This window comes from Streptomyces sp. NPDC007901 (assembly GCF_042959465.1).
Classification (GTDB): Bacteria; Actinomycetota; Actinomycetes; order Streptomycetales; family Streptomycetaceae; genus Streptomyces.
In genome coordinates this window covers 276,261-386,805 of the sequence record NZ_JBIBKW010000002.1, presented here as the reverse complement: position 1 = coordinate 386,805, position 110,545 = coordinate 276,261, and the positions used below count along the sequence as shown (strand labels likewise).

Here is a 110,545-nt window from a genome sequence, read left to right as displayed (position 1 = left end):
AGGGCGAGCAGGGCGGCGCCGATGCCGACGGGTCGGCCGAGGCCGCGGGTGATGTAGGCGTAGAAGGCGCCGCCGCTCCTGACGTGCCGGCTCATGGTGGTGAAGCCGACGGCGAAGACGGCGAGGGTGATGCCGGCGATGAGGTAGCCGGCCGGGGCGCCGATGCCGCCGAGCAGGACGGCGAGCGGGGCGACGCCGGCCATCACGGTGAGCGGGGCGGCGGCGGAGATGACGAAGAAGGCGATGTCGGCGGTGCCGAGCGAGCCGGAGCGGAGGGTCGCCACGGCGGGTGGCGTGCTCTCCTCGCGAGCGGTGACGGACATGGAGGGGGAGCCCTTCGAGCGCGACGGACGGGAGGGTTCCGGGCGTGCGGGATGACCGGCGCTACCAGGGCAGGAGCTGCCCCGGACCCGTAAATCTAAAGCCTTTCGGTTTTGGCAATGTAGCCTCCTCCTGGACATCCGGGAAGACCCGTTTCACACCTTCGGGAGAGAACACACGCATGGGACGGCCGCGCACCCCGCTCCTCGACCGGGAGCGGATCACCACGACCGCGCTGCAACTCGTGGACGAGCAGGGCGACTTCAGCGTCCCGCAGATCGCGAAGCGGCTCGGCACCCAGGCCGGTTCGCTGTATCACCATGTGGACGGCCGGGACGGCATCGTCGAGCTGCTGCGCGAACGGGTCGCGGCGGCCATCGACCCCGCGACCCTGGACCTGGCCCCCTGGGACACCGCCGTGGAGTCCTGGGCCCGCTCCTACCGGGCCGCCTTCGCCGCCCACCCGAGGGCGATCCCGCTCCTGATGACCTCGCCGGTGCGGGCGCCCCGGGTCCTGGAGCAGTACGAGCGCGCGGTCACGGTGCTGCTGGCCGCGGGCTTCGCCCCGGCGGACGTGATGCCCCTGCTGATAGCCCTGGAGAACCTCGTCCTGGGTTCGGCGCTGGACCTGGCGGCCCCGGAGACGATGTGGGAACTGACGACGGAGACACCGACCCCGCATCTGGCGGAGGCGCTGGCGGCGGTGGGGGCGGGCCGGGCGGACCGGGCGTTCGAGGTGGGCCTGACGGGCCTCATGAACCACGCCCGGGCCCTGCTCCGGCAGCCATGACCTACAGGATCCCGTGTATCGCGGGCGTATCGAAAACCGCATACGCGGCCGCAACGGCCCGGCGTCTGTCATGGGACCGTGAACCGAAACGCACCCTTGCCGGCGCCTGCCCGCCGCACTCGCACTCGCACTCGCACGATCGTGTTCCTGTCCCTCGCGGTCCTCGGCCTGGCGAGCGCCGCGTTCGCCCTGCGGCGGCCGCTCATGATGTCCGCCCCGAGGTGCGCGGCCGGCCAGTGGCACGGCTGCTTCGACACGTTCAACGGTGTGGTGCTGATGACGTTGGCCACGCTGCCGCTGGCCGTACTGGTGGCCTGGGCGCCGGCGTACCGTCGGCGGGCCGCGGGTGTCCCGTGGGCGTGGCGGACGTCGCTGGCCGAGGTGGGCATGGTCCACGGGACGGTGCCGTTCCTGTGGCTGACCATGATGCCCGGCGAGGGGGCCGGCACCGCCCCGGCCCGGGTGAGTCTCGTACCGCTGCGGGACCTGGTCACGATGGGGACGCTCGGAATCGTCGGCAACCTGCTGGTCTTCGCGTCGCTGGCGTTCTTCGCCCCGATGCGGTGGGCGGCCCTGGCGTCCCTGCCGCGGGTCCTCGCGCTCGGGGCGGGCTGCTCGGTCCTGGTGGAGACCGCCCAGTACGTGCTGCGCCTGGACCGGGTGTCCTCCGTGGACGACGTCCTGGTCAACACCGTCGGCGCCGTGCTGGCCGGGCTGGCGTCGCGCCGCTGGTGGCGCTCCGCGGCGCAGGCGCCCTCGGACCAGCCGCACCCCGCGCCGGTGCCGGCACCGGCAGGCTGAGCCCGTCCCGGCGGCACCCGTGAAGAAGCGCCCGGAGCTCAGCGTCCGGCTGAAACTCACCCTCAGCTACGCCGGGTTCCTGCTCGTCGCCGGCGTTCTCATGCTGGCCGTGATGTGGGTGTTCGTGCTGCGCTGGCTGCCGAACGACGACGCCAGGTCCATCCAGAAGAGGTTCGGCGCCGTGATCATCCTCGGGCCCAAGCGCTCCGACCTCCTGAACGGCTTCGCCCCCGCCGCGGCCACCGCGCTGGCCTTCCTCCTGGTGTTCGGGCTGGTGGGCGGCTGGATCCTGGCCGGCCGGATGCTGACGCCCCTCACCCGGATCGCGTACGCGGCCCGGCTGGCCTCGAACGGATCGCTCTCCCACCGGATCCGTATGCAGGGCCCCAGGGACGAGTTCCGTGAACTCGCCGACGTGTTCGACACGATGCTCGAACAACTCGAGTCCCATGTCGGCGAACAGCAGAGGTTCGCCGCGAACGCCTCGCACGAGCTGCGCACCCCGCTGGCCGTCTCCCGGGCGCTCCTGGAGGCCGCCGGCCACGATCCCACCGAGGACCAGGGCGCACTCATCGAACGCCTCCGCACGGTCAACACGCGGGCGATCGACCTCACCGAGGCGCTCCTGCTGCTCAGCCGCGCCGACGGCAGGGGCTTCAGCCGTGAGCCCGTCGACCTCTCCCTCCTCGCCGAGGAAGCCGCGGAAACGCTGCTGCCGCTCGCCGAGAAGCGCCGGATCACGCTCGACGTCACCGGCGGGCCGACCCGGGCCGTCGGCTCCGCGGCGCTCCTCCTGCGGATGGTGACGAACCTCGTCCAGAACGCGATCGTCCACAACCTCCCCGCCGGCGGCACCGTGACGGTCCACACCGAACCGCGGGACGGCGTGAGCGTGCTGCGGGTCGAGAACACCGGCCCCGCGCTGCCGTCGGACCTGGTACCGACCCTCACCGAACCCTTCCGGCGCGGAACCGACCGCGTCCGCGCCGACGAACACGCGGGCGTCGGCCTCGGGCTGGCCATCGTGCACAGCATCGTCCGCGCGCACGACGGCGCCCTCGACCTCGCGCCCCGCCCCGCCGGCGGCCTCCTCGTCACCGTCCGGCTGCCGGACGGGGCGGACCTCAGGCCCCGTAGAAAAGCTCCTCCACGACCGCCCGGGCCCGGCGGGTAGTACGCCGGTACGCGTCGAGCATGTCCCCGGCGTGCCCGTCGCCGTAGCCCAGGTACCGCCCGACGGCGGCCAGTTCACGGCTCTCGGTGGGGAACGTGTCGCCGGCCCGCCCCCGCACCAGCATCACGGCGTTGCGCACCCGGGTGGCCAGCACCCACGCCTCGTCCAGTATCGCGGCGTCCTCGGCCCCCAGCAGGCCCGCCGCCTGCGCCGCTGCCAGCGCCTGCCGGGTCCGGGTGGTCCGCAGTCCCGGCTCGGCCCACCCGTGGCGCAGCTGCAGCAGCTGCACGGTCCACTCGACGTCGGACAGCCCGCCCGGCCCGAGCTTGGTGTGCAGCTTCGGGTCGGCCCCGCGCGGCAGCCGTTCCGACTCCATGCGGGCCTTCAGCCGCCGGATCTCGCGGACCGCGTCCTCGCCGAGCCCCTCCGCCGGATACCGCAGCGGGTCGATCAGCTCGACGAACCGGCGCCCCAGCTCCTCGTCCCCGGCGACCGGGTCGGCGCGCAGCAGGGCCTGCGACTCCCACACCAGCGACCAGCGGCGGTAGTAGGCCTCGTAGGACTTGAGCGTGCGCACCAGCGGTCCGGACTTGCCCTCGGGCCGCAGGTCGGCGTCGATGAGCAGCGGCGGGTCGGCGCTGGGGACCTGGAGGAGCCGGCGCATCTCGGCGACCACCTTGTTGGCCGCGTCGGCGGCCTCGCGCTCGTCCACGCCCTCCCGCGGCTCGTGCACGAACACGACGTCCGCGTCGGAGCCGTAGCCCAGCTCGTGCCCGCCGAAGCGGCCCATGCCGATCATCGCGAACCGGGTGGGCAGGGTGTCGCCCCAGCCGTCGCGGACGACGGCCCGGAGGGTGCCGGCCAGGGTGGCCGCCGTCAGGTCGGAGACGGCCGCGCCGACCCGGTCGACGAGGGCGCCCTGGTCGGCCTCGGCGGGCTTGGTCTCGGTGCCGTAGGAGTCGACGATGTCGGCGGCGGCCGTACGGAACAGCTCGCGGCGCCGCACGCCGCGCGCCGCCCGTACCCCGTCCTCGGCGTTCTCCGCGCGGCCGACGGCGGCGAGGATCTCCTGCTCCAGCTGGGCGCGGCCGCGCAGCTCCAGGCCGCCGCCTTCGCCGTCGCCCAGCAGGGCCACGGCCTCCGGGGCGCGCATCAGCAGGTCGGGGGCGAGGCGGCCGGCCGACAGCACCCGGGCGAGGTTCTCGGCGGCGGCGCCCTCGTCCCTGAGCAGCCGTAGATACCAGGGGGTCTTGCCGAGGGCGTCGGAGACCTTGCGGAAGTTCAGCAGGCCCGCGTCCGGGTCGGCGGAGTCGGCGAACCAGCCCAGCAGAACGGGCAGCAGGGTGCGTTGGATGGCGGCCTTGCGGGTGACGCCGGAGGCGAGGGCCTCCAGGTGGCGCAGGGCGGCGGCCGGGTCGGCGTAGCCGAGGGCCTCCAGGCGTTCCCGGGCCGCCTTGGGGCTCAGCCGCGCCTCGCCGGGGCCGAGTTGGGCGACGGCGTCGAGCAGCGGGCGGTAGAAGAGCTTCTCGTGCAGCCGTCGTACGACGCCCGAGTGCCGCTTCCACTCGCGGGTCAGCTCGGGCACCGGGTCGGCGCGCAGGCCCAGCGAGCGGCCGAGGCGGCGCAGGTCGGCCTCGTCCTCGGGGACCAGGTGGGTGCGGCGCAGCCGGTAGAGCTGGATGCGGTGTTCCATGGAGCGCAGGAAGCGGTAGGCGTCGTCGAGCTGGACGGCGTCGGCGCGGCCCACGTAGCCGCCGGCCGCGAGGGCCTGGAGGGCGTCGAGGGTGGTGCCGGAGCGGAGGGTGGCGTCGGCGCGTCCGTGCACCAACTGGAGGAGCTGGACGGCGAACTCGACGTCCCGCAGGCCGCCGGGGCCGAGCTTGAGCTCGCGCTCGATCTCGGCGGCGGGGATGTTCTCGACCACCCTGCGGCGCATCTTCTGCACGTCGGCGACGAAGTTCTCGCGCTCGGCGGCCTTCCACACCAGGGGTTCGAGCGCGGCGATGTACTCGGCGCCGAGGTCGAGGTCGCCGGCGACCGGGCGGGCCTTGAGCAGGGCCTGGAACTCCCAGGTCTTGGCCCAGCGCTGGTAGTAGGCGAGGTGGCTGCTGAGGGTGCGCACGAGCGGGCCGTTGCGGCCCTCGGGGCGGAGGTTGGCGTCGACGGGCCAGATGGAGCCCTCCACCGTCGTCTCCGAGCAGATCCGCATCATGTGCGAGGCGAGCTTGGTGGCGGAGCGCAGCGCCTTGGCCTCGTCGGCGCTGTCGGCGGCCTCGGCAACGAAGATGACGTCGACGTCGGAGACGTAGTTCAGCTCGTGGCCGCCGCACTTGCCCATGGCGATCACGGCGAGCCGGCAGGCGGCGGCGTCCGCGGGCGCGGCGCGCTCGGCGAGGGTGAGGGCGGCGCGCAGGGTGGCGGTGGCCAGGTCGGCGAGTTCGGCGGCGGTCTCGGCGACGTCGGTGGTGCCACAGACGTCCCGGGCGGCGATGGACAGCAGGCAGCGCCGGTAGGCGACCCGGAGGGAGATCGGGTCGGCGGCCTCGGCCAGGCCGCCTTCGAACTCCGCGACGCCGGGGTGCAGGTCCCGGGGCTCGTAGGTGACCAGGGCCTCCCAGTCGCGCGGGTGCCGGGCGAGGTGGTCGGCGAGGGCGGCGGAGGCGCCCAGGACGCCCAGGAGGCGGTCCCGGAGCGGCTTGGCCGCTATCAGGGTGTCGAGGAGTTCCCGGCGCGCGGTGTGTCCGGGCTGGGCCTCCAGCAGCCGTACCAGGCCGTGCAGGGCGAGATCCGGGTCGGCGGTGGCACCGAGTGCCTCCAGGAGGACCGGGTCGTCGCGTACGGCGGCCAGCTCGGGGCTGTCCAGCAGCCGCTCGGCGGCCGAGGCATCGGTGAAGCCGTGCCGCAGCAGTCGCGTGAAGGTACTGCTCCTGCGCCCCGGCGTCATGTGCGGCCTCCCCTTGGGATCACGATCATGCTGGCCAGACGAGCCTAACCGCAGAGGCTGTCACGGGCGCCGATGAGTTTCGCGCGGGATCGTGGTCTGTACGGGCAGACGACGGTGGGAGGCATCATGCGTGAACCCCGGGGCGTACTGGACGCCCGGTACAGCAGCGAGGGCACCTCGGCGCACGACTGGTCCGAGGCGGAGAAGGTGCTGACGGAGTCCGAGCTGTTCTGGATCTCGACGGTACGGCCGGACGGGCGCCCCCATGTCACCCCGCTGCTCGCGGTCTGGCACGACGGCGCGCTGCACTTCGGCACCGGCCCCGGCGAGCGCAAGGCGCGCAACCTCGCCGGGAACCCGCACGTCGTGCTGACGACCGGCACCAACAGCTGGACCGAGGGGTACGACGTCACGGTCGAGGGTGAGGCGGTGCGGGTCGCCGACGACGGCCGGCTGCGCGAGCTGGCGGCGGCCTGGGAGGCGAAGTACGGCCCGTTCTGGCACTACGACGTGGCCGACGGGTACTTCCACCACGGTCCGGGCCGGGCCCTGGTCTTCGCCGTGGCGCCGCGCAGGGTGCTCGGCTTCGGCAAGGGGGAGCCGTTCAGCCAGACGAAGTGGGAGTAGTTCACCGGGTTTTCATCCGGAGGGTCCGATGCGGCGAATCAGGGGAATGTTGGCGTGTGCATGCTCTGTCCGCACCGCCACCAGCCCCTCCCTTCCCCAGCACCGGAGGTTGATGTGTCCGGCAGTTCCGCACGTTCTGGGATGCTGCGCCGCGCCCGTACGGCGGTGGCGTCCGCCACCGCCTTCACCGCGGCCGCAATCGGCCTGTGGACCGGGCTCGGCGGCACGTCCGCGCACGCCGCGAGTGCCGTACCGACCCCGGACCACGTGATCGTCGTGGTCTTCGAGAACCACGCCTACAGCCAGGTCATCGGCTCGTCCAGCGCCCCGTACATCAACTCGCTGGTCTCCGGCGGCGCCAACCTGACCCAGATGTACGCCGAGACCCACCCGAGCCAGCCCAACTACTTCGCCCTGTTCTCCGGCTCCACCCAGGGCATCACCGACGACAGCTGCTACACCGCGGGCTTCTCCTCGGCCGCCAACCTGGCCTCCGAGCAGCTCGCCGCCGGCCGCACCTGGGCCAGCTACAACGAGACCCTGCCCAGCCAGGGCTCGACCACGTGCAGCAGCGGCAACTACGCGCGCAAGCACAACCCGTGGTTCGGCTTCAGCAACGTCCCGACGTCGACCGCGAAGACCTTCGCCCAGTTCCCGACCGACTACACCACCCTCCCCCAGCTGTCCTTCGTGATCCCCAACCTGTGCAGCGACATGCACGACTGCTCGGTGTCCACCGGTGACACCTGGCTGAAGAACAACCTGGGCGCGTACGCGACCTGGGCCAAGACCCACAACAGCCTCCTCGTCGTCACCATGGACGAGGACAACCGCCTGGCGGGCAACCGCATCCCGACGGTCCTGTACGGCCAGCCGGTGACGGCGGGCTCGTCCTCCGCCACCACCTACGACCACTACGACCTGCTGCGCACCCTGGAGGACAGCCAGGGCCTGAGCGCGCACGCAGGCAACGCGGCGTCCTCCTCCGACATCACCGGGATCTGGACGTCCTGACGTGTACGTAGCGGACAGCCGCGCGAGCACTCCGGCGACGGCGTCCGTGGAAGGTACCGCCCGGCCCACCGCGGCCGGGCGGTACCGCTCCACGATCGCCCCCACCGTCCTCGCCCTCGGCACGGTCAGCCTGGTCACGGACGTGTCCTCCGAGATGGTGACGGCGGTCCTCCCGCTGTACCTGGTGACGGGCCTGGGCCTGTCCCCGCTGGGCTTCGGCCTCCTGGACGGCGTCTACAACGGCTTCTCGGCGGTCGTACGCCTGGTCGGGGGCCATCTGGCCGACCGGGGCGGCGGCCGGCACAAGTGGGTGGCGGGCGCGGGCTACGCCCTCTCGGCGCTCTGCAAGCCCCTGCTGCTGATCGCCCACACCCTCACCCCCATCGGCCTGATCCTGGCGGCGGACCGCACCGGCAAGGGCCTGCGCACGGCTCCCCGCGACGCCCTGATCTCGCTCTCCTCCACCCCCGAGACCCGGGGCCGCGCCTTCGGCGTCCACCGGGCCATGGACACGGCGGGCGCGCTGCTCGGCCCGCTGGCCGCGTTCCTCATCCTGCGCGCCACGGTGGACGGCTACGACGCGGTGTTCACGGTGAGCTTCTGCGTGGCGGTGGTCGGGGTCCTGGTCCTGGTGCTGTTCGTCCCGGGCCGGAGCTCCGGTACGGCGGACACCGGCACCCGCCCGACGCTGCGCGCCGCGCTCGGCCTGCTCTCCCACCGCGACCTGCGCCGGATCACCGTCTGCGCCCTCCTCCTCGGCCTCGCCACGGTGAGCGACTCGTTCGTGTACCTGCTGCTGCAGCGCCGCCTCGGCGTCCCGGACGGCTGGTTCCCCCTGCTCCCGCTGGGCACGGCCGCCGCGTTCCTGCTGCTCGCCGTGCCCCTGGGCCGTCTGGCGGACCGGTGGGGCCGCTGGCGCGTGTTCCTGGCCGGGCACGGGGCGCTCCTCGCGGCGTACGCGCTGCTGCTCACGTCCTGGCACGGCTCGGCGCTCCCGTACGCGGTCCTCGCCCTGCACGGCACGTTCTACGCGGCGACCGACGGGGTCCTGATGGCGGCCGCGTCGGACAGCGTCCCTCAGGCCCTGCGCTCGTCGGGCCTGGCACTGGTCCAGACGGGTCAGGCCGGGGCGCGTTTCGCCTGCTCACTGGCGTTCGGCGCGGCCTGGACGCTGTGGGGCGACCGTACGGCGCTGCTCGCGGCCACGGCGGCCCTGGCGCTCTGCGCCGCCTACGCCCTCACGCTCCGACCCTTCCGGGAGGCCGCCGTATGACCCTGAGGTCCCGCATCCTGATCCTCGCCGCCGCGCTGGCCGTCCTGGCGGCGATCGCGCTGGCCTCCGTGCTGCACGCGTCGGCCCGGGCGGAACTCCGCGACCACTCCCGGGCCGGCGACCCGAAGATCACCCCCGGGACGGTGACCCTCACGACCCCGGGCCGCATGGTCTTCCGCAACATGGCCTGGGGCCCGCACCGCGACGAACTGACCACGACCCCCTCCTCGAACCCCTCCGGCCCCCGCACCGCCTCCGGCGTCACATGCCTGCGCTTCTACGCCGCCTCGGGCACCGGAGTCTGCCTTCAGGCCGTCCACGGCCCGGTCTCGGACACCTACCGGGCCCTGATCCTGGACGCGCACCTGAAGGAACGGGCCCACTACGACGTCCCCGGCATCCCGTCCCGGGCCCGGGTCTCCCCCACCGGCCACTACGCGGCGTGGACGGCGTTCGTCGGAGGCGACTCCTACGCGGGCACGAACTTCTCGACGCGCACGGCGATCGTGGACACGCGTACGGGGGCCTACATCCCGTCGCTGGAGGCCTTCCACATCCGCAAGGACGGCAGGGCCTACCAGTCGGCGGACGTCAACTTCTGGGGCGTGACCTTCGCCTCGGACGACACCACCTTCTACGCGACCCTGGCCACCGAGGGCTCCACCTACCTGGTCCGGGGCGACCTGCGCAGCCGCACGGTCACCACCCTCCACCAGAACGTCGAATGCCCGTCCCTCTCCCCCGACGGCACCCGCGTCGCCTACAAGAAGCGGGTGAAGGGCCTCCCGAAGGACGCCCCCTGGCGCCTGTACGTCCTGGACCTGGGGACGATGCGCGAGACGCCGCTGGCGGAGACCCGGAGCGTGGACGACCAGGCGGTGTGGAGGGACGCGCACACGGTCGTGTACGCCCTGCCGGGCGACTACGGGGCGGACCTGTACGAGGTCCCGGCGGACGGCACGGGCGAGCCTCGACGCATCAGCGTCTCGGCGGTGTCCCCGGCATACGTCGGCGCCGGCTGAGGAGGTCGGGGGCGGCGGCCCGGGTTCACAGGCGCACGATGACCAGGGCGGTGTCGTCGGTGGCGCCGCCGGGCGGGAGCAGGTCGTCGAGCACCGCGTCGGCGAGGGCCTCGGGGCCGGCCGCCCGGTGGCGGGCGAGGGAGTCGGCCAGCCGGGCCAGGCCGGTGTCGATGTCCTCGCCACGGCGTTCGATCAGGCCGTCGGTGTAGAGCACGAGGACGGCACCCTCCCGGAAGGCCACGTCGGCCTGGATCCGGGGGGCGTGCTGCGGGCGTGCGGCCAGGGGCGGGTCGGTGGCCCGGTCCAGGAGCTCGACGGTCCCGTCGCCGTGCAGCAGCGCGGGCGGGGGGTGCCCGGCGCTGCTGTAGGTGAGGGTGCGGGTCTCCCAGTCGACGAACGCCGTGGCCACGGTCGTGTTCTCGGCGCCGTCGACGGTACGGGCGTACAGCCCGAGGACCTCCAGGGCGCGGGCGGGCCCCTCGGCGACCAGGGAGGCGGCGGTGAGGGCGCTGCGCAGTTGCCCCATGACGCCGGCGGCGGACAGACCGTGCCCGACGACGTCGCCGACGGCCACGGCGATCCGGTCGCCGGGCAGGTCGACCAGGTCGTACCAGTCACCGGCCACGTTCAGCGCCTCGGCGGCGGGCCGGTACCGCACGGCCGCCGGATGCCGGCCGACCGGACGCGGAACGGGCAGCATGGCCTCCTGCAGGGTCAGCGCGACCTCACGGGCGCGGATGAGTTCGGTGACGTCCTCCACCCGGTGCAGCAGCAGCGTCACCCGCCCGTCCGGCCCGATCACGGGGGTGGTGGTCAGGTCGTAGTACCGCTGGTCCCATGCCCCGGGCTGGTCGGGGTCCCCCCTGTCGTAGGTCTGCAGCGCCACCACGCTGTGCTCACCGGTGTCCGCCGCCCGGCGCAGCGACGCCAGGATCCTGAGCAGGAAAGGCTCGGTGGGGTCCTTCGGCGGAGTGTCGTCGGGCAGGAACCGCCCGACCACCTGCTCGCGCGGAAGGCCCCGCATACGCACGAACTCCGCATTGGCGTCCACGATCGTCAACTGCGGGGTGACCAGCGCCACCGCCCCGGGGAGGGTCTGGAACACCGCCTCGTAGTCGACCGCGGGTACCTTCATGACATTCCTGCCTCGCCACCGTGTCCGTGCTCTTCTCACGATACGAGTTCACGCACAGACGCCGAGGGGCCGGCGGTCCGTGACCGCCGACCCCTTCGCCCGATGAGCGGAACCCCGCCCCGACCTGCCCCTACAGCACCGGCAGGTTCTTGCGCAGCTCGAAGGCGGTGACCTCGGAGCGGTACTCCTCCCACTCCTGCTTCTTGTTGCGGAGGAAGAAGTCGAAGACGTGCTCCCCGAGCGTCTCTGCGACCAGGTCGCTGCGCTCCATCAAGGTGAGGGCCTCGCCGAGGTTCTGCGGGAGGGGCTCGATGCCCATCGCGCGGCGCTCCGCGTCGGAGAGGGCCCAGACGTCGTCCTCGGCGCCCGGCGGGAGCTCGTAACCCTCTTCGATGCCCTTGAGGCCGGAGGCCAGGAGGAGGGCGTAGGCGAGGTACGGGTTGGCGCCGGAGTCGATGGAGCGGACCTCGACGCGGGCCGAGCCGGTCTTGCCGGGCTTGTACATCGGGACGCGGACCAGCGCGCTGCGGTTGTTGTGGCCCCAGCAGATGTACGAGGGGGCCTCGCCGCCGGCGCCCGCCGTGCGCTCGGAGCCGCCCCAGATGCGCTTGTAGGAGTTCACCCACTGGTTGGTGACCGCCGAGATCTCGGCGGCGTGCTTCAGCAGGCCCGCGATGAAGGACCGGCCGACCTTGGAGAGCTGGAACTCCGCGCCCGACTCGTAGAAGGCGTTGCGGTCGCCCTCGAAGAGGGAGAGGTGGGTGTGCATGCCCGAGCCCGGGTGCTCGGAGAACGGCTTGGGCATGAACGTCGCCTGGACGCCCTGCTCCAGCGCCACCTGCTTCATGACCAGCCGGAACGTCATGATGTTGTCGGCCGTGGAGAGCGCGTCCGCGTAGCGCAGGTCGATCTCCTGCTGGCCCGGCGCGCCCTCGTGGTGCGAGAACTCGACCGAGATGCCCATCGACTCCAGCATGGTGATCGCCTGGCGGCGGAAGTCCATGCCGATGTTCTGCGGGGTGTGGTCGAAGTAGCCCGAGTTGTCGGCGGGGGTGGGGCGCGAGCCGTCGAGCGGGCGGTCCTTCAGGAGGAAGAACTCGATCTCGGGGTGCGTGTAGAAGGTGAAGCCGAGGTCCGAGGTGCGGGCCAGGGCGCGCTTCAGGACGTACCGCGGGTCCGCGAAGGACGGCGAGCCGTCGGGCATCAGGATGTCGCAGAACATCCGGGCCGTGCCGGGGGCCTCGGCGCGCCACGGCAGCACCTGGAAGGTCGACGGGTCCGGCTTGGCGATCATGTCGGACTCGTAGACCCGGGCGAAGCCCTCGATCGCCGAGCCGTCGAAACCGATGCCCTCGTCGAAGGCCTGTTCCAGTTCGGCCGGGGCCACGGCGACGGACTTGAGGAAGCCCAGCACGTCCGTGAACCACAGGCGTACGAACCGGATGTCGCGCTCCTCCAAGGTCCGGAGCACGAACTCCTGCTGCTTGTCCATCTTCCGCTTCCCCATCCTTGCTGGTCAGGCCGCCTGCTCCCGGTCCCACGGGAGAGCGGTCGGGCACCTGAGCATCACACCACAACAGCATTTCATGCGCGTTGCGGACCTTGATCGCACCGGCGTCCTCGGCCTGAACGGCTCCCATACGGCAGGTGTACTGCTCTGCCGCCCATCTTGCCTGCTCGCGGCGACATCCGTAATGGCCGATCTCAGTTCCTGGTGACGGACACCACGGCTCTTAAATTTGAATCTCAGATGCAAGTTTTAATGGCGTGGACATCAGCCGAGCCGTTCGGTCGAGCCACAAGGAGCCCCGATGCTGTCCGAGCCGTCCGCAGCCACCGTCCGCGCCAGCCTCCCCGCCGCCGGCGCGGCCATCGAGGAGATCACCGAGCGCTTCTACGCCCGGCTCTTCGCCGCCCGCCCCGACCTGCTGAAGAACCTCTTCAACCGCGGCAACCAGGCCGCCGGCAGCCAGCGCCAGGCCCTCGCCGGCTCCATCGCCGCGTTCGCCACCCACCTGGTGGACCACCCCGACCGGCGGCCCGACGCGATGCTCGCCCGCATCGCGCACAAGCACGCCTCCCTCGGGGTCGCCTCCGAGCAGTACGACGTCGTCCGCGAGCACCTCTTCGCCGCCATCGTCGAGGTGCTCGGCGAGGCGGTCACCCCTGAGGTCGCGGCCGCCTGGGACGAGGTCTACTGGCTGATGGCGAACGCGCTGATCGCGATCGAGAAGCGGCTGTACGAGGAGAGCGGCGCGGCCGGGCTCCGCCCGTGGGAGGTCGTCGAGCGGGTCGCGGAGACGGCCGACGTCACGACCTTCCGGGTCCGCCCGGCGGACAGCGGGACGGCGGTACGCGGCTTCCGCGCCGGACAGTACGTCTCCGTGGGCGTCACCCTTCCCGACGGCGCCCGCCAGATACGCCAGTACAGCCTCTCCGGGGCGCCGGGCGAGTCGGTTCGCCAGTTCAGCGTCAAGCGCGTGCACGGCGAGGTCTCCCGGCACCTGCACGCACACGTCGGCGAGGGCGACGTACTGGAGATCTCGGAACCGTACGGCGACCTCGTCCTCGACGACACCACGCAGGGGGGGGACCGCCCCCTGCTGCTCGCCTCCGCCGGCATCGGCGTGACCCCGATGGTGGCGATGCTGGCCGCGCTCGCGGCCGACGGTCACGACGCCCCGGTGACCGTCGTGCACGGCGACCGCTCCCCCGCCGACCACGCCCTGCGCGCGGACCACGGCACCTACGCCGCGAAGCTCCCGGACGCCGCCGTCCACCTCTTCTACGAGCGCGACGCCGAGCCCGGCACCCGCACCGGCCTGGTGGATCTCACCGGCATCGAGGTCACGCCCGGCACGCGCGCGTACCTGTGCGGCCCGCTTCCCTTCATGCGCGCGGTCCGCACCCAGCTGATCGACAAGGGCGTGGCCCCGGCCGACATCCACTACGAGGTCTTCGGCCCCGACCTCTGGCTGGCACAGACCTGAACTACAGCGCCCCGCCAGGGGCGCGGGGCTGTGTCTTATATGCGGCTACCGCCGCGTGGGCGCGACCAGCCACAACGACGCAGCAAGACGCCGGACAACAGATCCCGGCACCCCTACAGGCGCCTAAACCGCCCCCGGCCTCTTGGAAATACCCAGGAGCAAAGCCCCCGTCGGCTCCCCCACCATGTCCGCCACCGTCACCGGGTCCAGCGAGGCGAAGAACGCCTCCTGGGCCCGGCGCAGCGCACCGCGCAACCGGCACCCGGAGTGCAGCGGACACGGCGTCGCCCCCTCGCAGTCGACGACGTCCCCGTCCCCCTCGAAGGTCCGCACGAGCCCGCCCACCGAGGCCGTGCGGCCCTTCTCGGTCAGCGTGAGCCCGCCGCCCCGGCCGCGCCGGGCGTCGACGAGGCCGAGATGCTGCAGTTCGGCGACCACCTTCGCGGCGTGCGTGTACGGCACGTCCATGTCCGCCGCGACCTCGCGGGTCGTCGGGCTGGACTCGCCCGCTACGGCGAGCCGCATCAGGAGACGCAGAGCCAGGTCGGTGGAGCGCAACAGCCTCATGACGGCCAGCGTAGGTAATGCGCATCCGTGATTCAAATTATCGGTTTCCTGTCGATTCGCAGGTCTTTCCAGCTCTTTCCTGTGCCCTCCCTACGACTGGTCCCATCTCCCCCATTACGATCAGCGAGCCCCACCGTCCACGTCCCTTTCCCCCAGAAGGACACATCCCATGGGTTCCGCGAAGAACAAGGCCGCCAGTGCCGAACGCAAGGCGCGCATAGAGCAGATGCGTCGCGCGGAGCAGGCCCGCGAGCGGCGCAACCGGATGCTGACGATCGGCGCGAGCGTCGTGGTCGTGGCCGGTCTCGTCGTCGGCGGTGTGGTGCTCGTCAACTCGCAGTCGGACAAGAGCGACAGCTCCAGTGACGCGAAGGGCAGCTCCGGGGACTCCGGGCACTTCACCACCGGCAGCGACGGCGTGCGGACCTGGTCGGGCAAGCTCTCCCGCACCCATGTCACGGGGACCGTGAAGTACCCGATGCACCCGCCGGTCGGCGGCAACCACAACCCGGTGTGGCTCAACTGCAACGGCAACGTCTACACCAAGGCCGTGAAGGACGAGAACGCCGTGCACGCCCTGGAACACGGCGCGGTCTGGGTGACGTACACCGACAAGGCGAAGAAGTCCGACGTGGACACGCTGGCGGCGAAGGTGAAGCAGACGCCGTACTCGCTGATGAGCCCGTACACGAACCAGACCTCCCCGATCGAGCTGTCGGCGTGGGGCCACCAGCTGAGCGTGACGAGCGCCGACGACCCGAAGGTCGCGAAGTTCTTCGAGACGTACGTGCAGGGCAAGCAGACCCCGGAGCCGGGCGCCTCCTGCACCGGCGGGACGATGTGACGTGAAGAAGCACATCGGCTGGATCGCCGGGACCACGGCGGCGGCGCTGGTCGCGGCCGGCGCGATCACCTACGCGGTCGCCGAGGACGGCGACGGCCCCGGCCGGAGCGTGCCGAGCGCGGACGGGGCGGACGCGGGGTTCGCGCGGGACATGGCGGTCCACCACCAGCAGGCCGTGGAGATGTCGTACGTCATCCGCGACCGCACGACGAACACGGACGTACGGCGGCTCGCCTACGACATCGCGCAGACGCAGGCCAACCAGCGCGGCATGCTGCTGGGCTGGCTGGATCTGTGGGACCTGCCGAAGGTGTCTGCGAAGCCGCCGATGTCCTGGATGGGCATGGGGGACATGCCCGAGCGCGGGGACGGTTCGCTGATGCCGGGCATGGCGACCGACACGGAGCTGAAGAAGCTGGGGACCCTGAACGGCAAGCAGGCGGAGATCTTCTATCTGCAGCTGATGACGGATCACCACAAGGGCGGCATCCACATGGCCGAGGGGTGCGTGGCCAAGTGCACCGTCGAGGTGGAGAAGAACCTCGCGCAGGGCATGGTGGACGCGCAGCAGTCGGAGCTGGCGACGATGAAGCAGATGCTGAAGGAGCGGGGCGCGAAGCCGCGCGACTGAACGGGCGTACATCCAGGGGGATTTGTCGACTTAGCGGCACCGCAAGGGTCTGCCGACAATCGCAATCAATCCGTAACGTTCGACGCGCGGCCGAAAACCGGTCAAAGAGCCTCAATAAACGCCCACTTGGGGTTTCCTTGGCAATCTCATTCCCCTGGCATGAACGGTTCACCGAAAGAGTGACGTCCACCGCGTGATCGATTCACGGGCCGTTCCGCCGCCGGCCTCCTGGTGATCACGTGCGACCGACCACTCCATGCGACGAACCGCATAGCAGGGGGCAGTATGAGATCCAACCGTGCCAAGGTGCGGGCCAGCGTGAGCATGGCAGCGACACTGCCGATGATCGCCGGCGCGCTCGCGCTCGGCATACCCGCGGCGCACGCCGCGGACAACCCGGCCCGTGACACCCTCAAGGGCACCAAGCCCGCCTGGGCCACGGCCAAGGCGGACAAGGGCGCCACCAACAACAGCTCGCAGGTCAAGGCCCGGGTCTACCTGGCCGGCCAGGACGCCAAGGGCCTCGCGGCCTACGCGAAGGCGGTGTCCGACCCGAGCTCGCCGCTCTACGGCAAGTACCTCAGCGCCAAGCAGGTACAGGCCCGCTACGGCGCCACCAAGGCCCAGGTGAAGGCCGTCAAGTCCTGGCTGACCGCGTCCGGCCTGCAGGTCACCGAGGTCACCCCGCACTACATCGCCGTCTCCGGCGACGTGTCGGCCGCCGAGAAGGCGTTCGGCACCCAGCTGCACAACTACGCCAAGGGCTCGAAGACGTACCACGCCCCGGCGACGACGGCGACCGTGCCGGCCTCCGTCAGCGACGCCGTCCTGACCGTCACCGGCCTGGACAACGCGCCGCACAAGGCGACCCACGACGACACGCTGCCTCCCCCGGCCGGCGTGTTCAAGAACTCCGGGCCGTTCTCGTCGTACTACGGCTCGAACGTCGCGACCTCGCTGCCGAGCGCGTACGGCTCGAAGATCCCGTACGCCGTCCAGGGCTACACCGGCAAGCAGTTGCGGGCCGCCTACGGCGCCGGCTCCTACACCGGCAAGCACGTGCGCGTCGCGATCACCGACGCGTTCGCCTCGCCGACCATCGCCTACGACGCCGGCACCTACGCCAAGGCGCACGGCGACGCGGCCTGGAAGACCAGCCAGCTGCACCAGGTGCTGCCGGCGAACTACACCAACACCGGGGCCGACGAGTGCGACGCCTCCGGCTGGTACGGCGAGGAGACCCTCGACGTCGAGGCCGTGCACGCGGTCGCGCCGGACGCCGACGTCACCTACGTGGGCGCCGCGTCCTGCATGGACAACGACCTGCTGGACTCCCTCAGCAAGATCGTCGACAACCACCTCGCCGACATCGTCTCCAACTCCTGGGGCGACATCGAGGCCAACGAGACCCCGGACGTCCAGGCCGCCTACGACCAGGTCTTCCAGCTGGGCGCGGTGCAGGGCATCGGCTTCTACTTCTCCTCCGGCGACAACGGCGACGAGGTCGCCAACACCGGTACGAAGCAGGTCGACACCCCGGCCAACTCCGCCTGGGTGACCGCGGTCGGCGGCACGTCCCTGGCCGTCGGCAAGGGCGACAAGTACCTGTGGGAGACCGGCTGGGGCACCCAGAAGGCCTCGCTGGCGGCCGACGGCAAGAGCTGGACCAACTTCCCCGGCGCGTTCACCTCGGGCGCGGGCGGCGGCGTCAGCAAGACGGTCACCGAGCCGTACTACCAGAAGGGCGTCGTCCCGGACTCCCTCGCGAAGGCCAACAGCACCACCGGCAACCGCGTGGTCCCGGACATCTCGGCGATCGCCGACCCCAACACGGGCTTCAAGGTCGGTCAGACCCAGACCCAGGCGGACGGCACCGAGGCGTACAGCGAGTACCGCATCGGCGGCACCTCGCTGGCCGCGCCGGTGATCGCGGCGGTCCAGGCCCTCGCCCAGGAGGCGCGCGGCGGCAAGGCGATCGGCTTCGCCAACCCGCTGATCTACTCCAAGTACGGCACCAAGGCCTACCACGACGTCACGGACAACCCGACCGGCAAGGGTCTCGCGGTCGCGCGCGTCGACTTCGCCAACGGCTACGACGCCACCAACGGCCTGCTGACCTCGGTCCGCAGCCTCGGCAAGGACAGCTCGCTGTCCGCGGTGAAGGGCTACGACGACGTCACCGGCGTCGGCACCCCGGCGGGCGGCTACGTGGAGTCGTACCGCAACAAGCGCTGACGCGCTGAGCTGCTGATCCGCTGAGCGGAGGGGCGTGGGGTCCTGGTGACCTCACGCCCCTTTGTGTGACGCCGGGCGGAGGGCTGGATGCCCTGGCCCGGGAGTGACCGTTCGAGCCGTGTTCGAGCCGCGAGAGGGATCTACCCGGTCATGGAGGGGGCGAAGGGGGACAGGGCTGGGGCGAGTTGCATGCCGGGGGCCAGGCCGAGTGCGGTGAGGGCGTCGGGCAGGCCGTGCCCGGTGCGGGCCGCGTCCAGTGTTCCCGGTGCGGCCAGTGGGCGGCAGCTGGCGGCGATGATCTCGAACAGGTGCTGCACGCGGCCGGGTCCGCGAGGCAGCAGCTGGCCGTGGAAGTCCTCGTGGTGGGCCAGCACGAGCGCGGCCAGGCCCGCGATGTGGGCAGACGCGGTGCCGGTACCGTCGAGGGCGGTATAGCCGCCGCCCGGGGAGCAGGAGAGAACCGCAACGCCGGGGGCGGCCGCATTCACCCCGGGGCCGTGGCAGCTGAACGGCGCGGCGAACAGCCCTTCCGGGCTCAGCTGCGGCCCGATGTGGGCGGCGTGGGAGGTGTCGGGCGGATAGGTGCCGAAGGCTCCCAGAGCGCCCACGGCGAGGACGGTGGGCAGCGAGGCGGGGAAGGAGACCGGTCCGCCGCTGTCGCCTGCCGGAGCGATGCAGGCGATGCCCGCCGCGGTGGCATCGGCGAGTTTGCGGGAGACCAGCGCCGAGGGGTACGGGGTCGCCACCTGGATGTGGGCGATGTCGACCTCGTGCTCGATGCAGTCGTCCAGGGCGGCGATCAGGTCGCTGAAGTGGCCGTCGGGCATGACCTGGCAGACCTCGAGTTCGGCGTCGACGGCGATGCCGATAATGCCCTTGCCGGTGTCCGCCCCGGCGATGACGCCGGCCGCGTGGGTACCGGTGCCGACCGGGTCGTGGGCCCAGCCCTCCTTCGTGCCGCGCACGAAGTCGGCACCGGAGCGCACCCGTTGCTTCAGGTCGGGGTGGTCGACACTCACGCCCGTACCGATGACAGCGATCTTGATGCCGAAGCCGCGGAACGTGGGCGGCAGCCGGTCCAGCCGCATGGCCTGCTGGCCCCAGCCGTAACTCTGCCGCTGTTCCAGTTCCGGGTAGACCTTGGACAGCGGGGTGAGGGTGACGAGGTTGTCCTGGGTCCCCGACAGATCGGGGCGGGGGATCCAGAGGTCGGTGTAGCCGCCCGCGGGCCGGACGTACAGGGACTGGATGGATTCCACGGTCTCCGTCCCCAGGGCCAGGGTGGCCCTTCCGTCGGGGCCGGTGACGCCCTGGCTCGGCCATGTCGCCCCGATCAGGAACACCCCTGCACCGACCAGCGGTTCGCCGTCCGGGCCGCAGACGCGCACCGAGACCTCCACGGGCTCCTCCAGCGGCATGACCAGCCCCGGGTCGCACAACGGCAGCATCCCCGCGGTCGGCATGGCAACGGGTAGGGCTGCGGACAGCGGCAGATCCGGCTCGATGTGCACATGCAGCGACTGCATCGCCGGTACCTGGGCCTCGGCGGCCTCGACGACCACGAGTTCGGGGCAGGAGGGCTGCACGCCCGCCGACTGCAGCTTGTCCGAAGGGGTGAGTCTGCGGACCACCGTGACCTCGGGCATCCGCTCCAGATGGTCGCACACCGCGTCCATGCCGAGTTCGGGCACTCCCACGGGCAGAAGCTGCTGCGGCAGCGGGGTCACCATGTAGCGGGACCGGCGCGGCTGCACCGCGACCGATGACGGTCCGCCCTTCTTGCGTGGCCCCGGTTTCTCCTCGGGGCCCGGCCCGCCGGCCCCCGCGCCCTCGGATTCGCTCTGGCGGTTGCTCCGGGGCTTGCTTCCGGGCCTGTCCTTGACCATTACATCCACCTTAACCATGTCTGCGTAGGTTTTTTGGGCTTCTGTTGCGCATGACGAGCGGCCGGCGCCTTCCGCGGCTGTGCGGTGTGCCCGGGAATCGATCCCGGGCACACCGCACAGCGCGCTGCCTGCCTTATGTCAGCCGATGCCGAAGGGCTGACCCATCTGGCCGAAGCCGAAGCCGGGCTGCGGGTACTGCTGGCCAAACGGCTGCTGACCGAAGGGCTGCTGGCCGGACGGCTGCTGACCGAAGGGCTGCTGGCCGGACGGCTGCTGACCGAAGGGCTGCTGGCCGCCGCCCCACTGCTGCTGGCCCTGGTGGCTCTGCTGCCCCTGGTGGCTCTGCTGCAGCAGCGTCAGGATCGCGGTCGGCAGCGCCTGCTGCACGGACTGCTCCACGGCGCTGCGCACGCCCTGGACCAGCGTGGTGTGCAGCGCGACGGCCAGGTACGGGTGGGCGAGGTGGGCAATGCCCTGCTGCTGCAGCTGCTGCTGGACCTGCTGGATCTGCTGCAGCGTCTGCTGCATGCGCTGCGCGATCTGCTGGCTCGCCTGCTGGCAGGCCTGCTGGATGGACTGCTGGACGACCTGCGCGAGCTGCTGCTGCGGCCCGGCGATCTGCTGGCCGAACTGCTGCAGAGGCGGGGTACCGGTCATCACCGACATGGATGCTCCGTTCGATGTTACAGGAAGATCAACATATGGGATTTTGTTGACCTTTTCGGAATAATTCCGACATGTTGAAGCTACGGTGATGCCGGAGCGCCCCACAATCGGGCGAGCCACTCGGGGCGAGGAATCCCCCGATCGGCTCCGGCGACCGGCGAACCGGCCAGGGACGCGGCAGGATGAACTGCTGCTGAAGGCGGCGAACGACCCGTGCGGGCGGCACTCACTCACTGCCGGCGCCGGCGGCGGGGGTTTTGGGGACCCGAGAATTCCGCTCGACACTCCCGGCACATCACCAGGCATCACGGAGAGCGCGGATAGATTGGGCAAGGCCTTACAGCGATTCGCGGTAGGGCAGCGCCCGACCGGCCGAGCTCCCGCGGCCCTCGGGGTGAATGGGATATGGGGTAATTGGCAGCCCGACGGTTTCTGGTTCCGTTAGTTCAGGTTCGAGTCCTGGTATCCCAGCAAGCACGGACGCGCCGGTGATCTGCCGCCAGCGCGGTGGGGCGTGGGGTCCTGGTGACCTCACGCCCCCTTTGCGTTACTCCGACTTGAGGGAGTCGACGAAGGGGGTCCAGGCGGTGGCGGCGAGGAGGAGGGTGGGGCCGTGGGGGGCGGTTTTCGAGTCGCGGACGGGGACGAGGGCCGGGAAGCCGTCGGCGACCTCGACGCAGTTGCCACCGTCACCGTTGCTGTAGCTCGACTTACGCCAGCGGGCGGCGCCGGGGAAGTCGCTCGCGACCTCGACGCATTCACCGCCGTCACCGTTGCTGTAGCTGCTCTTGAACCAGAGCGCGTCACTCAAGTCGATCCGGCTGCTTGCCATTTCGGTATTCCCCTGCCGCCGCCTCGATCATGGCCAGGGACGCCTTCGGTGACAGTGCGACGGCCCTGAGCCGATCGTATGCCTTGCGGTACTGCTTCACGAGGGCCGGATCGTCGATGGTGTCCCCGCTGTAGGACGCCTCCGTGTAGACCAGCGGCGGCGCCTCGGGGAACGTCATGACCATGATGGAGGCCGCCATCAAGGGATACGCCCCGGTCTTCCGCGGGACGATCTGCGGAACGATCCGGCGGCGCCCGGCCAACTCCGCCACGCGGTTGAGCTGTTCGGCCATCTCCCGCGGCGGCAGGATCGCGTCCGTGAGCAGCGACTCGTGGAGAATCGCCCAGTACTCCGGGGTGGAGTGGTCCTCGTCGAAGAGGCGGGCACGGGCGAGACGGGCCTGGACCTTCTCCTCGACCCACTCGTCGACCGCAGCCGGGTGGGCCGACCGGACCAGGGCCCGCGCATACGAAGCGGTCTGAAGCAACCCCGGAAAGGTGCTGGGGCACCACTCCTCGATGGACTCGGCGTGCCTCTCCGCCTCCAGGACCTTCTCGAAGTACGCCGCATGCGGGCCCCTCCGCGCCCTCCGCACATCCTCGCAATGCCGCTCGAAGTACCCGTCCGTCCCCAGCACCCGATCCACATGCCGGGCCAGTTCCACGGGCATCCTCCGCTCGCCGCGCTCGATGTCACTCAGGTGGGACTTGCCGTAGAAGCTGCCCTCGACCAGCTTCTCCAGGGAGAGCCCGGCCGCCTCCCGCTTCCACCGCAACTCCTTGCCGTAGAAGCCGGGGACGCTCGAGGAGCCGTCGATGTCTTTGCGTCGGGCCACGCACTCACCGCCGTAACTCATGGGGCCGTTTCCGCACTTCGCGTCGCGGACGCGAATGCACTTCCACGGTAGCGAGCCGGACGACAGTCTGTGAGGACTTCGTCACACACCGCACAGAAGGCGGCCCGCCCTCATGCCCGACCACTCCCCCACCGCCTACGACGTCACCCTCTGCGTCGAGGACCTCCGCACCGCCCTCGCCGAGCACGGCATCACGCTGCCGTCCCTCCGCGTCGATCTGCCGAGCTTCGTGGGCACGTACGGCCCGCCCGCCGGCCTCGTCGCGCTCGGGAACTGCAACACGGCCACGGCACGGGCCCTTGCCTCCGCGCTCAGGAGGACGGCAGCAGAGCGATGACCCACCTGGAACTCCATCTGACGGCCACACCGAAGGCCGCACCGGAGCTACGCCACCACCTCCGCGACCACACCTTCGAGGTCCGGCTGTGCGCGACGGAGTTGCTGACGAACGTGATCGAGCACGTGGGTGAGGGAACTCCGGTGACCGTCAGTGTCATGGGCGCGGACGATCACGGCCGTGCCCGGATCGAGGTGACCGACCCCGATCCACGGACGCAGCCCACCCTGCTCCCCGCCACGGAGACGCAGGAGTCGGGCCGCGGCCTGGCCGTGATCGACGCGCTGGCCGATCGCTGGGGCGTGGACCAGGGCCCGGACCGCAAGACGGTCTGGTGCGAACTGCGCGAGAACCCGGGCGGAGACCCGGCCGACGGCGGCGCCGTCTCAGGCGTGGCCCCTGCGGTTCATGCGATGCATGGCACTCGCGGTGGACACGATCGCCGCCAACGCCGTCCCGGCGATCGAGATGCGGATGGTCAACGCGTCGGGGAGGTGGTGATGCCAGACCCAGTGGATTCCGTCGGCCACGGTGACCCCCGCCAGGCAAGCGGCCCAGATCGACAGGGCTTTGGAGGCGAACAATCGGAGACGCCTGTCGGCGGCCATGGCGGCACGATGAAGCCACGCTCCTGACCTGGCCAGAGGACCCCCCCTGTCCACGGTGCGGACACGCGGTTGTGAGGGTTCCGGGAAGGAAGCGGGGCCCTGCTTGCCGTCGGTGGGGGCGGCATGGAGTATCGGCCGCAACTGCCGTTGCTCCGGGGGGAGTTGTCGTGCCGATCCTGTTCGCTCTGTTGGTGTCCGCCGGGGTGGCCGTGTTGCTGATGCTCTTGGTGCAGCGCCGGGAGCAGCACCGGGAGACGTTGCGGGCCGCCGTGTTGCGGACGCAGGTGGAGCTGCTCAGAGCCGCCGCGGCCGACCCGGAGCTGGCCCGGGCCGCGGCCGGGCCGCAGTTCGGCGACTCGGAGGGCGAGGAGGCCCGTCGGCACCTGTTCTTCGAGGCGCAGGTGACCGCCTGGGAGCTGCAGTGGCGCATCGGCGCCCTGTCCCGGCACCAGCTCCACGCGCATGCCTCGGCGCTGCTGGCCGGCGAGGAGGGGCGCCGGTACTGGGAACGGGCCCGTGCCAACCGGGCCGGCCTGACCGGCGACGACGACAAGCTGCGGGCCTTCACCAAGGTCTTCGACGAGGCCCGGCAGACGCTGCGGCACGCCGACGCGAGCTGATCCGACGCGGACGGGGCCGACGGTCAGTCGGCCTTCTTCTGTGCGGCCTTGAGGATCTGGTCGACGTCGAGGGTGACCTGGGCACCGATCGACGCGGGCAGCGCGGCGGTCTCGCCGGGCGAGTACGGGCGGTGGTGCTCGTACTGCTCGCCGCTGGGATCGGTGAGCACGTGGACGCGCTGGTGCCTGCGGTCGACGATGACGTAGACCGGAACCTTGGCCTGGGCGTACGCGACGGCCTTGGTCTTCAGGTCGTCCTTCCAGTTGCTGGAGGTGACCTCCAGGACGAGACGGAAGCAGACCGGGTCGTAGGCGTTGTTCTCCACGATGTGATCGCGAATGTCGGCGTCCACGATCGCGAGGTCGGGGATGGCGTAGTCCTCGGCTCCGGTGGGCAGCCAGAGGCCGACGTTCTGGGCGACCTTGGTTTCCGCTCCGTGCAGACCTGCGGCGATAAACGGGATCATTAGGTCGGTCAGGGCGAATGCGTGATCGACATCCGGTGGTGGGGTCACGAGGAGGTGGCCTCCGATGATCTCGACGCGGTAGCCCGGATGCCGTTCCATGATCTCGTCGGCGATGGCCGTGAGCGAGAACGGCTCGTCGTCGAAGGGCTGCTCGATGGCTGCGGCGGACATCGCGTGCCTCCCAGGGGCTGGTGTCGAGAGCATCATCGTAGGCAGATCCAATCGTCGGCGGCCCGTCTGAACGGCTTCACCCGAAGGTGAACATCGCGCCTGCGCCTCGACGGCCGGGGCGCATGGGCGACCCGGCCGGGATGCGGCTGGTCAGGAGGAGTGCGCCGGCTCCGCGGCCTCCGGAACATGCGAGGCGATCACGCGCTCGCGGCCCACGGCCGGAATCGCCTGGCGGCGGTCCACCGCGAACGCCACGCTCGCGACGCCCAGGCCGAGGACCGCGAGGGCCGCGCCCGCCAGGGCCGGGGAGGTGGCGCCGAAGCCCGCGGCGAGGGCGACGCCGCCGATCCAGGCGCCGCCGGCGTTGGCGAGGTTGAAGGCGGCCTGGTTGGCGGAGGAGGCGAGGGAGGGGCCGGCGGCGGCGCGTTCCATGACCATGAGCTGGAGCGGCGAGCCGGTGATGAACGCCGCGACGCCCAGCAACACCACCGCCAGGGCCGCGCTCCACTCCGCCCGCATCAGGACCGGGAAGAGGAGCAGGACGGCGACCATGGACGCGAGGCCGCCGAAGAGCGTGCCGCGCATCGCGTGGTCGGCGAGGCGGCCACCGACGAGGTTGCCGATGGTGGCGCCGACGCCGAAGAGGGCGAGGAGCAGGGTGACGCTGCCTTCGGCGTAACCGGCGGAGTGCGTCAGCATCGGCGTGATGTAGCTGTAGGCGGAGAAGAGGGCGCCGAAGCCGACCACGGTCGTGGCGAGGGCCAGCCAGACCGGCAGGGAGCGCAGGGCGGTGAGTTCGCCGCGCAGGCCGGAGGCCGGGGCCGGGGTGTGCGTGGGGTGGATCAGGAAGTACACCGCGGCCATCGCCGCGACGCCGATCAGGCTCACGCCGAGGAAGGTGGCCCGCCAGCCGAGGTGCTGGCCCATGAGGGTGGCGACCGGGACGCCCGCGATGTTGGCGACCGTCAGGCCCATGAACATCAGGGAGACCGAGCGGGCCTTGCGCTCCGGGGCCACCAGGTTGGTGGCGACGACCGCGCCGACGCCGAAGAACGCGCCGTGCGGGAGGCCGCTGAGGAAGCGGGCGGCGAGCAGGGAGTCGTAGCCGGGGGCCAGCGCCGAGAGCGCGTTGCCGGCCACGAACAGGGCCATCAGGGAGATGAGGACCGTGCGGCGGGGCAGGCGCGCGGTGAGCGCGGCCAGGAGCGGGGCGCCTATGACGACGCCCAGCGCGTACGCCGAGACCAGGTGGCCGGCGGTGGGGATCGAGATGTGCAGGTCGTCGGCGACGTCGGGCAGCAGCCCCATCATCACGAATTCGGTGGTGCCGAGACCAAAAGCGCCGACGGCCAGGGCGAGCAGGGCCAGGGGCATGAAGGGCTTTGCCTTTCGGGGAGCAGGGTTCCGTGCGTTCTAAGTTCAGCTACGGAACAAAGTGTTCCAGCTCCAGTATTCCGACAGGTTACGGCGCAGTGTCCGATTGTCCTTACAAGGGCGAAGATGCCTCGCTGACCAGCGAGTTTTACGAACCCGATGTGGTCAGGTTCACACGTGCGGCGATCGGCAGGTGATCGCTGCCGGTCCGCGGCAGGGTCCAGGAGCTCTCCGGCTCCACGCCCCTGACCATGATCTGGTCGATCCGGGCCATCGGGAACGAGGCCGGCCAGCTGAACCCGAACCCGCTGCCCGCCGCGCCCTGCGTGGAACGCAGCTGCGAGGTGACGGCGTTGAGGGAGCGGTCGTTCATGGTGCCGTTGAGGTCGCCGAGGAGGATCACCCGCGGCAGGCTCTCGTCGGCGATGGCCTCGCCCAGCGCGTCCGCGCTCTTGTCGCGCTGCCGGGCGGTGAACCCGGCGTTCATCTTCACGCGGACGGAGGGGAGGTGGGCGACGTACACGGCGAGCGGGCCGTCCGGCGTGGCGACCGTGGCGCGCATGGCCCGTACCCAGCCCAGTTTGATGTCGACGGCCTTCACCCCGGTGAGCCGGTACTTGCTCCACAGCCCGACGGTGCCCTCGACCGCGTGGTACTTGTACGTCGGCGCCAGCGCCTTCTCGTACGTCGGTACGGCCGACGCCTTCAGTTCCTCCAGCGCCACCACGTCGGCCCCGGAGGCGGCGAGGCTCGTCGCCGTACCGGCCGGGTCGGGGTTCTCGGCGTTGACGTTGTGCGTGGCCACCGCGAAGTCGCCGCCGGTGCCGGCCTTGTCGGTGAGCAGTCCGCCGAACATGTTCAGCCAGACGATGAACGGGAGCAGCACGGCGATCAGCGCGGTCGCCGACTTGCGCACCACGCCGATCAGGAAGAGCACCGGGATCAGCAGGCCCAGCCACGGCAGGAACGTCTCGGTGAGACTGCCGAGGTTGCCGACGGCGTTGGGGATGCGGGAGTGCAGCAGCAGCACACCGGCCAGCAGCAGCGCCACCGCGCCGGTGACGATGCCCCGGCGCCAGATCCGCGGATCGTCGCGCCAGCCGGACAGCAAGCGGTTCACCAGGCGCCGGAACCGGTCTCCTCGACGCTCGGGTCCCGAGCCGCCGTTGTCCGTCTCCGTCATGTACGCCTGCTGCGCCATACCGTCTGCCTCACAACCTGCCGTGCACACCGTCGTCCCCCGGGATACGACCCTAGGGGATGATCGGCTCCGTTCCCGCCGTCACATGACGGCCGTACGGAAGACGAGGACGAACAAGCCGACGGTCGGGGTTCCGGTTGTCGGCGGGTCGGCGTGCACTGTGACGAAACGCGCACACTCCCGCTCACGGCTGCGCCGGTGCCTCCGGTGTGCTGACGGCCGTACCGGCGGGCGGGCTGACGGGCCGTAGGCCGGCCAGCACCTCGTCGACGATCTGCTCGGCCAGGCCCTCGGGAAGTTCCGCGTCCGGGCGCAGGACGGCCCTGAGCAGCATCGGGCCGGTGAACATGTCGTTGGCCAGGTCGATGTCGATGTCGGCGCGGAGTTCGCCGTTGCGCTGGCCGCGGATCAGCACCTGCCGGCCGAGTTCGCGCCGGGGGTTCACCACGTTGGTGTGGTAGGCCTTCCAGATCCGGGGGCTGCTCTTCATCTGGGCGTACACGTTGTGCAGGATCGCCGACGAACGGTTCATCAGCCCGCGCTGCCGCAGCGATTCGAGCAGGACGACGAGGTCGTCGCGCATGGAGGTGCCGGGGAGTTCGGGGTCGGTGGGCTCGGCGGCGCGCATCACGTCGACGAAGAGCTCGTCCTTGCCGTTCCAGCGGCGGTAGATGGTGGCCTTGCCGACGCCGGCGGTCCGCGCGATCCGCTCGATGGACAGCTCGGCGAGCGGAACGCCGTCCTCCAGGAGCTTCATCACCCCCTCCAGGATGGCGATTTCCACCGCCTCGCTGCGGGGGCGGCCCCTGGCCGGACCCACGGACCGCGGGCCGCTGTCGGCAAGCGTCACGTCATACCGTCCTCTCACTGGCTGCGGGCAATTCTCCCGCAGCCGAAGCCTCCCCCCGTCGGTCCCCACGTCTCCTCGCGGCGGTTCACTCCGCCGCGACGACCAACTCCTGCTCCCGCTCGCCCTGCTGACCGGCCGGCGGCCTGCCCGGCAGGAAGAGGGCCACGACCACGGCGCCGATCAGCGCGACGCCCGCGCCGCACAGGGCGGTGAGGTGCATGGCGTGCAGGAAGGCGTCGTTGGCGGGCGTGACCAGGGCCTTGCCCTGCGCCCCGAGCTTGCTCGCGACACCGAGGGTGGCCTCGATGGACTCGCCGGCGGTGTCGCGCAGCCCGGGCGGCAGCGCGCCGAGCTTGCCCTCGATGCCGTTGCGGTACGACGTGGAGAGCACCGAGCCGAGCACGGCGATGCCGAGGGCGCCGCCGACCTGGCGGAAGGTGTTGCTGAGCGCGGAGGCGGAGCCGGCCTTCTCCCGGGGCAGCGCCTGCATGATGACGACCGAGGTCGGCGTCATGATGTGCGCCATGCCGAGGCCCATCAGGAAGAAGACGACCTCCAGGATCCAGATCGGCGTGTCGGCCTCGAAGGTGGCGAAGGCGCCCAGAGTGGCGGCGATCAGCACCAGACCGCCCGCGGTGGTGGCCTTGTTGCCGATCCGCTCCACCACGAGGCGGGCCCGCGGCGCGAAGATCATCTGGGCGGCGGCCAGCGGGAGCAGCAGCAGACCGGACTGCAGCGGCGAGTAGCCGCGCACGCTCTGGGTGTAGAAGACGGAGAAGAAGGTCACGCCCATCAGCGCGAAGAAGACCAGCGCGATGGCGGCCATGGCGGCCGAGAAGACCTTGTTCTTGAAGTAGGTGACGTCCAGGGACGGGTGGTCGCTGCGCATCTCGAAGATCACGAAGCCGGCGAGCACCACGACGCCGGCGGCGATGGTGGCGAGCACCTTGGCGTCGGTGAAGTCGGCGAGCTCGCCGCCCTTGATGATGCCGTAGACGAGCAGCACCAGGCCGACGACGGAGAGCACCACGCCGACGGGATCGAGGCGGCCCGGGCGCGGGTCGCGCGAGTCGGGCACCAGCCAGATCATCAGAGCCAGGGCGATGATCACGATCGGGACGTTGATGAGGAAGACCGAGCCCCACCAGAAGTGGTCGAGCAGCACACCGCCGGTGATCGGGCCGATGGCGATGGCGAGGCCGACACCGCCGGCCCAGATGCCGATGGCCTTGGGCTGCTCCTGCCGCTCGAAGACGTTCATCAGGACAGCGAGGGTGGCGGGCATCACGAAGGCGGCGCCGAGGGCCATCAGCGCGCGGTAGCCGATCAGCTGGCCGGCCGAGCCGGACTCCGCGGCCAGCGCGGACCCGATGCCGAACACGACGAGGCCGCCGATCAGCACCTTCTTGCGGCCGAGCCGGTCGCCGACGAGGCCGGCGGTGAACAGCAGGCCCGCGAAGACCAGGGTGTAGGCGTTGATCGCCCACTCCAGCTGGCTCTGCGTGGCACCGAGGCCGGTCGGTGCCGGGGTGGAGATGGTCTTGACGGCGACGTTCAGGATCGAGTTGTCGAGCACCACGATCAGCAAGCTCAGCATGAGCACGCCGAGGATGGCCCAGCGGCGGCGGTGCACCGCCTCGGGTATCCGGGGGCCCGGTGGAGCGTGGTCGGCAGGAGTTGTCATGACGACGAGCCTAAGCCCATTTCAATACGGCACCGTCTCGTATCTGAATTACTTTACCCAGGCCTTACACAACGCGACAGGACGGCGCCACCGTGGCCGAACGTCGATGACCGATGGATCACATGGAGGTCCCCTGGCCGAGGAGGGCACGAAGTGCCACCATGGAACCGGTCCGGGGACACCGTGAGGGTGCCTCGAGATGACTTGTTAGGAGCCGTTGTCATGACGCAGTTTTCGGCTGCCCAGACTGTGCAGAACAGCCCCTCCGACGGCAGCAGGACGCTGTACGGGGGTAAGGGCACCCGCCGCATCACGGTCCGCGACATCGCCCTCGCCAAGGAACGCGGCGAGAAGTGGCCCATGCTCACCGCGTACGACGCGATGACCGCCTCCGTCTTCGACGAGGCCGGGATCCCGGTCCTCCTGGTGGGCGACTCGGCGGGCAACTGCCACCTCGGGTACGAGTCGACGGTGCCCGTCACCCTCGACGAGATGACGATGCTGTCGGCGGCCGTGGTCCGCGGCACCCAGCGCGCCCTGATCGTCGGCGACCTGCCCTTCGGCTCCTACCAGGAGGGTCCGGTGCAGGCGCTGCGCTCGGCGACCCGGCTGGTGAAGGAGGCCGGTGTGGGGGCCGTCAAGCTGGAGGGCGGCGAGCGCTCCCACGAGCAGATCCGGCTCCTCGTCGAGTCCGGCATCCCCGTGATGGCGCACATCGGCCTGACCCCGCAGTCCGTCAACGCCATGGGCTACCGGGTCCAGGGCCGCGGCGAGGAGGCGGCCCAGCAGCTGCTGCGCGACGCCAAGTCGGTCCAGGACGCGGGCGCCTTCGCGGTCGTCCTCGAACTGGTCCCGGCGGAGCTGGCGGCCGAGGTGACCCGCGTGCTGCACATCCCGACGGTCGGCATCGGCGCCGGTCCCGACACCGACGCGCAGGTGCTCGTCTGGACCGACATGCTGGGCCTGACCTCGGGCCGGGTCCCGAAGTTCGTCAAGAAGTACGCGGACCTGCGCGAGGTCATGGGCAACGCGGCGAGGGCGTACGCCGAGGACGTCGTGGGCGGGGCGTTCCCGTCGGAGGAGCACTCCGTGCACTAGGGCTCCGCTGACCAGCCGCGATGCGCTCCGTCGTTCGTCTGCGGCCTCGTCGTGGCTGGTCGCGCCCACGCGGCGGAGCCGCATATCAGGTGCAGCCCCGCGCCCCTACGGGACGCGTCCTTCGGGGCGCGCCGAACAACGGGGCTGGTGAGACCACTGCGGAAACACCGGGGCCGGCCCGCCGATCTTCCCCCGTCGGCGGGCCGGCTGCCGTATGCGGTCAGAGCGGCGCGGGCCGGCTCCAGCGGAGCTCGCCGTCCTGCCGGATGTCCGTGGGGAGCAGGCCGGCGGCTGTGGCGACCGCGGCCGAGGCGTGGTGGTCGGGGTGGATGTGGGCGATGACCGTCGGCACCCGCTGCCGGGTGAGCCAGTCGACGAGGGCGCGGGCCGCCTCCGTGGCGATGCCGCGTCCCTGCCACGGGGTGCCCACCACCCAGGCGATCTCCGCGACGACACCGGTGACCGTCGCCTGGACGTAGCCCGTGAGGCAGGAGTCGGGGCGGAGGCGGATCACCCAGTTCAGCCAGGAGACGGCCGGGTCGGGGGAGCCGGTGGTGAGGCGCTGGTAGCGGGAGCGGAGGGCCTCGGGGGTGTCCGGGGTGCCGCCGGTGAAGGTGTGCAGGGCCGGGTCGGAGAGCGCCGCGGCCATCTCCTCGGCGTGGTCGACGCGCAGCGGCAGCAGGTCGAGCCGGTCGGTGCTGATGGCCTGGGCCTCGCGTGTGGTCACGCCGTGAAAGGTACGCCCCCGTTCGTGTCGGCGGGCCGTCGGTGGCTGTCGGCCGGGGTGTAGGCGGGCTGTCGGCGGTTTGTCGGTACGGCCTGGCACGGTTCTTCCCATGACGCGAAACGACAACAACGCCGTGACCGTTCGGGGGCTGGTGAAGCACTACGGCGACACCAAGGCGCTCGACGGAGTTGATCTGGACGTCCGCGAGGGCACCGTGATGGGGGTCCTCGGACCCAACGGGGCCGGCAAGACGACCCTGGTGCGGATCCTGTCCACGCTGCTGAAGCCGGACGCGGGAGAGGCGACCGTCGCCGGGTACGACGTGCTGCGCCAGCCCCGCCAGCTGCGCCGGGTGATCGGCCTGACCGGGCAGTACGCCTCGGTCGACGAGAAGCTGCCCGGCTGGGAGAACCTGTACATGATCGGGCGGCTGCTGGACCTGCCGCGGAAGGACGCCCGGGCCCGGGCCGACGAGCTGCTGGAGCGGTTCTCGCTGACGGACGCCGCCAAGCGGCCGGCCGGCACCTACTCCGGCGGTATGCGGCGCCGGCTCGACCTCGCCGCCTCGATGATCGGCCACCCCCAGGTGCTGTACCTGGACGAGCCGACCACCGGTCTCGACCCGCGCACCCGGAACGAGGTGTGGGCCGAGGTCAAGACGATGGTCGGTGAGGGGGTGACCGTGCTGCTCACCACCCAGTACATGGAGGAGGCCGAGCAGCTCGCCACCGAGCTGACCGTCGTGGACCGCGGGAAGGTCATCGCGAACGGCCGGGTGGAGGAGTTGAAGGCGAAGGTCGGCGGGCGCACGCTGCGCGTCCGGCCGGTCGATCCGCTGCAGGTCCGGCCGCTCGCCACCATGATCGACGAGCTGGGCATCACCGGGCTCGCCTCCACGACCGTCGACACCGAGAGCGGCGCCCTGCTGGTGCCGATCCTCAGCGACGAGCAGCTGACCGCCGTGGTCGGCGCCGTCACCGCGCGCGGTATCACCATCAGCTCCATCACCACCGAACTGCCCAGCCTGGACGAGGTGTTCCTGTCCCTCACCGGCCACCGTGCCAGTGCCCCGCAGGACGCCACGCCCGCCGACGACCGCCAGGAGGTCGCCGTATGAGCGCCGCAACCGCAACCGCCACCCATGCCGCCGCGGACGCCCGTATCCCGCTGCGCGGTCATCTGCGGCACACCGGAGCCCTGGTCCGCCGGAACCTGCTGTGGATCCGGCAGGACCCCGAGTCGATGTTCGACGCGCTGCTGATGCCGGTCGTGTTCACGCTGCTGTTCGTGTACGTCTTCGGCGGCTCGATCGGGCAGGCGCTCGGCGGCGGCCAGGACGGGTACGTCCAGTACGTCATCCCGGGCATGATCGCGATGATGAGCATGACGCTCTCGCAGGGCGTCGGCACCGGCTTCAGCCAGGACTTCAACTCCGGTGTGATGGACCGGTTCCGGTCGCTGCCGATCGGGCGCGGCTCGGTGCTGTTCGCGAAGATCTCGGTCGAGCTGGTGCGGATGCTGTTCGCGACGGCCGTGCTGATGATCGTCGCCGTGCTGGTCGGGTTCCACATCACCCACTGGGCCGGGCTGTTCGCCGCGGTCGGCCTGTCCGCGGTGTTCGCCTCGTCGATCATGTGGGTGTTCCTCACCCTGGGCGTGATCCTGAAGAACGCGCAGTCCGTGCAGGCGATGGGGTTCCTGGTGCTGTTCCCGCTGCAGTTCGGCTCGTCGATCTTCGCGCCGACGAACTCGATGCCGGGCTGGCTGCAGGCCTTCACCGACTACAACCCGCTGTCCACGCTGGCCGACGCGGCGCGCGGACTGATGGTGGGCGGCCCGGTCGCGCACGACCTGTGGGTGACGCTGGGCTGGTCGGTGGCGATCACGGCGGTGGCGGCACCGTACGCGATCCACAAGTTCCGCACGAAGAGCTGACGTTCACCAGCACACAGGTCAGATCAGGGCGGTGGCCTCCGCGAGGGAGAGGCCACCGCCCTCGGCGTACGCGGACGCGTAGGCCCCGTCGTCGGCGAGGGCGGCCCGGACCCGGCCCTCCGCCCGTTCGCGGGTGGTGCGCTCCATGCCGACGGCGACATGGCCGGCCGGCACCAGGACGTCGGCGGCGCCCAGGCAGCGGGCGGCGTCCCGGGCCCGGGTGCCCCCGTCGGCGCCGGCCAGGGCGACCGCGGCGACGGTCATGCAGACGGACGGCAGATGCGGGGTGATGGCCTCGCTCAGCGGGTCGGCGGCGAGCCGCAGGGCCTGCCGGATCTTGTCCAGGGCCGCCGCGGAGAGGCCGTCGAGGGCGTCCGCCCAGGCCTCCTGGGTGAGGATCAGGGCGTCGAAGACGACGAAGTGCGCGATCTTGAACTCCTCGCGCAGCAGCCGGAGTTGCTCTCGGGCGTCGTCGAGGTGGCCGTTCAGCAGGAGCCATGAGGTGAGGAAGAGCCGGGCGGCGGGCATCGCCTCGTTGCTCAGGACGTCGTTGTCGGCGATGACCTGGCGCAGCAGCCGTTCGCCGCGCTCGGACTCGCCCGACTCGATCAGCACGCTGCCGAGGCGGGCGTTGAGCACGGCGACCTGGGAGCGGGCGCCGAGCAGGCCGGCGTGCTCGATGGCGGCCTCGTAGTCCGCGGCCGCCGCCGGGTACTCGCCCCTGCGCTCCCGGGACTCGGCCCGCGCCGAGAAGGCCTCGGCGGCACCCCAGTCGTCCCCGAGTCGCTCGAAGAGCTCCAGCGACTCGTCCGCGTCGCGGGTGGCGTCGCCCGCCCAGGCCATGCGGTTGGCGAGCAGGTTGCCGCGCATCGCGAGGGAGGCGGCCAGCTCCCAGTCGTAGCCGGGTGTCCGCCGGCAGGTGTCGACGGCGGCGTCGAGGACGGTCCGCAGCCGGTCCAGGCCGCCGGTCAGCATCACGGCGAAGATCCAGAACATCCCCGGGGCCCGGCAGGTCTGCGGCAGGCCGGGCTCGTAGGCCTCGGTGACGGCCCGCAGCTTGGCCTGCGCCTCGGGGGTCTGCCAGATGTCCAGCTCCGTGTCCATGCAGGCCAGATGGGCCAGATGGAGACCACGCCGGGCCTCCTCGAGGACCTCGCCGCTGTACGGCGGCGGGGCCTCGGTGCAGCGCTGCCAGACCGGTTCGGCACTGCGGACCGGTGCCGCGTAGGGGTCGGGGCCGAGGGTCATCACGTCGGCGCACCAGGTGCGGGTCTCGATGCGCTGGTCGTGCAACTGCCAGTACCAGAACAGGGAGTGCAGCAGGCAGAGCCCCTCCTGCTCGTCCCGCACGGCCACCGCGTGCCGCAGGGCGGTGCGCAGGTTCTCGTACTCCAGCTGGAACCGCGCGATGGCGGCCCGCTGTCCGGGGCCGCGCAGCAACGGGTCGGTGGTGCGGGCGAGTTCGCGGTAGTACGTCAGATGGGCGCGTTCGGCGGCGGCCCGCTCGCCGCTCTCGTCGAGGCGTTCGCCGGCGTACTCGGCGACGGTCTCCAGGAGCCGGTAGCGCATCCCGTTCCCGTCCGAGGGGGCCGCCACCACCAGGGACTTGTCGACCAGGGAGCCGAGCGCGTCGAGGGCGGCGGGGCCGCAGACGGCCTCGGCGGCGGTCAGGTCGCAGCCGCCCGCGAAGACGGAGAGCCGGCCGAGGACGTCCCGTTCGCCGGCGTCGAGCAGGTCCCAGGACCAGTCGACGACCGCGCGCAGGGTCTGCTGGCGGGGCAGCACGGTTCGGCTGCCGGAGGTGAGGAGGCGGAAGCGGTCGTCGAGCCGGTCGGCTATCTGGCGGGGGGTGAGCATCCGCAGCCGGGCGGCGGCCAGTTCGATGGCGAGGGGCAGTCCGTCCAGGCGGCGGCAGATCTCGGCGCAGGCCGCCGCGGTCTCCTCGTCGGCGTCGACGGTGAAGCCGGGCCGGGCCGCGGCGCCCCGGTCGGCGAGCAGCCGGAGCGCCTTCGGCCCGGGCAGCGGCTCCACCGGTCGCAGCAACTCCCCCGGCACCCCGAGGGGTTCGCGGCTGGTGGCCAGGATCGTCAGGTCCGGGCAGCGCTCCAGGAGCTGGGCCGCGAGGTCGGCCGCCGCGTCCACCAGGTGCTCGCAGTTGTCGAGGACGATCAGCATCCGGCGCCGGGCGCAGTGCTCGACGAGCCGCCCGACCGGGTCGTCGTGCCGCTCGGCGGCGGCCCGCATGCCCTCGGCACCGGCGCCGTACAGCACGGTCTCGCGGGCGCCGAGCGCGCTGAGCACGGCCTCGGGGACGGCGGCCGGGTCGTCGACGGGGGCCAGCTCGGCCAGCCAGACCCCGTCCCGGGCGGCGTACCGCACGGTCTCGGCGGCCTCCTGCGACAGCCGGGTCTTGCCCGCCCCGCCGGGCCCGAGCAGGGTGACCAGGCGGGCGGCGCCGAGGTCGCCCCGGATGGCCTCGATGTCGGCCTCGCGCCCGACGAAGGAGGTGAGCCGGGCCCGCAGGTTGCCGGGCCGGGACGGGGCCTCGACGGCCACCGCGGGCGCCGGGTCCAGCAACTCGGCGTGCAGCGCCCGCAGTTCCGGCCCGGGGTCGGAACCGAGGCGGTCGGCGAGCAGACGGCGTACGGCGTCGTAGGCGGCCAGCGCCTCGGCGGTGCGGCCGGTGCCGTGCAGGACGCGCAGGCGCAGCGCCTGGAGGGGTTCGTCGAGGGGGTGGGCGTCGCACAGGGCGGTCAGCTCGGGCAGGGACTGCTCGGCCTGGCCGAGGGCGAAAGCGGCGGTGTGGCGGGCCCGCAGCGCGTCCAGGCGGCGGACGTCGACACGGGCGGCCTCGGCGGTGCGGTCGGGCAGGTCGGCGAGGGCCGGGCCGTGCCACAGGGCGAGGGCGTCGTCGAGGACGGTGGCCGCCTTGGCCGGGTCGCTGTCGGCGAGGGCGCGCAGGCCCTCGCCGGTGAGCCGCTCGAAGCGGTGCAGGTCGACGTCGTCGGGGGCGGCGGCGAGCCGGTAGCCGCCCTCGGTGGAGTCGATCGCGTCCGCGCCGAGCGCCCGCCGCAGCCGGCCGACCAGCGCCTGCAGCGCGCCGCTGGCGTCGGCGGGGGGCTCGTCACCCCAGACCTCGTCGACGAGCAGCCCTGCGGGCACCCCGCGCCCGGCCCGCAGGGCGAGCACGGTCAGCAGGGCACGCAGCCGCGCCCCGCCCACGGGAACGGCCGTGCCGTCGGGGCGGAGTGCCTGGGTGGTGCCGAGGATCCGGTAGCGCACGGGGTCCATTGTCCCTGGGGACGTCGGTGACGGTCACGGGGTTTCGCCGACGGGGTGTCGCCGCCCGGCCGTGGGGGCCGGGAAGCCCGGTCCGGGAGCGTCAGGGGCGCAGTACGTGGGTGGTGTCCGGGGTGTCGAGGGTGACGAGGGCGCCGCAGGTGCGGCGGACCCTGCGCCGGCCGGCCGTGGTGCCGAGGTCGGTCTCGCCGAACCACTTCGGGCAGCGGTCGGCGGGAACCGTCGTGAGGGTCCCGGGCACCGCCTCCAGGCCGCGTCCCGTGCTCCGGAACACGAGGCCCCCCTCCCCCGGATCCTCCGGGTCCTCCGGTTCCACCGGCACCGGCTCGGGGGCGCCGAAGCGGAACTCCTCGTGGACCAGGGCGACGGCGTGCACCCGGCCGGTGGTGGGGAGGTCGGGGCCGCCGTGGTTCTCCACCCAGGCCTCGGCGCCGTACCCGGCGTTCTCCCGCCGGGCCCGGGCGCCGTACGCGACGAGCTTCCAGGCCACCTCGTCGCCCACCGCGAACGGGGTGCCGCAGCACTCCATCTGCCAGTCCTCGTAGAACACCTTCAGCAGGGGCATGGCACCAGCCTCCGGGAACCGAACGCCCGTCGCGAACCGTTTTCACTTGCGCCGAGAGGTATTTCCCCAGCACCCGAGGCGTTTTTCCGCCGCGCCAGGTACGGTCGGTCGGACCCGCGTCGACCACCCAGCCCTCCAGGAGCCCCGCCCATGACCGCCACCACCGCCCGCTCCAGCGAACGGCGGATCAGTCCTGTCTTCGTCGGGATCCTCGCCGTCACGGCGGTCACCGGGTGGGCCACCTGGACCGGGTTCGCCGAGCAGCCCGGGGTCGCGGTGTTCCTGTTCGTGACGGCGGCCTGGATCGTCTCCCTGTGCCTGCACGAGTACGCGCACGCGCGCACCGCCCTGCACGGCGGGGACATCACCGTGGGCGCGAAGGGCTATCTGACCCTGAACCCGCTGAAGTACACCCACGCGCTGCTGAGCATCGTGCTCCCGGTGCTGTTCGTGATCATGGGCGGGATCGGCCTGCCCGGCGGCGCCGTCTTCATCGAGCGGAGCCGGATCCGGGGCCGCTGGCGGCACAGCCTGATCTCGGCCGCCGGTCCGCTGACGAACGTGCTGTTCGCCGCCGTCTGCACCGCCCCCTTCTGGCTGGACGCCCTGGACGGCGTGCCGCGCGACTTCCGCTACGCCCTCGCCTTCCTCGCCCTGCTCCAGGTCACGGCCGCGATCCTGAACTTCCTGCCGGTGCCGGGCCTGGACGGCTACGGCGTGATCGAGCCCTGGCTGTCGTACAACGTCAAGCGCCAGGTGGAGCCGTTCGCGCCGTTCGGCCTGCTGTTCGTGTTCGCGCTGCTGTGGGTGCCGTCGATCAACAGCGCGTTCTTCGACGTGATCGACGCGCTGCTGCGCGGGCTGGGCGTGGACGACCTCAACCGGTACTGCGGTCAGGAGCTCTACCGCTTCTGGCAGGGCACGAACGAGTTCTGCTCCGTCGCCGGCTGACCCTCACGCCGACAGCGGGAACTCCTCGCCCAGCTCCCGGAACACCGCCGTGTTGAGGGCGAACGCCCGCTTGCACTCGGCCACCACCCGCTGCTTCTCCAGGTCGTCGGCGTCGACCGCGTCCAGCAGTTCGCGGTAACCGCGCGTGAAGGCCGCCGGGTTGGATGATCTGGCCGCCGGAGAGGTCGCCGAGGTAGCGGGTGTCATGGTGGGCGACGTAACCGGCGGGCCACCGCTCGGCGCACTCCCGCACCCGCGCCGCGTACTCCTCCGTCGCGGGCAGCGCGGTGAGCCCCGTCCGCCACTCGGCCCCGCGCAGATGCGCCAGGTCCCGCTCCAGCGCCGCCAGCCGGTACAGCTCCGGCCGCACGAACGGCCCGGCCACCGGGTCCGAGGCCGGCCACCGGGTCCGAGGCCGGCAGCCCGGCCACGCCGCTCTCCAGCGCGTCGTAGACGAACCGTTACCGACACCATGTCGGCAAAAACGTACCGGAAAAGGCCCGCCCTCCGAGGGGAGAGCGGGCCGGGCGGCGGAAGGGGGGGTCGGGTTACGGCAGGGTCAGGATCTCCGCGCCGGTGTCCGTCACCACCAGCGTGTGCTCGAACTGCGCGGTCCGCCTGCGGTCCTTGGTGACGACCGTCCAGCCGTCGTCCCACATGTCGTACTCGTGCGTCCCGAGCGTCAGCATCGGCTCGATCGTGAAGGTCATCCCGGGCTGCATCACGGTCGTCGCGTGCGGGCTGTCGTAGTGCGGGATGATCAGCCCGGAGTGGAACGACGAGTTGATCCCGTGCCCCGTGAAGTCACGCACCACCCCGTAGCCGAAGCGCTTGGCGTACGACTCGATGACGCGGCCGATGATGTTGATCTGCCGGCCCGGCTTGACCGCCTTGATCGCCCGGTCCAGCGACTCCCGGGTCCGCTCGACGAGCAGCCGGCTCTCCTCGTCGACCTCCCCGACCAGGTAGGTCGCGTTGTTGTCGCCGTGCACCCCGCCGATGTACGCGGTCACGTCCAGGTTGACGATGTCACCGTCCTGGAGAACCGTCGAGTCCGGAATGCCGTGGCAGATGACCTCGTTGACGCTGGTGCACAGGGACTTGGGGAAACCGCGGTAGCCGAGCGTGGACGGGTAGGCCCCGTGGTCGCACATGTACGCGTGCGCCACCTTGTCGAGCTCGTCCGTCGTCACACCCGGCGCGATGATCCTCGCGGCCTCCTCCATCGCCTGCGCGGCGATACGGCCGGCGATCCGCATCGCCTCGACGGTCTCCGGGGTCTGCACCTCGGGCCCGGTGTACGGGGTCGGCGCGGGTTTGCCGACGTACTCGGGGCGGCGGATGTTTCCGGGTACCGAACGGGTGGGAGAGAGCTCCCCTGGTACGAGCAGCGACTGGCCAGACATGCCAGCGAGTCTAACCAGCGTGCATGCGGGAACATGTGGATGGCGAAAGGAGCCGGTCATGGCCCTGTTCAAGAAGCGGACCGTCGCGAAGGCGGGCGAGTGGTACTACTGCCTGCAGCACAAGAAGGTCGAGGAAGGCCCCGAGTGCCCCGCCAAGGACCGGTTCGGCCCTTACGCCACCCGTGAGGAGGCCGAGCACGCGATGGAGATCGCGCGGGAGCGCAACCTCCAGTGGGAGAACGACCCGAAGTGGCACGACGCGCCGGCCGGGGACGCCTCGGACGAGGACTGAGTCACCCCCGATCAGGACTGATCAGGTCTGGGTGGGGGTGGCTTCGGTGGTGGCGGTTCCCGCGGCGGCGGTGCGCTGGGCGCGCAGTCGTACGGCGTGTTCGTCGGTCCGCGCGTCGTACGACATCAGGGCGGGCAGGCACAGGGCCAGCAGGCCGACCGCGCCCGTGCAGAGCAGGCCGCCCGCGCCGACGGACGCCCGTACCCCCAGCCAACCGGCCATGCCGCCGGCCCGGACCTGGCCGAGGGTCGGACCCACCGAGTACGACAGCAGCTCGATCCCGGCGAGCCGGCCGCGGAGTTCGTCGGGGATCGTCTGGTTCCACATGATGCCGCGGAAGATCCCGCTGACCATGTCGCAGCCGCCGGCGACGGTGAGGAAGAGCAGCACCAGCCATACGTTCGCCACGGCGCCGGCGGCGGCGATCGCGAGGCCCCACAGCGCGGCGGCCAGCACCACCATCCGCCCGTGCCGGTGCACGCGGGACGTCCAGCCGCTGACGAGGCTCACGATGAGCGCCCCGGCCGGGACGCTCGCGTACATCAGCCCCAGGGACCACTCCGCGTGCAAGTCGTCGGCCAGGAAGGGGAGCACGGCGAGCGGCATCGCCAGGAACATCGCGGCGAGGTCGACGGCGTAGGTGCCGAGGAGTTCCTTGCGGCTCCAGGCGTAGCGGGCGCCTTCGGCGATGGAGCGGAGGGAGGGCCGGGCGGCCTCGTGGGAGGCGGGGGACGCGGCGATGGGGACGATCAGGACGACGGAGACCAGGAACGTGACGAGATCGGCGCCGTAGGCCCAGCCGAGGCCCGCGTACGCCACGACCAGGCCGGCGACGGCGGGGCCCGCGACGCCGCCGACCGTCCAGCGGAACGAGTTGAGGGCCGCCGCGGCCGGGAGGTCGTCATGGGCGACGATCCTCGGCCAGAGCGAGTCGAGCGCCGGGCGCTGGACCGACCCGAGGGCGGAGGAGAGCGCGGCGACGGCGTACAGCGGCCAGACGGCGGGGTGCGGCAGCAGGGCGTTCACCAGCAGGCCCGCGCTGAGCAGCCCCTGACCGGCCTCGGTCCACACGATCAGCGTGCGCTTGTCGAGGGCGTCGGCGAGGGCGCCGCCGTACAGGCCGAACACGATGAGCGGCAGCAGCTCGACCGCGCCGATGGCTCCTACGGCGGTGGCGGACCCGGTGAGGTCCTTGATCTGCACCGGAAGCGCGACGAACGTCAGAAAACTCCCGAAGTTGCTGACGAGCCCGGAGACCCACAGCCGCCGGAAGTCGACGGAGGCGTGCCAGGGGGCGAGGTCGGGGAGGAGACGGCTGCTCACGCCGACCCATGGTGAATCCTGCCCTCCGCCCCAGCAAACCCTTTTCGCCCCCACCCACCCGACTCGGTCGGCCGAGAGGCGAGGGGAGGGGGATCGGGCAGCCGCGTCTCGATCGGCGGCGGGCGAGGGGCCGGGGGGCGGGTGGGAGGCCGCTCGATCGGGTGCGGCGCGGTGGGGGCTGGTCGCGCCCACGCGGCGGAGCCGCACGTCGAATACAGCCCCGCGCCCCTTCAGAGCGCGTTGCCGCGGCGCCCCTTCAGGGGCGCGGGGAACTGCGCGAGCAACCACCACGCACCCGCAGCCGACATCCGTGGCCGCGCCACCCCGGCTTCCTACTCCCGCCCTTCCTCACAGTGGGTGGGTGGGCGGAGTCACCAGGGCGGCGGAGGCGGGGCCGTCACCGTTTCCGCCAGGCGGGTGAGGCGGTCTCGGAAGCGGCGGCGCCCCCGGGGGGACGGTCCGTTCTCGCCGGTTGCCGCGCTGACGAGGTGTTGGACCGTGTCCAGGTCGAGTTCCGCGCCCTCGGGGACGGCGAGGGTCTCGTGGGCCATCGCGGTGAGCGCGCCGTCCGCGGCGGTGGACAGGGCGAGGACGGTCACGCCCGCCCGGCGGGCCGTGTGGACCCGCTCCAGCAGGGCGTCGGTCTCCCCCGGCGCCACCACCAGCAGCGTCTCTCCCCGGCGGGCCGCCTCGATGCGGCCGGGGCCGACCGCGAGGTGCGCCGGGTCGGTCGGGCGGGCGCCGTGCCGTACGAGCGTCGGCGCCAGTTCCGGCGTACCGGACCACGCCGCCTCGTCCACCAGGTGCGCGGCGAGGTGCCACGGCTCGTAGTCCGGGGTGCCCAGCAGCAGCAGTCCGCCGCCGTGACCGACCACCGAGCCCCGCAGTGCGCCCGCGAATCTCCGCGTCGCCCCCAACCACTCGGTCCCGGCCAGCACTTCACGCAACAACGCGACCCGTACGGCGTCCATGCCCCCGCATACTGCCGCAATCGACCACTCGTGACGCGGAGTTCACCCCGAATTCGCCCAACCCGGGGAGGAGGCGGCCCATGAGCGACGCAGAAGCAAGCATTCCCTTTCGCGCGGGCAAAGAGGGGTACGCCAGTTTCCGGATCCCGGCGGTGGTGGTCTCCCGGGCGGGCACCGTGCTCGCCTTCTGTGAGGGGAGGGTGGACTCCGCCGCCGATTACGGGCACATCGACATCGTGGTGAAGAGGTCGAGCGACGGCGGGCGTACCTGGGGGGCGCTCCAGGTCGCCGCGAGCAACGGGACCGATCTCGCCGGGAACCCCGCTCCCGTCGTGCTCGACACCGGCCGGATCCTGCTCGTGCACGTGCGCAGCGCCGCCTCCGCCACCGAGGACGCCATCCTGCGCGGGCAGGTGTCGGACGCCGACGGGCGGCGGGTGTGGGTGCAGCACAGTGACGACGACGGGGTGACCTGGTCGGCTCCGGTCGAGATCACCAAGTCCGTGAAGAAGGCCGGGTGGCGGTGGTACGCCACCACCCCGGGGCATGCCCTGCAGCTGCGGTCGGGGCGGGTCGTCGTACCCGGCAACCACACCCTTCCGCCGGCCGGGACCGACAACGGGACCGAGGGGAAGTACAACAGCGGGCACTGTCTGCTCAGCGACGACCGCGGCGAGACCTGGTATCTCGGGTACCTCGACGAGAACACCAACGGGTACGTCAATGTGAATGAGACCACCGCCGCCGAACTTCCTGACGGGCGCGTCTACTTCAACACCCGCAACGACTCCCCGGCGCCGGGGAACCGGGCCGACGCGCACTCGAAGGACGGCGGGAGGACGCTGGTGAAGCCGTTCCGGCCGCAGGCGGGGCTCGCCGCGCCCGTGTGCGAGGCCAGCGTGCTCCAACTGCGCGATCCGGACGTGCTGCTGTACTCCGGGCCGGGTGATCCGGCCGCCCGCGCCCTGATGACGATCCGCGCCTCCGCCGACGGCGGTACCACCTGGCGGTCCGCGTACACCGTGGACGGACTGCCCGCCGCCTACTCCGATCTGACCCGGGTCGACGCGACCACCGTGGGGCTCCTGTACGAGACGGGCGACTTCAGCGCGTACACGACGATCACGTTCCGGCGGGTGCCGGTGAACCGGCTCACCTGACCGGGTACGGCCGTCGGCCCGGACGTAGAGTCGGCCCATGACCTCTACCGACAGTGCACAGCAGCCGGCGGCCGACAAGGCTCCCGCCCCCGCCAAGGACCCCTGGGACCTGCCCGACGTCTCCGGCCTGGTCGTGGGCGTGCTCGGCGGCACCGGGCCGCAGGGCAAGGGCCTCGCCTACCGGCTGGCCCGGGCCGGCCAGAAGGTGATCATCGGTTCCCGGGCCGCCGAGCGCGCGCAGGCCGCCGCCGACGAGCTCGGGCACGGTGTCGAGGGCGCCGACAACGCCGAGTGCGCGCGCCGCAGCGACCTCGTGATCGTCGCCGTGCCGTGGGACGGGCACGGCAAGACGCTGGAGTCGCTGCGCGAGGAACTGGCCGGCAAGATCGTCGTGGACTGCGTCAACCCGCTCGGCTTCGACAAGAAGGGCGCCTACGCGCTCAAGCCGGAGGAGGGCAGTGCGGCGGAGCAGGCCGCGGCGCTGCTGCCGGACTCGCGGGTCACGGCCGCGTTCCACCACCTCTCGGCCGTACTGCTCCAGGACCCGGAGATCCAGGAGATCGACACCGATGTGATGGTGCTCGGCGAGGTACGGGCCGATGTCGAGATCGTGCAGGCGCTGGCCGGGCGGATCCCCGGGATGCGCGGCGTCTTCGCGGGGCGGCTGCGCAACGCCCACCAGGTGGAGTCCCTGGTCGCGAACCTGATCTCGGTCAACCGCCGCTACAAGGCACACGCCGGGCTCCGGGTCACGGACGTCTGAGCGGATGGGGGACACTGGTGGATGCCAGCAGTGTCCCCCTCGTCATGAGAAAGCGACCCCTATGCCCCGCCTCGCCCTGTACGCCCTGGCCGTCTGCGTCCTCGCGGTCGTCGCCGCCGTCGTCTCCTTCGTCCAGGGCAGCTGGCTGATCGGCGTGGTCTGGGTGCTGCTGACGGGGCTGTCGTCCAACATGACCTGGTACTACGCGAAGCGCGGACGGCAGCAGGAGAAGTCGGTCACCAACTGATCACCAGCGGTCGGCCCCCGGCTGTCGCTCCTCGCCCTCCAGGAAGACCCGCCCGCCGATCTCGACCCAGCCGAACGGCTGGGGTGCGGTGAGGATCTGCGAGCCCCTGCCCTGGGTGATGTTCAGGGCCCGGCCCAGCTGCGCGGTGAGCAGCAGCGCCGCCGCACCGGTCGCCTCGTCCTCGTCGATGCCGTCGTTCCGGCCGGGGAAGGCGCGGGCGCGGACCCGGCCCGCCGACTCGTCCTCCCACGCCCACGCGTAGATCCTCCCCCAGACTTCGTCCGGGGGGACCCCCATCTCGCTTCGCTCGCCCGGCGGCGGCACCTGCAGCGCGTTCACCTCGGCGGCGGTGGCGTACTGGCGCAGGGTGCGCGGCGGGGCCCACTCCGGGAGCGCCTCGATCCAGCTGAACTCCCCGTCGAGGCGGGCGCCGACCACCCCGGCCGGTGTGACCAGTTCGGGCACGTCCAGCAGCCAGGCCGTGCCGACGCAGGGGTGCCCGGCGAAGGGCAGCCGCAGGGTGGGGGTGTAGATGTCGACGACCCCGCGCTCGGGGTCGTCGACGAACACGGTCTCGCTGAACCCGAGCTTCGCCGCCAGCGCCTGCCGGTCCTCCCGCTCGGGCAGCACCGAGCCGTCCCGGACGACGCCCAGTTCGTTGCCGTACCCGCCGTTCGCCGCGCAGAAGACACGCAGCACGTCGTAATCAGTCACGGGGGCATTGAAGCATCCGGCGGACTGTCCCTCGGTACGACGGCGGCAGGCGGCGACCGCGAAGAGCGCGGCGGCGGCCGGCAGGGCGCGCGCGGTGAGGACGATGGGCAGGACGGGGGTGCCGGCGTCGGCGCGGGCCGCGGTGCCGCTCGCCACCGGCTGCGCCGAGGTGGGGCCCGGTGACGGTGTCTCCGCCTCGTCGGCCGCGCTGCCCAGGTCGGGCAGGGCGGGCAGCGGAGCGTCGGCGGTGAGGGCGACGGCGAGGGAGACCGGGTCCATGGCGGTGGCCTTGAGGCGCTTCGCGGTGAAGGTGACCAGTGGGAGCTTCCGGCCGGTGAAGTCCGCGCTCGCCACATCGGCGTAGAGGGTGCCCTCGCCGTCCCGCACGGTGGCCCGCACCGCGCTCAGCCTCGGATCGAGACCGTGCTCGCCGGTGAAGCGGATCGCGCCGGTGAAGCTCGCGGTCAACTCACCCTAGAGGAGCGGTTGCTGTCGGACGTTTACGACCAGCCCGTCGAGGCATTCCCGCATCCGCGGACCGCGGCGGTCGTCGTCGCGCCGAAGCGATGCACTTGACCTTCCCTTTACCTCTCCTTGGCGCCACTTTTAAGCCGCCGAGATCAAGCCGTGCCTGTGATCTTTCCGTGTCTGGTGAATCACACCCCGCACGGGTATGAGTGAGGTAAGCCTCAGGTAAGTTAGGCCAGCCTCACCACATCATCACCCTCGCTGGGAGCCTGCATGCGTGCCGTCCGACTCACCGTCACCGCCGCCGCCACCGCGGCGGCTCTGACCGCCCTCTCGGCCTGCACGGCGAAGAGCGACGCCAAGGACGGTGACGCGATCAAGGTCACCGCCGCCGACTCGAAGTGCGAGACGTCCACCAAGTCCGTTCCCGCCGGGCACGTCACGCTCGCCATCGAGAACACCGGCTCCAAGGCCACCGAGGTCGAGATCCTCTTCCCGGACGACCGGATCGTGTCCGAGAAGGAGAACATCGGGCCGGGGACGAAGTACACGCTCACCGCCGAGGTGAAGGCGGGGTCGTACGAAATAGCCTGCCGGCCCGGGATGAAGGGGCACGGCGTGCGGCAGAAGCTGACCGTCACCGGCTCCGGCACCGTCGCCAAGCGCAACCCGGCGCTCGACAAGGCCGTCGCCGCCTACCGCGAGTACGCGCAGGAGCAGGCCGACGCCACCGTCCCGCTCGCCGAGGTCTTCGCCAAGGCCGTCAAGGCCGGTGACCTCGCGGCCGCGCAGAAGGCGTACTCCCCCTCGCGGCTCGGCTGGGAGCGCACCGAGCCGATCGCCGAGTCCTTCGGTGACATCGACCCGAAGACCGACACCCGCGCCGACGGCCTGGAAGAGGGCCAGAAGTGGACCGGCTGGCACCGCCTGGAGAAGTCCCTGTGGGCGGACAAGAAGATCGGCGCCACCGAGGCGGCCCTCGCCGACCAGCTCGTCACCGACCTGAAGGACTGGCAGCAGCGGGTCGGCAAGGCCGAGATCACCCCGACCTCCATGGCCAACGGCGCCAAGGAACTCCTCGACGAGGTCGCCACCGGCAAGGTCACCGGTGAGGAGGACCGTTACTCCCACACCGACCTGGTCGACTTCAAGGCCAACGTCGAGGGCGCGCAGAAGGCGTACGAGCTGCTCAAGCCGGTCGCCCAGAAGAACGACCAGGCCCTGACCACCGAGCTGGACAAGCAGTTCGCGGCGCTGAACACGCTGCTCGACAAGTACCGCTCGGACAAGACGTCCTACGACTTCGTGTCGTACGACAAGGTCACCAAGGACCAGCGCAAGGAGCTGTCCGACGCGGTCAACGCCCTCGCGGAGCCGCTGTCGAAGCTCGCCGCGGCCGTGGTGAAGTAGGGGGTCGGGAGATGAGCGAGAACACGACTCCCTCGCGTCGGGCGGTCATCGGCTGGGGCGGGGCCGGGCTCGCGCTCGGGGCCGCCGTGGCCGGGGGCGCGGTGGCGATGGCGCAGGCCGGCGACGACCTGGACCCGGCCGCCGCCGAGACCGGTGGCGCCGTCGCGTTCCACGGCGCCCACCAGGCGGGGATCGCCACGGCCGTCCAGGACCGGCTGCACTTCGCCGCGTTCGACGTGAAGACCGACGACCGGGACGGGTTCGTCCAGCTGCTGAAGGACTGGACGGCCGCCGCCCGGCGGATGACCGCGGGCCAGGCGGTCGGCGAGGGCGCGTACGGCGGGCTCGCCGAGGCGCCGCCGGACGACACCGGCGAGGCCCTCGGGCTCAAGCCGTCCCGGCTGACGCTGACGATCGGCTTCGGGCCGTCCCTCTTCGAGAAGTTCGGGCTGGCCGGGCAGCGGCCCGCCGCGCTCGTCGACCTGCCGAAGTTCCCCGGCGAGAACCTCGACAAGAGCCGTACCGGCGGCGACCTCTGCATCCAGGCCTGCGCCGACGATCCTCAGGTCGCCGTGCACGCCATCCGCAACCTCGCCCGGATCGGCTTCGGCAAGGTCGCCATCCGCTGGTCCCAGCTCGGCTTCGGGAAGACCTCCTCGACGACCCCCGACGCCCAGACCCCCCGCAACCTCATGGGGTTCAAGGACGGCACCCGCAACATCGCGGGGACCGAGACCGACCGGCTGAAGAAGTTCGTGTGGGTCGGGGAGGGGGACGGGTCGGACTGGATGACCGGGGGGTCGTATCTCGTCGCCCGGCGCATCCGCATGAACATCGAGACCTGGGACCGGACCTCGCTCCAGGAGCAGGAGGACGTCTTCGGGCGGGACAAGGGAGAGGGCGCGCCGGTCGGCAAGGCGAAGGAGCACGACGAGCCGTTCCTGAAGGCGATGAAGCCGGACGCCCATGTGCGGCTGGCGCACCCGGACTCCAACGGCGGGATCACCATCCTGCGCCGGGGTTATTCGTTCACCGACGGCACCGACGGGCTCGGGCGGCTCGACGCCGGTCTGTTCTTCCTGGCCTACATGCGGGACGTGGGCAAGGGGTTCGTCCCGCTGCAGCGCAGGCTGTCCGCGTCCGACGCGCTCAACGAGTACATCCAGCACGTGGGTTCGGCCGTCTTCGCCGTCCCGCCGGGCGTCCGGGACAAGGACGACTGGTGGGGCCGGACGCTGTTCTCCGGGTCCTCCGAGTCCGCCAAGGGGGCGTGAGCCGTGTTCTCCAACTACCTGATCGGGCTGCGGGAAGGGCTGGAGGCCTCGCTCGTCGTCTGCATCCTCATCGCCTATCTGGTCAAGACCGGGCGCACGGACGCCCTGCGGCCGATCTGGATCGGCATCGGCGTGGCGGTGCTGATCGCCATGGGCTTCGGGTGCGCGCTCGAATTCGGTTCCCAGGAGCTGACGTTCCAGGCGCAGGAGGCGCTCGGCGGATCCCTGTCCGTCGTCGCGGTCGGCCTGGTGACGTGGATGGTGTTCTGGATGCGGCGCACCGCCCGGCATCTCAAGTCGGAGCTGCACGGCAAGCTGGACGCGGCCCTCGCGATGGGCACGGGTGCGCTGGTCGCCACCGCGTTCCTCGCCGTCGGCCGCGAGGGACTTGAGACCGCCCTGTTCGTGTGGGCGTCCGTGCACGCGGCCAGTGACGGCACCCCGCGCCCGCTGATCGGTGTGGCGCTGGGCCTGGCCACCGCGGTGTTCCTGGGGTGGCTGTTCTACCGGGGTGCGCTGCGGATCAACCTCGCCAAGTTCTTCACCTGGACCGGCGGGATGCTGGTCGTGGTCGCGGCGGGCGTGCTGGCGTACGGCTTCCACGACCTCCAGGAGGCCGACTGGATCCCGGGGTTGACCGACCAGGCCTTCGACATCAGCGACACCATCCCGCCGGACAGCTGGTACGGGACGCTGCTGAAGGGCGTGTTCAACTTCCAGCCGGACCCGACCGTGCTCCAGGTCACGGTGTGGCTGCTGTACCTGGTCCCGACGCTCGCACTCTTCTTCGCCCCGGTAGGGTTCGCCTCCGGGAAGGGGAAGGTGAAGGCACCTGATGACGCACCTGACGACCAGGGATCGCGGCCCTCGACGGCTCCGCAGGCGTGACCGGACCGCACTCCTGGCGGTCTCGCTGACCGTCATGGCACTGTCGGCCAACGGCTGCGTGGTGGTGCACGGGGAGCGCGAGGTGCTCCCCGCCACCACCCGCGCCGAGGCCGCCAAGGCGCTCAAGCAGTTCACGGACGCGTACAACAAGGCCGACCAGGCCTACGACAGCTCCCTGGACGCGGACTACACGACCGGCGCCCTCGCCGACATCGACTCCGCGCGCCTGAAGGCCGGGCACGCCAACAGCCCGAGCGGCAACTCCGGCCACTCGGACCTGGAGTTCGACGACGTCACGTACACCATCCCGAAGAAGGCCGGCTGGCCCCGCTGGTTCGTCGCCGACGCGCACGGCAACAAGGGCGGCGACGACCGCTGGCTGCTGGTCTTCACCCGTGACAGCCTCTCCGAGCCGTTCCAGGTGGCGTATCTGACGCTGCTCGCCCCGGACTCCGTACCGAAGTTCACCACCGACAAGGACGGCTGGGCGGAGGCCGTACCGGCGAACAGCGCCCAACTGGCCGTCTCCCCCGGTGATCTGAGCCAGGACTACGCCACGTATCTGAAGAGCGGCTCCACGGTCTTCGCGGACGGCGCGCACACCAGCGGCTGGCGCACGGACCGCGAGAAGTCGACCAAGCCGGGCCTGGCCACCCAGTACATCGACGAGCCGCTGACCGCCGGCGACTACGCGCCGCTCGCGCTGCGCACCACCGACGGCGGGGCGCTGGTGTTCTTCACCACCCGTTACTACGCCAAACAGACCGCGGCCGCGGGCACCTCGGTGCCGACGCCGAACCAGGGCGTCAAGGCCCTCACCAAGGGCGAGATCAAGCAGTCGCTGACGATGCAGTTCGTCTCGAACCAGGTCGCGCTGGACCCGGCGGGCACCGGGAAGGTGTCGGTCCTGGGGCGGATCCAGGGACTCACCTCCGCGGAGGGGTCCTAACCCCTCAGCGGCCAGGCGGCGCCCACCTGGTCGGCCTCCTCGCCCGCGTGCCGGGCGCAGGCGTCGGTGAGGATCTCCAGGAGGCTCAGCGGGTCGGGCAGCGCGTGCTCGGGGCCGCGTACCCAGTGCACCCGCTGCTCGTCGTCACCGGGGAGCCGGGCGGGTGGTACGAGGACGTACGACCCCCGGCAGTGCCAGCGCAGGCCCGGGTGCTCGTCCATGGTCTCGGGGTGGCAGTCCAGCTCGCAGGGCCACCACTCGTCCTCGTCCTCGGGGGTGCCGCGGGTGAGGGTGAAGAACAGCAGCCGGCCGTCGTCGCTCTCGGCGACGGGACCGACCTCGACACCGCTCGCGAGCAGCCGCTCCAGCGCCTGCCGGCCGGCCTCCAGGGGCACGTCGAGGACGTCGTGGGTCATGCCGGTCGCGGTGATGAAGTTGGCCTGCGGCTGGTGCCGGGCCCAGCGTTCGATCTGGGCGCGGTCGGTGGTGGACTGCGTCTGCCAGGCGAACGACACCGGGTGCCGGGCGGGCGTCGGACAGCCGACGCGGTCGCAGGAGCAGCCGTAGCCGGGCGCGGGGTACGCGGCGGGGGCCAGCGGGAGGCCCGCCCCGGCGGCGGCGAGCAGCAGGGCCTCACGGCCGCCGTCGTCGGTGGCGGCGGCTGCCTTGGCGCGCCGTCCGAGCAGCCACTGGGAGAGTTTGCCCTGCCGGCCGGTCCGGCCGCCGAACGTCGCGCTCATCTATCGCCTCGCCTCGCTGTGGTCCCGACAGGATGCCTTATGGCCCCATCTGGGTGCGAAGCGGGGTACCTGGGGCGGTGACCGGGGCGATGGCCGGAGCAATGGCCGGGGGCGGTGTCAGCGGGGCGGCCACGCGTCGCCCCAGTCCGCGTCCCGGGCCGCCTTGTACAGGTCGCCGTGGCGTTTGGTGACCGTCGTGCGGCGCAGCTGCTCGTCGGGCTCGCACAGGTCGAGCAGGACCTGGCCCTTGCGGATCTGGGGCCGCCGGACCACCCGGGCCGGGGCAGGGACCGGCGAGAAGCGGGTGGCGGCCACATAGCTGAACTTCTCGTCCTCGTAGGCCAGCGACCCGCCCTTGACCTGGCGGTGCAGGGAGGAACGGCTGACCCGGGCCGAGAAGTGGCACCAGTCCGTGCCGGGGACGATCGGGCAGGCCGCGCTGTGCGGGCAGGGGGCGGCGATGTGGAAGCCGGCGGCGATCAGGCGGTCCCGGGCCTCGATGATCCGGGCGTAGCCGGCGGGCGTGCCGGCCTCGACGATCACCACGGCCTGCGCGGCGGCCGCGGCGGCGTCGACGAGGGCCGTGCGGCCGGCCTCGTCGAGTTCGTTGAGGACGTACGACACCGTGACGAGATCAGTGCTCTCGATGGTGAGCGCCGCTCCGATCCGAGAGCGCTGCCACTTCGCGTCCCGCAGCGCCGGGTTGGCGGCGGCGATCTCCCGGCCCAGGGCCAGCGCCGGCTCGGCCCAGTCGAGGACCGTCACCGGCCTGGTGCCGACCCAGGTGTCGGTCACCGCCCAGGTCGCCGCGCCCGTCCCGCCGCCGACGTCCACATGGCTCCCCGGCACCCATCCCTCCGGCACCGCGTCGGCGAACGCGTCCAGCGCGGACCGTACCGCCTCGAAGGTCGCAGGCATCCGGTACGCCGCGTACGCCACCACGTCGGCCCGGTCCCGCAGGATCGGCGCGTCGGTCGGGGTGGCCCCGCGGTAGCTGGCGATCAGCCGTTCGACGGCCGAGGCGGCCTGCTTCGGCGGGAGCCCGTCGAGGAGCGCCGACAGGGTGGCGCGGAGCCGGTCGGCCGGGGACAGGGAGCCCTGGGGTGCGGGGTGGTTCACCCGGCGATTGTATGGACCGCCCGGGCCAGCCGGGTCGCCGCGGCGGCCCGGGGGGCGCTGTCGCCGGGCCGGCGGCGCGGATGCACGGTGTTGGTCAGCAGCACCAGGAACGTGTCCGACGCCCGGTCCAGCACCAGGCTGGTCCCGGTGAACCCGGTGTGGCCCGCCGCGCCCCGCCCCGCGAGCTCGCCCATGAACCACGGCTGGTCCACGAGGAAGCCGAGGCCGGGCGGGGCCAGCAGCAGGTCCACGAAGTCGGGGCCGAGGATCCGCGCCGGGCCGTACGCGCCGCCCGCGAGCAGCGCACGGCAGAAGACCGCCAGGTCGCGAGCGGTGGAAAAGAGGCCCGCGTGCCCGGCCACCCCGCCCAGCGCCCAGGCGTTCTCGTCGTGCACCACGCCCCGCAGCATCCCCCGGTCCGTCTTGGCCCAGGGCCGCCGCTGGTCCTCGGTGGCCGCGGCGCCCGGGCAGGGGCCGAAGTCGGTGGCGTGCATGCCGAGCGGGCGGGTGATGCCCTCGCGGACCAGGACGTCGAGGGGGCGGCCGGTGATCCGCTCCAGGACGTACTGGAGCAGCAGCATGTTCAGGTCCGAGTAGCGGTAGGCGCCGGGCGCGCTGCTCGGTGCCTCGGCCCGGAGCAGGTCGAGGCGGGCCGGGTCGTCGGGGCAGTCGTAGAGCGGGAGTTCGGGGCGCAGGCCGGAGGTGTGGGTGAGGAGCTGGCGGACGGTGATGCCGTGCACGGCGGCCGCGTGGAAGTCGGGGAGGTAGGCGCCGACCCGGGCGTCGATGCCGAGGGTGCCGCGTTCCAGTTGCTGCACGGCGGCGACCGCGGTGAAGAGCTTGGTGAGGGAGGCCAGGTCGAAGGGGGTGTCGACGGTCATCGGGACCCGGGCGGCGGGCGGCAGTTCGACACCCGCGTCGGAACCGGGGTCGTACCGGGACCAGCGCACGGCCCAGCCGGCCGCCTCCTGCACGGCGATCACGGGCCCGCGCCCGGCGACCACGACGGCACCGGTCGCCCACGGCCGCGCGCCGGCGGTGAGGTCGTGCACCTCGCGGACGAGGTGTCTGAGTTCCGCGGGGTCGAGCCCGGCCCTTTCCGGTGTCTCGACGCGCAGTCTCGGTACGCTCAGCTCCCCGCTCCCTCCGTCCCCGTACGTGTGTTCCCACGTACTGCCCAGGGACGGCACATTCCCACGAAGCAGGCCAGTGCCACCAGTGCCCCCGCCAGTTGGACGATCGCCATGGGCACCGCGGTTCTCTCCCCGGCGATCCCGACCAGCGGCGAGGCGATCGCGCCGACCAGGAACGAGGTGGTGCCGAGCAGCGCGGACGCGGAGCCGGCGGCGTGCCGGGTGCGCAGCAGGGCGAGGGACTGGGCGTTCGGAAGGGTGAGGCCCATCGTGGACATCAGGACGAAGAGTGCGGCGGCGACGGGGGCCAGACCGACCGGGCCGAAGGCACCGGCCGACATCAGCAGCAGGGCGGTCGCCGCGAGGACGGTCACCACCAGCCCCGCGCCCAGCACCTTGTCCAGGCTGACCCGGCCGACCAGCACCTTGCCGTTGACCTGCCCGGCGATCACCAGACCGACCGAGTTGAGCCCGAAGAGCAGGCTGAAGGTCTGCGGGGAGGCGCCGTAGATCTCCTGGATCACGAACGGGGATGCGGATATGTAGGCGAACAGCGCGGCGAAGGCGAAGCCGCCGGTGAGCATGTAGCCGGTGAAGGGGAGGTCGGCGAGGAGGGCGCGCATGGCGCGTACGGCGGTGGCCGCGCCCCCGGCGTGCCGGTCGGCGGCCGGGAGGGTCTCCGGCAGCTTCGCCCACACCACCGCGGCGAGCACGGCGCCGACGCCCGTCAGCACGACGAACACGCCCCGCCAGTCCGTCACCCGCAGGATCTGCCCGCCGATCAGCGGCGCGACGATCGGGGCGACCCCGGAGACCAGCATCAAGGTGGAGAAGAAGCGGGCCATGGCGACCCCGTCGTAGAGGTCGCGTACGACGGCCCGTGCGATGACGATGCCGGCCGCGCCCGCGAGGCCCTGGGCGAGCCGGAAGGCGACCAGGGTCTCGACGTTCGGCGCGAGCGCGCACAGGGCGGTGGCGACGATGTACACGGCGAGGCCGGTCAGCAGCGGGCGGCGGCGGCCCCAGCGGTCGCTCATCGGGCCCACGACCAGCTGGCCGAGGGCCATGCCGGCGAGGCAGGCGGTGAGGGTGAGCTGGACGGTCGCGGCGGGGGCGTGCAGGGAGCGGGTGACCTCCGGCAGGGAGGGGAGGTACATGTCCATCGCGAGCGGGGGTGTCGCGGTGAGCCCGCCGAGCACGAGGACGAGGAGGAGTCCGGCCCGGCGGGCAGCGGGCGGCGCGGCGGTACCAGTACCGGTGGCAGTGGTTCCGGTGGCGGTGGTTTTCGGGGGTACGGCGGTCTCCTGCGTGTCCGATGTCGGCGGTGCCGGCTGCTCGGGCATTGCCCCTCGCTCTCTTGGTGGGTCGCGCGCTCGCTGATTCCCTTGCTTGGTGAACCCCGATGTCCGCCACCTATGCTCTCAGCTCGTACAGACTGCCTGGAAACACATGAGCGAGGGTGGGGCGGCCGGGATGGCTGATCAGAGGGTGCGATGGGGGATCCTGGCGACCGGCGGGATCGCGGCCGCGTTCGCGGCGGACCTGGTGGACCTGCCGGACGCGGAGATCACGGCGGTGGCCTCCCGGTCGGCGGAGTCGGCGGAGGCGTTCGCGGAGCGGTTCGGGATCGGCCGGGCGTACGGCGACTGGGAGTCGCTGGCCCGGGACGAGGAGATCGACGTCGTGTACGTCGCCACTCCGCACTCGGCGCACCGGGCGGCCGCCGGGCTCTGCCTGGAGGCGGGGCGCAACGTGCTGTGCGAGAAGGCGTTCACGCTCAACGGGCGGGAGGCCGAGGAACTCGTCGCGCTGGCCAAGGAGCACGACCGCTTCCTGATGGAGGCGATGTGGACGTACTGCAACCCGCTGGTGCGGCGGCTGACGGCGCTGGTCGCGGACGGGGCGATCGGGGAGGTGCGGACGGTCCAGGCGGACTTCGGCCTGGAGGGTCCGTTCCCGCCGGCGCACCGGCTGCGGGACCCGGCGCTGGGCGGGGGCGCGCTCCTCGACCTGGGCGTGTACCCGGTGTCGTTCGCGCATCTGCTGCTCGGTGAGCCGGACGGGATGTCGGCGCAAGCGGTGCTCTCGGAGGAGGGCGTCGATCTCCAGACGGGTGCACTGCTCTCCTGGGAGAGCGGCGCTCTCGCGATGGTGCACTGCTCCATCGTCGGCGGCACCGGCACCAGCGCCTCGATCACCGGCTCGCGCGGCCGGATCGACATCCCCGACGGCTTCTTCCACCCCGAACGCTTCGTCCTGCACCGCGACGGCCGCGACCCGCAGGAGTTCGTCATGGACCCGGCCGACGGCCCGCGCAACACCCTTCGCCACGAGGCCCGCGAGGTCATGCGCGCCCTACGCGCCGGCGAGAAGCAGTCCCCCCTCGTCCCCCTCGACGGCACCCTCGCCGTCATGCGCACCCTCGACACCCTCCGGGGGCAGATCGGCGTGCACTACCCCGCAGAGGCGTAAGCAATAGCGCCCCTTCAGGGGCGCGGGGCTGTGTCTGATATGCGGCTCCGCCGCGTGGGCACGACCAGCCACGACGACGCCGCACCCGACCGACGACCCAACCCGGCGCCACCCGACACAGCGCCTACGCTGCGCCCCATGAATGCCAACCAATCAAAAGTCGCGATCGTCACCGGCGCCGGTTCCGGCATCGGCCGCGCCGTCGCCGTCGAGTTGCTCCGGGCCGGCTGGTCGGTGGCCCTGGCCGGCCGCCGGTCGGGGCGGCTGGCGGAGACGGCCGCGCTGGTGCCCGAGGGCGCCTGTGTCGCCGTCCGCACCGACGTGTCGGAACCGGCGGACGTCGACGCGCTGTTCGAGGAGGCCGTGGACCGGTTCGGGCGGGTGGACCTGCTGTTCAACAACGCGGGGACCTTCGGGCCCGGCGGGGTGCCGGTGGAGGACCTGCCCTACGAGGCGTGGCGGCACGTCGTGGACACCAACCTCAACGGGACGTTCCTGTGCGCGCAGGCGGCGTTCCGGCAGATGAAGGAGCAGGAGCCGCGGGGCGGGCGGATCATCAACAACGGGTCGGTCTCGGCGCACACGCCCCGTCCGCGGTCCGTCGCCTACACCGCGACCAAGCACGCGCTGACCGGCCTCACCAAGGCGCTGTCCCTGGACGGGCGGCCGTACGACATCGCGGTGGGGCAGATCGACATCGGCAACGCGGCCACCGACATGACGGCCCGGATGCAGGTCGGCGCGCTCCAGGCGAACGGGGAGGTCGCCCCGGAACCCGTGATGGACGTCGCCGACGTGGCGCGGACCGTGCGGCACATGGCGGAGCTGCCGCTGGGGGCGAACGTGCAGTTCGCGACGGTGCTGGCGACGGCGATGCCGTACGTCGGGCGGGGCTGACCCGCCGTTCAGCCGGAGTCTCCGCAATCTATACAAGCGGAATCCCAACCTCCGCGGTATTGCGGCCGGTAACGAGCCTATGCTCGACACTTCTCCACCAGAACTTCACACTTGGAGCTCTGGGATTCCGCTGACCATACCGAGGGGGGAGGCGGCAGCCGTTCCACCGGACCGGAGTGGGGGTGGACCCGCGTGGGACCGCGGGTACGCACCGGTGGGTGGAGCGGCTGCCGCGTGACGTCAGCCGGCCTGCGGGTCGCCCGGACCGTCCAGGTCGGCGGTCTTGCGCCCGCTGCGCCGACGCAGTGCCCACGCCCCCGCGCCCAGCAGCGCGAGCGTCCCCGCCCCGCCCTCCGCGAGCCGCCACGGCGACGGGCCGGAGGACGTCGAACCGGCCGCACCCGTCCCGGCCGCCCCCGCGGCACCCTTGCCCTTCGACGGCGAGGGGCTCGCGCTCGCCCCGCCCTCGCTCAGCGGATCGACCAGCAACCCCACCGACTGCGCCGAACTGCCCTTGCCGAAGCCCCAGTCGAGCAGCGCGGCGGTCTCCTCGTACACGGCGTTGCTGCCGCTGGCCGGGTGCATCACGGTGACCAGCAGGGTGCGGCCGTCCCGGGTGGCGGCGCCGGTGAAGGTGTTGCCGGCGTTGCTGGTGTAGCCGTTCTTGACGCCGAACAGGCCCTTGTACGTGTCCAGGCCCCAGGAGCCGGTGAGCAGGCGGTCGGTGTTCTGGATCTGGAAGGTCTTCTTGCCGCCCGCCGGGAAGTCCGCGGTCTTCGTGCCGCAGTAACCCCGGAACTCGTCGTCCTTCAGGCCGTGCCGGGCGAAGAGCGTCAGGTCGTACGCGGACGACAGCTGCCCCTTGTGGTCGAAGCCGTCCGGGCTGACCACATGGGTGTCCAGGGCCTGCAGGTCGACCGCCTTGGCCTGCATCTCGGCGACGGTCTTCGCGATGCCGCCGTTCATGTGGGACAGCACGTGCACGGCGTCGTTGCCGGAGCGCAGGAAGACGCCCTGCCAAAGCTGCTCGACGGTGTAGGTGAGGCCGGGCTTGATGCCGACCAGGCTGGAGCCGGAGGGGACGTCGGAGATGTCGGAGTCCTTGACCCTGTAGCGCCCGCTCCGCTCGAACTTCTTCAGCACGGTGTCCGCGAACAGCATCTTCAGCGTGGACGCGGGCGCCAGCCGCCGGTGCGCGTTGCAGGAGGCCAGCACCTCCCCGCTCGTGCAGTCGGCGAGCAGCCAGGCCCGGGCGGTGATCTTCTTGGGCAGGCCGGTGGCGCCGCGCACCTGTATGCCGCCGCGGGCCAGTCGCTCGCCGCCTATGACCGTGGCGGCGGAGGCGGGGGCGGCCGCGGAGATCTCCGCGGAGAGGGGGAGAGCGGCGGCCGTCAGTCCGAGGGCGGCACGCCGGGTCAGCCGAGAGGAATCGCGCATCCCGGGACCGTACACCGCAGGCCAGTGGGGCTACCTGGCAGTACCCCCTCCCCCTGCCAGGAATTTGCTGTCTTATGAAAGTTTGCTAAGACCTCGCCGTTTCTCAGCTCTGGCACATCTTTTACCCAGGTCGACTCAAAGGTTTCTCCCTAGCTTGAGCCCGCGCCCACAGCGGGCGCCAAGAACCTTCGAGGAACGGGATGTTTGGCATCTATCTCAAGCGCGAGCTGGGCCGCAGAAAGAAGGCGGCCCTGGTCATCGCACTGGGTCTGGCGCTCGGTATCGCGCTGGTCATCACGGTCAGCTCCGTGTCGGCCGGTATGTCCAAGGCGCAGGACAAGGTCCTCCAGTCGCTCTACGGTCTCGGCACCGACATGACGGTGACCAAGGCCCAGTCGGCGCCCACCTCGGGCAGCTCCGGCGGTCCGAGCTTCAAGTTCGACGCCAAGTCGAGCAGCAGTTCCAAGCAGAGTTCGGACCGCGTGATGACTCAGGGCGGTCAGGCTCTGAAGTCGTCCCTGGTCACCAAGGTCGCCGACCAGAAGGGCGTGGAGAGCGCGGTCGGAGCGCTCTCCCTCAACGTCACCAAGGTCAACGGCTCCTTCACCCAGGGCAAGGCGCAGAGCAGCTCGGGCTCCAGCTCCAGCTCCAGCTCCAGCAACGGCGGCGGCCAGGGGCAGCCGGGCAGCGGTACCTCCACCGGCCAGCCGCAGGTCCAGGGCGGCGGCGCCAACTTCAACGTGAACAGCTACTCGGTGGTCGGCGTCGACGTCGCCCACCAGGGCCTCGGCCCGCTGGCCTCGATGAAGATCACCTCGGGCAAGACCTTCACCTCGGCGCAGACCAGCGCCAAGGTCGCGCTGGTCAGCAAGTCGTACGCCAAGGAGAAGAAGTACAAGGTCGGCTCGACCTTCAAGATCTCCGGCACCAAGTTCACGGTCATCGGCATCGTGACCCCGGACAGCAGCGAGTCCACCACCGACCTGTTCGTCCCGCTGAAGCTCGCCCAGACCCTCGGTGACGCCAAGAACGAGGTCACCACGATCTACGTCAAGGCGACCGACTCGAAGCAGATCTCCACCGTGAAGAAGGAGATCCAGTCGAACATCTCGGGTACGACGGTCACCACCTCCGCCGACCTGGCGTCCACCGTCTCCGGTTCCCTCTCCACCGCCTCCAGCCTCGCGACCAGCGTCGGCAAGTGGCTGTCCATCGCGGTGCTCGCGGCGGCCTTCCTGGTGGCGGCCCTGCTGACCTCCTCCGCGGTCTCCCGCCGGGTGCGTGAGTTCGGCACCCTGAAGGCGCTCGGCTGGCCCTCGCGCAACGTGACCCGTCAGGTCGTCGGCGAGTCCATCGTCAACGGTCTGGTCGGCGGCGCCCTCGGTATCGCCCTCGGCGTCGGCGCGGCCTACGCGGTCACCGCGATCAGCCCGAAGCTCACCGCCCAGCTCGGCTCCACCGGCGGCGGTGGCGGCGGCATGGGCGGCGGCCCGGGCGGCGGCGGTCCCGGCCAGCAGTCCGCCCAGAACACCCTGGAGATCGCGCTCACCGCGCCCGTCTCCCTGACCACCATCGCCCTCGCCGTCGGCCTCGCGGTCACCGGCGGTCTGATCGCCGGCGCGATGGGCGGCTGGCGCGCCTCGCGGATGCGTCCGGCCGACGCCCTGCGCAGCGTCTCCTGACCCCCCGCCCCCCTTGACCGGGGCGCCGCCTCCGATCCCCCCGGGACGCGGCGCCCCACCTCACTCAGCACCCAGTGGAGAACCCATGTACAGACTCACCGGAGTCACCAAGCGCTACACGCGGGGCAAGGAGACGGTCGAGGCGCTGCGCGACATCGACCTGACCATCGAGGACGGCGACCAGCTCGTCATCCAGGGCCCCACCGGCGGCGGCAAGTCGACGCTGCTGCAGATGATCGGCGGCCTGGACCGCCCGACCGAGGGCAGCGTCCTGCTGGACGACGTCGACCTCGCCAAGGTCAGCGAGACCAAGCTGACCCGGCTGCGCGCCGAGAAGATCGGCATCATCTTCCAGGCGTTCAACCTCATCCCGACGCTCACCGCCCAGGAGAACGTCGAGACCGCCCTCGTCCCGCTCGGCGTCAAGCCGGCCGAGCGCCGCGAGCGCGCCGCCGAGGCCCTGCGCTCCGTCGGCCTCGGCGAGCGCCTCGGGCACGCCCCCGCCGAGCTCTCCGGCGGCCAGCAGCAGCGTGTCGCGATCGCCCGCGCGCTGGTGAAGAAGCCGAAGGTGCTGCTCGCCGACGAGCCGACCGGCAACCTCGACGAGGGCACCCGCGACGACATCATGGCCCTGCTCGAAGGCCTGTGGCACGAGTACGGGCTGACCTTCATCATGGTCACCCACGACTCCTCCATCGCCCGCCGCGCCCCGCGCCTGGCCACCATCAAGGCCGGCCAGATCACCCTCACCGAGCAGGGCGGCGGACAGCGGTACGCGCAGCAGGCGGCGGGGCACGGCCGGCAGCCGTACGTGCAGCAGCACGGGGGCGGCCAGGGTTACTGACCGTCGGACGTGAGCGGCCCGGGGCCGCTCACCGCTTGAGGAGCCGGTCGATCTCGGCCGTCTGCTCGGCGGTGAGCGGCCCCTTCGCGAGCGCGCCGGCGTTCTGCTCGGCCTGGGCGACGGACCGGAAGCCGGGGATCGGGAGGGTGCGCGGACCACGGGCCCAGATCCAGGCGAGGGCGCCCTGGGCGAGGGTCCGCCCGCCGCTGGTGAGGACCTCGCGGACGGCCTCGATCCGCTCGACCCACTCGGGGTCGGCCCCGGCCCCGGCCCCGAAGCCGGGCAGCCAGGCCGGCGGCCTGCTCCGGATGTCCCCGGCCCCGGCCGCCGCCCGCCGCCCCGCGAGCAACCCCATGGCCAGCGGGCCGCGGTTGATGCCGGCCAGCTCCAGCTCCTCGCTCAGGGCGGTGAGTTCAGGCGCGTCCTGGAGCACGTTGAGGGTGTACTGCACGGCCGTGCAGTGCGGCCCCTCGGCGAAGACGGCGGCGCGGGCCGGGTCGTCGGTGCTCCAGCCGTAGCCGCGGATCAGCCCCTCCCCCACCAACTCCTCGCAGACATCGCGGAGTTCGGCGGCACGGACCGGGTCGCCGTCGGAGATGTGGAACTGGTAGAGGTCGACGTGGTCGGTGCCGAGGCGGCGCAGGGATGCGGTGAGGGCGCGGCGGACGTAGGCCGGGGAGTCGTCCTGGCCGACGGACGTACGGGTCTCCTCGTCGAAGACGTTGCCCCACTTGGTGGCGATGACGACCTCGTCCCGCCGCTTGCCGAGGGCACGGCCGAGGACGCGCTCGCTGTGCCCGGTGCCATAGGTGTCGGCGGTGTCGAAGAAGGTGACGCCGAGGTCGAGGGCGCGGTGGATGGCCCGTACGGACTCCTCGTCGTCGACCTTGCCCCAGCCGAGCGGCTGCCCGCTCGGGTCCTGCCACTCACCGCCGATGGCCCAGCAGCCGAAGCCGAGCGCGCTGACGCGGATGCCGGAACGTCCCAGGGTCCTGGTGGTGCTGTCGGTTTCCATGCCCGAGACGCTAGGAGTTGGAGCGCACCCGAAGACAAGCGAATTGCCGGACCTGTTGTCGGGGGGCCAGACCGCCCGCCCTAGCCGATGCCCAGGACGGGCAGGCATTCCTCGACGCCGGTCAGCTCGATGTCGTCCCGGCGGATCCCTTCCCACACGTCCCGGGTGAGCCGCCACTGCTGGATCCGCGCGGGCTCGCCGCGGCGGGTGTCCCAGTCCGTGCCGTTCGGTTCATAGCCCAGACCGCGGGAGACCCGGTTGGACGCCTCGTTGTCGACGAAGGCGTCGCTGCCGGCCTCGCGCGCGCCCAGCCCGGCGAAGGCCAGGTGCAGGATCGCCGCCCGCATCTCCCTGCCGAGCCCCAGCCCGCGGCTGCCGGGCGCCAGCCACGAGAAGCTGGACACCGTGCCGAACCGGGCGAAGTCCCTGCCGACGAGGTCCTGCATGCCGACCGGTTCACCGTCGACGAGCACGGCGAAGTACAGCCGCCACGCATCCGGGCTCACCCGGGCGCGACCGGCCCACACGGCCCGCAGCCATCGCCACTCGCGGTCCGGGCTGTCGGCGTAGAACGAGCTCGGATCGTCGAACGGCCACGGCTCGACGTCGGCGACCCCGGCCCGCACGAGCGGCACCAGCCGTTCCAGCAGTTCGTCGGAGGCACCGGCCAACGTCAGCCGCGGCGTGCGGACTTCGACGTTCAGCGGTGGATAGGTGTGAGCCACGCCCGGACGGTAGCCAGCCCGCCGGGCCGCCGCATCCGGTTTTCCGCGGCCTAGGCCTGCCCGGTCTCGAAGCGGGAGATGCGGCCGTCGGTGTCGACGGTGAAGTCCCAGCGGGTGACCATCTCGCCCCAGGTGTCGTTGCGGTAGTGGGCGAGGAGGGAGCGGCCGCCGTTGGACTCGTTGTCGACGTCGATGTGGCCGTTGGAGGAGAAGATCTCCCGGTCGATCCACTCGTCGAGGTTCCGGTCGGAGCCGTCGTCCGCCATGGTGGCGTCCGGGGAGAGCAGGTCGAGGAAGCTCTCGCGGTCGTGGGAGTTGAGGGCGGTGACGAAGGCCCGCACGGCCGGATCGCTGAGCTTGTCCGTTTTGATGGTCATGCCGGTCAGCCTCACACCGCCGCCGGGGCTCCGCCACCCGAACGGCGGCGCGGACGGGCCGTTGGGGTGGGGCGGATGCGACGGTGGAGACCCGTGATCCGCAGTCGCCGATGGGAGCCACCGTGAGCTGTTACGACCGACGAGACGTGGGCCTGCTGCTGCTCCGGCTGGGGACCGGCGGGGTGCTGGCGGCGCACGGCGCGCAGAAGCTGTTCGGCTGGTTCGGCGGGGGCGGGATCGAGGGCACGGGCCAGTTCATGGAGTCGGTCGGGTACGCGCCCGGGCGGCAGAGCGCGATGGCGGCGGGGCTGGCGGAGGCGGGCGGCGGGACGCTGCTGGCGCTGGGCCTTGCGACCCCGGCGGCGGGGGCCGCGGCGGCCGGCGCGATGGCGGGCGCGGCCGCGCTGCACATGCCCAACGGGTTCTTCGCGGCGGAGGGCGGCTACGAGTACGCGGCGAGTCTGGGCCTGACCGCGGCGGGCCTGGCCGTCTCCGGTCCCGGCCGGCTCTCCCTGGACCACGCGTTCGGGCATGTCTTCGACCGGGGCTGGATGGTCCCTGCGGCGCTGGGTGTGACGGCGGCGGTGACGGCAGTCGTGATCGGGGCGCGGAACCAGCGGGTGCGGCGGGAGAAGGAGGGCGAGCAGGAGGCGCTGTTCGAGGAATGACCGCGGGCCGGGGCAGACTTCCGGTCATGACGGAACAGCGGACGACACCGCCTGCGCAGGACCCGGACATCTGGACCTCCGTCGAGGACCTGTGGACCTGGCTGGACGCCCACCGCGCACACGACGGCGACACCGGCCTCGTGCTGCGCATGCTGAAGCTCACCGAGGAGGTCGGCGAGGTCGCCCAGGCGGTGATCGGCGCGACCGGCCAGAACCCCCGCAAGGGCGTCACCCACACCTGGGAGGACGTGCAGGGCGAGCTCTGCGACGTGGTGATCACGGCACTGGTGGCGCTGCGGACGCTCACGCCGGACACGCGAGGGGTGTTCGAGCGGCACCTCGCCGGGGTGCGGGAGCGCTCGCTGGGCCCGGCCGCGCCCTAGCGGGAACGCTCGACGCTCCACCGGGGCAGCCGTTCGAAGAAGTCGACCGCCTCGCTCCGCCATCTCGGACGCCAGCCGGCGGCCACCAGGGTGGCCTGTTCCGCGTGGTCGCGCATCCGCGCGCGCAGCCAGGCGGCCACCCCGCGCTCCTCGGCGAGCTCCCGGATCGTGGCGATCGTCGCCGCCGTACAGGCGGGGTCTCCGAGCGCGCTCTCCACCACGGAGCGGTCCGTCCCCTCGAGGGAGGAGAGCAGGGCGGTCACCAGATAGCTGCGCTTGCCGTCGCGGATGTCGGTGCCGGTGGGCTTGCCCATCTCCGATCCGTCCCCGAACAGGTCCAGGTAGTCGTCCCGCAGTTGCGCGCAGATCCCGACCAGTCGCGCGTAGCGCCGCAACTCCCCTTTGTGGTGCGCCGGTTGTTCGCCGGCCGCCAGCAGGCCCAGTTCCAGGGGCGCCAGCAGCGAGTAGCGGGCGGACTTGAAGTCCGCGACCTGGTGCAGGACTTCGGTGTCCGGGAGCTGCTCGGTGACATCGCGTTCCAGGTCGACGACCTGGCCCAGGATCGTCTCGGCCGCCGCCCTGGTGTGGGCCTCGGTCATGGCCTGCCGGACCGGCGGGGACACCGGCGCGTCGAGCAGTGCCCGCAGGGAGAGGGCCAGCGCGAGGTCGCCCGCGAGCACGGTGAGCGCGAGCGCCGTCCGGGGCCGGCCGGGGAACCGCTCGCGGTAGGCGTAGTAGGTCGAGGGGCCGCCGCGCCGGGTGGGGCTGTCGTCGATGAGGTCGTCGTGGATCAGGCCGTGGGTGTGCAGCAGTTCGAGGCTCAGGGCCGCCTGTTCCAGTCCGGCCACGGGCCCGTCCGTCACCAGCCGGGCCGCCTCGTGCAGGATCACCACGCGGATCCGTTTGCCGCCCCGCAGGGACAACTCCCGCAGCAGTTGCAGGCATTCGGGGGTGAATCTGCCGTACGACGGTGTGTCGAGGGCACCGTCCAGGGAGCCGAAGTACTCCTCGAAGAGCCTCTCGAAGCCCTGGGTGTGCCCGGCCAGACGGGCCGTCAGAGGGGCGGTGACACCGTCGGTGTCGGGCATGGGCGGGAGCTCCTGAGGAGGGCGCGCGAACAGGGACGTCCATGATGCGCGACGGGACGCCGATCTCCCGCATCCCGGCACCGGCCGGTCCGGCGCCGGCGGGCCTCAGGGGGCGGCGGCCCGGTCGATGGTCACGCGGAGGTGTTTCATGAGGGGCCGGCCGCTCTGTTCGGTTCATCTTCATGATCGCCCGCGGCCCGTCCACGAGCGCCCGCTCCCGCACGAGGAACTTCCCCACGCTCTTGGCGGCGCCCCAGCCGGCGGCCGGGTGGTGGTACGGATGGAAGAACGGCTCCCCCTCGGGCCGGGGCCCCACCCGGGCCTCGACCCCGTCCCCCGCTCCCGGGTTCCTGCGCCCGTGCCCGCTTCTGCTCGTCGTGAGAGGTGCTCACGGCTCTCACCCTTCACCGTCGAGAGCGCACACCGCCGGACCCGACGGCGTCCTTTGCCATGCTAGGCACGCCGGTCGGGCAGGGCGAGGCGAGCGGGCCGCGGTGCGCGACAGGTACGGGCGGACACGGACCGTCACGGCCGTGCGCCCCCCGCTGTCCGGGACGGCCCGGGATCAGACCTTCGTGTTCTTGCGCAGGGCGTCCAGGCTCTTGCGGACCGGGGCGTACGACAGACCGAAGACGGCCCAGGCGCCCTTGCCGGGACGGTACTTGAGCGCCGCCAGCAGAAGGTGCTCGGTACCGAGGCCGCTGTCGCCGATCTCCCGCATCTCGGCGGCCGCGCCCTCCAGCAGGGCCGCGTGCTCCTGGCTCGGCAGGATGTCGTCCGCGGACGTCCGCGCCACCGGCGGAATCATCTGCCGGCTGCGGTTGACGGCGAATTCATGGAAAGCCGCGAGATCCACGCCGTTGGCCACCAGCAGAGCCGAGAACGTGGAATCGTCCTGCGCACTGAGAACGGTGAGCAGATGAATGGTGAATAATTCGGGACTGCGCTGAGCAGCGGCGAGTTCGCTCGCCGACCGCACCGCGGCGGCCATCCGGTCGGTGTACTGGACCTGCATGAGAAATTCCCTTCGCGGGCGAACTTCCGCCGTCGAATTCATGCGAACTCGACTGACTAAATAGCAACTTGACGATACATCGGCCAGGGATGGCAGTCTACATGGCATGACAACCCAAGAGGACGAGAGAGCAATAACTGTACTCGTGGGCCGGTTTTTCCGAGCCCTCAATGAACGCCGCTTCGAGGGGGATTGGGGCAGCGAATACTTCACCGACGACGTAAAGGCCGAGAGCCCGCACGGAACGGCCGTGGGCGCCGAGGCCGTTCGCCAGTCGCAGCAGGCCGTGGAGGACTGGGCGGCGATCCAGTACATGAACACGGACCTCCTCGTCGAGGGTGACGAGGCCGATCCGGACGCCGCCACGGCGTCCTGGAACTCCCTGATGACCCATATCCACCACGAGGCCACGCTCCAGAAGCTCGGCGAGGGTCTCGACCCGCTGTTCACCGTGGGCGGCGTCTGGGACGTGGACCTGCGCCGCACGGCCGACGGCTGGCGTTTCTCCCGGACCTCGGTCCGCCCGATATGGATGTCCGGGACCGCGCCGCAGCTCCCGGCGGCGGCCGAGTGATCCGGCGGAGGCCGGCGTTCCGCGACGGAACCCCGGCCTCCGCCCCGTCGGCCGATCAGATCCGGCCAATCGCGTCGGCTGCATCATCCGCCTCCCCCCGCCGGGACACCCGGGCGGCGCGCAGAGCCCGCAGGGACAGCGTCGCGAGGCCCACGGCCGACGAGATCAGGCCGCCGTAGACCAGAGCGGCGCGAGCGCCCTGGTGGGCGGCGACCCAGCCGGTCAGCAGCGCGCCGAACGGGGTCGAGCCCTGGACCAGCAGGGTGTAGAGCGCCAGGATCCGGCCCCGGTGGCCGGGGTCGGTCCCCAGCTGGACCCGGTGGTTGACGGCCTGGGTGAAGTAGAGGGCGGTCAGGCCGGTGACCGCCAGCAGCACCAGGGCGGTGCCCTGTCCCGGGGCCAGCCCCGCCAGCGCCTCCGCCGCCCCGAAGGCGAGGGCGGCACCGGCCACCAGCGTCTCCGACGGGCGGCCCACGCGTCCCGTGCCGATCAGGGCGCCGAGCAGCGATCCCACGGCGACGGCCGAGGTGAACAGTCCGAACGACCCGGCGTCGGCGTGGAACACGGTCTTGGCGAGCAGCGGCAGGGTGAGCTGGAAGTTCAGGCCGAAGACCCCGACCAGGGCGACCGCGGCCAGCGGCAGCAGCAGGTCGGGGCGGGCCGCCACGTACCGCAGGGCGTCGACGGTCCGTCCGTCCCGCGCGGGGCCGGCCCGCCGCAGCAGTTCGCCGGGGCGCATCAGCAGCAGCGCCGCCACCGTGGCCAAGTAGCTGGCCGCGTTGAGCAGGGAGACCGGTCCGACGCCGAGCCAGGTGATGGCCAGCCCGCCCAGCGCGGGCCCGAAGATGCGGGCCAGGTTGAAGTAGGCGGCGCTCAGTGCCGAGGCGTTGGGCAGCAGGTCGCCGCCGACCATCTCGTGCACGAAGGACATCCGGGCCGGCGTCTCGATCGCGTTGACCAGGCCGAGGCAGAAGGCCAGCGCGCACACGTGCCACACGCGTACGGCCCCCGTGAACACCAGGGGGGCCAGGATCAGGGACAGGGCGGCCGACACGAGGTTGGCCGCGAGCAGGATCACCCGCTTGTCGTGGCGGTCGGCGAGCCGGCCGCCGTAGAGGGAGAGGAACAGCATGGGCGCGAACTGAAGCGCCGTCACCAGGGCGAGGACGGTGGCCGAGTCGTCGGACAGGGAGAGCACCAGCCAGTCCTGGGTGACGAGCATCATCCAGGTGCCGATCACCGAGACGAGCTGGCCGACGAAGAACAGCCGGAAGTTGCGCACCGACAGGGATCGGCCGATGGCCCGGAACCGGGGCGCGGGCCCGGCGGCCGGCGCGGGCCGCGGGCGCGCCTCCTGGTTCACGCGCCCGCCTGTTCGCGGCACGCGAGCAGTTCCTCCAGGAAGCCCAGGACGCGCAGATGGTAGGAGCGGGCGGCCCAGCCGAGGCTGATGTTGTGGCCCGCGTCCGGCTGCCGGTCCACCGTGACCCGGGCCGACCGGAGATGCCCGGCGAGCTCCGTCAGGGTGTCGGTGTCGTGCAGCCACCAGTTCTCGTACTCCGCGAACGTGAACCGGACCGGGACCCGGATCCGGGCGGCCACGCCGGGGAAGAGCTCCGACCACTGCCGCAGCTCCCGCAGCTCCACCGGGGGCATGGGCGCCAGCAGGGGCCTGCTGTAGCGGAAGCTGTTCGGCGGGTAGAGCCGCAGCGGCCCCCAGTGCCACTTCCAGGACTCGCGGGCGAGGTCGCCCGGTGCTTCCCCGAGGTCCACGGCGTAGCGGTGGCCGCACCCGGACACGTCCACGCCGATGATCCGGTCGCACACGTCGTCGGCGGTGGCCGTCAGCGCCACCTTGCCGCCGAAGGAGTGCGCGACCAGCAGGAATCCGGCGCCCGTGGGAAAGCGCCGGGCGTAGTCGTCGAGCGCCGCGTGCAGGGTCGCCGACTGCTCGGCGAGGCTCTGCCCCTCGGGTACCTCCCGGGCCGACCGGCCGTAGCCGGGACGGTCCAGGCTCAGCACCGCGAACCCGAGGCTCGCCCCCAGCCCCAGCAGCGACACGCTCGGATGCGCCTGCCCGTCGAAGTACCCGGCCGTCATCCCGCCCCCGTGCACGGCGACCACGACCGCCCGGGGCGGCGGCCCGCCCGGCGCGATGTGCAGCCCCGACAGGGTGATGCCGCCCCCGTCCAGGGTGATGTCCGTGACCCCGGAGGTCCTGCTCGCGCGGGTGCGCTCCAGGGCCGGGGTCTGCTGCGTCGCCACCGTCGTCTCCTTCGTGTTCATGCCGTGTACGGGCGGCGCCCGCGTGCCTGCCGGAGGGCGACGGCCCACCACACCAGCTGGCCGAGCATGGTCTTCGCCGCCGCGTCGAGGCCCGGGACGTCCCGTGGGTTGCCGTCCTCGTCGAAGTGGCTGCGCGCGTCCGCGAAGCTGACGCCGTCCCGCAGGGTGGCGACATGGAGCTCGGCGAAGATCTGCCGCAGCTGCTCCACCGCCCGCAGCCCCCGGGAGCGGCCGCCGTACGAGACGAAGGAGACCGGCTTGCCGCGCCACTGCGTGGGATGCCAGTCGAGCACGCTCTTCAGGACGGCGGGGCAGCCGTGGTTGTACTCGGCGGTGACGACCACATAGGCGTCGGCCGCCTCGATGCGGGTCGCCACCTCGTCGAGCCGGTGCCGGGCGGCGGCGGCCCGGTCCGGGGAGACCACCACCGGCAGATCGGCCGCGACGGCGTCGATCACGTCGACGCTGAACCCGCCGTACTGCTCGGCCTGTCGGGTCAGCCAGCGGGCGACCACCGGACCCGAGCCGCTCTCCGGCGGACTGCTGGTGATCACTGCGAGGCGTACGGACTCTCCGGGCATGGCTGACCTCCCCTGGGGTCGGGACTCTCTGTGGCACGGTCTCTGGCACGGGCTGACAGGCAGGGCACGGGCGGCTCCCCCGGGGAGGCGCGCGGGGCGCCGCCGGCCACGAGGACGGTCCGCTCGCCGCGGCCGACGGCCTCGGGGCCGGTCCGGTCGCCGACCACCATCAGCAGTCCGACGGCCGCCGTCGCCGCCGCGGCCACCGCCAGGGCGACGCCGGCGGCGCCGTGGTGGAAGCCGTCGTCCAGGACGGCGACGCCGACCAGGGACGCGACGACGGGATTGGCGAGCGTGGTGGCCACCAGCGGCACGGTGAGGCCGGCCCCGCGGTACGAGGCCTGGGACGCGGCCACCCCGGCGAGGGCGAGCACCGCCATCAGGCACAGCCCCGCCGCCTCGGCGCCCGCGCCGAACACGCCCCAGCCCGCCACGACCGCCTTGACGTGGACCGAGGCCACCCCGAACGCCACTCCGGCCGCCACCCCGAGCACGGCTCCGCGCACCGCCGGCCACCGGGCCGCGGCCGCCGCACCGGCCAGCAGGGCCACCGCGCCGACGCCCAGGGCCGCGATCATCGCTTGCTGCCGGACGGACAGCAGCACCTGCGGCCCGGTGTCGACCAGCCCGGTCAGCACCGCGAGCCCGCCGGTGACCAGCCCGACCCCGGTCCACACGGCCCGCCCCGGCGCCGCCCGGCCCGGCGCGGCGAGGGGCAGGGCGAACACCAGGGTGAGCGCGCCCAGCGGCTGTACGAGGGTCAGCGGGCCCCAGCGCAGCGCGAGCGCGTGCAGCAGTCCGCCGCCACCGTTCAGGGTGAGCGCCGTCCACCAGAGGCCGGAGCTCAGGGTGGCCCGTACGGCCGACTGCCGGGCCGCGCCGGCGACCCGCTCCTGGAACAGCGCCCCCACGGCGTAGCAGGCCGCCGACACCAGACAGAGCAGGACCGACAGCGCCAAGGAACTCATCGTCCGCTCAGTCCTTGATCTCGCAGATCACGGCGCCGGACGTGAGGGAGGCGCCGACCTCGGCGGCGAGGCCCTTGACGGTGCCGGCCTTGTGCGCGTTGAGCGGCTGTTCCATCTTCATCGCCTCGAGTACGACGATCAGGTCGCCCTCCTCGACCTCCTGGCCCTCCTCGACGGCGACCTTGACGATCGTGCCCTGCATGGGCGAGGCGAGGGTGTCGCCGGAGGCGACCGGGCCGGACTTCTTGGCGGCGCGGCGCTTCGGCTTGGCGCCGGCGGCCAGACCGGTGCGGGCCAGGGTCATGCCCAGGGTGGAGGGCAGGGAGATCTCCAGCCGCTTGCCGCCGACCTCGACGACCACGGTGTCGCGGCCCGTCTCGTCGTCCGTCTCGGTGTCGACCGGCACCGTGAAGGGCTCGATCTCGTTGACGAACTCGGTCTCGATCCACCGGGTGTGGACCGCGAAGGGCTCGCCCGTGAAGGCGGGGTCCCTCACCACCGCGCGGTGGAAGGGGAGGGCGGTGGCCATGCCCTCGACCTGGAACTCGTCCAGCGCGCGGGCGGCCCGCTGCAGGGCCTCGGCGCGGGTGCGGCCGGTGACGATCAGCTTGGCCAGGAGGGAGTCCCAGGCGGGGCCGATGACCGAGCCGGACTCCACACCCGCGTCCAGACGGACACCGGGGCCCGAGGGCGGGTCGAAGCGGGTGACCGTGCCGGGGGCGGGCAGGAAGTTGCGGCCGGGGTCCTCGCCGTTGATCCGGAACTCGAAGGAGTGGCCGCGCAGGGCCGGGTCGTCGTAGCCGAGTGGTTCGCCGTCGGCGATCCGGAACATCTCCCGCACCAGGTCGATGCCCGCGACCTCCTCGGTCACCGGGTGCTCGACCTGCAGGCGGGTGTTGACCTCCAGGAAGGAGATCGTGCCGTCCTGCCCGACCAGGAACTCACACGTGCCCGCACCCTCGTACGCGGCCTCCTTCAGGATGGCCTTGGAGGCCCGGTACAGCTCGTCCACCTGCGCGTCGGACAGGAACGGCGCGGGCGCCTCCTCGACGAGCTTCTGGTGGCGGCGCTGCAGGGAGCAGTCGCGGGTGGAGACGACGACCACGTTGCCGTGCCTGTCGGCCAGGCACTGGGTCTCCACGTGCCGGGGGCGGTCCAGGTAGCGCTCGACGAAGCACTCGCCGCGCCCGAACGCGGCCACCGCCTCACGCACCGCCGACTCGTACAGCTCGGGGACCTCTTCGAGGGTGCGGGCGACCTTCAGGCCGCGTCCGCCACCGCCGAAGGCGGCCTTGATGGCGATCGGCAGACCGTGCTGCTCGGCGAACGCGACGACCTCGTCGGCGCCGGAGACCGGGTCGGGGGTACCGGCGACCAGCGGGGCACCGGCGCGCTGGGCGATGTGACGGGCCGCCACCTTGTCGCCGAGGTCGCGGATGGCCTGCGGCGGCGGGCCGATCCAGGTCAGGCCCGCGTCCAGGACGGCCTGGGCGAACTCGGCGTTCTCCGAGAGGAAGCCGTAGCCCGGGTGGACCGCGTCCGCCCCCGCCTCACGCGCCGCGTTCAGGACCTTGTCGATGTCCAGGTAACTGGTGGCCGGAGTGTCACCGCCCAGGGCGAACGCCTCATCCGCGGCGCGGACATGCAGAGCGTCACGGTCCGGATCCGCATAGACGGCCACGCTCGCGAGACCGGCGTCCCGGCAGGCCCGGGCCACGCGGACAGCGATCTCACCGCGGTTGGCGATGAGCACCTTGCGCACGATGATCCATCCTTTCCTTGTCGCAGCCCTGGTGGGGGCCGGTCGATGAGTGGTCAGCCCAGCCAGGGCCGGCGGGCGGTGTTCCGCAGGTGCGCCGAGCGCCAGCTCAGCGGGGTGCCCGCGGTGTGGCGGGTGCCCGACCTGCTCCAGCGCGGGGACGGTGTGCACGGCTCCTCGGCGCAGACCTGGTGGTGTGCGACGCGCTGCAGCAGTACGGCGGTGAGGGCGGCCAGTTCGGCCGGGTCGGCGGAGCCCTTCTCGACCCGGAACAGGGGTTCGGCGGAGAGGACGGGAGAGGTGACGGGGGCTGTGGTCATCGGAACACTCCTCATTGCGGCGGGTTGCCGTGCTTGCGGGAGGGCAGTTCGGCGTGCTTGGCCCGGAGCATCGCCAGGGACCTGATCAGCACCGCCCGGGTCTCGCGCGGGTCGATGACGTCGTCGATCAGGCCGCGTTCGGCGGCGTAGTAGGGGTGCATCAGCTCGGAGCGGTACTCCTCGATCTTTCGCCGCCGGACCGCGTCCGGGTCGTCGGAGGCGTTGATCTCCCGGCGGAAGATGACGTTGGCGGCGCCCTCCGCGCCCATGACCGCGATCTCGTTGGTGGGCCAGGCGAGGGCGAGGTCGGCGCCGATGGAGCGGGAGTCCATGACGATGTACGCGCCGCCGTACGCCTTGCGCGTGATCAGGGAGATGCGCGGGACGGTGGCGTTGCAGTACGCGTAGAGCAGCTTGGCGCCGCGCCGGATGATGCCGTTGTGCTCCTGGTCGACACCGGGCAGGAAGCCGGGGACGTCGACCAGGGTGACCAGGGGGATGTTGAAGGCGTCGCACAGCTGGACGAACCGGGCCGCCTTCTCCGAGGACTCGATGTCGAGCACCCCGGCGGTGGCGGCCGGCTGGTTGGCGACCAGGCCCACGACATGCCCGTCCAGCCGGGCGAAGGCGACCACGATGTTGGGGGCCCACAGGGCGTGCACCTCGAAGAAGTCGCCGTCGTCGACGATCTCCTCGATGACGGCCCGGACGTCGTAGGAGCGGTTGGCGTCGGCCGGGACCAGGTCCAGCAGGGCGTCCGTGGGGCGGTCGGCCGGGTCGTCGGTCGCGACGGCCGGCGCAGTCTCCCGGTTGTTGGAGGGGAGCAGTCCGAGCAGGAAGCGGACGTCCTCCAGGCAGCCCTCCTCGTCGTCGTAGGCGAAGTGCGCGACACCGCTGGTCGCGGCGTGCACATCGGCGCCGCCGAGGCCGTTCTGGGTGATCTCCTCGCCGGTCACGGCCTTCACCACGTCCGGTCCGGTGATGAACATCTGCGAGGTCTCGCGGACCATGAAGACGAAGTCGGTGAGGGCCGGCGAGTAGGCCGCGCCGCCCGCGCACGGGCCGAGCATCACGCTGATCTGCGGGATGACGCCGGAGGCGCGGGTGTTGCGCTGGAAGATGCCGCCGTAGCCGGCGAGTGCGGTGACGCCCTCCTGGATGCGGGCGCCGGCCCCGTCGTTGAGGCTCACCACGGGTGCGCCGGCCGACTCGGCCATGTCCATGATCTTGTGGATCTTCTGGGCGTGCGCCTCGCCGAGGGCTCCGCCGAAGATCCGGAAGTCGTGGGCGTAGACGAACACGGTCCGGCCGTCGACGGTGCCCCAGCCGGTGACCACCCCGTCCGTGTAGGGCTTCCTGGCCTCCAGGCCGAAGCCGGCCGCGCGGTGCCGGCGCAGCGGCTCGACCTCGTTGAACGAGTCCTTGTCCAGGAGCAGTTCGATGCGTTCCCGGGCGGTGAGTTTTCCCTTGCCGTGCTGGCGCTCGGTGGCCGCGGGGTCCGGTCCCGCGAGGACCGACTCCTTGATCGCGGCCAGTTCGTCCAGGCGGTCCTGGACGGTGTTCTCGCTGGCGGGCATGGCTTCCCCCTTCTCGGCGTGGCGTGGTGTGAGGTGCCGGTCAGACGGCGGTGACGGGGTCCCCGGCCCCGGCGAACAGCTCCAGGGCCGACGCGACATGGGCCGCGTCGTGCGTGGTGTGGGCGGGGACGTCGGGGGCGATCCGGCGGCAGAGTCCGGCGAGGACCTTGCCGGGGCCCACTTCGAGGATCCGGTCCGTGCCGGCGTCGGCGATGCGGGTCACCGACTCGGTCCAGCGCACCCGGCCGGTGAGCTGCCGCCGCAGGGCGTCGACGACCTCGTCGGCGCCGGTCAGCGGCGCGGCCGTGACCGCGGAGAGCACCGGGACGGCCGGGTCGCGGAACTCGGTGTCCAGCAGGGCGCGGGTGAACTCCTCCTCCACAGGCGCCATGAGGCTGCTGTGGAAGGGCGCGCCGACCTTCAGCGCGAGGGCGCGGGTGGCGCCCGCGGCCCGCGCGGCCGTGATCAGCTCGTCCACCGCCGCGGCCTGTCCCGAGACGACGGTCTGCGCGAACTCGTTGTCGTTGGCGACCTCGACGACCTGGCCGGTCAGCTCCTGGACGGCGGCGCAGAGGCCTTCCACGGTGCGCAGGTCCAGGCCCATCACCGCGGCCATCCGGCCGGGCACCCGCTCGTTGACGGCGGCCATCAGCCGGCCGCGCAGCCGGACCAGCCGCAGGGCGTCGCGCCAGTCCAGGGCGTCGGCGGCGACCAGCGCCGCGAACTCCCCCAGGCTGTGTCCGGCCACCAGGTCGGGGCGGACCCCGTGGCGGCGCAGTACGTCGAGGACGGCGACGCTGGTGAGCAGGATCGCGGGCTGGGTGATCGCGGTGTCGGCGAGCGCCTCGGCGGGGCCCTCCTGGCACAGTTCGGTGAGCGGGAGGCCGAGGAGTTCGTCGGCGGGCCGGTAGTAGGCGTCGAGCAGATGGGGCCAGGTCTCGACGAGGTCCCGGCCCATGCCGACGCGCTGGGAGCCCTGGCCGGGGAAGACGAAGGCGGTGGTGGTCATGTCGTTGTCTCCTTCACACGTACGGCCCTGGTCAGGTGCGCGATCTCGGCCAGCGCGGGGGCGGCGTCGCCCTCGTGGAGCCACTCGGCGGGCAGCGGCCGTATCCGCAGGGGCAGGGCCGGGGCGCCCGGGACGGCGACGGCCGCGTGGGCGGGGGCGCAGGCCAGGTCGAGGACCGTCCAGTGCGGGGGCCGGCGCCAGGGGCCGTGGCCCGGCGTGCCCAGGTAGTCGGCGTGCGCGGGGCGTTCCAGACCGGTGCCGATGCCCTTGAGGTAGGCCTCCTTGCGGGCCCACAGCTGTCCGAGGGCGGCGCTGCGCCGGTCCTGCGGCAGCGCTTCGAGTTCGGCGCGCTCGCCTGGGTGCAGCAGGCCCGCGCACACCTCCGTCGCCCGCTCGGTGGGCCGTCGCTGGATGTCGACCCCCACCGGAACCGGGGCCACCGCGACCAGGGCGCGGCCACCGCTGTGGGACAGCGAGAAGTGCGGCGCGGGTGCGGGGCCGGGCCGCACGGCAGGCCGCCCGTGCGGTGCCCCGCAGCCCGGGCAGAGTTCCCGGACGTACGCCACGTCCTCGGGCGCGAGGCCGAGCACGGCGGCGAGCAGCCGGCGCAGCGCGATGTGCGCGGCGGTGTACAACAGGCCGTCCCGCGGCCGCAGAAAGCCCGCGGCCCGGCTGCGCTCCCGCGCGTCGAGCTCGGCGACGGCAAGCCGACGCCCGCCACCGTGCGGGACCGGCGGCCGCACCAGCCAGAGGTCGACGGGGATCCGGTCGTCCTGCGCGGCGGACACCCGGTCGTCCCGCTCGGCGGACACCCGGACATCCTGCTCGACGGACACCCAGTCGTCCCGTTCCACAGTCACCCGGGCGTCCTGCGCCACTGACACCCGGGCGTCCAGCTCGGCAGGCACCTGGGTGTCCCCGTCGGCGGGCACCCGGGCGTCCAGTTCGGCGGAGACCCGGACGCCCCGGTCGACAGGGATCCGGTCGGCCCGCTCCACGGGGACCCGGACGCCCCGCCCCACGAACACCCGGGCGTCCAGCTCGGCGGAGACCCGGACGCCCCGCTCGGCGGGGATCTCGTCGGCCCGCTCGACGGGCACCCGAGTGTCCCGGTCCACGGGCACCGGGGCGTCCTGCTCGGCGGGCTGCCGGGCGGTCCCGGTGGCGGGCCGCGCGGAACGGGTCGACGGCGCCCTGTCCTCGCTGTGGTTCGTCATGGTGTGTCCGGTCGGGAGGTGCGGCGGGGCAGGAGGGCGGTGGCTGAGACGGCGAGTCCGGCGGTGCCGACGGCGGTGACGAGGAGGAGGGCCGGGTGGTAGGCGGCCAGGGCGTCGGCGGCGGAGGCTCCCGGTCCCGGGCGGTGGGCCGTCATCAGTGCGGCCACCAGGGCGGGCATCAGGACGGCGCCGAGCTGGACGGCCGTCTGGTAGACGCCGCTCGCGACGCCGGGTTCCGCCTCGGGGGCGGCGGCGAGGGCCTGGAGGTGCAGCGCGGCGAAGCAGAGGACGAAGGCCGCGCCGAGCAGGAGAAGGGTGGGCAGGACGTCGGTGGCGTAGCGGGTGGGGACCGACGTACGGAGGTAGAGGGCGTAGCCGAGCGGCGGTGCCAGATAGCCGACGCCGATCAGGCGGGCCGCGCCGAACCGCTGCACCATCCGCCCGGAGTACGCGGCGGAGAGCGCCAGTGGCAGCGCGGCGGGCAGCAGGGCCAGTCCGGTCCTCGCCGGTGACCAGCCCAGGACCGTCTGGAGGTGGAAGGTGACGACGAACAGCAGGCCCAGATACGACCCGTTGAGCGCGGCGGCGCCGAACGCGGAGCGCCGCAGGGCGGGCCGGGCGAGCACCCGGGGCGGCAGCAGCGGGTGCTCGGCCCGCCGTTCCCTGGCCACGACCAGCGCGGTCAGGGCGGCGGCGAGTCCGAACGCGGCGAGGGTCCCGGGCGCGGCCCAGCCGTGCCGGGGCACGTTCCCGATGCCGTACACCAGGGCCGGGAGCGCGGCGGCCAGGCCGAGCGCGGTGGGCAGTTCGTAGGGCCGGCCGCCGTCCGCCCGGGTCCTGCCGCGCTGTTCGGGTACGAGCCGCAGCCCGGCCAGCAGCAGCACCGCGGCGACCGGGGCGGGGAAGGCGAACGTCCAGCGCCAGCTGGCCTCGGTCAGCAGCCCGGAGAGCACCAGGCCCAGGGAGAAGCCGCTCGCCCCGAAGAGGCTGTACACGGAGACGGCGCGGTTGCGGGCGGGGCCCTCCGGAAAGGTGCTGGTGATGATCGCCAGTCCGGTGGGGGCGGTGAGCGCGGCGCACACGCCCTTGACGATCCGGGTGGCGACCAGCAGCCCCATGGTGTCGGCCAGCGCCCCGGCCAGGGAGGCGGCGGCGAAGACGGAGACGGCGGCGAGGTACACCCGGCGCCGTCCGAGCCGGTCCACCAGCCGGGTGCCGAACAGCAGGGCCGCCGCGAAGCCGGTGGCGAAGCCGGTCATGACCCATTGCAGCGTGACCGGGTCGGCCCCCAGGTCCTTGCCGACGGAGGGCAGGGCGACCACGCTCACCGACACCTCCAGGGCGTCGATGAGCATGTTGCCGGCCAGCACCGTCAGCAGCGCCCACTGGCGCGGGCTCCACCGGCCGGCCGCCGTGCCGTCCGCGCCGGGCTGTTCGGCGACCGGTGTCGTGGTCGTCGGTCTCATCGTCCTGCCCCCGTCCTGTCCCGTGCCGCTGTCTCGTCCTGTCCGTCTCCGTCGTGGGGTCAGCCGACGAGGGTTCCGCCGCTGGCGTCGACGAAGGAGCCGGTGATCCAGCGGGCCTCGTCGGAGGCGAGCAGGGCGACGACGTCGCCGACGTCGCGGGGGTCGCCGACCCGGTTGAAGACCGACAGCTGTGCCATCTGCTCGACGGCCTCGGGGATGTCGAAGACCGGGTTGTCGTTGCGGGTGATGCCCGGGGCGACGCTGTTGATCGTGATGCCGCGCGGGCCGAGGTGCTTGGCGAAGTGCAGGGCGAGCATCTCGACGGCGCCCTTGCTCATCGCGTAGGCGATCTCCTGGGGGTTGGCGGTCTTGGTGAGGCCCGTGGAGATGTTGATGATGCGACCGCCGTCGGGCATGATCGTCAGCGCCCGCTGGATGATGAAGAACGGCGCCTTGGCGTTGACCGCGACGATCCGGTCGAACAGCTCGGGGGTGGTGTCCTCCGGCGCCACACCGCCCATCACACCGGCGTTGTTGACGAGGATGTTCAGGTCGGTGGTGCCGGTGCGCTCCTTGAGTCCCTGCTCCACGCCGAGGAACAGCTCGTGGACGTCGCCGGGGACACCGAGTTCGGCCTGGACGGCGAAGGCCCGGCCGCCCTCCTTCTCGATGGTGCGGACGACGTCGTCGGCCGCCTCCTGGTTGCTGGTGTAGTGGACGGCGACGAGTGCTCCCTCGCCGGCCAGGCGCAGGGCCGTCGCCCGGCCTATGCCTCGGCTCGATCCCGTGACCAGTGCTGTCTTGCCGGTGAGCGTTCCCATCGTGGCCTTCCTCAGGTTGCCGTGGCCGGCCGCTGGGGCGGATGCCCGGGCCGGTGTGTCGGATGCGGTGGTGCGTGGGCCGGGCGCGGGGGCGCCGGGCGGGGTGCCGAACCAGCGGTGCAGGGCCGCCGGGAGGCCGGTGGTGGTGCCGGGCGTCGCCGCCCAGGCGGTGTAGCCGTCCGGGCGGAGCAGGACGGCGGCGGTGTCCGTGAGGTCCGCGCCGTCCGCGCTGCCCGTCGTGTTCGCGCCGTCCCGGAGGCGGGCCGTCACGAGGGACACCCGCCCGGCCCAGGGCCGCAGCGCGGCGGACCACTCCGCGCCGCGCCCGGCGTCCCCGGAGAGGTCGAGCAGCACGCCCCGGCCCGCCCGCAGCAGCGCGGCCGGTGTGGCCTCGCCCTCCGGGGTGGTCAGGGAGAGCGGGGGGAAGCGCCTGCCGAGCAGCGGATGCCCGTCGCCCGCGGAGTCGTACGTGATGTCGAGGCCCGCGATCATGGCGGCGAGGTGGGCGCGGGCGGGCGGCAGCGCGGCCAGTTCCGCGAACACCTCGCGGACGGCCTCCACTTCCTCGCCGCCGAGCAGCAGCCGGGCCTGGGTCCTGATGTTGCCCAGGACCCGGCGGCCGACCGGATGGCGTTCGCCGTGGTAGGAGTCGAGCAGTTCCTCGCCGGCCCGGCCGGTCACCCGGGCGGCCAGCTTCCAGCCCAGGTTGACCGCGTCCTGGAGGGCGAGGTTGAGGGCCTGGCCGCCGATCGGCATCTGCCGGTGGGCGGCGTCCCCGGCCAGCAGGACGCGCCCCCTGCGGTACTCGGTGACCTGCCGGGAGGCGTCGCCGAAGGAGTTGACCCACAGCGGGGTGCCGTGACCGATCTCCTCGCCGGTGACCCGGCGCCAGACGTCGGCGATCTCCGTGAAGGCGGGGTCGGTGGTGCGGGGCCGGGCGGGGCTGCCGAAGGCGTGCACCATGACCCGGGTGACGCCGTCGGGGCGGCGGGCCGCGATCGCCAGTCCCCGCTCCAGCCGCTGGAAGCGCCGGTTGGGGATGTCGATGCCGGCGACGTCGGCCCGCAGCAGTTCCCGCTCGGCGTCCGCGCCGGCGAAGTCGAAGCCCGCCAGCCGTCGTACGGCGCTCTGCTCGCCGTCGCATCCGACGACGTACTCCGCCCGGACCGTCACCGGACCGTCGGGGCCGGTCAGTTCGGCCAGGACGTGGTCGGAGACGGCGGTCAGCGCGCGTAGTTCGTGGCCGCGCAGCAGTTGCGCGCCCTGTCCGGTGCTCCACTCCTGCAGCACCCGCTCGACGTCCGCCTGGAGGATCTTCCACTGCCCGGGGTGGCTGCTGGGCAGGGTCAGGTCGAGCGGGATGCCGCCGAAGTGCCCGGCCGGCTCGTTCGGCGGGGTGCCGAACCGCTCCAGCAGGCCCCGGGCGTCGAGGGTCTCCATGGTCCGGGCGTGCAGGGTCGAGGCCCGGGACTCGGTGGTGGGGGTGGTCAGCCGCTCGGCGACCAGCACCTCGGCGCCGCCGAGCCGCAGTTCCCCGGCGAGCATCAGCCCCGCGGGGCCCGCCCCGACCACGAGTACCTGGGTGCGCAGGGTGCCGGACATGGTCAGCGCGCCTCGGCGTGGGCCTTGGCGTGCCCCAGCGTGGCGCGGCTGTTGGTGCTCAGCGCGGTGTGGACGTACTCCCGGGCCTCGGCGACACCGGCGTCCGGGCCGAGGATCCGGCTGATGTTCGCGGTGTTGAGGACCACGGTGTGCTGGGAGGAGGCCGTCGTGCCGTCCGCGTCCTGGGTGAAGGTCCAGTAGCCGGTGTGCAGGGTCATCAGGGCGGGCAGGGTCACCTGCTTGTAGGCGATCTTCCGGCCCTCGAAGCACACCCGGTAGGACTTGGTCAGGTGGGTGGAGCCGTCCTTGGCGCGGGTCTCCATCTCCAGGGTCTGCAGCCCGGGCACGTCCTCGTCGAGCCGGACGGAGGCGACGTGCGGCAGGCGCTCCTGCCACAGGTGCGCCTCGTTGATGAAGTCGTAGGCGTCCTTGGCGGAGCCGGCGATGCGCACGGAGTCCTCGAAGGAGAAGGTCACCTCCTCGGCGGCGTGGGCGAGTTCGACGTTGGTCTTCAGGGCCGCGAGTTCGGAGCGCGAGTTGCGGTCGACCGCCTCGTCGATCCAGCGCAGGCCGTCCGGGTCGTCGTCGACGGCACGGTAGTCGTGCAGCAGCCGGATCCTTGAGGTGCCCTCGTCGAGCGGCTCGATGATCCAGGTGCCGCCCATGGCGGCGACCGGCGGGGTGGAGACCTCCTGGCGGAACTCGATGCGCAGCCGGCCGGGGTCCAGGACGCGGCGGGAGGTCCAGTTCTTGGCCTCGCCGTTGGCCGTGGCCCAGATCCGGATGCGTTCGGTGTCCCCGGCGCGCTCCAGGTGGTCCACGTAGATGGTCGGCGGGAAGATCCGCGGCCAGTTCTCGACCTCGGCGATCAGACGGTAGACGGCGGCGGCCGGAGCCGAGACCGTGATCTCGTGCTCCACCTCGCGCAGGCCGGGCTGCGGCATGGTCAGGCTCCTTGGGGTGAGTGCGGGGTCGTGGGGCGGGGCGGGGCGCTCAGAAGTTGCCCAGGCCACCGCAGACGTTGAGCGCCTGGGAGGTGATGGAGGCGGCGGTGTCGGAGGCCAGGTAGCCGACCAGACCGGCGACCTCGTCCGCGGTGGAGTAGCGGCCCAGCGGGATCTTTGCCTGGAACTTCTCCAGGATCGCGTCCTCGGTGACCTCGTAGGCGGCGGCGTAGCCCGCGCGCACCCGCTGCGCCATCGGCGTCTCGACGTAGCCCGGGCAGACCGCGTTGACGGTGATCCCGGTGGGGGCCAGCTCGTTGCCGAGGGCCTTGGTGAAGCCGACCACGCCGTGCTTGGACGCGGAGTACGGGGCCCCGAGGACGACGCCCTGCTTGCCCGCGGTGGACGCGATGTTGATGATGCGGCCCCAGTCCTTGTGGCGCAGTCCGCCGGTGTTGAGGACCGCGTGGGTGAGGCGGAAGACGCTGTTGAGGTTGGTGTCGATGACGTCGTCCCACAGTTCCTCGGCGATGTCGGCCGTGACACCGCCGCCGCTGCGGCCCGCGTTGTTGACCAGGATGTCGACGGTGCCGAAGCGGTCGACGGCGGCCTGGACGAAGGCGTGCGCCGATTCGGTGGAGCGCACGTCGAGGGTGGCGCCGTCGGCGTCGATGCCCTCGCTCTGCAGCTGCTTCACCGTCTCCGTCACGTTCTCGGCGTTGCGGGCTCCGATGAACACCCGGTGTCCCGCGGCGCCGAGGATGCGGGCGGCGGCGAGACCGATTCCGCTGGTGGCGCCGGTGATCAGGGCGACCCGGCCGTTCTGCTCTGTCATGTGCTTCTCCTTGCGCGGGAAGGGTCGAGGCGGCCCGGGGCGGGCGGGGCCTGGGGTGGGAGCGGGCCGGTCCGTCGGGGGACGTCCGGTCCGGCCCGCTCGGTCGGCCTGATCGGAGGAGATCAGGCCGGGTCGGGGGTCAGGCGGCGACGTCGGCCGAGAGGAGCTCGTTCACGGCGGCGACGAGGGCCCGCGGGGTGGTGATGTCGGAGAGGTTGACGTCGTCGAGGCTGATGCCGAACTCGCGCTCGATACGGCCGCCGGTCTCCAGGAGCGCGAGGGACTCGTAGCCCAGCTCCTCGAACTCGCTGTCCTCGATGTCGCCGTAGAGGTCGACGCCCTCTTCGCTGCCCGCGCTCTCCAGCAGGATGCGGCGCAGGTCGTCGAGGGTGAAGGTGCGTTCGGGCATGGCGGTTTCCTCCGTGTGCCGGTGTGGGTGGGGTGGGGGGTGCGGTGGGATCGCGCGGGCGGCGGGTCAGTCCGCGGCGCGTACGACCACCGCGGAGTTGAAGCCGCCGTAGCCGCGGGCGACCACCAGGGCGGTCCGGACGGCGGCGGTGCGCGGGGCTCCGGTGACCAGGTCGAGCCGGTACTCCTCGGCGGGCCGCGCGTTGGTGGTGGGCGGGACGACCCCGTCCTGGATCGCGAGCAGCGCGGCCGCAACGTCCAGGGGTGCGGCGCCCGAGTAGAGGCGGCCGGTCATCGTCTTGGGTGCCGTCACGGCCACTCCACGCGGTCCGAAGACCTCGGTGAGGGCGTCGGCCTCGACGCGGTCCAGTGCGGGCACGCCCGCCGCGTCGGCGAAGACCACGTCGATGTCGCCGGGTTCGGCGCCGGCGTCGTCGAGGGCGGCGCGGATCGCCTGGCGCAGGCCGGGCGGGCGGCCGCTGTCGGGCCGGGGGTCGAAGGTGGCCCCGTAGCCGGCGATCTCGCCGTAGATCCGGGCGCCCCGGGCACGGGCCGTCGCGCCGTCCTCCAGGACGAGGATGGCGCCGCCCTCGCCCGGTACGTGCCCGGTGGCGAGCGCGTCGAAGGGCACGTACGCCCGGTCCGGGTCGTCCTGCCGGCTCAGCCGTTCGGCGGCAAGCTGGGCGACCCAGCCCCAGGGGCAGATCGAGGCGTCGATCGCGCCGGAGACGATGAGACGGGTGCCCTTGCGGATCTGCCGGCGCGCCTGGGCCAGGGCGTCGAGACCGCCCGCCTGGTCGCTGACCACGACACCGCTGGGGCCCTTCATGCCGTTGCGGATCGAGATCTGGCCGGTGTTGACGGCGTAGAACCAGGCGAACGACTGGTAGGCGCTGACGTACTGGCCGCCCTTGCTCCAGAGCTTCTGCAGCTCGTTCTGCCCGAACTCGAAGCCGCCGGAGGAACTGGCGGTGATCACGCCCATGTCGTAGGCGTTGAGTTCGCTGGGGGTGACCTCGGCGTCCTCCAGCGCCCAGTCGGCGGCGACCAGCGCGAGCCGGGTCATCCGGTCGGTCTGCGGCAGCAGCCGGCCGGGCAGGTGGTCCTCGGCCACGAAGCCGGGCACCTCGCCGGCCAGCCGCGCCGGGTACTGGTCCGGGACGAACCGGGTGACCGGTCCGATGCCGCTCTCGCCCCTGAGCGTGGCCGCCCAGAAGTCCTTGGTGCCGAGGCCGTTGGGAGCGGCGATGCCGAGGCCCGTGACCACTACCGGGGTCGTCATGCGATGCTCCTGTCGGGCCGGGCCAGCACCATGGCGCTCTGGAAGCCGCCGAAGCCGCTGCCGACGGTCAGGACGGTGTCGGTGCGCCACTCCCGCGCCGTGATCGGCACGTAGTCGAGGTCGCACTCGGGGTCCGGGGTGTGCAGGTTGGCCGTGGGGGGAACGACGTTGTTCTCCATGGCCAGCGCGGAGGCCGCGATCTCGATGGAGCCGATCGCGCCGAGCGAGTGGCCCACCATCGACTTGATCGAGCTGACCGGCGTCCGGTAGGCGTGCTCGCCGAGGCTGCGCTTGAACGCGGCGGTCTCGTGGCGGTCGTTCTGCTTGGTGCCGGAGCCGTGCGCGTTGATGTAGTCGATCGCCGTCGGGGCGATCCGGGCCTCGTCGAGGGCGACGCCGATGGCCTCCGCCATCTCGGCGCCGTCCGGCCGCAGTCCCGTCATGTGGAAGGCGTTGCAGCGGGAGGCGTAGCCGGCGATCTCCGCGTAGATGTGGGCTCCGCGGCGCCGGGCGCTCTCCAGCTCCTCCAGGACGAACACCGCCGAACCCTCGCCGAGGACGAAGCCGTTGCGGGTGCCGTCGAAGGGGCGGGAGGCGTGCTCGGGGTCGTCGTTGCGCGGGGTGGTCGCCTTGATCGCGTCGAAGCAGGCGACGGTGATCGGCGAGATCGGCGCGTCCGAGCTGCCCGCGATCATGACGTCCGCGGTGCCCTCCCGGATGATGTCCACGGCGTGCCCGACCGAGTCGAGACCGGAGGTGCAGCCGGTGGAGACGACGGTCGAGGGGCCCTCGGCACCTACCGCCCAGGCGACCTCGGCCGCGAAGGAGCTCGGCACGAAGTGGTTGTAGAGGTGCGGCACCGCGTAGCGGTGGTCGACCAGGTCGAGCCGGCCGCCGTCGCTGACGACCCGGTACTCCTGGTCCAGGCCGGTGGTGGCGCCGACCGCGCTGCCGATGGTCACGCCGGTGCGGTGCGGGTCGAGTTCCGCCAGGGCGATGCCGCTGTCGGCGACGGCCTCCCGGGTCGCCACCACGGCGAGCTGGGCGGCCCGGTCCATCCGGCGGATCTCCTGCGGGCTCAGCCCGTGTTCCTCGGGGTCGAAGTCGATCTCCGCGGCCACCCGGGACCGGAAGGGAGCGGGGTCGAAGAAGGTGATGCCCCGCGTCGAGGTCCGCCCCTCGCTCAGCAGATTCCAGAAATTCTTCGCGCCTATACCGCCCGGAGCGAGCACTCCGATTCCGGTGATGGCGACACGGCGACCGGTCACGAGGAGGCTTCCCAGTGGTAGAACGACTTGGCCATGGCATCGGCGGGAGAACGCCAGGTGGCGGGGTCGTAGGCCTGAATGTACGGCTTGAGGTCCTCGCTGATCTTCACGAAGCGGGGATCCGTCTTGGCCTCTTCGATGATCTCTCCGCCGTTGTCGGTGTCGAATTCCTGGAGATGGAAGTAGAGACCCTTGTAGAGAAAGAGCTGGCGGCGCCGGGTGCCCATGATGTGCGGCATTTCGGTGCCGTCGAACTCCTTGAAGAGCCGGGCCACGTCATAACGTGCGCCGGGTTCCATCCGGGCGACGATCAGCGTGCTGTGCATGTTTTTCTTCTTCTCCTTCGCTGCGAATGCGCTGCGATGCCGCTGTGATTTCGCTGCGCTCGGGTGCGGATCGGGACGGCGGTCAGCGCGGCAGGCCCGCCCGGGCCGGGCCGAACCAGCGCTCCAGCGCCATGGGCAGGTCGTGGTGGCTGCCGGGGGCGGCCCAGGCGACGTAGCCGTCGGGGCGGACGAGGACCGCGGCGGTGCCGGCCAGCGGGCTGCCGGCGGTGACGCCGACGGGGGCCGCCGTGACGACGTCCACCCGGTCCGCCCACGGCCGTGCCCGTTCCCGCAGGGCGGCGGTGTCCTCCAGGTCGAGCAGGACCCCGCGGCCCGCGGTGAGCAGGTCGAAGCTGGTGGTGGTGCGCGCGGCCGAGGGGGTCCGCACCTCCAGCGACGGCATGCGCCGGCCGAGCAGGGGGTGGGTGCCGGTACCGACGTCGTAGTGGATCTCCAGGCCGCTCACCATGCCGGCCAGGTGCCGGGACACCTCGGGGTAGGCGATGAGCTCGGTGAGCACGTCACGGACCGGCTGGACCTCGCCGCCGCTGAGGAACAGCAGGCCCTGGGCGCGGGTGTTCATCAGCAGGCGCCGGCCGACCGGGTGGCGCTCGTCGTGGTAGGTGTCGAGCAGGGCCTCGGGCGCCCGGCCCTGGACCACCGCGGCGAGCTTCCAGCCCAGGTTGACGGCGTCCTGGATGCTGGTGTTCATGCCCTGGCCGCCGGCGGGCAGATGGATGTGCGCGGAGTCCCCGGCCAGCAGGATCCGGCCCCTGCGGTACTGCGTCACCTGGCGGGTGGCGTCGCCGAACGCGCTCACCCACACCGGCTCGCCGTGCGCGATGTCGACGCCGGTCAGCCGCTTCCAGGCGGCCGCCACCTCCGCGTACGCGGGGGCCTCGGTACGGCGCTGCGGAGGCGTGCCGCGCTCGCAGACGATCAGCCGGGTGATGCCGTCGGCCAGGTGACCGACCATCACCATGCCGCCGGGCAGCGTCTCGCCGATCATGCGCGGTTCGAGGTCCAGGCCGCGTACGTCGGCGAGGTACATCTCCAGCGTGGCCGCGGTGCCGGGGAAGTCGAAGCCGACGGCCTTGCGGACCTTGCTGCGGCCGCCGTCGCAGCCGATGAGGTAGCGCGCGCGGAGCTCGTGCACGCCGTCCGGGCCGCGCACCTCGACGAGGACGCTGTCGCCGTCGTCCTTGACGGAGAGCACCTCGTGGCTGCGGCGGACGTCCGTGCCGAGGTCGGTGACCCACTGCTCCAGCACCGTCTCGGTGTGGGACTGCGGCACGGTCTTCGCCGCCTGGTGGGCTCCGTCGAGGAGGCCGAAGTCGACGGGCAGGCCGCCGAAGTGCCCGAAGGCGCTGACCTCGATCTCCCCGAACCGGGAGAGCAGACCGCGCTGGGCGAACACCTCCATCGTCCGTGCCGTGAAGCCGAGTCCGCGCGATTCACCGGTGCGTTCGGCGAGTCGTTCCAGAAGGACGACGTCGACTCCGGCGAGCCGCAATTCGCCGGCGAGCATCAGCCCTGCCGGGCCGGCTCCCACGACTATGACTTCGGCGTCCATGCCACTCTCCTCGGTCATCCTGGGGAATTCATTTCGGAATCGATGACTAACCGACGGCCGATCGACCGACCTTCAACAGGTGGTCAATTACTCGTCATTGGCCCGCCAATACTGACAGCCCGTCAATAGCGTGCCCGCTGCGCCGTCTCCGGCAGCCGACTAAATACTCCGACGAACCGACCGACCCGTTCAAGAAGATTCGGACGGAACCTCGTCAGGGCTGTGCGAAGTTGCGTCAGGTCTCTGTGAAGTGATGCCGCGCGGATGACGGAATTGTTTCCGCCTAATCGATTTCCGCTCACTGCCCGTTCCGGGTCAGCCCGGCCAGCGGCTGACCTCGAACCCGCAGTCGTCCACCGGCAGGGTGGTGGTGGCGATCGCCCCCCGGTCCTTGGCGAAGGCCGCGTAGTCCCGCAGATCCCAGGCGAAGACCGGGTGGCACACGTCATGGGCGATCACCAGCGCGCCCGGCGCCAGATGGGGCAGCCAGCGCTCCAGCAGCCGGGCGTAGCCGGACTTGCGGGAGCCCGGCACGTCGATGTCGATGAGCAGCAGGTCCCACCGCTCCCCCGCGCTGTGCTCCGCCGCCTCGAAGGCATCTCCTACGACGGCCCCGGCGCCCGGCGCGAACCCGGCCCGCCGCAGGTTGCCCTCGGCGAGCGCCACCGGCTCGGCGGCCACGTCCAGCCCCAGGGACCGCCGTCCCGGATACCGCGGCTCGGGCCCGAACCCCGGCCCCGACACCCACGCCATCAGGTTGCCCGCGAAACACCCCAACGTCGCCACCGCCGCCGGCCGCCGAGCCGCCGCCAGCCCGTACAGCACCCGTGCCGCGAGCGGCGTGAGCGTGGTGGTCGGCACCTCGAAGGACGCCGCCAGCCGCGCCCGAAACGCGTGAAACTCCGCCCACGACACCTCCGGCGCCCCCGCATCCAGCACCCCCGCCCCCCTGCAGTGCTCCAAAAACCGCCCCGCCAACGCATCCGCCTGAGCCCCCGTCAACCGCGGCAACGAACTCACCGCCCACCCCCCACGACGACCTGCCCGGAGTCGGAGACCCCGTTCACCACGGCCCCACCCGGAGCGGCGGCTTCCCGCGCGACAGTCCCATCCGGACCGGCCCCCCTCTGCACGACGGCCCCACCCCGACCGGCAACTTCCCGCGCAGCGGCCCCACCTGGAGCGGCAGCTTCCCGCGCGACAGTCCCATCCGGACCGGCCCCCCTCTGCACGACGGCCCCACCCCGACCGGCAACTTCCCGCGCAGCGGCCGCACCTGGAGCGGCGGCTTCCCGCGCGACAGTCCCATCCGGACCGGCCCCCCTCTGCACGACGGCCCCACCCCGACCGGCAACTTCCCGCGCAGCGGCCGCACTTGGAGCGGCGGCTTCCCGCGCGACAGTCCCATCCGGACCGGCCCCCCTCTGCACGACGGCCCCGCCCCGACCGGCAACTTCCCGCGCAGCGGCCCCACCTGGAGCGGCAGCTTCCCGCGCGACAGTCCCGTCCGGACCGGCCCCCCTCTGCACGACGGCCCCACCCCGACCGGCAACTTCCCGCGCAGCGGCCGCACTTGGAGCGGCGGCTTCCCGCGCGACAGTCCCGTCCGGACCGGCCGCCCCCTGCACGGCGGCCGTATCCGGACCGGCGGCTTCGCGCGCCGCAACACCGCCTGGACCCGCGGCTTCCCGCGCGACAGCCCCACCCCTCTCAGGCCCCCCTGTCCCCAGGGCCTCCCCCGCCCTGCCCGTTCCCTCGGCCGTGCTCTGCGTCAGCAGCCCGCTCGGGTTCTCGCGGGCCGTGATGCCGGCGAGGAAGCGGTTGAGGTCGCGGCCTGGGAGGCCTTCGAGGTCGACTGCGGCGAGGTAGGAGGGGAGTTTGGAGGAGGGGGGTGCGATGTCCGCGCCGGCGGCGGTCAGGGCGTCGGCGAGTTCGTCGCGGTCGGCGCCGCGGTCGTACGCTCCGGCCGCCTCGGGGTACCAGATGCGGGCCGCGGTCAGGGTGTACCGGTCCCAGCGGGCGCCCTGCAGGGTCAGCGCCCAGAGCAGTCCCGCCAGGTCCTGGGCGAACGCCGTCTCGTCGCAGAGCCGTCGGGCCGTGCGCGCCGCGTCCCGGTAGTGGCGGGCGGCACCCGGGTGATCGCCGCGCCGCAGGTCGGTGTAGCCCGCGGCGGCGAGCAGCTTCTCCAGGTGGAAGGGGTCCCGCAGGGTGTGGGCGACACGGACGGCCGCCGCGAAGGAGGCCGCGGCCTCCTCGTGACTGCCCCGGCGCAGCTGGAGGACGGCGATCGCGTAGTGGTGGGGCACGAAGAACTCGGGCCTGCCGGTGCCGAGCATGGTCGCCGACACCGAGCGCAGGAACTCCTCGGCCTGCCGGTGCCGGCCGGTGATCTGGAGCAGGAAGGCCAGGTTGTGACTGAGGTTGTAGCGCAGGTAGAAGGCGCTGTCCCCCGGCATCTCACGGACCATCCGGAAAGCGTCAAACTCCAGTTCGAAGGCGCTCTGGAACAGCCGGTCCCGGCGCTCCGCGTCCCCCGTCTCGCGGGCGTCGATGGCCGCGGCGAGCGCCAGGCCGTTGAGGATCCAGGCCCGCTCCACCTGCGCGTCCACACCCGGCTCGGCCAGCTCGTCCAGGCACTCCAGGCCACGCAGGTAGAAGGCGCGCGCCGCGTCGGTGTCGTCCTTGCGCTTGGTGACCAGCAGCGCCACCAGGTAGTTCAGATGGGCCCTCAACTCCGGCTTCTCGGCCAGCTCCAGGGACCGTTCCAGCTTCGCGACGGCGCTGTCGATCCGCCCGGTCTGCGCTTCCGAGATCGCCTGGAGCCTGATCAGGTCGGCGGTGTCGTCGGCCCGGCCGGGCTCGCCGCCGACGGCCGCCAGATGCGCGGCGATCAGCAGATCGGCCCGCTCGAAGTTCTGCAGGGCGATCGCGTCGCCGATGGCCCGCAGCGGACCGGCCGAGCCGTCGGAGTGCCAGGGTTCGACCGTGAGGCCGGGCGCGTCGCGGGGAGTCTCCGGTACCGGTGGCAGCACCCCGCACACCCTGACCGCCCGCTGCCCGGAGAGCCGCTCCAGGAACAGGCTGCCGCCGTCCTTCAGCAGCCCCCGGACGGTGATGCCCCGGCCCTGCTGGTCCGCGAGCAGCACGGTCCGGTACAGGATGCGGACCGAGATGCGGTCCCAGCGGTCGAACGCGTCCAGGACGATAACGGGCCGCTCGCCCAGCACGGGAAGGGCGTCGACGAGGAAGCGGGCCGCGCGGTCGATCCAGCCTGCGGTGATGTGGGACTCCCGGCTGATGCGCCGGGTGGTGCCGAGCGAGGCGGTCTCGGACACCGGCACGAACCGGCCCCGGGGCGCCTGCGCACCGTCCGGTCGCGTGAGCAGGGCGAGGACCTCGGCGTGCCGCTCCGGCACCTCGGGCCGGGCCTCGCGCACGGCGGGCAGCAGGACGGCCAGCAGCTCCTGGAGTCCGCAGAGATGGTCGTGACCGGCCGCGGGCGGGCCGACGGCCACGGCCGCCTCGGCGGCGTTCGGGCCGAGGCAGTCGGCGAGGTCATGGGGTCGGGCGCAGAGCACCACACCGTGTACGGCGGGGCGCCATGCGAGGGTCGGGTCCTGCAGCCAGGCGGGGCGGGAGGCCACGGCACCAGAGGTCACGGCGCGCTCCTAGTTCCTTGTTCCTGCTGATTCCGGTTCCGGCTTCCGGTTTTCCGGGGGAAGAGACCGGCCCCCGCTGCGGGGCAGCGAGGGCCGGCTACGGGGAGACCGTGGACTACCAGGTCTCGTTGCCCAGGGCGAGCTCGAACTCGTTCTCGGTCAGCTCGTTCTCGGCCGAGAACGTGGCGAGGACCTCCTCCAGAGCGGCGCTCAGCGCGGCGTCGGTCATGGGTGTCACCTCCTCCCTTCGGTGTCGCGGATGTGCTGGGGACTCCCGTACGCACCTGGCGCGGGCCCTCCGGGGCGGACGGCGCACCAGGGGTGTACGGAAGGGTCTGCGACGGGCCTGTGACGGTCCGTCAGATCTTGGTGGCCTCGGTGATGTAGGCGATCCGCAGCGCGTACTCGCGGATGTCGATTCCGTCCAGCGCGGCGGGCCGGCCGCCGCTCGCGTCGCGGTCGGCGCGGAAGGCCTGGTACGCCTCCTCGCTCTGCCACTGCGAGTAGCTGACGACGGCCTCGCCCTCGAAGTCCCGGTGCACGCTGTGCGAGACGTAGCCCGGCGTGGTGTCGAGCACCGCGTTGGGCTGGGCCACCACCGCGAGCAGCGCGTCCTGCTGGGACGTCGACCGGGTGCGGGCCACCTCGATGACCGTGAAGACGTCCTGCTGCTCCGTGATCTCGATGGTCGGGTCGCCCAGCTTCGGGTTCCGCTGGGTGTACACGACCTCGCAGTGGATGCTGTCGAACGTCGCGAAGGTCATGACCTCCTTGAAGCGCTCCTGCCGGCTCGGATCGCTGAGGATGCCCTCCCAGGCGGCCTTGTCGCGCCACTGTATGTAGCTGATCACGGAGTTGCCGTCGTAGCTGAGGTGGGCGTTGACCGAGACCAGCCCGGTCCGCTCGTCCGCCGCGCCGAGACTCTGCCAGATCTCGATCAGCCGGTGCTGGTGCTCCGGGGACGTCTCGAAGATGTTGACCAGTGTGTAGTACTGGTCCTTGACACTGATCCTCGTCATACGAGGAACCTCCTTGTCGGAGCGGGCGAGGCCGGGCGGCGCCCCGTCAGGGGCGCCGGGCTGGGGTGATGTGCGGGGTGCTCAGGCGCTCTGCGCGCCGGAGGGCAGCGTCTCCTCGGCGGCACCGGCCGCCTGCGGCGCCGGCTGCGCTGCCGGGGCCGGCAGCGCCCTGCGCAGCAGTACGGCGACCAGCGCGGCCATCGCGAGGAGCACACCGATGGAGACGTAGGAGGCGACCTCCATGCCGTGGGCGAAGGCGTCGTGGGCCGCCGCGCTCAGCTGGTCGCCGAGCTTGCCGGGGAGCCGGCCGGCCACGGCGGCCGCCTCGGAGACGCTGTTGCGCGCCGCGTCGTGGGCCGAGCCGCTGACCCCGGCGGGCAGGTGGTCGTCGAGGGTGGAGCCGTAGACGGCGGTGGCGAGGCTGCCGACGAGGGCGATGCCGACCGCGCCGCCGAGTTCGTTGGTGGTGGAGGCCAGCGCGGACGCGGCGCCGGCCCGCTCGACCGGGGCCGCCTGGACGATGGTGCCGATGCCGAGCGCCATCACCGGGGCGAGACCGATGAACATGATCGCGGACGAGGTGATGACCAGGGCCGTACCGGAGTTGCCGTCGACCTGGGTCAGCACGCCGAAGCCGACGGAGCCGACCAGCAGGCCGGCGATGAGCACCGGCGGCGTACCGATCTTCTGGGAGATGCCGGTGCCGACCACGGCGGCGACCATGCCGGGGATGATGACCGGCAGCTGCCACAGACCGGCCTCGGCGGGCGACATGCCGAGGACGATCTGCAGGTAGGTGGCGAGCAGGTACTGGATGCCCATCATCAGGCCGGTGGTCAGCAGCAGGGTGCCGACGGAGACCGAGAAGGCCGGGCGGGAGAACAGGGACACGTCCATGAGCGGCACCGACAGGCCGCGCTGGCGCAGCACGAAGGCCACGCCGAAGGCCAGTCCGACGACGAGGCTCACGGTCGGCCAGGTCTCGAAGCCGTTGCGGGCCAGTTCCTTGACGCCGTAGACGGCCGGCAGGATCGCGGCCAGCGACATGCCGACGCTCAGCAGGTCGAGGCTGCCGCCGGCCGGGTCCTTGTACTCGGGCAGCAGGAGCGGACCGGCGATCAGCAGCAGCACCATGACCGGAACGGCCATCAGGAAGGGCGCGCCCCACCAGAAGTGGTCCAGCAGCAGGCCACCGGCGATCGGGCCGACGACACCGCCGACCATGAAGGACGTGGTCCAGATGGTGACCGCGGTGGTGCTCTCCTTCTCGTCCCGGAACATGACGCGCAGCAGCGACAGCGTCGAGGGGGCGAGGGTGGCGGCCGAGATGCCGAGCAGCGCCCGGGCGGCGATCAGCATCTCGGGGCTGTTCGCCTCCGCCGTGAGGACCGAGGCGACCCCGAAGAACACGGCTCCGATCAGGAGCAGCCGGCGGCGTCCGATGCGCTCGCCGAGCGTTCCCATGGTGATCAGGAAGCCGGCGATCAGGAAGCCGTAGATGTCGCTCGCCCACAGCAGCTGGGTGCTGGAGGGGTTCAGATCGGCCGTCAGTTTGGGGACGGCCATGAACAGCAGCGTGAGGTCCATGGTGGTGAGCAGCGCCGGCAGGCAGAGGACTGCCAGGCCGATCCACTCACGGCGGCCCGCCTTGGCGGGCGTTACTGCGGTCACAACGAGTTCCTTTGCAACTCAATGGGGGGATGGCGGAGTTCTTCGGGCCGCTGGGGGCCCGCGGTCAGGCGGTGGTGACGGAGAGGTCGCGCACGTTCAGCGCGACGCCCTGCCCCCAGAGGCGGTGGGTGGGTGTGCTCTGTTCGTCGAGGAACTTCTGCGGCCAGGGCGCGCCGGCCCGCGGGTCGACGTAGTGGGAGGGCGCCGAGTCGATCCGCACCAGGCCGGTGGCGTCGGCGCCCAGGGCGCCGTCGAGCAGGGTGAACATGCCGATGCCGGATATCAGTTGGCGCGGTGCTATGTCCTCGGGCTCGCCCGCGTGGTCCAGCAGCTGGTGGGCGCGGTCCAGGACGGGGTGCCCGATCCGGTCCACCGACAGCGCCGGTACGCCGTTGACCTCCCAGGTCACGGTGGAGCACGCGCGGTCCAGGGTGATCCGCAGGGTGTCGACGTCGCCGGGTGCCCGGTCGGCGACCGGGACGGCGTAGGTGTAGGCCGCGTAGGTGGTGCCGGGGAGGCGCAGCCGCTCGTAGTTGGCGTATATGCGGGTGTTGGTGACGAAGAAGCCGAAGATCGAGGCGGTCTCCAGGTCGGCGGTGATCATCGAGCCGCAGGCCAGCCGGGGGTCGGCCTGGGCGTCGGCGACCGCCGTTCCGAAGGGGTGGTCCTCGGTGCCGTAGGTGGAGACGGCGAGGGTGGTGGTGCAGACGAGCGCGCCGGTGGCGGGGACGTCGAAGCCCGGTATCCCGGTGTCCGCCGTACGGTTCGGCATGGCCGTCCACTTGACGTGGTCCCGGGTGCCCTCGCCGCCGTCCGCCTGCTGGCCGGTGGTGGAGACGAAGGCGGGGGCGCCGGTACGCGGGTTGACGCCGGTGGGCACCACGGCGAGGCCGAGCCCGGAGGTGTGGGCGACTGCGTCGCCGCCCGGGACGCCGGCGGTGTCCTGGGTGTGCCAGGCGGCGTCCGGGCCGGTGGTCGTGAAGCCGTTGCGGAAGTCCTCGTGGAACAGCAGGCCGCTGCCGACCGCGTCCGTGGTCGTCATGATCGGGGGCTCTTTCCTGCTCGGGCGGCGTCCAGGGGGCCACGGGTGTAGGCCAGTGCGGCGGGCTCGAACTGCAGCACCATGTGGCTGGCCGCGGAGTTGGCGTCCCGCCAGATGCGCTGGAGCGGGTCGGCCGCGGACTGGCCGCGGGTGCCGGCGGCCCGGAAGAGCGTGTCGACGGCGCCGACGAGCAGCCGGGTGGCGAGCGCGCAGTCCCGTCGGTTGCGCACCAGGACGGCCTCGGTGACCCGCTCCCGGTCGGCGCTCAGGGCGGCCCGGGCCAGCAGCAGCCCGGCCGCGTCGATCTCACCGGCCGCCCGGGCGTGGGCGATCCGCTGGGACTCGCCCGGCTCCGCGCCCCGGGCCGCCTTGTCGGCGAGGGCGCGTTCCGACAGCTTCAGCGCGCCCCGGGCCGCGCCGAGGACGGGGGCCGCGAACGTGAGGCCGTTGACGGCGAACAGCGGCTGGGAGTGCCGGAGTTCGTCCGAGACCGCGCCCCGGCCGGCGAACATGTCGTCCATGAGGAAGGTGCGGTGCGCGGGGACAGACACCTCGTCCACGACGACCGTGTGGCTGCCGGTCGCCCGCATGCCGACCGTGTCCCAGGTCTCCTCGATCCGGTAGGCGGCACGGGGTACGGCGAAGAAGCGCGCCTCCTGCCGTTCGTCCGCCCCGGGCACCATGGCCATCAGCAGCGCCCAGTCGGAGAAGTCGACCCCGCTGGCGTAGGTCCAGGTGCCGGAGAGCCGCCAGCCGCCGTCGGCGGGCACCGCGCCGGCGGTGGTGGAGACCAGGGAGCTGACCAGCCGGCTGTCCGGTCCGTCCGCCCAGATCTCGGCCTGTCCCTCGGCGGGCAGATAGGCGGCGAACCGCCCGGTGTAGGCGAGCAGCGAGCCGGTCCAGGCGGCGGAGGCGCAGCCTTCGCCGACCGCGGCGACGGCCTCGGTGAGGGTGGTGAACTCGGTGGCCGTACCGCCGTGGCGGGCCGGGACCAGCGCCCTGCTGAAGCCGGCCTCGACCAGCGCCGCCACCACGTCGGCGGAGAGCCGTCGCTCGCGGTCCGCCCGGGCCGCGTCGCGGGCGGCCGGTTCGGCCGCGGCCCGGGCGGCGGACACGAAGGTGTCCGAGGTGGTGCGGGGAGCAAGGAGCATCCCGGTCATGGCTGTCTCATTTCCTGAACGTCTCGGCTTTCCTGAACGTCTCGGCTGAGGCGGAGAGCGGGCGGGCCGGCTCAGGCCCGGTAGGGGCGCCGGTCCCGGGCCTCGCGGAGTCCGACGCCCCACCAGACGAGCTGGTCGAGCATGGTCTTGGCGGCGGCCGCGCAGCCCGCCGGCTCCTTGGGGTTCCCGTCCGCGCCGAAGGTGGCGGCGGCGCCGTGGAAGCTGACCGTGTCCCGCAGGGTGACGGCGTGCATCTCGGCGTAGACCTGGCGCAGTTGCTCTACCGCGCGCAGCCCGCCGGAGAGCCCGCCGTAGGAGACGAAGCCGACCGGCTTGGCCTGCCACTGGGTGTAGTTCCAGTCGATCGCGACCTTGAGCGGGGCGGGGAAGCTGTGGTTGTACTCGGGGGTCAGGACGACGAAGGCCTCGGCCCGCTCCAGCCGGGCGCTGAGGGCGGCCGCCGTGGCCGCGTCCGCGGGTTCGGGTGCGTCGGTCACCGCGACCGGCAGGGGGAAGTCGGCCAGGTCGACGACGTCCAGCTCGATGTCGTCGTTCTGCCGGGCCTCCTCGGCGAACCACTTGGCGATGGTCGGGCCGAACCGGGTGGCACGGGTGCTCCCGATGATGAGAGCCACTCGAAGACGTTCCTCGGACATGGGGATCCTCACGATCGTTGGTGTGCTGTGTGCGCTGCTCGGAGTGCGGTGCGGTGCGGCGGGCCGTCCCCACGTCACCGCCGCACCGCGCCGGCACCCGCTACCGGCAGGGCCGTGACCTCCGCTGTCGCCGCGGACCTGCCGGGGTCGGTGTCGGCCGGGGTCAGACGACCTGGCGGCGCGCGCCGGCCGCGTCGCGCGGCGACCACCACAGCGCGGTGGTCTCGGCGCCCGCCCCCAGCACCGTCCAACGGCCCTCGACGATGCGGCCGTCGCTCCAGCGCAGCAGGTGCAGCGCCTCGACGGCGAAGGTGTCGTAGGGGGAGGTGCTGTCCGCCTCGGCTCCCGCTCGCACCGCCGTGATGTGGTTGACGTCGACCGAGTAGCCGGCCTCGGGGTTCACCAGCACCGTCACGTTCTCGCCGTGCATGGTGCCGCCGGAGAGCCGGAACATGTTCCCGAAGAACTCCAGGAAGGCGTCGAGCCCTTCGTACCAGCCGGAGTAGGCGTGCAGTCCGGGAACCTCGAACCGCACGTTCTCGTCCCAGAATTCCGTAATCTTCGCGCGGTCCCCGGTACCGAGGGAGGCCCAGGCGGCGCCGACGCGCTCAGGAGTGAGATCAGACATGGGTATGCGGTCCTTTGACGTAAGGAGCTGAAAGAAGAAAAGGAGACTGAGTAGCTCGGTGGCTCGGTGGCTCAGTGCATGTCGACGGGCTGGAAGCACAGGCCGACGCCGCGGATGGTCGTGATCCACTCGTCGGGTCCGAGTTTTCGGCGCAGGCTCGCCACATGGGTGTCGATGGTCCGGCTGGGCGGCGACCAGTGGTCTCCCCACACCTGGCTCATGAGCCGGCGTCGTGAGACGACCGCTCCCGGCTGTGAGGCCAGCAGGCACAGCAGGTCGAACTCCTTGCGGGTGCAGTCGACGCGCCGGCCGTCCAGGGTGACCTGCCGCAACCGCATGTCGATGCGCAACGGCCCCCACTCCATGACGTTCTGCGCGCGGGCCTGACGCACGGTCCGGCGCATCACCGCTCCGATCCGCGCCGTCAGCTCCCTGAGGTCGTAGGGCTTGAGAAGGCAGTCGTCCGCCCCGGCATCGAGGACGAGCACCTGGTCCCACTCGCTGCTGCGGCAGGTGAACGCGATGATGGGGGTGTCCCCCGCCGCCCGGATCGCGGCACACACGTCGAGGCCGTGCAGATCCGGCAGTTCCAGGTCCAGCAGGACCAGGTCCGCGTGCTCGTACATCTCCAGCGCCTTGCCGCCGCTGCCGACGGCGACCACGTCGCAGCCCTGCCGTCGGAGACTGTGCGTGACTCCCCGTTGTGCGTGCGTATCGCTCTCGACCACGAGCACGCGCCACCTCTCCACAGCCACGTTGACTCCCGACCCGAGAACCCTCACTTCCCGCGACGCGCGGCGCTGCGCATCGGAAGCGCGATGACGGTGATGCATGCCGTGTGTTCTGTGCCGAACCGTGCCCGGTTGGCTCATGACGTCGTTTCCCCCGCTCTGCGTGGACGCCCACGCCGAAAACCGATCGAGCACACGCAGACTACAAACCGACACGCATGCATGTCAACGGACTTCGAGTGGCTTGAATCACGTCCCAAAAGCCTCGATCAGCACCTTCAAAGCGGACATCACCTATCAAAGCAACCATGATTCCATGTTCAACAACCGGCTCGGCGGCCGACAAAAACCCAGAACGCACCGGTTAAAGATACATGCGTGAATGTTATATTCGCGTATCTCGCCGTGTGGGTCCCCACACTCGACGGCACCCGCAAGCCACCTGCACGGATGTGATGTGAGGAGTCGGCATTGAGCGACAAAGCCACCCGGACCCGCTCCCAGTTGATTCGTTCGGCCGCGACCTCGTTCGCCGAACACGGCTACTCGAGGGCGAAGTTGTCCACCATCTCCGCGGACGCGGGAGTGAGCAGAGGGGCCCTCTACTTCCACTTCCCGAGCAAGGAGGCGCTGGCGGACGCCGTGGAAGCGGCGGCGGCGGAGCGGTTCGCGGGAGTGACGAGCCGCTGGGCCGAGGACGGCAACCAGAACCTGGCGGAGGCCGTACAAGCCTTCACCGAGCTGTACCGGCAGGACGTCACGTTCCGCGCCGGAGTGCTGCTGAGCCGCGAGAAGGACCGGAAACCCGCCGTCAACCTGCTGGAACAGTGGGAGTCGTACGTCCGGGACGCGGTCGCGGTCGCGGAGCGCCGGCACCCCTTCACGCGTTCCGGTTCGGCCGGGAGCGCCGCCTCCGCGATCATCGCGCTCACCGTGGGGCTGGCGCTACTGTGGCACGAGAGTGAGCAGTGGCTCACCGAGTCAACCGTCAGCGGTGTATGGAATCTGCTGCCGCCGCTGGTCGGCCGCATGGACTGAGGCGACGAAAGGGGCCCACCCGGCGGGTGGGCCCCAGCTTTCGATGGCTGTTCGACAGCCCGAACATGCGTGAACGTCAGTGGGTCAGCGCCCGTCGGGCGCTTCCTGCCCCGCGGCCTCCTTGAGACCCGCGAGGGCACCCAGCTCCGCCCCGACCTTGAGCCCGCGGTCCGGGCTGAGGTCGAGCTGGAGCAGCACCGAGGGCTCGGCGATGTTGGGCAGCACATGCTTCAACAGCGCCCGGATCCGCGCCTCCAGGTCCACCCAGCCGGTCATGACCTGCGAGAACAGCTGGACTCCGGTGAAGCAGGAGCACAGCAGCTCGGCCGTCTCCACCAGGTCCACATGCGGACGCAACTCGCCCTGCGCCCGCGCCTGTTCGAGGATGTGGTGGTTCCGGTCGACCCAGCCCTGGAAGGGAAGTCTCCGGTCGAGCCCGACCGCCTCCAGCTCCAGCGACAGCCGAACGCTGCCCTGCAGGAGCGGATCCCTGGTCAGCTGGCACGCGAACACCAGCCCCAGGTCGATCAGCTCCTGGAGCTTGATGTCCCGGACGACGGTGGGCACGTCCGCCTGACTGGCGAGCACGGCCCGGGCGAGTTCCTCCTTGGAGGAGAAGTGGAAGTACACCGCCCCCCTGGTGAGACTCAACTTCTTGAGCACGTCGGCCACTGTCGTGGCGCTATAACCCCGTTCGGCGAAGACCGACCCCGCGGCCTCCAGGATCATGCGCCGGGTCGCGAGTCCTCGCTCCTGAGTCACCATGGCTTACCTCCGAGGGCTGTGCGCCCATCTGTGCTGGTAGAGCCGGTTTTACTCATCCTTAATCTCACTATGTGAGACTTACCGTTGAGTTACATACCGACTCACACGTATGTTACGACCCGCTCGAGTACGACTCGAGCTCCGCTTCGGCATTCCTGGGGGGAAGGCATGCAAGCAATCGCTGTTTTTCGTGGGAGCGAACAGAGCTCCAGACCGGACGAAACGGGCATATCGCCCGATATCTCGTTCCATCCGGTTCCCAAAGAACTGGTGCATCGCTCGAAATCACTGGATGTACTGCCTGTCGGCTGGCGGCTTCTGACCAACGATCGCTACCTGATCAGCGTCGAGTGGCCCGGGGATCACCCTTTTTATACAACGGTGAATGGTAACCCGGCAGCCAATCTCGTTGCCGAGACCGTCCGGCAGTGCGGTCTGCTGCTGGCCCACGCCGCCTACCAGGCACCCCTGGGCCATCACTTCGTGATGTGGGACCTGGCGTACACCCGGGAGCGGGTCCGGCCGGCCGTGACGGCGGGGTCCCGCCGCATCGAGGTGGAGGCCGTCTGTTCGGACCTCCGCTTCCGCGGGCCCCGGCTGGCGGCCATGACCTGCGAGATGACGCTGCGCGCGGACGGCAGGACCGTGGCCCGCGGCGGCGGCCGCTTCGACATCGTCAGTCCCGCCGTGTACCGCAGGCTGCGCGGGCCGCAGCTCGCGTCCGTCGTACGGCCCGCCGTGCAGCCCGCACCTGTCGCGCCCGCACTGGTCGGCCGCACCCGGCCGATCGACGTGGTGCTCGCCCCGGCGGTCTCCGGGCCGGCGGCCGCGGCCCTCGCCACCGCCACCGCCCCGTCCGGGCGCTGGCAACTGCGCGCGGACTTCGGGCACCCGACGATCTTCGACCACGACAACGACCACTTCCCGGGGATGGCCCTCGTCGAAGCGGCGTTCCAGGCCGCGAACGCGGTCGTCGCACCGGGCCGGTACCACTGGTCCTCGACCGAGGTGGCCTTCCTCGGTTACGTGGAGTTCGGCTCCCCGTGCTGGATCGAGGCCCGCACCGGATCCCGTGCCGGATCCGTGGACGCGACGCGTCCGACGGCGGTCGAGATCACCGGCCACCAGGACGGCCGCCCGGTGTTCACCGCACTGCTCGAAGGCACCTCGGCGCACGGCTGACAGTCCCTTCGTCCGCTCACGCGTCACCTGACGGGTCCGCGTCACCGCCGACCGGCCCGCTTCTCCACGGTTCGTCCTCACCACTGCCGGTGACTCCCGCCCCACATCACTCCGGGCGGCGTCCGCCATGCCACCGACCCGCGGCATGCGCCGCGCCGCCGGCCCGCGCCGTCCGGCTGCCGTCACCGACACCTACGCCTGGTGGCATCCGTCCGCACGTCCCGCCCACGGGGCTGTCGCACGGATGCCGCCGGGCTGCCCGGTGTGCGACGCGCCGGGCCACGACGACCCGCTGCAACGCTTCCATTCCGGAAAGGAACGGCGACTTCTGTGCCAGACGTCCGCCAGACCGAGAGCATCGGCCGACCGCCCCCGCGCGCACCCAGCTCCTGGCCATACCGGCCCGGTTCCGCCCCGAACGGTGCCGTATACAGCGGTCGCATCGTATCCGGCGGGGCCGGAATCACCGCCCCCTCTTCACCGAACCGGCTCGTCTCCTTCGCAAACTGGCGTGATCGTGTCCGGTGACGAGCGGGCGGGTGACGGCGGACCGACCGTCCTGGTCACCGGCGCCACCGGGTTCATCGGCCATCAGGTCGTCCACCGGCTGCGCGCCCACCCGGCCCGCCCGCGGCTGCGACTGCTGGCGCACGAGAGCGGCCCGGCCGACTGCTGCGCCGGCCCGTCCGACGTCGTCCGGGGCAGCCTCACCGCGCCCGGGTCCCTGCGCGACCTGTGCCGTGGCGTCGACACGGTCCTGCACCTCGCCTCGACGATCACCGAGGACCCGGCGACCGCGCACGCCGTCAACACGGCGGGCACCGAGGCGCTGCTGGCCGAGGCGGACCGGTCCGGCGTCCGGCGCTTCGTCCGGCTGAGCACCGCCGCCGTCTACGGCCCCGGCCCGCACCGGGGCGAACCCCGGCCGTCCGGCGCTCCGCTCTCCGTGACCAGCGCCTCGCGGCTCGCGGGCGACCGGAGCGTCCTGGCCGCCGGCGGCACCGTGCTGCGCCCCGGCCTGGTCTACGGCGCCGGTGACGTGTGGGCCGTCCCCGCGTTCGTCCGGATGATCACGAAACTGCCGTACTGGATCGACGGCGGCCGGGCCAGGCTGTCCCTGATCTCCGTCGACGACCTGGCCCGGGCCACCACCGCCCTCGCGGTCCGGCCGGCGCCGCCGCCCGCGGCGGCCGTCCTGCACGCGGCGCATCCCCGGCCCGTGGCCGTGCGCGAGCTCGTCACGACGGTGTGCCGGCACCTGGGTCTGCCGCTGCCGCAGGGGGACGTGCCGTGGGCGGAGCTCCCGGCCCGTCTCGCCGGCCGGGCCGATCCGGCCCTGACGGCCCGGCTCGTCCAGCTGGGCGCGGACCACTGGTACGACAGCGCACCGCTGTGGTCCCTGACCGGTCTGGAACCCGGTCCGGGCCTCACCGAGCACTTCGCCGTGTGCGCGCCCTGGTACCGCGACCACCTCAGGGACCTCCTGCCCGCCACCGCGTCCCCGTCCGTCCCCGCACCGCACCCGAAACCCTCCACACCCTCCACCTGAAGGCGACTCGACGATGCAGCCCACCCACTCCGCGCACCCCACCCACTCCCCGCAGCCGCCCGCGAGCTGTCCGTTCGCGATCGACGCCACCGGCCGTGACATCCAGGGCGAGATCGTCCGCATCCGGGAACGCGGGCCCGTCACCCGGGTCGAACTGCCCGGCGGCGTACCGGCCTGGTCGGTCACCAGCGCCGAGCTGGTCAAGCGGCTCCTGCTGGACCCACGGGTCTCGAAGGACGCCTACCGGCACTGGCCGGCGTGGATCGACGGAGAGGTGACGGCGGACTGGCCGCTGTCCATCTGGGTCTCGGTGCAGAACATGGTGACCGCGTACGGCCCGGAGCACACCCGGCTGCGCCGCCCGGTGGCCGGCGCGTTCGGCATCCGACGCGTGAACGCGCTGCGGCCGCGCATCGAGGGCATCGTCGGCACCCTGCTGGACGGGCTCGCCGGGCAGGCGGCCCAGGCGCCCGGTGCGGTGGTGGACCTCCGGGAGCACTACGCCCACCCCCTGCCCAGCAGTGTCATCTCCGAGCTGTTCGGCGTCCCCGAGGCGGCGCGCGACGAACTGCGCCGGATCATCAAGGGGTTCTTCGCGACGACCGCGTCCCAGGAGGAGGCGCAGAACAACGTCGTCCGCCTCTACCTGGCCATGAACGACCTCATCGCGCTGAAGCAGCGGGAGCCCGGCGACGACCTGACGACGGACCTGATCGCCGCCCGGGACGAGGAGGGCGCCGCGATGAGCGGGAAGGAGCTCGCCGACAACCTCATCCTGCTGCTCACCGCCGGCTACGAGACGACGGTGAACCTCCTCGACAACGCGATCACCCGGCTCCTCACCCACCCCGGCCAGCTCGACCTCGTCCGCTCCGGCCGTGCCTCCTGGGACGACGTCATCGACGAGTCGCTGCGCCTGGACGCGCCCGGCGCCCACTCCGTGCTGCGCTACGCCGTGGAGGACATCGAGATCGGCGGTGTGACGATCGCCCGCGGCGAGGCGATCTCCATCTCCTACGCCGCGGCGGGCCGCGACCCCGAGCTGCACGGGGAGGACGCCGACGCCTTCGACGTCACCCGCGCCTCCCGGGGCGAGCACCTGTCCTTCGGCCACGGCGTCCACTACTGCCTGGGCGCCCAGCTGGCCCGCCTGGAGGCCTCCCTCGCCCTCTCCGCCCTCTTCACCCGCTTCCCCTCCCTGCGGCTCGCCGTGCCCGAGGGCGAGCTGCGCCCGCTGACGTCCTTCATCTCCAACGGCCACCAGGAGCTCCCCGTCCTGCTGGGCGCGGTGTGACAGCGCCCGGCGGACGGCCCGCAGGGTCGGGCCGCCCGCCGGGCATCCCGGTCGTCCCGGGCACCTCGGTCAGCGAAGGGCTTCGTTGCCCCGGGCACTCCAGATCGCCAGGGCGGCGAGGAGGGCGCAGGCGCCGCCGAGCCAGAGCACGCCCTGGAGGGTGAGCGTGTCGACGATGACCCCGCCGACCAGCGCGCCGAGGCCGATGGCCAGGTTGAACACCGCCACCCACAGCGAGGAGGCCGCCTCCACCGCCTGCGGGGCGGCCTTGATCATCCAGGTCTGGAGGCCCACGGACACACCGCCGTAGGCCAGGCCCCAGACGATCAGCAGGACGGCGCCGCCGACCGTGCTCCGGCCCAGCAGCAGGAAGAGCGGCATCGCGACCGCGAGGGCCACCGAGATGGCCAGCACGCTCCGGTGCACCCGGCGGGAGAGCGCCGAGCCGGCGACGAAGTTGCCGATCATGCCGGCCACACCGAACCCGAACAGCAGCGGACCGACGTAGCGCTCGTCGATCCCCGACAGCTTCTGCAGGGCCGGGCTCACGAACGTGTACGCGGCGAAGTGCCCGAACACGATGAGCGCCGTCGCGATGATGCCGACGCGCACCCCCGGGTTGCGGAACTGCTCGATCAGCAGCTTCGGCCGGATGGCCTGCGAGGCGGCCAGCGCCGGCAGCACCGCCAGCAGGGCGACGAGGGTGACCAGTGCCAGGGCGCTCAGCGAGGAGAAGGCGATGCGCCAGCCGGTGAGGTCGCCGACCAGGGTGCCGAGCGGGACACCGAACACGTTGGCGGCTCCGACGCCGCCGAAGATGACGGCGGTGGCGCGCGGCACGTCCGCGGGGACGACGAGCCGGACGGCCAGGCCGCTGGCGACGGCCCAGAAGCCGCCGATCGCGACACCGACCAGCACCCGGGAGCCCACCAGGACGCCGAAGTTCGGCGCCAGGGCGGAGGCCAGGTTGGAGACGGTCATCAGGGCCATCAGTCCGAGCAGCAGGAGGCGCCGGTCCATCGCGCCGACGAGCATCGGGACCAGCGGTGCCGCGAACGCGGCGACGATGCTGGGCACCGTCACCATCAGGCCCGCCGTGCCCTCGGAGACCGACAGCGCGGATCCCACGGAGGTCAGCAGGCCGATTGGCAGTTGCTCGGCGGTCACCAGCAGGAAGGTGCCCAGAGCCACCGCGGAGACCGCCATCCAGTGACTCTTCTCCGGTACCCCTGGTTCCCGTGTCTGGGCGGGGGTCTGTTCTGCGGTCGTCAACGGAGCCTCCTTCACCGATTCGGGAGCGATCGCTCCCATATTGACGACAGTAGTATGGGAGCGATCGCTCCACAAGTTGGGTAAGGTGAACACATGGCACGCCCCCGACAGTTCGACGAGCAGAACGCGGTCACCTCGGCGACCGAGCTGTTCTGGCGACGCGGTTACCACGCCACCTCGGTGCGCGACCTGGGCGACGAGCTGCGCCTCACGCCCAGCAGCCTGTACCGGACGTTCACGGACAAGCACACGCTGTTCCTGCGCGCGCTCGACCACTACCGGTCCACCGAGTCGGCCGAGGCCCGGCAGCGGCTGGACGCGACGGAGCGTCCGGTGCGCGAGGTGCTGCGGGAGTGGATGCTGTGGCTGGTCACCTGCCCGGCCGACGGCAGGTCCGGCCGCGGCTGCTTCGTGGTCAACACCGCGACCGAGCTGGGCACCACCGACGAGAAGGTCCGCCGGCGGACCGAGGCCGCCTTCGAGGTCACCCGGCAGGCCCTGCGCTCCGCGCTGGCCGCGGGCCGCGACCGGGGCGAGCTCTCCGCCGACCTCGACCTGGACGACGCCGTGGAGCTGCTGTTCACCACGGTGCTCGGGCTGCGGGTGCGGGAACGCGCCGGCCACGACATCGACCGCCTGACCGCGGCGATCGACCTCACCATCCGGGCCCTGGGACCCACGCCCGCGTAACCGGCCCGACGGCGACGGGAGGTGCTAGGCGGGCGCGCCGAGCCACGCGGTGGCCACCTCGGCCACACCCGGGGTCCCCGGCCGCTGCCCGCTCCAGAGCACATAGCCGTCGGGGCGGACCAGGACCGCCGGGGCCGGCATCGCGGAGGCGGACTCCGGCACCACCTCGACCACGGACAGCCGGTCGGACCAGGGCGCGGCCAGATCGGCCTGGTCGGCGGCCTGGGCCGTGTGCAGCAGCAGCGGGCGCCCGTCGCGCAGCAGGGCGGCGAGGCTCGTCGGGCCCTGGGCGGTCTTCAGCGGGGCGTCCGGGGCGAAGGTGCCGGCCAGGGGGTCGCCGGGCACGTGGACGTCGTAGCGGATGTCGGTGCCGCTGAGCATTCCGGTGAGGAACTCGTTCACCTGCGGCAGCCGCATCGTCTCCCGGAACAGTTCGCGCAGGGAGTCCGTGAGCACCCCCGGATGCATGAGCGCCACCTGGGCCCGCACGTTGTACAGGACACGGGCCGCCACGGGATGCCGCTCGGCGTGGTAGGTGTCGAGCAGGCCGGCCGGCGCCCAGCCCTGGACCTCGGCGGCGAGCTTCCAGCCGAGGTTGAGGGCGTCCTGCAGGCCGGTGTTCAGCCCCTGCCCGCCCATCGGGAAGTGGGCGTGCGCGGCGTCGCCGGCGAGCAGCACGCGGCCGTCGCGGTAGCGCTCGGCCTGGAGGGCGGCGTCGCTGAACCGGGTGAGGTCGCGGGGCTCGGCCATCGGCACGGGGCGGCCCGCGATGCGCTCCATCTCCTCCCGCAACTCCTCGAAGGTCACCGGTGCCTGACGGTCCGGCACGGCGCCCCGGAAGTCGTAGGTGCACACCCGGCTGTGTCCGCCGGGGTTCAGCCACACCAGGGTCCAGCCCCGCGGGGTGCGCTGCCAGCCCGCCGGAGCGGTCCAGGGGTCGAGCAGGCGCACCTCGCCCATCAGCGCGGACACGGTGGCGGGCGTACCGGTGAAGGGGATCCCGGCGGAGCGGCGGACGGCGCTGCGCACGCCGTCGCAGCCGACCACCCACCGTGCGGTGACCTGGCTACGGGTCCCGTCCGCGCCCTGGATGTCCACGCGCACCCGGTCGCCCTCGTCGTGGACGCCGACGCACTCCTGGCCGCGCAGGATCCTCGCGCCCATCCCGCCGGCCCGCTCGGCGAAGACGTGCTCGGCGTAGGCCTGGGGGCTGCCGACGATGACGGGACCCTCCGCGCTCACGTCGGCCAGGTCGAGGTCGAACATCCCCGCGAAGTGGAAGGGGACACTGGTCCGTCCCGCGCCCGATGGCCGCGGCTGCACGGCCTCGCGCAGCCCCCGGCGATGCAGGCTCTCCACCGTACGGGCGTGCAGCGTCCCGGCCTTCGACACCCCGGAGGGCACCGGGAGCTTCTCCAGCACCAGGGGCCGCACGCCCTGCAGCGCCAGTTCATGGGCGAGCAGCATGCCGACGGGACCACCGCCCACGATCACCACGTCACAGGTGACCGGCTCGTCCGCGGAGGCGGCTGACGGTTGTGTCACTGCGCTTTCCTCACCTTCACGCTGAACCTGCATGCCGAGCGGGTGGGTGCGGGCGCACGGCACGCCCGCACCCACCTCTGGTCGCCGGGTGTCAGCCGGGGGATGTACTGGCACCCGGACGGCTACGGCTCCACGGGGAGCATTGCTACGTACATACTCGTACCATCGTATGCACGAGCCTCGCAAGGCCGGAGGGGTCAAACGGTCCGCGTATCTTCGTACCATGGCCGGTATGGCACTCCGTCACCCGAAAACCGATGAGATCCGGCTCGAAGACGTGTTCGCCGCCTTGAGCAACCCGATGCGTCTCCAGGTCGTGCGCACGCTCGCCGAGTCCGGCCCGACGCCGTGCGGCAGCCTGCTCGACGGCGTCCCCAAGTCCACGCTCACCCACCACTGGCGGGTGCTGCGCGAGGGAGGCCTCATCCGGCAGGAGGCCGTGGGCCGCGAGTACACCCTGACGCTGCGCGCCGACGACCTCGAACAGCGCTTTCCCGGGCTCCTGCCGGCCGTGCTGCGGGCCACCCGGGTCCCGGCGCCGCGGTGAGCGTCAGGGCAGGCGGACCGACTGGCCGTGCCGGAAGAAGTCGGTCGGGTCCCAGTACGCCTTGGCCTGCTGGAGACGGGGGTAGTTGCCGCCCCAGTAGAGGCCGTGCCAGGGCACCGGGGAGGTGTTGTACCGCGCGTCGCTGAGGTCGATGTCGCAGTAGTTCACGAAGCAGCCCGAGGTCTGCTCGTCCGGCACCGGTACGCCGCCCTTGTCCGCGTACGTCTCCAGGTACAGGGCGCGCAGCCAGGCCAGGTTGACCGCGTCGTCCTCCGCCTCGGTCCAGTTGGTCTGGTACAGCACCTTGAACCGGGAGTCGCGGTGCGCCTGTGCGGTGTGCCCGGACGGCACCGCGTTCACCTGCGCACCGTAGGAGCTCACCACGACCTGCGCCATCGGGTTGTCCAACTGCCTGTCCCGCAGGTGCCCGTAGAGGGTGGCGATCTGGGCGTCGGTGAAGCCGCGCCGGTGGTAGGCGGACTTCTGGTCGCCGCGCAGTGTGGGGTTGGTCATCACCTGGTTGCTGGTGCCGAGGTAGTGGGTGGCCTTGAGCCAGCTCCAGCGGCGCGGCACGAAGAAGTTGGCGAGCGGGCCGTTGTCGCTGGAGTTCTCCGAGGGCCGCTCGGGGGAGACGGACATGCCCCGGGTGATGTGGTCGAGGTAGTCCCCGAGCACGGTGTCCGCGTCCGGGGTGTCTCCGGTGACCTGGGTGATCAGCGCGAGTTCCCCGTTGGATATGTGGTTGAGGTTGAGCAGGGAGACCAGGCCCGCCGTGTTCCCGCCCGGTTCGGCGTGGGTCTCGTGCCAGGTGCCGAAGTTGCGCACCAGCGTGGTGAAGTCCGCCTGCGTCATCCTCGCCCACGGCCAGGACAGGGCGCTGACGAGGACCTCGGCGGGCGGCTTGGGCAGCAGGGCGGAGGGCTCGGTCCCCGTCGCGTCCGGGGAGCGGAACCAGTAGCGGGTGACGATGCCGAAGGTTCCGCCGCCGCCACCGGTGTGCGCCCACCACAGGTCCTGGAGGTGACCGGTGTCGTCGCGGGTGGCGACCACCGCCCGGGCCGTCCCGGATGCGTCCACCGTGACGACCTCGACCGCGTACAGATGGTCGACGATCAGACCGTCGCGGCGGCAGAGCAACCCCCAGCCGCCGCCGGCGACATGGCCGCCCGCGCCCACCGAGTAGCACATACCGCCGGGAACGGTCACGCCCCAGCCTCGGTACAGACGGTCGTAGACATGGCCGAGCTGAGCCCCCGGCTCGACCGCGAACGCGTTCCGGTCCGCGTCGAAGTACACGCGGTTCATCTCCGACAGGTCGATGATCACCTTGACGTCGGAGTTGTAGACGAACTCCTCGTAGCAGTGGCCGCCACTGCGGACCGTGACCCGTCTCTTCGCCGCCGCGGCCTCCGCGACGATCCTGACCACCTGCTCGGTGGTGGACACCAGGTGGACGCGGTCCGGTGACGACGTCCAGCGCTGGTTCAGGCCGACCGTGAGGTCCGCGTAGCGGCCGTCCCCGGGCCGGACGGCGGTGACGGCGAAGGGGGGTGCCTCCGCCGTCGTACCGCCGGAGGCGGCCTGGGCCGGCTGGGCGAGGCCCAGGGCGGAGGCGCCGGCCGCCCCGCCCGCGGCGGCGAGGACGGAACGGCGGGTGGGCTGTTTTCCGTTGCGTGACATGAGAACTCCCGAATCAGGGGTGGGAACGACCGTGCGCGCCGGCACATCACTGGGGGGCGCGGGCTACTCCAGGTACTCGTCGCCGAACTCGGGGCCCACCGCGTAGCCGTAGGCCACGTCCTTGAGGCGCTGCTCCTCCGAGGGCGGCGGGGTGTCCTCGTCCGCGGGGACACCGACGTTCAGGAAGAACCGTTCCTTCCCTCCGGGGAGGGTCATGAAGAGCATCTTCGCGGGCTTTGCGGAGACGTTCCGGAAGGCGTGCTCCGTGCCGCGCGGCACATAGACGAAGGTTCCCGCCGGGGCCTCGTGCCTGCCGTTCTTGTCCCGGAACTCGACGGCGCCTTCGAGGACGTAGAAGGCCTCCTCCTCCCAGTGGTGGACGTGCAGCGGCGGACCGCCGCCCTCCGGGACCAGCGCCTCGATGAGGAACAGCGACTTCCCGGTGTTGTGTTCACCGGACTTCACCGTGTACCGGTCGCCGAAGGCCCACCGGCTCGGCCCTTCCCCGGGCGGGACGATGACGACCTCGTTCCTGTTCTGGCCCGCGAAGAAACCGAGGCTCACCGGCCCTCGCCCCCGTACAGCGCGTCCAGCTCCTTGACGTCGGTCTCCGTCAGGTGCAGGCCGGCCGCCGCGATGTTCTCCTCCAGGTGCTCCGGGCTGGAGGTGCCGGGGATGCAGCAGATGTTCGGGGAGTGCCGCAGCAGCCAGGCGAGGGCCACCTGGTAGGGGGTGGCCCCCAGGCGCTCCGCCACCGCGTGGACGACCTGGGCGTCCAGCGGCACGTGCTGCGGCACCTTGGTGTCGGTCACCGTGTCCTTCTCGTGCTGGAGGGTGAAGGTGCCCAGCGGGAAGAACGGCATGAAGGCGATCCCCGCCTCCGCGCAGGTCCGCACGAGGTCCTCGTGGAGGCGGCGCACGACGTTGTACTCGTTCTGCACGCAGACCACCGGGGCGATCTCCCGGGCCTCGGCGAACTGCCGGGCGGTGACGTTGCTGACCCCGAGGTGCCGGATGAGGCCCTGCTCGCGCAGGTCGGCGAGCGCGCCGAACGGCTCGGCGATCGAGTCCTCGGGGCCGAGCCCGCCGGCCTCCTCCACGATCCGCAGGTTCACCACGTCGAGATGGTCGCGGCCCAGGCCACGGAGGTTGTCGTACACGGCCCGGCGCAGCTGCTCCGGCTTCAGCGCCGACGGCCAGGCCCGGTCCGGGGTGCGGAAGGCGCCCACCTTGGTGACGAGGACCAGGTCGTCGTCGTACGGGTGGAGGGCCTCGCGGATGATCTCGTTCGCGACGTACGGGCCGTAGTAGTCGCTGGTGTCGATGTGGTTGACGCCCAGCTCCACCGCGCGCCGGACCACCGCCACCGCCCGCGCCCGGTCCTTCGGCGGGCCCCAGACGCCGGGGCCGGGAAGCTGCATGGCGCCGAAACCCATCCTGCGGATGACGAGTTCACCGGCGAGCGCGAACTCTCCCGCCGCGGCTGCGGGCTCGGTACCTGCGATTGCGTCACTGACGGACATGGTCTGCTCCTCGAAATGTGGTGGTGTCGGCTGCCGCCCCGAAGGGGGCCGGTCAGCCGCGGATGACGGTCTTGCTGCGCATCAGGAACTCGCCGAGGTAGCCGTCGTGCGGGACGCCGCGG

104 protein-coding genes, 1 tRNA gene and 2 pseudogenes (2 of these 107 only partly in view) are annotated in these 110,545 nt (G+C 72.0%); 40 read left to right on the top strand and 67 right to left on the bottom strand.

From position 1 onward, the window contains the following. Positions 1-323 carry the beginning of an amino acid permease gene (locus ACFZDK_RS07525; protein ID WP_390970718.1) on the bottom strand. 1,129 nt of this gene lie to the left of the window's left edge, so 323 of the gene's 1,452 nt are visible here — the first part of the coding sequence; the start codon lies at positions 321-323; its stop codon lies beyond the left edge, outside the window. Positions 324-502: 179 nt separating this feature from the next. Between ACFZDK_RS07525 and ACFZDK_RS07520 the strand changes: the two genes are divergently transcribed. From ACFZDK_RS07520 to ACFZDK_RS07510, 3 genes are all read left to right on the top strand, one after another. Then, the gene (locus tag ACFZDK_RS07520; RefSeq protein WP_390970716.1) at positions 503-1,111 is read left to right on the top strand and encodes a TetR/AcrR family transcriptional regulator C-terminal domain-containing protein; all 609 of its coding nucleotides are present in this window, start codon (positions 503-505) and stop codon (positions 1,109-1,111) included. A gap of 78 nt (positions 1,112-1,189) precedes the next feature. Then, positions 1,190-1,912 (top strand): VanZ family protein, encoded by a 723-nt coding sequence (locus ACFZDK_RS07515; RefSeq protein WP_390970714.1) that lies wholly within the window; start codon positions 1,190-1,192, stop codon positions 1,910-1,912. A 19-nt stretch (positions 1,913-1,931) separates the two neighbouring features. Then, positions 1,932-3,086 carry an ATP-binding protein gene (locus tag ACFZDK_RS07510; protein WP_390970712.1) on the top strand — a complete coding sequence of 385 codons (1,155 nt, stop codon included), beginning with the start codon at positions 1,932-1,934 and terminating at the stop codon, positions 3,084-3,086. On the opposite strand, the gene ACFZDK_RS07505 is transcribed toward ACFZDK_RS07510, so the two are convergent. Continuing rightward, complete coding sequence (locus tag ACFZDK_RS07505) at positions 3,037-6,030, bottom strand: bifunctional [glutamine synthetase] adenylyltransferase/[glutamine synthetase]-adenylyl-L-tyrosine phosphorylase (protein WP_390970710.1); 2,994 nt, start codon at positions 6,028-6,030, stop codon at positions 3,037-3,039. The two genes, ACFZDK_RS07510 and ACFZDK_RS07505, sit on opposite strands and share 50 nt — an antisense overlap. A gap of 126 nt (positions 6,031-6,156) precedes the next feature. On the opposite strand from ACFZDK_RS07505, the gene ACFZDK_RS07500 reads away from it, so the two are divergent. The 4 genes from ACFZDK_RS07500 to ACFZDK_RS07485 all read left to right on the top strand — a co-directional run bounded on the left by ACFZDK_RS07500 (position 6,157) and on the right by ACFZDK_RS07485 (position 9,966). Continuing rightward, positions 6,157-6,657, top strand: coding sequence for a pyridoxamine 5'-phosphate oxidase family protein (locus ACFZDK_RS07500; RefSeq protein WP_390970708.1), 501 nt, complete (start codon positions 6,157-6,159; stop codon positions 6,655-6,657). A 141-nt stretch (positions 6,658-6,798) separates the two neighbouring features. Further along, positions 6,799-7,671 carry an alkaline phosphatase family protein gene (locus tag ACFZDK_RS07495; protein ID WP_390971586.1) on the top strand — a complete coding sequence of 291 codons (873 nt, stop codon included), beginning with the start codon at positions 6,799-6,801 and terminating at the stop codon, positions 7,669-7,671. 1 nt (position 7,672) lies between these two features. Further along, the gene (locus ACFZDK_RS07490) at positions 7,673-8,944 is read left to right on the top strand and encodes an MFS transporter (protein WP_390970706.1); all 1,272 of its coding nucleotides are present in this window, start codon (positions 7,673-7,675) and stop codon (positions 8,942-8,944) included. Continuing rightward, positions 8,941-9,966 carry a TolB family protein gene (locus tag ACFZDK_RS07485; RefSeq protein WP_390970703.1) on the top strand — a complete coding sequence of 342 codons (1,026 nt, stop codon included), beginning with the start codon at positions 8,941-8,943 and terminating at the stop codon, positions 9,964-9,966. Before ACFZDK_RS07490 ends, ACFZDK_RS07485 begins: the two co-directional genes overlap by 4 nt. Positions 9,967-9,991: 25 nt before the next feature. Here ACFZDK_RS07485 and ACFZDK_RS07480 read toward each other — a convergent pair whose 3' ends face one another. Both ACFZDK_RS07480 and glnA read right to left on the bottom strand, forming a co-directional pair. Next, positions 9,992-11,101 carry a SpoIIE family protein phosphatase gene (locus tag ACFZDK_RS07480; protein ID WP_390970701.1) on the bottom strand — a complete coding sequence of 370 codons (1,110 nt, stop codon included), beginning with the start codon at positions 11,099-11,101 and terminating at the stop codon, positions 9,992-9,994. Positions 11,102-11,231: 130 nt separating this feature from the next. Beyond that, positions 11,232-12,593: a type I glutamate--ammonia ligase gene (glnA, locus tag ACFZDK_RS07475; protein ID WP_355718820.1), complete on the bottom strand. Its 1,362-nt coding sequence runs from the start codon at positions 12,591-12,593 to the stop codon at positions 11,232-11,234. 319 nt (positions 12,594-12,912) lie between these two features. Between glnA and ACFZDK_RS07470 the strand changes: the two genes are divergently transcribed. Then, positions 12,913-14,091 carry a globin domain-containing protein gene (locus ACFZDK_RS07470; protein WP_390970698.1) on the top strand — a complete coding sequence of 393 codons (1,179 nt, stop codon included), beginning with the start codon at positions 12,913-12,915 and terminating at the stop codon, positions 14,089-14,091. Positions 14,092-14,214: 123 nt separating this feature from the next. Here ACFZDK_RS07470 and ACFZDK_RS07465 read toward each other — a convergent pair whose 3' ends face one another. Next, positions 14,215-14,658, bottom strand: coding sequence for an Rrf2 family transcriptional regulator (locus ACFZDK_RS07465; protein WP_390970696.1), 444 nt, complete (start codon positions 14,656-14,658; stop codon positions 14,215-14,217). Positions 14,659-14,827: 169 nt separating this feature from the next. Here ACFZDK_RS07465 and ACFZDK_RS07460 point away from each other — a divergent pair, with 169 nt between their 5' ends. The 3 genes from ACFZDK_RS07460 to ACFZDK_RS07450 all read left to right on the top strand — a co-directional run bounded on the left by ACFZDK_RS07460 (position 14,828) and on the right by ACFZDK_RS07450 (position 18,368). Further along, positions 14,828-15,502 (top strand): DUF3105 domain-containing protein, encoded by a 675-nt coding sequence (locus tag ACFZDK_RS07460; protein WP_390970695.1) that lies wholly within the window; start codon positions 14,828-14,830, stop codon positions 15,500-15,502. 1 nt (position 15,503) lies between these two features. After that, positions 15,504-16,133 carry a DUF305 domain-containing protein gene (locus ACFZDK_RS07455; RefSeq protein WP_390970693.1) on the top strand — a complete coding sequence of 210 codons (630 nt, stop codon included), beginning with the start codon at positions 15,504-15,506 and terminating at the stop codon, positions 16,131-16,133. Positions 16,134-16,418: 285 nt separating this feature from the next. Then, a complete protein-coding gene (locus ACFZDK_RS07450) occupies positions 16,419-18,368 on the top strand; it encodes a protease pro-enzyme activation domain-containing protein (protein WP_390970691.1) in 1,950 nt (649 codons plus the stop codon). A 140-nt stretch (positions 18,369-18,508) separates the two neighbouring features. On the opposite strand, the gene ACFZDK_RS07445 is transcribed toward ACFZDK_RS07450, so the two are convergent. After that, positions 18,509-20,254 (bottom strand): S8 family serine peptidase, encoded by a 1,746-nt coding sequence (locus ACFZDK_RS07445; RefSeq protein WP_390970689.1) that lies wholly within the window; start codon positions 20,252-20,254, stop codon positions 18,509-18,511. A gap of 138 nt (positions 20,255-20,392) precedes the next feature. After that, on the bottom strand, positions 20,393-20,911 hold the full coding sequence (locus tag ACFZDK_RS07440) for a hypothetical protein (protein WP_390970687.1): 519 nt from the start codon (positions 20,909-20,911) through the stop codon (positions 20,393-20,395). Between the two features lie 408 nt (positions 20,912-21,319). Between ACFZDK_RS07440 and ACFZDK_RS07435 the strand changes: the two genes are divergently transcribed. Beyond that, positions 21,320-21,391: transfer RNA gene (locus tag ACFZDK_RS07435), tRNA-Gln, on the top strand. A 76-nt stretch (positions 21,392-21,467) separates the two neighbouring features. Here ACFZDK_RS07435 and ACFZDK_RS07430 read toward each other — a convergent pair. Further along, positions 21,468-21,752, bottom strand: a complete 285-nt coding sequence (locus ACFZDK_RS07430) for a DUF397 domain-containing protein (protein ID WP_390970685.1) — start codon at positions 21,750-21,752, stop codon at positions 21,468-21,470. Beyond that, on the bottom strand, positions 21,724-22,587 hold the full coding sequence (locus ACFZDK_RS07425) for a Scr1 family TA system antitoxin-like transcriptional regulator (protein WP_390970683.1): 864 nt from the start codon (positions 22,585-22,587) through the stop codon (positions 21,724-21,726). Before ACFZDK_RS07425 ends, ACFZDK_RS07430 begins: the two co-directional genes overlap by 29 nt. A gap of 133 nt (positions 22,588-22,720) precedes the next feature. Between ACFZDK_RS07425 and ACFZDK_RS07420 the strand changes: the two genes are divergently transcribed. The 3 genes from ACFZDK_RS07420 (at position 22,721) to ACFZDK_RS07410 (ending at position 24,173) form a co-directional block, all read left to right on the top strand. Beyond that, positions 22,721-22,945, top strand: coding sequence for a hypothetical protein (locus ACFZDK_RS07420; RefSeq protein ID WP_390970681.1), 225 nt, complete (start codon positions 22,721-22,723; stop codon positions 22,943-22,945). Next, positions 22,942-23,580 (top strand): ATP-binding protein, encoded by a 639-nt coding sequence (locus tag ACFZDK_RS07415; protein WP_390970679.1) that lies wholly within the window; start codon positions 22,942-22,944, stop codon positions 23,578-23,580. Before ACFZDK_RS07420 ends, ACFZDK_RS07415 begins: the two co-directional genes overlap by 4 nt. A gap of 140 nt (positions 23,581-23,720) precedes the next feature. Next, complete coding sequence (locus ACFZDK_RS07410) at positions 23,721-24,173, top strand: DUF6082 family protein (protein ID WP_390970677.1); 453 nt, start codon at positions 23,721-23,723, stop codon at positions 24,171-24,173. Positions 24,174-24,196: 23 nt separating this feature from the next. Here ACFZDK_RS07410 and ACFZDK_RS07405 read toward each other — a convergent pair whose 3' ends face one another. The 5 genes from ACFZDK_RS07405 to ACFZDK_RS07385 form a co-directional block, all read right to left on the bottom strand. Further along, the gene (locus tag ACFZDK_RS07405) at positions 24,197-24,811 is read right to left on the bottom strand and encodes a Uma2 family endonuclease (protein WP_390970675.1); all 615 of its coding nucleotides are present in this window, start codon (positions 24,809-24,811) and stop codon (positions 24,197-24,199) included. A 150-nt stretch (positions 24,812-24,961) separates the two neighbouring features. Beyond that, the gene (locus ACFZDK_RS07400) at positions 24,962-26,185 is read right to left on the bottom strand and encodes an MFS transporter (protein WP_390970673.1); all 1,224 of its coding nucleotides are present in this window, start codon (positions 26,183-26,185) and stop codon (positions 24,962-24,964) included. A gap of 148 nt (positions 26,186-26,333) precedes the next feature. Further along, positions 26,334-27,386, bottom strand: coding sequence for an endonuclease/exonuclease/phosphatase family protein (locus ACFZDK_RS07395; RefSeq protein WP_390970671.1), 1,053 nt, complete (start codon positions 27,384-27,386; stop codon positions 26,334-26,336). A gap of 184 nt (positions 27,387-27,570) precedes the next feature. Then, positions 27,571-28,236, bottom strand: a complete 666-nt coding sequence (locus ACFZDK_RS07390) for a TetR/AcrR family transcriptional regulator C-terminal ligand-binding domain-containing protein (protein WP_390970669.1) — start codon at positions 28,234-28,236, stop codon at positions 27,571-27,573. An 85-nt stretch (positions 28,237-28,321) separates the two neighbouring features. Beyond that, positions 28,322-29,920: a DHA2 family efflux MFS transporter permease subunit gene (locus ACFZDK_RS07385; protein ID WP_390970667.1), complete on the bottom strand. Its 1,599-nt coding sequence runs from the start codon at positions 29,918-29,920 to the stop codon at positions 28,322-28,324. A 222-nt stretch (positions 29,921-30,142) separates the two neighbouring features. Between ACFZDK_RS07385 and panB the strand changes: the two genes are divergently transcribed. After that, positions 30,143-31,018, top strand: a complete 876-nt coding sequence (panB, locus tag ACFZDK_RS07380; RefSeq protein WP_390970665.1) for a 3-methyl-2-oxobutanoate hydroxymethyltransferase — start codon at positions 30,143-30,145, stop codon at positions 31,016-31,018. A gap of 220 nt (positions 31,019-31,238) precedes the next feature. On the opposite strand, the gene ACFZDK_RS07375 is transcribed toward panB, so the two are convergent. Next, a complete protein-coding gene (locus ACFZDK_RS07375; protein ID WP_390970663.1) occupies positions 31,239-31,745 on the bottom strand; it encodes a GNAT family N-acetyltransferase in 507 nt (168 codons plus the stop codon). A gap of 109 nt (positions 31,746-31,854) precedes the next feature. On the opposite strand from ACFZDK_RS07375, the gene ACFZDK_RS07370 reads away from it, so the two are divergent. Both ACFZDK_RS07370 and ACFZDK_RS07365 read left to right on the top strand, forming a co-directional pair. Continuing rightward, the gene (locus tag ACFZDK_RS07370) at positions 31,855-32,862 is read left to right on the top strand and encodes an ATP-binding cassette domain-containing protein (RefSeq protein WP_390970662.1); all 1,008 of its coding nucleotides are present in this window, start codon (positions 31,855-31,857) and stop codon (positions 32,860-32,862) included. Continuing rightward, a complete protein-coding gene (locus tag ACFZDK_RS07365; protein ID WP_390970661.1) occupies positions 32,859-33,680 on the top strand; it encodes an ABC transporter permease in 822 nt (273 codons plus the stop codon). The genes ACFZDK_RS07370 and ACFZDK_RS07365 overlap by 4 nt, the downstream gene beginning before the upstream one ends. Before the next feature lie 18 nt (positions 33,681-33,698). On the opposite strand, the gene ACFZDK_RS07360 is transcribed toward ACFZDK_RS07365, so the two are convergent. Both ACFZDK_RS07360 and ACFZDK_RS07355 read right to left on the bottom strand, forming a co-directional pair. Continuing rightward, a complete protein-coding gene (locus ACFZDK_RS07360; protein ID WP_390970659.1) occupies positions 33,699-36,971 on the bottom strand; it encodes a BTAD domain-containing putative transcriptional regulator in 3,273 nt (1,090 codons plus the stop codon). Positions 36,972-37,062: 91 nt separating this feature from the next. Beyond that, positions 37,063-37,545 carry a DUF6578 domain-containing protein gene (locus ACFZDK_RS07355; RefSeq protein ID WP_390970657.1) on the bottom strand — a complete coding sequence of 161 codons (483 nt, stop codon included), beginning with the start codon at positions 37,543-37,545 and terminating at the stop codon, positions 37,063-37,065. 150 nt (positions 37,546-37,695) lie between these two features. Between ACFZDK_RS07355 and ACFZDK_RS07350 the strand changes: the two genes are divergently transcribed. Next, the gene (locus ACFZDK_RS07350; protein WP_390970656.1) at positions 37,696-38,496 is read left to right on the top strand and encodes a site-2 protease family protein; all 801 of its coding nucleotides are present in this window, start codon (positions 37,696-37,698) and stop codon (positions 38,494-38,496) included. 3 nt (positions 38,497-38,499) lie between these two features. On the opposite strand, the pseudogene ACFZDK_RS07345 reads toward ACFZDK_RS07350, so the two are convergent. Beyond that, positions 38,500-38,893: pseudogene (locus ACFZDK_RS07345) on the bottom strand (heme oxygenase (biliverdin-producing)); the annotation flags it as partial. Positions 38,894-39,044: 151 nt separating this feature from the next. Next, the gene (map, locus tag ACFZDK_RS07340) at positions 39,045-39,902 is read right to left on the bottom strand and encodes a type I methionyl aminopeptidase (protein WP_390970654.1); all 858 of its coding nucleotides are present in this window, start codon (positions 39,900-39,902) and stop codon (positions 39,045-39,047) included. Positions 39,903-39,960: 58 nt separating this feature from the next. Here map and ACFZDK_RS07335 point away from each other — a divergent pair, with 58 nt between their 5' ends. Further along, positions 39,961-40,194 (top strand): hypothetical protein, encoded by a 234-nt coding sequence (locus ACFZDK_RS07335; protein WP_390970652.1) that lies wholly within the window; start codon positions 39,961-39,963, stop codon positions 40,192-40,194. A 21-nt stretch (positions 40,195-40,215) separates the two neighbouring features. Here ACFZDK_RS07335 and ACFZDK_RS07330 read toward each other — a convergent pair whose 3' ends face one another. Beyond that, positions 40,216-41,517 (bottom strand): MFS transporter, encoded by a 1,302-nt coding sequence (locus ACFZDK_RS07330; protein ID WP_390970650.1) that lies wholly within the window; start codon positions 41,515-41,517, stop codon positions 40,216-40,218. 371 nt (positions 41,518-41,888) lie between these two features. Further along, on the bottom strand, positions 41,889-42,488 hold the full coding sequence (locus tag ACFZDK_RS07325; protein ID WP_390970648.1) for a hypothetical protein: 600 nt from the start codon (positions 42,486-42,488) through the stop codon (positions 41,889-41,891). A gap of 80 nt (positions 42,489-42,568) precedes the next feature. Here ACFZDK_RS07325 and ACFZDK_RS07320 point away from each other — a divergent pair, with 80 nt between their 5' ends. From ACFZDK_RS07320 to ACFZDK_RS07310, 3 genes are all read left to right on the top strand, one after another. After that, positions 42,569-43,648, top strand: a complete 1,080-nt coding sequence (locus ACFZDK_RS07320; RefSeq protein WP_390970646.1) for an exo-alpha-sialidase — start codon at positions 42,569-42,571, stop codon at positions 43,646-43,648. Between the two features lie 37 nt (positions 43,649-43,685). Next, positions 43,686-44,411 carry an NADPH-dependent F420 reductase gene (gene npdG, locus ACFZDK_RS07315; RefSeq protein WP_390970644.1) on the top strand — a complete coding sequence of 242 codons (726 nt, stop codon included), beginning with the start codon at positions 43,686-43,688 and terminating at the stop codon, positions 44,409-44,411. Positions 44,412-44,472: 61 nt separating this feature from the next. Continuing rightward, positions 44,473-44,658, top strand: a complete 186-nt coding sequence (locus ACFZDK_RS07310; protein ID WP_390970642.1) for a hypothetical protein — start codon at positions 44,473-44,475, stop codon at positions 44,656-44,658. On the opposite strand, the gene ACFZDK_RS07305 is transcribed toward ACFZDK_RS07310, so the two are convergent. Further along, positions 44,659-45,372, bottom strand: coding sequence for a PhzF family phenazine biosynthesis protein (locus tag ACFZDK_RS07305; RefSeq protein ID WP_390971585.1), 714 nt, complete (start codon positions 45,370-45,372; stop codon positions 44,659-44,661). It lies immediately after the preceding gene. Between the two features lie 252 nt (positions 45,373-45,624). Next, positions 45,625-45,840 (bottom strand): annotated as a pseudogene (locus tag ACFZDK_RS07300) (HtaA domain-containing protein); the annotation flags it as partial. Positions 45,841-46,113: 273 nt separating this feature from the next. Between ACFZDK_RS07300 and efeO the strand changes: the two are divergent. The 4 genes from efeO to ACFZDK_RS07280 are packed head-to-tail and all read left to right on the top strand — an operon-like array spanning position 46,114 to position 50,361. Continuing rightward, complete coding sequence (gene efeO / locus ACFZDK_RS07295) at positions 46,114-47,250, top strand: iron uptake system protein EfeO (protein ID WP_390970640.1); 1,137 nt, start codon at positions 46,114-46,116, stop codon at positions 47,248-47,250. 11 nt (positions 47,251-47,261) lie between these two features. Next, complete coding sequence (gene efeB, locus ACFZDK_RS07290; RefSeq protein ID WP_390970638.1) at positions 47,262-48,524, top strand: iron uptake transporter deferrochelatase/peroxidase subunit; 1,263 nt, start codon at positions 47,262-47,264, stop codon at positions 48,522-48,524. A 3-nt stretch (positions 48,525-48,527) separates the two neighbouring features. Continuing rightward, positions 48,528-49,412, top strand: coding sequence for an iron uptake transporter permease EfeU (gene efeU, locus ACFZDK_RS07285; RefSeq protein WP_390970636.1), 885 nt, complete (start codon positions 48,528-48,530; stop codon positions 49,410-49,412). Then, positions 49,360-50,361 (top strand): hypothetical protein, encoded by a 1,002-nt coding sequence (locus ACFZDK_RS07280; protein WP_390970634.1) that lies wholly within the window; start codon positions 49,360-49,362, stop codon positions 50,359-50,361. The genes efeU and ACFZDK_RS07280 overlap by 53 nt, the downstream gene beginning before the upstream one ends. Here the strand turns inward: ACFZDK_RS07280 and ACFZDK_RS07275 are convergent. The 4 genes from ACFZDK_RS07275 to ACFZDK_RS07260 all read right to left on the bottom strand — a co-directional run bounded on the left by ACFZDK_RS07275 (position 50,358) and on the right by ACFZDK_RS07260 (position 54,696). Continuing rightward, entirely contained in the window at positions 50,358-51,101 is a 744-nt protein-coding gene (locus ACFZDK_RS07275; RefSeq protein WP_390970632.1) for a bifunctional DNA primase/polymerase, read from the bottom strand. The genes ACFZDK_RS07280 and ACFZDK_RS07275 overlap by 4 nt on opposite strands. 117 nt (positions 51,102-51,218) lie before the next feature. Beyond that, positions 51,219-52,220, bottom strand: coding sequence for a small ribosomal subunit Rsm22 family protein (locus ACFZDK_RS07270; RefSeq protein WP_390970630.1), 1,002 nt, complete (start codon positions 52,218-52,220; stop codon positions 51,219-51,221). Continuing rightward, complete coding sequence (locus ACFZDK_RS07265; protein ID WP_390970628.1) at positions 52,217-53,410, bottom strand: serine hydrolase; 1,194 nt, start codon at positions 53,408-53,410, stop codon at positions 52,217-52,219. Before ACFZDK_RS07265 ends, ACFZDK_RS07270 begins: the two co-directional genes overlap by 4 nt. Then, the gene (locus tag ACFZDK_RS07260) at positions 53,350-54,696 is read right to left on the bottom strand and encodes a Bcr/CflA family efflux MFS transporter (RefSeq protein ID WP_390970627.1); all 1,347 of its coding nucleotides are present in this window, start codon (positions 54,694-54,696) and stop codon (positions 53,350-53,352) included. Before ACFZDK_RS07260 ends, ACFZDK_RS07265 begins: the two co-directional genes overlap by 61 nt. 130 nt (positions 54,697-54,826) lie before the next feature. Here ACFZDK_RS07260 and ACFZDK_RS07255 point away from each other — a divergent pair, with 130 nt between their 5' ends. Together ACFZDK_RS07255 and ACFZDK_RS07250 are read left to right on the top strand one after the other, a co-directional pair. Then, positions 54,827-55,825: a Gfo/Idh/MocA family oxidoreductase gene (locus tag ACFZDK_RS07255; RefSeq protein WP_390970625.1), complete on the top strand. Its 999-nt coding sequence runs from the start codon at positions 54,827-54,829 to the stop codon at positions 55,823-55,825. A 138-nt stretch (positions 55,826-55,963) separates the two neighbouring features. Further along, a complete protein-coding gene (locus ACFZDK_RS07250; RefSeq protein WP_390970623.1) occupies positions 55,964-56,722 on the top strand; it encodes an SDR family NAD(P)-dependent oxidoreductase in 759 nt (252 codons plus the stop codon). Positions 56,723-56,962: 240 nt separating this feature from the next. On the opposite strand, the gene ACFZDK_RS07245 is transcribed toward ACFZDK_RS07250, so the two are convergent. Then, entirely contained in the window at positions 56,963-58,159 is a 1,197-nt protein-coding gene (locus tag ACFZDK_RS07245) for a D-alanyl-D-alanine carboxypeptidase family protein (RefSeq protein WP_390970621.1), read from the bottom strand. A 200-nt stretch (positions 58,160-58,359) separates the two neighbouring features. On the opposite strand from ACFZDK_RS07245, the gene ACFZDK_RS07240 reads away from it, so the two are divergent. Next, on the top strand, positions 58,360-59,841 hold the full coding sequence (locus ACFZDK_RS07240; RefSeq protein ID WP_390970619.1) for an ABC transporter permease: 1,482 nt from the start codon (positions 58,360-58,362) through the stop codon (positions 59,839-59,841). A gap of 85 nt (positions 59,842-59,926) precedes the next feature. Then, positions 59,927-60,685 (top strand): ATP-binding cassette domain-containing protein, encoded by a 759-nt coding sequence (locus tag ACFZDK_RS07235; RefSeq protein WP_390970617.1) that lies wholly within the window; start codon positions 59,927-59,929, stop codon positions 60,683-60,685. A 28-nt stretch (positions 60,686-60,713) separates the two neighbouring features. On the opposite strand, the gene ACFZDK_RS07230 is transcribed toward ACFZDK_RS07235, so the two are convergent. The 3 genes from ACFZDK_RS07230 to ACFZDK_RS07220 form a co-directional block, all read right to left on the bottom strand. After that, the gene (locus ACFZDK_RS07230) at positions 60,714-61,700 is read right to left on the bottom strand and encodes an aldo/keto reductase (protein ID WP_390970615.1); all 987 of its coding nucleotides are present in this window, start codon (positions 61,698-61,700) and stop codon (positions 60,714-60,716) included. Positions 61,701-61,780: 80 nt separating this feature from the next. Then, complete coding sequence (locus ACFZDK_RS07225) at positions 61,781-62,425, bottom strand: GNAT family N-acetyltransferase (protein ID WP_390970613.1); 645 nt, start codon at positions 62,423-62,425, stop codon at positions 61,781-61,783. Between the two features lie 50 nt (positions 62,426-62,475). Next, complete coding sequence (locus tag ACFZDK_RS07220) at positions 62,476-62,802, bottom strand: nuclear transport factor 2 family protein (RefSeq protein WP_390970611.1); 327 nt, start codon at positions 62,800-62,802, stop codon at positions 62,476-62,478. Positions 62,803-62,924: 122 nt separating this feature from the next. Here ACFZDK_RS07220 and ACFZDK_RS07215 point away from each other — a divergent pair, with 122 nt between their 5' ends. After that, positions 62,925-63,470: a DoxX family membrane protein gene (locus tag ACFZDK_RS07215; protein WP_390970609.1), complete on the top strand. Its 546-nt coding sequence runs from the start codon at positions 62,925-62,927 to the stop codon at positions 63,468-63,470. Positions 63,471-63,496: 26 nt separating this feature from the next. Then, on the top strand, positions 63,497-63,853 hold the full coding sequence (locus ACFZDK_RS07210; RefSeq protein ID WP_390970607.1) for a MazG-like family protein: 357 nt from the start codon (positions 63,497-63,499) through the stop codon (positions 63,851-63,853). Here ACFZDK_RS07210 and ACFZDK_RS07205 read toward each other — a convergent pair. Together ACFZDK_RS07205 and ACFZDK_RS07200 are read right to left on the bottom strand one after the other, a co-directional pair. Further along, the gene (locus ACFZDK_RS07205) at positions 63,850-64,941 is read right to left on the bottom strand and encodes a polyprenyl synthetase family protein (protein ID WP_390970605.1); all 1,092 of its coding nucleotides are present in this window, start codon (positions 64,939-64,941) and stop codon (positions 63,850-63,852) included. The genes ACFZDK_RS07210 and ACFZDK_RS07205 overlap by 4 nt on opposite strands. A 565-nt stretch (positions 64,942-65,506) precedes the next feature. Then, positions 65,507-65,956 carry a Clp protease N-terminal domain-containing protein gene (locus tag ACFZDK_RS07200; RefSeq protein WP_390970603.1) on the bottom strand — a complete coding sequence of 150 codons (450 nt, stop codon included), beginning with the start codon at positions 65,954-65,956 and terminating at the stop codon, positions 65,507-65,509. A gap of 106 nt (positions 65,957-66,062) precedes the next feature. Here ACFZDK_RS07200 and ACFZDK_RS07195 point away from each other — a divergent pair, with 106 nt between their 5' ends. After that, on the top strand, positions 66,063-66,530 hold the full coding sequence (locus ACFZDK_RS07195; protein ID WP_390970601.1) for a nuclear transport factor 2 family protein: 468 nt from the start codon (positions 66,063-66,065) through the stop codon (positions 66,528-66,530). A 55-nt stretch (positions 66,531-66,585) separates the two neighbouring features. On the opposite strand, the gene ACFZDK_RS07190 is transcribed toward ACFZDK_RS07195, so the two are convergent. From ACFZDK_RS07190 to ACFZDK_RS07060, 27 genes are all read right to left on the bottom strand, one after another. Then, positions 66,586-67,893, bottom strand: coding sequence for an MFS transporter (locus tag ACFZDK_RS07190; protein WP_390970599.1), 1,308 nt, complete (start codon positions 67,891-67,893; stop codon positions 66,586-66,588). Beyond that, entirely contained in the window at positions 67,890-68,795 is a 906-nt protein-coding gene (locus tag ACFZDK_RS07185) for an alpha/beta fold hydrolase (protein ID WP_390970597.1), read from the bottom strand. Before ACFZDK_RS07185 ends, ACFZDK_RS07190 begins: the two co-directional genes overlap by 4 nt. Positions 68,796-68,812: 17 nt before the next feature. Then, positions 68,813-69,397: an NAD(P)H-dependent oxidoreductase gene (locus ACFZDK_RS07180; RefSeq protein WP_355729664.1), complete on the bottom strand. Its 585-nt coding sequence runs from the start codon at positions 69,395-69,397 to the stop codon at positions 68,813-68,815. Next, complete coding sequence (locus ACFZDK_RS07175) at positions 69,367-70,365, bottom strand: DMT family transporter (protein WP_390970596.1); 999 nt, start codon at positions 70,363-70,365, stop codon at positions 69,367-69,369. Before ACFZDK_RS07175 ends, ACFZDK_RS07180 begins: the two co-directional genes overlap by 31 nt. Positions 70,366-70,372: 7 nt before the next feature. Beyond that, positions 70,373-72,127, bottom strand: a complete 1,755-nt coding sequence (locus tag ACFZDK_RS07170; protein ID WP_390970595.1) for a biotin carboxylase N-terminal domain-containing protein — start codon at positions 72,125-72,127, stop codon at positions 70,373-70,375. Between the two features lie 53 nt (positions 72,128-72,180). Continuing rightward, positions 72,181-72,444, bottom strand: a complete 264-nt coding sequence (locus tag ACFZDK_RS07165) for an acyl-CoA carboxylase epsilon subunit (protein ID WP_390970593.1) — start codon at positions 72,442-72,444, stop codon at positions 72,181-72,183. Positions 72,445-72,455: 11 nt separating this feature from the next. Then, a complete protein-coding gene (locus ACFZDK_RS07160; protein WP_390970591.1) occupies positions 72,456-74,021 on the bottom strand; it encodes a carboxyl transferase domain-containing protein in 1,566 nt (521 codons plus the stop codon). A 40-nt stretch (positions 74,022-74,061) separates the two neighbouring features. Beyond that, positions 74,062-75,030: an ACP S-malonyltransferase gene (fabD, locus tag ACFZDK_RS07155; RefSeq protein ID WP_390970589.1), complete on the bottom strand. Its 969-nt coding sequence runs from the start codon at positions 75,028-75,030 to the stop codon at positions 74,062-74,064. Next, positions 75,027-76,247 carry a 4'-phosphopantetheinyl transferase superfamily protein gene (locus tag ACFZDK_RS07150; RefSeq protein ID WP_390970587.1) on the bottom strand — a complete coding sequence of 407 codons (1,221 nt, stop codon included), beginning with the start codon at positions 76,245-76,247 and terminating at the stop codon, positions 75,027-75,029. The genes fabD and ACFZDK_RS07150 overlap by 4 nt, the downstream gene beginning before the upstream one ends. Next, positions 76,244-77,713 (bottom strand): MFS transporter, encoded by a 1,470-nt coding sequence (locus tag ACFZDK_RS07145; RefSeq protein WP_390970585.1) that lies wholly within the window; start codon positions 77,711-77,713, stop codon positions 76,244-76,246. The genes ACFZDK_RS07150 and ACFZDK_RS07145 overlap by 4 nt, the downstream gene beginning before the upstream one ends. 59 nt (positions 77,714-77,772) lie before the next feature. After that, positions 77,773-80,136: an SDR family oxidoreductase gene (locus tag ACFZDK_RS07140; protein WP_390970583.1), complete on the bottom strand. Its 2,364-nt coding sequence runs from the start codon at positions 80,134-80,136 to the stop codon at positions 77,773-77,775. Positions 80,137-80,138: 2 nt separating this feature from the next. Continuing rightward, positions 80,139-81,080, bottom strand: coding sequence for an SRPBCC family protein (locus ACFZDK_RS07135; protein ID WP_390970581.1), 942 nt, complete (start codon positions 81,078-81,080; stop codon positions 80,139-80,141). A gap of 49 nt (positions 81,081-81,129) precedes the next feature. Next, positions 81,130-81,915 (bottom strand): SDR family NAD(P)-dependent oxidoreductase, encoded by a 786-nt coding sequence (locus ACFZDK_RS07130; protein ID WP_355712811.1) that lies wholly within the window; start codon positions 81,913-81,915, stop codon positions 81,130-81,132. A gap of 139 nt (positions 81,916-82,054) precedes the next feature. Next, positions 82,055-82,324, bottom strand: a complete 270-nt coding sequence (locus ACFZDK_RS07125) for a phosphopantetheine-binding protein (RefSeq protein ID WP_390970579.1) — start codon at positions 82,322-82,324, stop codon at positions 82,055-82,057. Positions 82,325-82,390: 66 nt separating this feature from the next. Beyond that, positions 82,391-83,605: a beta-ketoacyl synthase N-terminal-like domain-containing protein gene (locus tag ACFZDK_RS07120; protein ID WP_390970577.1), complete on the bottom strand. Its 1,215-nt coding sequence runs from the start codon at positions 83,603-83,605 to the stop codon at positions 82,391-82,393. Next, entirely contained in the window at positions 83,602-84,873 is a 1,272-nt protein-coding gene (locus tag ACFZDK_RS07115; protein WP_390970575.1) for a beta-ketoacyl-ACP synthase II, read from the bottom strand. The genes ACFZDK_RS07120 and ACFZDK_RS07115 overlap by 4 nt, the downstream gene beginning before the upstream one ends. Then, on the bottom strand, positions 84,870-85,199 hold the full coding sequence (locus ACFZDK_RS07110) for a TcmI family type II polyketide cyclase (protein ID WP_355712822.1): 330 nt from the start codon (positions 85,197-85,199) through the stop codon (positions 84,870-84,872). The genes ACFZDK_RS07115 and ACFZDK_RS07110 overlap by 4 nt, the downstream gene beginning before the upstream one ends. A gap of 82 nt (positions 85,200-85,281) precedes the next feature. After that, complete coding sequence (locus ACFZDK_RS07105) at positions 85,282-86,772, bottom strand: FAD-dependent monooxygenase (protein ID WP_390970573.1); 1,491 nt, start codon at positions 86,770-86,772, stop codon at positions 85,282-85,284. A 315-nt stretch (positions 86,773-87,087) separates the two neighbouring features. Further along, positions 87,088-87,711, bottom strand: a complete 624-nt coding sequence (locus ACFZDK_RS07100) for a class I SAM-dependent methyltransferase (RefSeq protein ID WP_390970571.1) — start codon at positions 87,709-87,711, stop codon at positions 87,088-87,090. A gap of 77 nt (positions 87,712-87,788) precedes the next feature. Beyond that, on the bottom strand, positions 87,789-90,431 hold the full coding sequence (locus tag ACFZDK_RS07095; RefSeq protein ID WP_390970569.1) for a hypothetical protein: 2,643 nt from the start codon (positions 90,429-90,431) through the stop codon (positions 87,789-87,791). A 359-nt stretch (positions 90,432-90,790) separates the two neighbouring features. Beyond that, complete coding sequence (locus ACFZDK_RS07090) at positions 90,791-91,450, bottom strand: antibiotic biosynthesis monooxygenase (protein ID WP_390970567.1); 660 nt, start codon at positions 91,448-91,450, stop codon at positions 90,791-90,793. Between the two features lie 81 nt (positions 91,451-91,531). Further along, positions 91,532-93,121, bottom strand: coding sequence for an MFS transporter (locus tag ACFZDK_RS07085; protein ID WP_390970565.1), 1,590 nt, complete (start codon positions 93,119-93,121; stop codon positions 91,532-91,534). A 64-nt stretch (positions 93,122-93,185) separates the two neighbouring features. Next, complete coding sequence (locus tag ACFZDK_RS07080) at positions 93,186-94,163, bottom strand: DUF6081 family protein (protein ID WP_390970563.1); 978 nt, start codon at positions 94,161-94,163, stop codon at positions 93,186-93,188. Next, positions 94,160-95,323, bottom strand: coding sequence for an acyl-CoA dehydrogenase family protein (locus tag ACFZDK_RS07075; RefSeq protein ID WP_390970561.1), 1,164 nt, complete (start codon positions 95,321-95,323; stop codon positions 94,160-94,162). The genes ACFZDK_RS07080 and ACFZDK_RS07075 overlap by 4 nt, the downstream gene beginning before the upstream one ends. 71 nt (positions 95,324-95,394) lie before the next feature. Further along, the gene (locus ACFZDK_RS07070) at positions 95,395-95,979 is read right to left on the bottom strand and encodes an NAD(P)H-dependent oxidoreductase (RefSeq protein WP_390970559.1); all 585 of its coding nucleotides are present in this window, start codon (positions 95,977-95,979) and stop codon (positions 95,395-95,397) included. Positions 95,980-96,142: 163 nt separating this feature from the next. Next, positions 96,143-96,607 (bottom strand): nuclear transport factor 2 family protein, encoded by a 465-nt coding sequence (locus tag ACFZDK_RS07065; RefSeq protein WP_355712844.1) that lies wholly within the window; start codon positions 96,605-96,607, stop codon positions 96,143-96,145. 71 nt (positions 96,608-96,678) lie between these two features. Beyond that, positions 96,679-97,362, bottom strand: a complete 684-nt coding sequence (locus tag ACFZDK_RS07060; RefSeq protein WP_390970557.1) for a winged helix-turn-helix domain-containing protein — start codon at positions 97,360-97,362, stop codon at positions 96,679-96,681. A gap of 447 nt (positions 97,363-97,809) precedes the next feature. Between ACFZDK_RS07060 and ACFZDK_RS07055 the strand changes: the two genes are divergently transcribed. Then, positions 97,810-98,376, top strand: coding sequence for a TetR family transcriptional regulator (locus tag ACFZDK_RS07055; protein ID WP_390970555.1), 567 nt, complete (start codon positions 97,810-97,812; stop codon positions 98,374-98,376). An 84-nt stretch (positions 98,377-98,460) separates the two neighbouring features. Here ACFZDK_RS07055 and ACFZDK_RS07050 read toward each other — a convergent pair whose 3' ends face one another. Then, entirely contained in the window at positions 98,461-99,141 is a 681-nt protein-coding gene (locus ACFZDK_RS07050) for a ScbR family autoregulator-binding transcription factor (protein WP_390970553.1), read from the bottom strand. 168 nt (positions 99,142-99,309) lie between these two features. Here ACFZDK_RS07050 and ACFZDK_RS07045 point away from each other — a divergent pair, with 168 nt between their 5' ends. The 3 genes from ACFZDK_RS07045 to ACFZDK_RS07035 all read left to right on the top strand — a co-directional run bounded on the left by ACFZDK_RS07045 (position 99,310) and on the right by ACFZDK_RS07035 (position 103,166). Further along, entirely contained in the window at positions 99,310-100,323 is a 1,014-nt protein-coding gene (locus ACFZDK_RS07045) for a ScbA/BarX family gamma-butyrolactone biosynthesis protein (RefSeq protein ID WP_390970551.1), read from the top strand. Between the two features lie 511 nt (positions 100,324-100,834). Continuing rightward, positions 100,835-101,872, top strand: coding sequence for an NAD-dependent epimerase/dehydratase family protein (locus ACFZDK_RS07040; protein WP_390970549.1), 1,038 nt, complete (start codon positions 100,835-100,837; stop codon positions 101,870-101,872). A gap of 13 nt (positions 101,873-101,885) precedes the next feature. After that, positions 101,886-103,166, top strand: a complete 1,281-nt coding sequence (locus ACFZDK_RS07035; RefSeq protein WP_390970547.1) for a cytochrome P450 — start codon at positions 101,886-101,888, stop codon at positions 103,164-103,166. A 69-nt stretch (positions 103,167-103,235) separates the two neighbouring features. On the opposite strand, the gene ACFZDK_RS07030 is transcribed toward ACFZDK_RS07035, so the two are convergent. Further along, complete coding sequence (locus tag ACFZDK_RS07030; protein WP_390970545.1) at positions 103,236-104,438, bottom strand: MFS transporter; 1,203 nt, start codon at positions 104,436-104,438, stop codon at positions 103,236-103,238. A gap of 93 nt (positions 104,439-104,531) precedes the next feature. Here ACFZDK_RS07030 and ACFZDK_RS07025 point away from each other — a divergent pair, with 93 nt between their 5' ends. Continuing rightward, entirely contained in the window at positions 104,532-105,128 is a 597-nt protein-coding gene (locus ACFZDK_RS07025; protein WP_390970543.1) for a TetR family transcriptional regulator C-terminal domain-containing protein, read from the top strand. A gap of 24 nt (positions 105,129-105,152) precedes the next feature. Here the strand turns inward: ACFZDK_RS07025 and ACFZDK_RS07020 are convergent, their stop codons facing one another. Further along, positions 105,153-106,673, bottom strand: a complete 1,521-nt coding sequence (locus tag ACFZDK_RS07020; protein WP_390970541.1) for an FAD-dependent monooxygenase — start codon at positions 106,671-106,673, stop codon at positions 105,153-105,155. A 232-nt stretch (positions 106,674-106,905) separates the two neighbouring features. Between ACFZDK_RS07020 and ACFZDK_RS07015 the strand changes: the two genes are divergently transcribed. Then, positions 106,906-107,220, top strand: coding sequence for a helix-turn-helix domain-containing protein (locus tag ACFZDK_RS07015; RefSeq protein WP_390970539.1), 315 nt, complete (start codon positions 106,906-106,908; stop codon positions 107,218-107,220). 3 nt (positions 107,221-107,223) lie between these two features. On the opposite strand, the gene ACFZDK_RS07010 is transcribed toward ACFZDK_RS07015, so the two are convergent. From ACFZDK_RS07010 to ACFZDK_RS06995, 4 genes are all read right to left on the bottom strand, one after another. Further along, complete coding sequence (locus ACFZDK_RS07010; RefSeq protein WP_390970537.1) at positions 107,224-108,900, bottom strand: FAD-binding protein; 1,677 nt, start codon at positions 108,898-108,900, stop codon at positions 107,224-107,226. A 63-nt stretch (positions 108,901-108,963) separates the two neighbouring features. Next, positions 108,964-109,464, bottom strand: coding sequence for a cupin domain-containing protein (locus tag ACFZDK_RS07005; RefSeq protein WP_390970535.1), 501 nt, complete (start codon positions 109,462-109,464; stop codon positions 108,964-108,966). After that, a complete protein-coding gene (locus tag ACFZDK_RS07000) occupies positions 109,461-110,423 on the bottom strand; it encodes an oxidoreductase (RefSeq protein ID WP_390970533.1) in 963 nt (320 codons plus the stop codon). The genes ACFZDK_RS07005 and ACFZDK_RS07000 overlap by 4 nt, the downstream gene beginning before the upstream one ends. Positions 110,424-110,475: 52 nt before the next feature. Next, positions 110,476-110,545: the 3' portion of an aldehyde dehydrogenase family protein gene (locus ACFZDK_RS06995; RefSeq protein WP_390970531.1), read on the bottom strand. It continues 1,346 nt past the right edge of the window; only the last 70 of its 1,416 coding nucleotides appear in the window; its start codon lies beyond the right edge, outside the window; the stop codon is at positions 110,476-110,478.

What these genes read in the sequence shown, in the direction of transcription:
- ACFZDK_RS07120 (WP_390970577.1), bottom strand. Translation starts at nt 83,605, where the DNA reads ATGACGACCCCGGTAGTGGTCACGGGCCTCGGCATCGCCGCTCCCAAC.
- ACFZDK_RS07130 (WP_355712811.1), bottom strand. Translation starts at nt 81,915, where the DNA reads ATGACAGAGCAGAACGGCCGGGTCGCCCTGATCACCGGCGCCACCAGC.
- ACFZDK_RS07125 (WP_390970579.1), bottom strand. Translation starts at nt 82,324, where the DNA reads ATGCCCGAACGCACCTTCACCCTCGACGACCTGCGCCGCATCCTGCTG.
- ACFZDK_RS07505 (WP_390970710.1), bottom strand. Translation starts at nt 6,030, where the DNA reads ATGACGCCGGGGCGCAGGAGCAGTACCTTCACGCGACTGCTGCGGCAC.
- glnA (WP_355718820.1), bottom strand. Translation starts at nt 12,593, where the DNA reads ATGGACAAGCAGCAGGAGTTCGTGCTCCGGACCTTGGAGGAGCGCGAC.
- ACFZDK_RS07370 (WP_390970662.1), top strand. Translation starts at nt 31,855, where the DNA reads ATGACGCGAAACGACAACAACGCCGTGACCGTTCGGGGGCTGGTGAAG.
- ACFZDK_RS07195 (WP_390970601.1), top strand. Translation starts at nt 66,063, where the DNA reads ATGACAACCCAAGAGGACGAGAGAGCAATAACTGTACTCGTGGGCCGG.
- ACFZDK_RS07495 (WP_390971586.1), top strand. Translation starts at nt 6,799, where the DNA reads ATGCTGCGCCGCGCCCGTACGGCGGTGGCGTCCGCCACCGCCTTCACC.
- ACFZDK_RS07080 (WP_390970563.1), bottom strand. Translation starts at nt 94,163, where the DNA reads ATGACGACCACGGACGCGGTCGGCAGCGGCCTGCTGTTCCACGAGGAC.
- ACFZDK_RS07500 (WP_390970708.1), top strand. Translation starts at nt 6,157, where the DNA reads ATGCGTGAACCCCGGGGCGTACTGGACGCCCGGTACAGCAGCGAGGGC.
- ACFZDK_RS07355 (WP_390970657.1), bottom strand. Translation starts at nt 37,545, where the DNA reads ATGCCCCTGCTGAAGGTGTTCTACGAGGACTGGCAGATGGAGTGCTGC.
- ACFZDK_RS07245 (WP_390970621.1), bottom strand. Translation starts at nt 58,159, where the DNA reads ATGCGCGATTCCTCTCGGCTGACCCGGCGTGCCGCCCTCGGACTGACG.
- ACFZDK_RS07065 (WP_355712844.1), bottom strand. Translation starts at nt 96,607, where the DNA reads ATGTCTGATCTCACTCCTGAGCGCGTCGGCGCCGCCTGGGCCTCCCTC.
- ACFZDK_RS07460 (WP_390970695.1), top strand. Translation starts at nt 14,828, where the DNA reads ATGGGTTCCGCGAAGAACAAGGCCGCCAGTGCCGAACGCAAGGCGCGC.
- ACFZDK_RS07230 (WP_390970615.1), bottom strand. Translation starts at nt 61,700, where the DNA reads ATGGAAACCGACAGCACCACCAGGACCCTGGGACGTTCCGGCATCCGC.
- ACFZDK_RS07160 (WP_390970591.1), bottom strand. Translation starts at nt 74,021, where the DNA reads ATGCCCGCCAGCGAGAACACCGTCCAGGACCGCCTGGACGAACTGGCC.
- ACFZDK_RS07520 (WP_390970716.1), top strand. Translation starts at nt 503, where the DNA reads ATGGGACGGCCGCGCACCCCGCTCCTCGACCGGGAGCGGATCACCACG.
- ACFZDK_RS07045 (WP_390970551.1), top strand. Translation starts at nt 99,310, where the DNA reads ATGCAAGCAATCGCTGTTTTTCGTGGGAGCGAACAGAGCTCCAGACCG.
- ACFZDK_RS07035 (WP_390970547.1), top strand. Translation starts at nt 101,886, where the DNA reads ATGCAGCCCACCCACTCCGCGCACCCCACCCACTCCCCGCAGCCGCCC.
- ACFZDK_RS07235 (WP_390970617.1), top strand. Translation starts at nt 59,927, where the DNA reads ATGTACAGACTCACCGGAGTCACCAAGCGCTACACGCGGGGCAAGGAG.
- ACFZDK_RS07175 (WP_390970596.1), bottom strand. Translation starts at nt 70,365, where the DNA reads ATGAGTTCCTTGGCGCTGTCGGTCCTGCTCTGTCTGGTGTCGGCGGCC.
- ACFZDK_RS07420 (WP_390970681.1), top strand. Translation starts at nt 22,721, where the DNA reads ATGCCCGACCACTCCCCCACCGCCTACGACGTCACCCTCTGCGTCGAG.
- ACFZDK_RS07485 (WP_390970703.1), top strand. Translation starts at nt 8,941, where the DNA reads ATGACCCTGAGGTCCCGCATCCTGATCCTCGCCGCCGCGCTGGCCGTC.
- ACFZDK_RS07320 (WP_390970646.1), top strand. Translation starts at nt 42,569, where the DNA reads ATGAGCGACGCAGAAGCAAGCATTCCCTTTCGCGCGGGCAAAGAGGGG.
- efeO (WP_390970640.1), top strand. Translation starts at nt 46,114, where the DNA reads ATGCGTGCCGTCCGACTCACCGTCACCGCCGCCGCCACCGCGGCGGCT.
- ACFZDK_RS07470 (WP_390970698.1), top strand. Translation starts at nt 12,913, where the DNA reads ATGCTGTCCGAGCCGTCCGCAGCCACCGTCCGCGCCAGCCTCCCCGCC.
- ACFZDK_RS07140 (WP_390970583.1), bottom strand. Translation starts at nt 80,136, where the DNA reads ATGTCCGGCACCCTGCGCACCCAGGTACTCGTGGTCGGGGCGGGCCCC.
- ACFZDK_RS07360 (WP_390970659.1), bottom strand. Translation starts at nt 36,971, where the DNA reads ATGGACCCCGTGCGCTACCGGATCCTCGGCACCACCCAGGCACTCCGC.
- ACFZDK_RS07335 (WP_390970652.1), top strand. Translation starts at nt 39,961, where the DNA reads ATGGCCCTGTTCAAGAAGCGGACCGTCGCGAAGGCGGGCGAGTGGTAC.
- npdG (WP_390970644.1), top strand. Translation starts at nt 43,686, where the DNA reads ATGACCTCTACCGACAGTGCACAGCAGCCGGCGGCCGACAAGGCTCCC.
- ACFZDK_RS07000 (WP_390970533.1), bottom strand. Translation starts at nt 110,423, where the DNA reads ATGTCCGTCAGTGACGCAATCGCAGGTACCGAGCCCGCAGCCGCGGCG.
- ACFZDK_RS07275 (WP_390970632.1), bottom strand. Translation starts at nt 51,101, where the DNA reads ATGAGCGCGACGTTCGGCGGCCGGACCGGCCGGCAGGGCAAACTCTCC.
- ACFZDK_RS07180 (WP_355729664.1), bottom strand. Translation starts at nt 69,397, where the DNA reads ATGCCCGGAGAGTCCGTACGCCTCGCAGTGATCACCAGCAGTCCGCCG.
- ACFZDK_RS07070 (WP_390970559.1), bottom strand. Translation starts at nt 95,979, where the DNA reads ATGTCCGAGGAACGTCTTCGAGTGGCTCTCATCATCGGGAGCACCCGT.
- map (WP_390970654.1), bottom strand. Translation starts at nt 39,902, where the DNA reads ATGTCTGGCCAGTCGCTGCTCGTACCAGGGGAGCTCTCTCCCACCCGT.
- ACFZDK_RS07260 (WP_390970627.1), bottom strand. Translation starts at nt 54,696, where the DNA reads ATGCCCGAGCAGCCGGCACCGCCGACATCGGACACGCAGGAGACCGCC.
- ACFZDK_RS07310 (WP_390970642.1), top strand. Translation starts at nt 44,473, where the DNA reads ATGCCCCGCCTCGCCCTGTACGCCCTGGCCGTCTGCGTCCTCGCGGTC.
- ACFZDK_RS07010 (WP_390970537.1), bottom strand. Translation starts at nt 108,900, where the DNA reads ATGTCACGCAACGGAAAACAGCCCACCCGCCGTTCCGTCCTCGCCGCC.
- ACFZDK_RS07325 (WP_390970648.1), bottom strand. Translation starts at nt 42,488, where the DNA reads ATGGACGCCGTACGGGTCGCGTTGTTGCGTGAAGTGCTGGCCGGGACC.
- ACFZDK_RS07445 (WP_390970689.1), bottom strand. Translation starts at nt 20,254, where the DNA reads ATGGTCAAGGACAGGCCCGGAAGCAAGCCCCGGAGCAACCGCCAGAGC.
- ACFZDK_RS07205 (WP_390970605.1), bottom strand. Translation starts at nt 64,941, where the DNA reads ATGCCCGACACCGACGGTGTCACCGCCCCTCTGACGGCCCGTCTGGCC.
- ACFZDK_RS07075 (WP_390970561.1), bottom strand. Translation starts at nt 95,323, where the DNA reads ATGACCGGGATGCTCCTTGCTCCCCGCACCACCTCGGACACCTTCGTG.
- ACFZDK_RS07110 (WP_355712822.1), bottom strand. Translation starts at nt 85,199, where the DNA reads ATGCACAGCACGCTGATCGTCGCCCGGATGGAACCCGGCGCACGTTAT.
- panB (WP_390970665.1), top strand. Translation starts at nt 30,143, where the DNA reads ATGACGCAGTTTTCGGCTGCCCAGACTGTGCAGAACAGCCCCTCCGAC.
- ACFZDK_RS07400 (WP_390970673.1), bottom strand. Translation starts at nt 26,185, where the DNA reads ATGCCCCTGGCCCTGCTCGCCCTGGCCGTCGGCGCTTTTGGTCTCGGC.
- ACFZDK_RS07350 (WP_390970656.1), top strand. Translation starts at nt 37,696, where the DNA reads ATGACCGCCACCACCGCCCGCTCCAGCGAACGGCGGATCAGTCCTGTC.
- ACFZDK_RS07415 (WP_390970679.1), top strand. Translation starts at nt 22,942, where the DNA reads ATGACCCACCTGGAACTCCATCTGACGGCCACACCGAAGGCCGCACCG.
- efeB (WP_390970638.1), top strand. Translation starts at nt 47,262, where the DNA reads ATGAGCGAGAACACGACTCCCTCGCGTCGGGCGGTCATCGGCTGGGGC.
- ACFZDK_RS07165 (WP_390970593.1), bottom strand. Translation starts at nt 72,444, where the DNA reads ATGACCACAGCCCCCGTCACCTCTCCCGTCCTCTCCGCCGAACCCCTG.
- ACFZDK_RS07465 (WP_390970696.1), bottom strand. Translation starts at nt 14,658, where the DNA reads ATGAGGCTGTTGCGCTCCACCGACCTGGCTCTGCGTCTCCTGATGCGG.
- ACFZDK_RS07200 (WP_390970603.1), bottom strand. Translation starts at nt 65,956, where the DNA reads ATGCAGGTCCAGTACACCGACCGGATGGCCGCCGCGGTGCGGTCGGCG.
- ACFZDK_RS07385 (WP_390970667.1), bottom strand. Translation starts at nt 29,920, where the DNA reads ATGACAACTCCTGCCGACCACGCTCCACCGGGCCCCCGGATACCCGAG.
- ACFZDK_RS07135 (WP_390970581.1), bottom strand. Translation starts at nt 81,080, where the DNA reads ATGCCGCAGCCCGGCCTGCGCGAGGTGGAGCACGAGATCACGGTCTCG.
- ACFZDK_RS07105 (WP_390970573.1), bottom strand. Translation starts at nt 86,772, where the DNA reads ATGGACGCCGAAGTCATAGTCGTGGGAGCCGGCCCGGCAGGGCTGATG.
- ACFZDK_RS07220 (WP_390970611.1), bottom strand. Translation starts at nt 62,802, where the DNA reads ATGACCATCAAAACGGACAAGCTCAGCGATCCGGCCGTGCGGGCCTTC.
- ACFZDK_RS07090 (WP_390970567.1), bottom strand. Translation starts at nt 91,450, where the DNA reads ATGACGAGGATCAGTGTCAAGGACCAGTACTACACACTGGTCAACATC.
- ACFZDK_RS07015 (WP_390970539.1), top strand. Translation starts at nt 106,906, where the DNA reads ATGGCACTCCGTCACCCGAAAACCGATGAGATCCGGCTCGAAGACGTG.
- ACFZDK_RS07240 (WP_390970619.1), top strand. Translation starts at nt 58,360, where the DNA reads ATGTTTGGCATCTATCTCAAGCGCGAGCTGGGCCGCAGAAAGAAGGCG.
- ACFZDK_RS07150 (WP_390970587.1), bottom strand. Translation starts at nt 76,247, where the DNA reads ATGACGAACCACAGCGAGGACAGGGCGCCGTCGACCCGTTCCGCGCGG.
- ACFZDK_RS07025 (WP_390970543.1), top strand. Translation starts at nt 104,532, where the DNA reads ATGGCACGCCCCCGACAGTTCGACGAGCAGAACGCGGTCACCTCGGCG.
- ACFZDK_RS07440 (WP_390970687.1), bottom strand. Translation starts at nt 20,911, where the DNA reads ATGACCGGTACCCCGCCTCTGCAGCAGTTCGGCCAGCAGATCGCCGGG.
- fabD (WP_390970589.1), bottom strand. Translation starts at nt 75,030, where the DNA reads ATGACCACCACCGCCTTCGTCTTCCCCGGCCAGGGCTCCCAGCGCGTC.
- ACFZDK_RS07280 (WP_390970634.1), top strand. Translation starts at nt 49,360, where the DNA reads ATGACGCACCTGACGACCAGGGATCGCGGCCCTCGACGGCTCCGCAGG.
- ACFZDK_RS07050 (WP_390970553.1), bottom strand. Translation starts at nt 99,141, where the DNA reads ATGGTGACTCAGGAGCGAGGACTCGCGACCCGGCGCATGATCCTGGAG.
- ACFZDK_RS07250 (WP_390970623.1), top strand. Translation starts at nt 55,964, where the DNA reads ATGAATGCCAACCAATCAAAAGTCGCGATCGTCACCGGCGCCGGTTCC.
- ACFZDK_RS07145 (WP_390970585.1), bottom strand. Translation starts at nt 77,713, where the DNA reads ATGAGACCGACGACCACGACACCGGTCGCCGAACAGCCCGGCGCGGAC.
- ACFZDK_RS07210 (WP_390970607.1), top strand. Translation starts at nt 63,497, where the DNA reads ATGACGGAACAGCGGACGACACCGCCTGCGCAGGACCCGGACATCTGG.
- ACFZDK_RS07450 (WP_390970691.1), top strand. Translation starts at nt 16,419, where the DNA reads ATGAGATCCAACCGTGCCAAGGTGCGGGCCAGCGTGAGCATGGCAGCG.
- ACFZDK_RS07255 (WP_390970625.1), top strand. Translation starts at nt 54,827, where the DNA reads ATGGCTGATCAGAGGGTGCGATGGGGGATCCTGGCGACCGGCGGGATC.
- ACFZDK_RS07480 (WP_390970701.1), bottom strand. Translation starts at nt 11,101, where the DNA reads ATGAAGGTACCCGCGGTCGACTACGAGGCGGTGTTCCAGACCCTCCCC.
- ACFZDK_RS07405 (WP_390970675.1), bottom strand. Translation starts at nt 24,811, where the DNA reads ATGTCCGCCGCAGCCATCGAGCAGCCCTTCGACGACGAGCCGTTCTCG.
- ACFZDK_RS07395 (WP_390970671.1), bottom strand. Translation starts at nt 27,386, where the DNA reads ATGGCGCAGCAGGCGTACATGACGGAGACGGACAACGGCGGCTCGGGA.
- ACFZDK_RS07365 (WP_390970661.1), top strand. Translation starts at nt 32,859, where the DNA reads ATGAGCGCCGCAACCGCAACCGCCACCCATGCCGCCGCGGACGCCCGT.
- ACFZDK_RS07430 (WP_390970685.1), bottom strand. Translation starts at nt 21,752, where the DNA reads ATGGCAAGCAGCCGGATCGACTTGAGTGACGCGCTCTGGTTCAAGAGC.